Below are 111,433 nucleotides of genomic sequence, written 5' to 3' on the forward strand. Positions count from 1 at the left end.
GCATACGAGATCGAGCGCATGCGTGCCGCCGTCGGTCAGCATGATCTGCGTGGGCTCCGCATGGACGCCGTGCTGCGCGAGCCGCCACGCGAGCTGCTGGCGCAATGCGGGCAACCCGAGCGGTGTCGCGTAGTCGGTCAGTGCATCGGCTTCGCCGCGCGACACCGCGCGCAGCGCACGTCGCAGGCTTTCGTCCGGCAGCCACGATGACGGCAGCCAGCCGCACCCGGGCTTGACGGAACTCGGCGCGGCTTCGAGCGCCTGGCGCGACAGCCACAGCGGATCGAGTTCGCGATCGAGCCGCGGGCCGAGTTCGGCGAGCGCGAGCGGCGGCGCGTGCCCCGACACGTAGAAGCCGGAGCCGCGCCGCGCGACGAGCACGCCTTCGCTCGCGAGCCGCTCGTAGGCGTCGACGACGGTCGATTTCGATACGTGCAGCGCGTCGGCCATCATCCGGATCGACGGCACGCGCGCGCCGGGCATCAGCGCGCGGCTCGCGATCCGTGCGCGCAGCGTATCCATCACGGTTTCCACGCGCGTGCGCGACGGCGCGGGCGGAGCAGGGTCTGGCGCGGAGCGGTTCATGGCGAGAATGAACTGTACGGCCGGTTGTCCAGTACAGTTTGTCCAAATTGTATTGGGCTGTAGCTTACGCGCTTTTCGCGGGCGGCGGATCATCGGACATCCACCTTTTTCCGATCAGGATTTCCCGTGCACAAGACGACCGACGGATGGCTCAGCGGCCTGCTGGGCGTGATCATCTTCAGTGGCTCGCTGCCCGCGACGCGCGTCGCGGTGCAGGGCCTCGACCCGCTGTTCCTCACGTTCGCGCGCGCGACGATCGCCGGCGTGCTCGGCCTGATCCTGCTCGTCGCGCTGAAGCAGAGGCGGCCGACGCGTGCGGAAACCGTATCGCTGGTCGTCGTCGCGCTCGGGGTCGTGGTCGGCTTTCCGTTGCTGACCGCGCTCGCGCTCAAGCACGTGACGTCCGCGCATGCGATCGTGTTCGTCGGGCTGCTGCCGCTCGCGACCGCGCTGTTCGGTGTCTGGCGCGGCGGCGAACGGCCGCGGCTGCCGTTCTGGATCTTCTCGCTGGTCGGCAGCGGCGCGGTGGCCGCGTTCGCGCTGCGCAACGGCGGCGGCGCGTCGGTGGTGGGCGACACGCTGATGCTGGCCGCGATCGTTGCGTGCGGTCTCGGTTACGCGGAAGGCGCGCGCCTGTCGCGCCAGCTCGGCGGCTGGCAGGTGATCTCGTGGGCGCTCGTGCTGTCGCTGCCGGTGATGCTGCCGCTCGCGTGGTTCACATGGCCCGCGACGTTCGACGGCGTCGACGCCGCCGCGCTGTGGGGGCTCGCGTACGTGTCGCTGTTCAGCATGCTGATCGGCTTCGTGTTCTGGTATCGCGGCCTCGCGCTCGGCGGGATCGCGGGCGTCGGCCAGCTGCAGCTGCTGCAGCCGTTCTTCGGCTTCCTGCTCGCGGCCGGGCTGCTGCACGAGACGGTGCCGCCGTCGATGCTCGTGGTGACGATCGTCGTCGTCGGCTGCGTGGCAGGTGCGAAGTACTTCTCGAGGATGGCGCCCGTGCAGCGCGCGAGCTGATTCACGCACCGCGGCCGCGCGACGACGTGACGGGTGCAGCCCGTTCGCCGTCGCGCGTGTGCCGTTTACCCCATCACCACGTTCGCGAGCCGGAACTGGTACGCGGTCGCGGTGGTGCCGCCGCCGCCGCCCGTCATCACGATGTCGGCACTCTTGATCCCCAGCAGCGACAGTTCGGTGTTGATGTCGGACAGCACGGCCGAATTCATCACCGCACCCTGTTCGATCTGCGACGCGGTGCCGATCCACAGCGTCGGCTTGAACTCGAACACGGCCTTCTGGCCCGGCACGATGCCCGTCTTGTGCGCGAGCAGCCGGTTGTCCTTGAAGACCGACGCGGTGATCGCCCCCTGGCTCAAGTCGTTGCGCAGCTGGATCTCGCGCGACGTCGGCGCCGGGCCGGCCAGCGCGAGCACGTTGCCCGACGTCGAGCGCGACACGTTGAAGACCTGTCCGTTGTCCGCGCGCTTTTGCGGCATGTAGTTGCCGTCGGCATCGCTCGCGGAGACGGTCGTCAGCAGCGGGAACACGAACGGATGGTTGTCGCCGCGTCCGCAGTTGGTGATCACCTTCCACGCGATCGCGAGCTCGTCGAAGTCCGTCGACACGTTCTTCTGGAAGATCACGATCTGGCTGTTGTTGACGTCGTTCGACAGGTTGACGAAGTTGAGATTGATGTCCATGAGTCACCTTGATTCGATTCGGATAACTGATTGAAACGGCGCCGGCCGTGCATCGCCGGCGCACGAACCGTTACGCCATCACCACGTTTTCCAGCCGGAACGTGAACGGCATCGAGCGCGGGCCGGGGCCGCCGCCGGTCATCACGATGTCGGCGCTCGCGATGCCGAGCAGCGACAGTTCCGTGTTGATGTCGGAGATCACCGCGGAATTCATCAGCGCGCCCTGTTCGATCTGCGACGCGACGCCGATCCAGATCGTCGGCTTGAACTGGAACACGGCCTTCTGGCCCGGTGCGACGGACGTCTTGCGCGCGAGCGCGCTGCCGTCCTTGTAGATCGTCGCGTTGATCGCGCCGGCCGGCAGGTCGTTGCGCACCTGCACCTCGGAACTCGCGCCCGGGTCGCCGCCGAGCTGCAGCACGTCGCCCGAGCTGGAGCGCACGACCTGGAACACCTGGCCGTTCGCCGCGACCTGCTGCGGCATGTAGTTGCCCCAGCTGTCGCTCGCGCTCACGCTCATCGTCATCGGGAACTTGAACGGATGGTTGTCGCCCTGGCCGCAATTGCGGATCACCTTCCACGCGATCGCGAGTTCGTCGAAGTCGGTCGCCACGTTCTTCTGGAAGATCACGACGCTCGAGTTGTTCGCGTCGTTCGAGCGGTTGATCAGGTTCAGTTGGATATCCACGTCGTTGCTCCTTGAGTTTGAAAGAACGGCAGTCGGTCTGCCGCACACCTTTCCCGCCGGCCCGGCCGTGAAGCCGTGCCGTCAAGCCGGTTCAATCCGTGTCGGGCGACGCTACGCGCGCACGATATGTTCGAGCGCGAACGCAAACGGCTGCGCGTCGGCGCCGGTGCCGCCGCCCGTCATCACGATGTCGGCCGCGGCGACGCCTGCCAGCGGCAGCAGCGTGTTCGCGCTCGACATCACCGCCGCGTGCAGCGCGCGGCTTTCCTGTATCTGCGACGCCACGCCGATCCACAGCGTCGGCGTGAAGCGGAACACGGCCTTCTGCCCGGGCGCGACCGCTTCCTTCACCGCGATCAGCCGGCCCGCGCTGAACGCGTTGACGTTCACCGCGCCGCGCCGCATCCGGTTGACGACCTCGATGTTGCCGCCCGGCGCATCGGCCGGGTCGGGCACGAGCCGGCCGCGTCCGGTCGGCTGCGCGTCCACCACGAGGCGCACGCCGGCGGGCGCCGCGATGCGCGGCGAGAAGTTGCCGTGTTCGTCGCCGAGCGCGACGTCGATGTCGGTCGAGTAGTCGAACGGATGGAAGCAGTCGCGCCCGCAATAGCGGATCACCTTCCATGCGATCGCGAACGCGTCGAGATCGGGGATCACGTCGCGCTGGAACAGCACGACCTCGCTGTTGCCGCAGTCGTTCGAGCGATTGATGAAGCGGAGCTTGATGTTCATGACGTGTGCTCCTGATCGGGGGTGCCGCGATCGTCGCGCAGCGTGCGGTCGGCCCACTGCGCAAGCGCGGGTGCGACGCCGTTCGCGAGCGACGCGACGTGCAGCGCATGCGCACGCGCCTGGGCCTGCAGGTCGCCGGCGAAGCGGCCGAGCGCCATCGCGGCATCGGCCGGGCCGCGCGTGCGGCCGAGATCGTCGAGGTATTGCGCGGCCGCATCGGCCATCGCGCCCGCATGCTGCAGATGGCTTTGCGTGAAGCGCGTCGCGAGATCCGCGTTCAGGGCCGCCAGCTCCTTGACCGCGGCGGCCGAACCGCCGAGCGCGAATCGCTCGAGCTGGCCGCGCCACCACGCGTCGGTCGCGGCCTGGCATGCATCCGTGTAGCGGTGGCCGGCGAGCAGCGCGGTGTGCGCGAACGCGCGCCACGCGGGGCCGCCGGGCGTGCCGCCGGGGTCGGTCGTCTGCGCGGCGACCTTGCCGAACAGCTGGAGCGCGTCGGCGTGCGCGCGTTCCCATTGGGCGATGAACGTCGAGAACATGGCGATTCCTCGTGAAGAAGGGGCGATGACGGCGTGACGGCGGCCGATACGCGGATTACTGGCGCGCGGCACCGAGGCGCTGCACCATCCGCATCACGGCGGCCATCTGCGGCGCGTCGCGGCGATAGAAGCCGGGGTGGAGCGGATCCGTGCTCGTATAGCCCCAGAAATCCCAGCAGCCGAGCGGATTGACGGCCGATTTCTCGACCTGCGGATAGAGCACGATCAGCCGGTTCGTATCGGCGATCTCGTTGTAGCCGACGCCGCGAATCATCTTCTCGCCGACGGCCGCGACGTTCTGCACGCAGCCGTGGAACACCACGTGCACCGCGCAGGTCACGCGCTCGCAATCGGCCGGCACGTACGCGTAGCCGGTATCGCCGAGCGACGCATTGCGCCGCGGATCGAACGCGCGCTGGTCGAACTTCAGCAGCTTGCCGCCTGCCCGCGCGGCCGGCGGATTGAGCGGCTTGTCGGGCGTGCCGTAGATCCAGCGCACGATGTCGTGCGCCTGCTCGAAGCCGCAGTTGTCGATATACGGGCTCGCGTTCGCACTGCACGCGTTGTCCTCGGGGCGGTTCGTGATGAACGCATGCCCGGCTTCCGGCGATTCGCGGTACTGGAGGTTCGCGGCCGGGACCTGGGCGAGCGTGTAGAAGCGCGCGGTCTGGTCGACGACGCGCGTCGACACCACCGTATCCTTCGCGCCGCTGAACACGTAGATGCGCTGACCGCGCAACGCGGCCGGATCGTCGATCTCGCCACGCTGCGCGAACGTGCGCGCGGCGCGCCACGCATCGGCCGCGGACGGTGCGGGGCCGATCGGCTGCATGCACAGCGTGGTCGCGGCCACCGCCGGCGGGATCAGCGCGTTCACGCCCGCGCAATAGAACGGGCCGCCCGCGACGATACCGGCGCCGATCAGCCGGCTCGAGTACGCGACGTCGAACTGCGCGGCCATGAAGCCGCCGGACGACAGCCCGGACACCGACGTGCGCTGCAGGTCGGCCGCATAAGCAGGCAACGGATCGGCGGTGGCGGCGACGGCGGGTTGCGGCGCGACCGTCGCCGCGGCGGTAACGGCGACGCAGGCGGCGCCCAGCGCGCGGCGCACCGCATGCGAAACGGCGAGGCGGGGCGGCATCGTGCGGCCGGGCGAGCGAGTGACGTTCATGTGGGCTCCTATTGTGACGAGTGGCGGATGACGGATGATTGGAACGGATCGGGTGCGGCAAGGCTTCGGCGACGGTTTCAGCTTACGGGCAGCCGACGACATGCGAAATGGCGCGAACGGCATGCGCGGCGACCCGTGACGTTCGGCCGGTGCGGCGTCGCGGCGCTCATGACAGAAACAGCGCGCGCTCGGCCTGGCGGCGCTTCGTGAGCCCCGCGAACGGCTTGCCGCCCGCCTTGTTCCAGACGAGGAACTGGTCGGCCGCCCGCGCGCTCGCGCCGGCGTTCAGGTAGCGCAGCAGCGTGGACGAGCGCAGCCGTCCCGCGCCGAGATTGAAGACGAACGACATCAGCGCATCGAACTGCTGCTGCGTGACCGGCACGTGAAGCAGCTTGCGCAGGTTCAGCTCGGCGCCGCGCAGGTCGCGCCGCAGCAGCGCCTCGGCTTCGGCCGGCGTGAGCGGGCGCGTGAAGCGCTCGTTCGGCAGGATCAGGTGCCCGTAGCCGATCGTCGGCTTGCCGACCGCATCGAGATAGCGCGCGAGCCGTAGCCCCTCGAACTGCTTGATCAGCGCGATGCCTTGCTCACCGGTGCGTTCAGGCTGGTTCGCCATCGTCGTTCTCCTTGCTGCCCGGCCGTGCGCGCGGCACCAGGCGATGCGTGTATTCGTCGATCACGCGCATGATCGCTTCGGGCGGCGGCAGCGCCGCGAACTGCATTTCGATGTCGATGTGCTCGGTGTCACGCTGCCGCGCATTGCCCTGCGCGTCCTTCTTTGCGGAGCGCGGCGCGAACGTCACGTAGAAGCGGCCGCGCTGGTCGTCGTCGCCCGCGATGCCGCCGGCCGGCAGCGCCTCGGTGAAGTCGCCGCGCACGGTCAGGTGCACGATCATCCGGTCGAGCGCGAGCCCGCGCGGCGTGGCGAGCGCGACGAGCGGCACCGGCATCGTGTGCTCCGCGTCGAGCGCGACCGTGACCTCGCGCGGCGCGAGCAGGCCGTCGTCGCGCAGGTCGAAGAACTGGTCGAGCACGGCCGTGTACTGGTGCGCGAGCAGCTGGTTCGCGGCGGCGGCGGCGTGCTGCATCCCGCGCGCGATCTCGTCGAGCGCGATGCCGCGCGGCGGCGGGCGCTCATCGTCGGCCGGCGTGCCGGGCGGAGCGGCGGGCGGCGCCGGTGGGCCGGGCGGAGCGGGCGGCAAGCCGCCGGCGGACGCGCCGGGCGGGGCGGTCGATGTGTCGTTCGTGCCCGGCACGGCACCGGCCGGCCATCCGGCGGCATCGGGCGACGCGTGGCGTGCCGGATCGGCGGTTACCGACACCGGTGCAGCGGCGCCCGCGACCGCACCGGTAAGGCCCGCTGCCGGCGCGGCCGGCGGCGGGACCGGCCCGTCCGGTTCAAGCCGGGCCGTGCCGCCGCCCGGGCGCGTATCCCCGTCGTCCTGCCCGCCGCCGCCCGCGCGGCGCGACCGTCTGAAGAGCCTGAACATGGCCGGTCCTCGCGCTTACGCGTGCGCCGGCTGCTGGGCATCCGCACCCGCGCCGGCAGGCGCGGTCGCGCTACCGCCCGACCCCGATGCGTCGCCGACCAGCTTGCCGTCGGTCGGCGTCGACGGCAGCGGCTTCACGGCCTTCGCGTTGCCTTCGGTGACGACCGGCTTGGTCGCGGCTTCGGTCAGGAAGTCGATCACGCGCATCAGCGCCTCGGGCGGCGACTGGCGCTTCACCTGCGTGTGGATCGAGTATTTCGCGCGCGTGTCGGTGCTGCGCGTCTGCTCCGCCTTGTGCGACACGCGCCCGGACACGCTGACGCTGATCGGCCCCCAGCCGAACTTCGCCTGGAACTCACCGCCGGCCTCGGTCGACGACGACGACTTCTCCGACTGCGTGATTTCCATCTCGAAGTCGATCGTGCCTTCCTCGATCGCGATGATCGGGTGCACGATCGCCGCGAGCAACGGGATGCGCATCGTCTTCTGCACGACGCCTTTCGACACGCCGCTTTCGTCGACCAGCGTCTCGTCGTAGTCGAACTGGACGGCCACGGCCTTGCCGCCCTGGATACAGACCTGCATCAGGAAATCCGCGTAGCTCTTCGCGGCCTGCGTCTGCGCGCTGATCATCGCTTTTAACGGGCCGGCGATCATTTGGTCCATGGGTAAAGCGTTAATCACCGAGCCGATGAAATTCGCGTCCATGAATAAACTCCTCTTCGCGTTGAAGACAACGGAAATTCGCTGTCGTTATTCACGTTACGAAATTGAAGACGTTTACCAAATATGACGTCCGTCACGTCCGGCGGCCCGGGCCGGCCCGCGACGGGCATCGGCACACGTGGCGGGGCGCGGCGTGGACGAATTAGGCCATTCGTCACGGAGCGACGGGCCTAGTGCGCGGTGCGTGAAACAGCGGTAAAAAAAACGCCGGGTAGGGAAGCAAAAAAGACCTAAACCGAGCATCCCGATTTCGAGGAAACCGCGCAATGAACGTTCTGATGATCGATAGCCCGCCGTTATTCGTCGCGGGTGTGGCGGACGTACTGTGTAAACGCGACGTCAGCTGGCATGTCTGGTCGGCCCGCCGTCCGGAGGACGTCTTGCGCTTGCGCGACGCGTTGCTTCCCGAGACGGTCGAGGCCATCACGATCGAATGCGACGAGCACGCCGCACGGCCGAGCTGGCCGAGCGTGCTGAACGAGGCGTTCGCCGGCGCGCCGTGGCTGTGCGTGGTGGCCGCCGTGTGCCGCCGCACGATCGCCGATGCACTGCTGGCGGGGGCGGCCGGCATCATCGACCGGCACGCGAGTGCCGACGAGTTCGCGGATGCGCTCGGCCGGGTCGCGGCCGGTGCGATCTACGTGCCGCCGAACGACGGCGGCGCGACGCAGGCGCGCCCGGGCGGCGTGCCGGCCGGCGACGATCGCGCATTCGAGCGCCTCACGCCGCGCCAGCGCGACGTGCTGCGGCTGCTGGCCGAAGGCAAGTCGAACAAGCAGATCTGCCGCGTGCTGAACGTCGCGGAAGGCACGATCAAGAACCACCTGTATGCGCTGTTCCGCCAGATCGGCGTGAGCAACCGGACCGAGGCCGCGTTGTGGCTTGCGCGCCACGTGCCGTCCGAGCCGGCGGCATTCGCGTTCGCGCCTGCCTGCAGTTCGCCCGGCTGACGCCGGTCGCGACAGGCCCCGGTGTGTGCCGGCATCCGGTGTCGCGTTGCGTTGAGGTTCATACGGTCGAGGGTGGGGTGCCCGGGCCGGTCATCGGTAGCGGCGAATCCGCGTGGCCGAGTACATGGCACGCGCGTGGCGACGTGCATGCCGGAGACGGCGAACGGGACGCGCTTGCCGCACGCCCCGTTTGGTGGCGCCCGTCGAGATCGGGCGCCGGCGTGCTTACGCGACGTGCGCGACGCCGTATTGCGAGGACAGGTAGCGCCGGATATCGGCCGGGGAATCGATGAAGCGGCGGCCGTTGTGTTCGCGAATCCCGATCGCGTCGTCCTTCGGCGCCTGCCCGTCGCCGAGCACGAGCACCGGCGCGGACTGGTTGTCCTCGCCGATCAGCGCGACGATCGGCCGGCGCGGCCGCGGCGCGTCGACGTACTCGACCGCGACGGCGTCGCGCAACTGCGGATAGAAGCTCAGCAGCCCTTCAACGGCAACCGAATCGCCGCAGTAGAACGGACCTTCGGAGTCCTTGAAAAAGCCCGGACGGAGGATGAACAGCGTGTCTTTCATGATGGCCTCGCTATCAGTGGTGGTCGAACGTTGAAGAAACAGGGTCGTGTGGGGTGCTGCGTGCGACGTGCCCGCGGTCAGGCTTCCGCGAGCGCGGCCACGGCGGCGCGCAGTCTCGCGAACCCGGCGTCGAGGTCGGCGATCATGTCGTCCGGATGCTCGAGCCCCGCGTGGATGCGCAGCAGCGGGCCGGCCGCCGCCCATTGCGTCGCGGAGCGGTGGCGCGACGGATTCGACGGGATGATCAGGCTTTCGAAGCCGCCCCAGCTGTAGCCCATGCCGAAGCACGTCATGCCGTCGAGCAGCGCGCGCACCGCATCGTCGGGCTGCGGATGCAGCACCAGGCCGAACAATCCGCATGCGCCCGTGAAGTCGCGCTGCCACAGCGCATGGCCGGCATCGCCCGGCCGCGCCGGATACAGGATCTGCGCGACTTCCGGCTGCCGCGCGAGCCATTCGGTCAGCACGTGCGCGTTGCGCTGGTGGCGTTCGAGGCGCACCGAAAGCGTGCGCAGGCCGCGCAGCGCGAGATACGCATCGTCGCCGCTGACGGTCATCCCGAGCTGCCGGTAGCAGCGCGTGACCTTCTGCGCGAGTGCTTCGGTGGTCAGGATCACGCCCATCAGCACGTCGGAGTGTCCGGCGATGTATTTGGTCGCCGCGTGAATCGACACGTCGACGCCGTGCGAGAACGAGCGGAAATTCAGCGGCGTGCCCCACGTGTTGTCGAGCAGCACGACCGCATCGTGCTGGTGCGCGACGCGGCAGATCGCGGGAATGTCCTGTACCTCGAAGGTCAGCGAGCCCGGCGATTCGGTAAAGACCGCGCGCGTGTTCGGCCGCATCAGCGACGCGATGCCGGCGCCGATCGACGGATCGTAGTAGGTCGTCTCGATGCCGAGGCGGGCGAGCGTCTCGTCGCAGAACGAGCGGGTCGGGTCGTACACCGAATCGGCCATCAGCAGATGGTCGCCGGGATTCAGCACCGCGAGCAGCGCGGTCGTGATCGCGCTGAGCCCGCTCGGCGTCAGCAGCGCGGCGTGCGCGCCTTCGAGGCGCGCGAGCGCCTTCTCGAGCGCCCGCGTGGTCGGGCTGCCGTGGCGTCCGTACGCGAGCGGCGTGCCGCGCACCGCGTCGAGCGCGTCGGTGCCGTGAAAGAGCAGCGTCGACTGGCGATACACGGGCGGATTCACCGGCAAGCCGGGCTGGCCGTGCGTGCGGCCTTCGTGTGCGAGCAGGGTGTCGGTCGAGTGCGGTTGGTTCAAGATGTCGTCCTTTGAAAGTCGGTCAATTCGGAGCGAAGCCGTCGCGCGGTCAGTGCAGGATCTTGTCGAGGAAGTCGCGCGCGCGTTCGGAGCGCGGCGCGGCGAAGAACGCATCGCTCGCCGCATCCTCGACCACCGCGCCCTGGTCCATGAAGATCACGCGATGCGCGACCTTCCTCGCGAAGCCCATCTCGTGCGTGACGCACACCATCGTCATGCCGTCGCGCGCGAGTTCGACCATCACGTCGAGCACTTCGTTGATCATCTCGGGGTCGAGCGCGGAGGTCGGCTCGTCGAACAGCATCGCGACCGGGTTCATCGACAGCGCGCGCGCGATCGCGACGCGTTGCTGCTGGCCGCCGGACAACTGCCCCGGATACTTGTTCGCATGCGCCTTCAGGCCGACGCGATCGAGCAGCTTCATCGCGTTCTCGATCGCTTCGTCCTTGCAGCGGCCGAGCACCTTGACCTGCGCGAGCGTCAGGTTGTCGGTGATCGACAGGTGCGGAAACAGCTCGAAATGCTGGAACACCATGCCGACCCGCGCGCGCAGTTGCGCGAGCTTCGCGGCCGGATCGCCGAGCCGCATGCCGTCGACGACGATGCTGCCCTTCTGGAACGGCTCGAGGCCGTTGATCGTCTTGATCAGCGTCGACTTGCCGGAGCCCGACGGCCCGCAGACGACGACCACTTCGCCTTTCGATACCGCCGCGCTGCAGGCGGAAAGGACCTGATGCTTGCCATACCACTTCGAGACGTTGTCGAGCGTAATCATGGGTTGTCCGTGGTTGAGGTTCGGGTTGAATGACGCGCGCATGCTTAGTGCGTGGACGGCAGCGAGAGGCGTGTCTCGACGCGGCCCTGCAGTCGCGTGAGCAGCGTGCTCAGCACCCAGTAGATCGCGGCGGCCGCGAGGTAGAGCGGCAGCGGCTGGAACGTCGCGGCGATCACTTCCTGCGTCGAGCGCAGCAGCTCGGTGACGGTGATCACGGACACGAGCGACGTGTCCTTGATCAGGCTGATCAGCGTGTTGCCGAGGCTCGGCACCGCGAGGCGCAGCGCCTGCGGGCAGACGATGTAGCGCAGCGTCTGCACGTGCGTGAGGCCGAGACTGTGCGCGGCCGCCCATTGCCCGCGGCCGATGCCGAGGATCGCGCCGCGCATGCTTTCCGACAGGTACGCACCGGCGTTGAGCGTGAGCGTGAAGATGCCGGCCGTCGTCGGGTCGAGCGTGATGCCGAGATCCGGCAACCCGTAGTAGACGACGAACATCTGCACGAGCAGCGGCGTGCCGCGCATCAGGCTGACGTAGCCCTGCGCGAGACCGGACGCGAACCGGTTGCTGCCGATCCGCAGGATCGCGACGACGAGCCCGACGACGAGGCCGAGCGCCATCGACGCCACCGCGAACTTCAGCGTGAGCAGCGCGCCCTTCACCATCACGGGCAGGGTTTGAATGACCAGATCGAGTGCTTCCATCGCGTGTCTCCTGATTGTGTGTCGTGTGCCGCTTGTGTATCGGCTGTGTGGCGGCCGGCCCGCGCGTGCGTGCGCGCGGGCGCGTGGCGGCTGCGTTATTGCGTGATGGGCTTCGTCGTGTCCGAGCCGAACCACTGCATCGAGATCTTCTTCAGCGTGCCGTCCTGCTGCAGCGACGCGACCGCGTCGTCGATCGCCTTCGCGAACTTCGGATTGCCCTTGCGGAACGGGATGCCCATCCGGTCCTCGCCGCCGGCGAGCATGGAACCCGGGCGCAGCGGCAGGTGCGAGTTCTTGATCAGGTAGCTCAGCATCAGGCGGTCGTTGACCGCCGCGTCGATACGGCCGGCCGCGAGGTCGCGCAGGTTCTCCGGCGTGCCCGGATAGACCTGCAGATCGATCGCGGGCACCGTCTTCACGAGATCGACGTAGTTGCTGCCCATCGTCACGCCGACCTTCTTGCCCCTGAGCTCGTCGAGCGACTTGAATGCACGCGTGTCGTTCTGGCGTTGCAGCAGCTGCGCGGACGAATACACATACGGCGTGCTGAAGTCGAGCGCCTGCTGGCGCGACGGCGTGATCGCGACCTGGTTGACGATCACGTCGAACTTGCCGGCCTGCAGCCCGGCGAGAATCCCGCTCCATTCGGTCGTGACGAACTGCGGCTTCACGCCGAGCCGCGCGGCGACCGCCTTCGCGACGTCGACGTCGAACCCTTCGAGTTGTCCTTCGGCATTGCGATAGTCGAACGGCGGGTAGGTGCCTTCGAGCGCGATCTTCAGCACGCCGGCCTGCTTGACGGTGTCGAGCAGGTCCGCCGCATGCGATGCCGTGGCCGCCACGCAGAGGAGGGCGGCGGCGAGGGTTTGCTTGAGCGTCGGGGTGAAGGGCTTCATGGTTGTCTCCGGGTGTTGTCGAAACGTCGTTGTCGAAAAGTCAGGGTGAGCGCATCCGCGGCGACGGGCGGCGTCGCCGTGGGCGGGAAGCGGGCCGCAGTGGAATGCGGCGCGGGAAAAGGTGCGGCGAGAGACGGCGCGAGCCGTGTGCCGCGACGCGTTACGGCAGGCGTTCGCGCACGGTGGCGTAGCGGTGCGCGGCGAAGCGTTCAAGCATCGTGTTCATGGGTGCCCGTGCGGCGTGCGAGTAAGGGAGACCGGCTGCATCGTCGATGCGTATCCGGTGACGCAAATGCTGAACGACTGAGGGCAATCTTAGTTTTGTCAAAAAGGAAAGTGCTTCCAAAAATGCATGGACTTTCCACGCGGCGTGGAATGTTTTTCTCCGTGCATGAAAGCCGGTGCAAGCGATCTGCTGCGGTTGCACGGGGTGCGCAGCATCAGGTGCTACGACGTGGTCGAGCGGTTGCTCCGAGGGCAACCGCCGAAAAGCAAAACGGCCAGGCATGCCGGTAGCGGCAAGCCTGGCCGTTGGCGTTCGAGTCGTCGAACGCGCGTGCGCGTGTGATGCGTGTTACTCGAACGTTTCGAGCGCGAGCAGTTCGCCGATCGTCTGCCGGCGGCGGATCAGCCGCGGCGTGCCGCGATCGACGAGCACTTCCGGCGCGAGCGGCCGGCTGTTGTAGTTCGAGGACATCGACGCGCCGTACGCGCCCGCATCGTGCAGGAACAGCAGGTCGCCGATCTGCGGCTGCGCGAGCTTGCGGTGCGTGACCACGCCGCCCGCGTCCTGCGTGAACACGTCGCCGGATTCGCACAGCGGCCCCGCGATCGCGATGTCGACGAGCGGCCGGCCGGCCGGCAGCGCGCCATCTGGTGCGTGCACGGATACCGCGTGGTAGCTGCCGTACATCGACGGACGCATCAGGTCGTTGAAGCCCGCGTCGATCAGCACGAAGTCGTGCTTCGGCCGACGGTTCACGGCCTGCACTTCGGTGACGAGCGTGCCGGCCTCGGCGACGAGGAAGCGGCCCGGCTCGATCTCGATGCGCACCGCGTGGCCGAGATGCCGTTCGATCCGCTTGCGCGCGGCATCCCACTGGCTGAAGTAGTGACCGACGTCGACGCGCGGCTCGCCGTCGCGATACGGAATCGACAGCCCGCCACCGGCGGAGATCGCTTCGATGTCGTGGCCGAGCGACGTGACGAGGTCGACCATCGCGTCGCACACCTGCGACAGGTGCCCGTAGTCGACGCCCGAGCCGATATGCATGTGGATGCCCACCAGCTTCAGCCCGTACCGGCGCACGATCTCGATCGCGCGCGGCACGTCGTCGATCCAGATTCCGTGCTTGCTCTGCGGGCCGCCGGTGTTGGTCTTGTTGCTGTGGCCGTGGCCGAAGCCGGGATTCACGCGCAGCCACACGCGATGGCCGGGCGCGTGCTCGCCGACGCGCGCGAGCATGTCGAGCGAGCCGGCGTTCACGGTCACGCCATGCTTCAGCACGGCCGCGAGCGTCGGGCGATCGATCAGGTCGGCCGTGAACACGACGCCTTCCGGCTCGCCCGCTGGACTGAATCCCGCCGCGAGGCTGCGCTCGATCTCGCCGAGCGACACGGCGTCGACGCACGCGCCTTCTTCGCGCATCAGCTTCAGGATGTGCAGGTTCGAGTTCGCCTTCTGCGCATAGCGGATCACGTCGAACTGGCGCAGTTGGGCGATGCGGTCGCGGATGACGTCGGCGTCGTACACCCATAGTGGGGTGCCGTATTGCTGCGCGAGCGTCGCGAGCTGGCGGGAATCGAGGGACATGGCGGAGAAATCGGATCGAATGAACGGATAGCGTGAATGATGCGCCCGAATATCTATACAGTAAAATGCCTTCTTATCGATATTCGATTCATTTTTGATATATATGGTCATGCTCACACACCGGCACATCGAGGTCTTCCGCGCGCTGATGGTCACCGGCAGCACGACGCGTGCGGCCGAGATGCTCTATACGTCGCAGCCCACGATCAGCCGCGAGCTCGCGCGGATGGAGCAGGTGGTCGGCTTCGCGCTGTTCGAGCGCTCGCACGGCCGGCTGCGGCCGACGATGGCCGCGCTCACGCTGTTCGACGACGTGCGGCTCGCGTATGTGGGGCTCGAGCGTGTCGCGGCGACGGCCGCGCGGCTGCGCGAGTTTCGTGACGGCCAGTTGTCGGTGATCGCGCTGCCGGCGTTTTCGCACGCGATCCTGCCTGGCGCCTGCCGGCGTTTTCACGAGGCGCACGCGGGCGTCAGCGTGTCGGTCGCGACGCAGGAGTCGCCGGTGCTCGAGGAGTGGCTGACCGCGCAGCGCTACGATCTCGGGCTGACCGAACACGACGTCGCGCCGGCCGGCACCGTGCTCACGCCGCTGCTCGAAGTCGACGAGGTCTGCGTGCTGCCCGACGGCCATCCGCTGCTCGCGCGGCGCGCGATCGATCTCGCGGATCTCGCCGATCGTCCATTCGTGAGCCTGTCGCTGAACGACCCGTACCGGATCCTGATCGACGAGGCGTTCGCGCAGCTCGGTGTCGCGCCGCGTTCGGTGGTCGAAACGCCGTCGGCCGTATCGGTGTGCGCGTTCGTGCGGCAGGGGCTCGGCGCCGCGATCGTCAATCCGCTGACCGCGCTCGATTTCGTCGGGCGCGACCTGCACGTGCGGCCGCTCACACGCTCGTTTCCGTACCGCGTCAGCGTGATCGTGCCCGAGCACCGGCCGAAGAGCCTGCTCGTCGATGCATTCGCGGATGCGCTGCGCGGCGAAGCGAAGGCGATTCGCCAGCGGCTCGCCGCGCTTCCGGGCTGACGCGGGTCGTATGATGGGTGTTTCGTCGCGCGCATCCTGCTCGCCACTTTCACGGAAACGGAACCCGTCATGACCGACGCTGCATCTTCTGTCGAACAACCGACTCTCACCGGCGAGCGCGTCGAACTGCGGCCGCTCGAGGCAGCCGACCGGCAGGCGCTGCTCGATGCCGCGGCGGACGGCCAATTGTGGAATCTGAAGGTCACGGTCGTGCCTGGAGCGGATACGGTCGACGCCTATATCGATACCGCGCTGCAAGGCCGTGCGGCCGGCACCGTGATGCCGTTCGTGATCGTCGAGCGTGCGTCGGGCCGCGCGATCGGCAGCACGCGTTTCTGGAAGATCGACCGCACGAATCGCAAGCTCGAGATCGGCCATACGTGGCTGAGCGAATCGGCGCAGCGCACGCGCGCGAATACCGAAGCGAAATGGCTGCTGCTCGCGTACGCGTTCGACACGCTGCACTGTGTGCGCGTGCAGTTCACGACCGACGAACTGAACGAGAAGTCACGCGCGGCGATTCTGCGGCTCGGCGCGAAGCAGGAAGGGATCGTGCGTCACGAGCGGATCATGCCCGACGGGCGCAAGCGCAATTCGGTGCGCTTCAGCATCATCGACGACGAATGGCCCGAGGTAAGCGAGCGGTTGCGGGCGAAGCTCGCGACGTAACGCGAGGCAGGTGCCGCAGGCGTCGCGCCGCCGGAGAGGGGGGCGGCGGCGCGACGAGGGGGGAGCGGCGTGCCGCGCGCGATGCGCGCGGGTCATCGCGTTACTGCGCCGATGCGAGGTGATGACGTTCCGCGAGCTTCTGCGCGGCCGCGTAGTGCGCCTGCAGGATCGGCAGCGCCTGGCGTGCGACTTCCTTCAGCTTCGTGTCGCGGCCCGACGCGATTTCGGCCTGGAATGCGGAGATCGTCTTCTGCTGGCCGGCGAGCGCGACCTGCTCGATGTACGCCTTGTCGAATTCCGCGCCGCGCAGGGTCTTGATGCTGTCCAGCACGGCCGTGTCGGGATCGTTGGCCGGCACGTCGACGCCGCGCGGGCTGGCCGCGCGCATCGCCTGGATGATCTTCTCATCGTCGGTCGACACGCGTTGCGCGAACGCCTTCACCTGGCTGTCCGACGTGCGCGAATCGGCGATGCGTGCGGCGTCGTGCTGGGTCGACACGGTTTTCGTGCCGTCGGTGATGAAGGTCTGGTCGGCTTCGTGGATGCGCGTCTGCGTGGCGGCGGCCGGTGCGGACGGTGCCGGTTGCGCCGTTTGCGCGGTCGCCGTCACGGCGACGAGAAGCAGGCCAGCGGCAGACAATGCAAGGCGCGAGACTTGGGGAAAGCGGTTCATGGGACCTCCTTTCGATCGGGGCTCTGATTAACGGACGGATCGCGTGATCCGTAGCTGTGCGAGAGAGACCGGGCGCGCCCGGGCCGGGCTCGATCGCCGCTCTGCCGCGGCGGCGTTCGAAGTGTTTCCCGGCCCGACTGATTCTAGGAGAGCGCTCCGGTAGCAGGTGCAACCGCGCTGTGGTTTGTGTAACGGTTGGTAAGACGAATCGATGGGTGCGTGTGCGGACAGGTAGGGCGTACCTGTCGCGTGTATCGCGGCGGCAATTTTTGCGTGCGCGGGGCGCATGCAATCGATGCGACGTGCTCGCGTGTCATCGGCGTTTCATCGTCGTGCGGGCAGCGCGTCGCGTGCTCGCTTCACGACGCGTCGAATCGACCGCACGATTCGCGCGGCACGCTCACACGCGATCGAGCAGTGCGTCGAGACGCGGCAGCAGCGGCGTTGCGCAATGCGACTGCAGCGCGTCGGGGGCTGTGTAACCCCATGCGACGCCTTGAAAGGCGATACGCGCGCGGCGTGCCGCTTCGGCATCGCGGATTTCGTCGCCGACGTACAGCACGTCGGCAGGCGGGATTCCGGCTTCGCGCACGAGCGCGCGCAGCCGGCGCGCCTTGCCGAACAGCGGAATGCCGCACGCGAACGTGTCGACGCAGCGGCTCGCGTGCGGGCCGAGCCGATCGCGCACGATGTCCTCGGTGTTCGACGTCGCGATCGCGATGCGGATGCCGCGCGCGGCGAGCGCGTCGAAGGTCGCGTCGACGCCGGGGAACAGCTTCACGTGCGCGATGCGCGGCCGCATGAGCCGCCGCATGTCGAGCGTCACGCGCGGCACCTTCCACATCGGCACCTCGAGCGCGCGGATGATCTCGCGCGCCGACATGCCGCGCAGCGCGGGGCGCAGTTCGGGCGTCGCGTCGCGAAAGCCGTGCAGGCGCGATGCCTCCGTCAGCGCGGCGAGAAAGCAGTCGAGCGAATCGGCGAGGGTGCCGTCGAAGTCGAATGCGATGAGTCGATAGGGCATGGGGCGATGCGAGAGGTTGATCGAGCAGGAGCAGGCGACGATATCATCGAATCGAGCCTCGTTGGCCGCACGATTCCTTGCTGTGCAGGTCAGGTCGGGCGTCGCTTGTGGCCCGGCCCACACCGCGCTATCGTTGCTGCTCCGCCCGATCCGACCGGAGAGCCGACGTGTCCGCAGCCACCCCCGCCACGCTGAGATTTTCCACCGACAAGCGCGAACTCGACATCGACGCGATCTTCGATTTCCTGCATCGCGATGCGTACTGGTCGCAGGGCATTCCGCGCGACGTCGTCGAGCGAGCGATCGAAGGCTCGCTGTGCTTCGGCGCGTATGTCGGCGACCGGCTCGTCGGGTTCGCGCGGCTCGTGACCGACCACGCGACGTTCGCGTACCTGTGCGACGTGTTCGTCTTGCCGGCTGAACGCGGCAACGGCCATGGCCGTGCGCTGATCGACCACGTGTTCGCGCAGCCGATGGTGCAGAGCCTGCGCCGCATCATGCTCGTGACGACCGACGCGCACGACCTGTACCGGCCGGTCGGTTTCGGACCGTCCGCGAATCCCGAGCGGCTGATGGAGATCCGCCGTCCCGATATCTACGCGAAACGCTGACGCGCGGCGAGCACATACGAGCGCATACAATACGCGCTTTCGTTTTTGCCGAAAGGAAGCAGATCATGACCGAACAGGAAGCCGAACAGCTCGCCACGCATCGTCACTACAAGGGCGGGCTGTATCGCTACATCGGCGTCGCCCGTCATTCCGAAACCGAGGAATCGGTGGTCGTGTACGAGCATCTGTGGCCGCATGCGCGCGGCCTGTGGGTACGGCCGGAAGCGATGTTCAACGAGAACCTGCCGGACGGCACGCCGCGGTTTCGCAAGCTGCGCGACTGAGCGGCAGCAAGCGGCACGCGCACCGTCACCGCCCGGCGCGAATCGGCCGGCATTACGCGCCGGCCAGCGCCTTCGTCAATTCGGGCGGCGCGTGCGCGACCGTCACCTCCGGCGTGCCATGCCACGCCGCGAGCTTCTTCACGGCCTTCGCGACGTCGGCCGCGAGCCCCGTGCCGAACCGCACGCCCGGCTCGACATGCACCGCCTTCAATTCGAACGTGCCGAGCGCGCGATGCGCTTTCGCGTCGACGCGCCCGATCAGCCGGCCGCGATGCAGCACCGGCAGGCAGAAATAGCCGTAGCGCCGCTTGTGCGCGGGCGTGTAGCACTCGATCGTATAGTCGAAGCCGAACAGCGTCGATGCGCGCCGCCGGTCCCACACCACCGGGTCGAACGGCGACAGCAGCGTGGTGACCGTCGAGCGCAGCGTGTCGGCCGCGGCGGCCGGCAGCAGCGCTTCGAGCGAGCGATGCACGTAGGCCGGCTCCTTCCAGTCGGCGATCTCCATACGAATCAGCTCGCCCGCGTCCGCAAGTTGCTCGAGTTCCGCACGGTACGAACGGCGCGGCAGCCGGTAGTAATCGGCCACCCAGTCCGCGCGCACGATGCCGAGCGCGCGGCACGTATAGTCGAGCAACGCGGGCAGCACCGCGTCGCGCGGCGGCAGGTCGCGCGCATCGTCCCAGCCGGGCAGCACACGCTCCCGCACGTCGTAGATGCGCTGGAAATTGCGGCGCTCGGACACCATCAGGTGGCCGGTCGTGAACAGCACTTCCAGATGTTTTTTCTCGGGCTTGCGGTCCCACCATCCGTTGCCTTTCGCACCGTCTTCGCGAATGAAATCGGCCGACCGCACGGGGCCTTCGTCGCGAATCCTCGCGAGCAGCCGCTCGATGTCCGCGCGGTTCTGCGCGTGCCAGTCGGCCGCGTATTTCCAGCCCATCCCCGACGGATCGAGCATCTTGTAGCGCATCAGCCCGAATTGCTCGACCGGCAGGAAGCACGCTTCGTGCGACCAGTATTCGAACAGGCGTGCCTCGGCGAGATGTTCGTCGAGCCACTGCGGGGCGAAGTCGCCGAGACGGCTGAACAGCACGAGATACGGGCTGCGCGCGACGACGTGAATCGTATCGATCTGTAACTGCGCCATCCGGCGGATCGTGTCGAGCACGTCGGCCTTGGTGGCCTTGCGGCGGGGCGGGGTCAGCAGGCCCTGCGCGGCGAGATGCAGCGCGCGGGCGGCGGCGGGCGAGAGCGTAAGCATCGGAGCGGCAGCTGAGGGTGGCAGGCGGGCACCACTTTAGCGCGAAAGCGGCACACGTGTGCGGCGTGCGCCCGCGACGCGTCTGACAATGGTTGACAGATGCGCGACGTGACTTTCCTTATAGTGCAGTCATGGCGCGACGAAATATGCGCGCAACGATTCGGCTTCCGACGCACATATGTCAATGGCACGCAGGAAGCAGATCCGGGATTCTCAACCCCCAATGAGAGACCCGGAGCCCTGAGCGGACATCCATGCGGCTGTGCACCGGCCCCGTGTGGATGTCCGCTGATTTTTTTGTTGTTCCGGTTTTTCCGCCGCCTGCCTGTTCCCCGCCAGACTGCCCGTTTATTGCCGCTTGCCGCGCGCGACTTCGTCGCCGGCGCCGGGCGGCAACCGCCGCGTGATCGGAATCGACGCGAACGAACACAGCCCGACCACGACGAACGCGGGCCAGAAATCCGACCACACCATCGTCTGATGCCCCTGCAGCCAGTGCGACAGGTGCAGCACGAGGCCGGCGACCGTCACGCCGAGCCCGAGCGACATCTGCTGCACGACGCTGCCGAGGCTCGTCGCGCGGCCCGCGTCGGCCTGCGAGATATCCGCGTAGATCATCGAATTCAGGCTCGTGAACTGCAGCGCGGGGAAGATGCCGCCGACCAGCACGATCGTCCAGATCGCCCAGGTCGCCATGCCCGGATGGAACAGGCCGTACGCGGCGATCGCGAGCCCCGCGAACGCGGCGTTGTAGATCAGCACCGTGCGAAAACCGAAGCGGCGCAGCGTATGGGTGGCCGTCGAGCGGCTCACCGCGCCGCCGAGCGCGGATGCGCAGGTGATCAGCCCGGAGTGGAACGCGCTCATCCCGAGGCCTTCCTGCAGCGCGAGCGGCAGCAGGAACGGCACCGCACCGAGGCCGATACGGAACAGCGACCCACCGACCACGCTCGCGTGGTAGGTCGGAATCTTCAGGAAACTGAGGTCGAGCACCGGCCGTTCCTTGCGGCGCGCGTACGGCACGTAGAGCGCGAGCATCACCGCGCCGGCCACGCACATCATGATCGCGTTGCCGCGCGACGTGAGCGAGCCGTCGATCAGCGTGAGGCCCATCAGCAGCAGCGCGGCGCCGCTCGCCGACAGCAGGAAGCCGAACCAGTCGAGCGGGCCGGGATCGGCCTCGTGCGTGTTCGCGATGTGCTTGCTCGCGAGGTAGATCCCGTAGATGCCGATCGGCACGTTGATGAAGAAGATCATCCGCCAGTGCAGGTAGGTCGTGATGAAGCCGCCGACGAGCGGCCCGACCGTGGGCCCGAACAGTGCGGGAATCGCGAGGTAGTTCATCGCGCGTACGAGTTCGGAGCGCGGCACCGCGCGGAAGATGATGATCCGGCCGACCGGCACCATCATTGCGCCGCCGACGCCCTGCACGAAGCGCGCGAACGTGAGCACGCCGAGGGAGTTGGCGGCCGCGCACATCAGCGAGCCGGCGACGAAGATGCCGATCGCGGTGCGGAAGACGGAGCGTGCGCTGAAGCGGTCGGCAAGCCATCCGCAGATCGGGATGAATACGCCGAGGCCGACCACGTAGGCCGTGATCGCAATGTTCAGTGTGACGGGATTGTGCCCGAAGTCCCTCGCCATCGCGGGCAGTGCGGTGACGATGATGTTGGCGTCGACGCTTTCCATGAACAACGCACAGGCAACGATGAGCGGTGCTAGAAAGACGGGCGACATGGGCAGGGCGCGCGGTAAAGACGCCATTATGCCCACAATGTGGTCGTTGCGTCACGTGAGACAACGCTTGTTCCGCATGTTGCAACAGTCGTTCCTGTTGCCGTGCGCGGAAAGAGAGACGACTGCGGCGGATGACATGACCCATGACGCGCGCCTGCGGGCCCGGCCGCGAAACTTGCGTGCGATGCGCGTTTCGTGCGACAGTCGGAGCTCATCTGCGGAATACAACGACGCGCATCGATCGACGGCCATCGAGACGAGCGCACGCGCGAACGAGACCCCTGCCGATCCACTCACCATCGAAAGGAGGGGACACGTCATGACGTCACGTCGTGCCGCATCGATCGCATCAACCGCATCGCATCCTGCCTCGCATCCGCCCGTGCCCGCGCCGCGTCTGCGCTGGGCCGCCATTCTCGCCGTTGCTTACCTCGCCGTCGCCGGTTGCGCCGCGCAAGCCGACAGTGCAAATCAAGCCGCGATGCAGGCGGCCAGCCAGTCCGCCGCGCCCGCCACGGCGGCGCACGCGAGCCCGGCCTCCGGCACGCTGCTGCCGCCGCCGAGCCAGCTCTACGGCGACCTGTTCGTCGCGGTGCAGGCCGCCCGGCTCTATCCCGACCAGAAGACCTTCGTCGACGCGACACCCAACGCCGATCCGGCGACGATCGTGCAGTTGTATCAGCAACAGAAGTCGCAGCCGGGCTTCTCGCTGAAGGCGTTCGTCGACCAGTACTTCACGCCGCCGCCGGAGGGCGGGGTCACGCCGCCCGCGAACCAGACGCTGCGCCAGCACATCGACTGGCTGTGGCCGCAGCTCACGCGCACCAGTACGACGGTGCCGCCATACAGCTCGCTGATCCCGATGCCGAAGCCGTACGTGGTGCCGGGCGGCCGCTTCCGCGAAGGCTACTACTGGGATACCTATTTCACGATGCTCGGGCTGCAGGTGTCGGGGCGCGAGGATCTCGTCGACGACATGCTCGACAACTTCGCGCATCTGCTCGACACGGTCGGCCACATCCCGAACGGCAACCGCACGTACTACGCAAGCCGCTCGCAGCCGCCGTTCTTCGCTTACATGGTCACGCTCGCCGCGCAGGCGGAAGGCGACAAGGTCTACCAGAAGTACCTGCCGGCGCTGCGCAACGAGCATGCGTACTGGATGCAGGGCGAAACCACGACGCCGCGCGGGCAGGCCGCGCGCCACGTGGTCGCGATGCCGGACGGCGCGGTGCTGAACCGCTACTGGGACGCGAGCGACACGCCGCGCGACGAGTCGTATCTCGAGGATGTGACGACCGCGAAGGCCGTGACGAATCGCCCCGCGAACGAGGTGTACCGCGACCTGCGCGCGGGCGCCGAAAGCGGCTGGGACTACAGCTCGCGCTGGTTCGGCGACGGCAGGACGCTCGCGACGATCCGCACGACGTCGATCGTGCCGGTGGACCTGAACAGCCTGATGTTCCATCTCGAGACGACGATCGCGAAGGGCTGCACGGTCACGCACGACATCGCGTGCGTGGCGGACTTTTCCGGACGGGCGGCGCGGCGCGCGGCCGCGATCAACCACTATCTGTGGAACCGTCGCGGCTATTACGGCGACTACGACTGGCAGATGCGCAAGCCGCGCGACGGCGTGACGGCCGCCGCGCTGTATCCGCTGTTCGCGGGTGTCGCGTGGCCCGAGCGCGCGAAGGCGACCGCGCGCGAGGTGCGCAAGACGCTGCTGCAGCCGGGCGGCCTCGCGACGACGACCGAGAACACGGGCCAGCAGTGGGACGCGCCGAACGGCTGGGCGCCGCTGCAGTGGATCGCGAGCGACGGGCTGCGCCGTTACGGCGAGCCGGCGCTCGCGAAAGACATCGGCACGCGCTTCCTGGCCGACGTGAAGCATGTGTATGCAACCGAAGGCAAGCTCGTCGAGAAGTACGTGGTCGAAGGCGCCGGCGCGGGCGGCGGCGGGGGCGGCGAATATCCGCTGCAGGACGGTTTCGGCTGGACCAACGGCGTCACGCTGAAACTGCTCGGGCTGTATGGCGAGTGACGCGCGGCGTGCGTTGCTCGCAAGCACGTGAATGCACACGGGCCGGACCGCCGCTGGAAGCGGTGGCCCGGCCCGTGTCGCATCCGTGGTGCGTCAGAACGTGATCGTCGTACGCACACCCACCACCGTTTCGTCGCCGATGCGCGCGCCGACCGCATTCGGGTTCGGGATGCCGCCGCCCGGCCGGAAGAAGTGCTGCAGGTCGGCCTGCAGCTGCCACCACGGCGCGACCTGGTACTGGTAAGTCGCCTCGATCACCGTTTCCGCGCGGCGCACCGGATAGCCGGGCGTCGTATAGGTGCCGGTGTCGCCGTCGAGCGCACGGGCATGCGAGCCGATCTTCGCGTAGCCGACCGCGATGCCGGCCGTATCGTCGTCGCGGCCCTTGAACGGCGCCTTGAGCGTCACGCCCGCATTTGCCGCGAAATCGACGACGTTGCGATCGCCCGGCGCGCCCATCACGCGCGCGAACACGCCGACCGAGCGCGGGCTGTCGGCCGACGGCCGCCACACCATCTGATCCGCGACCGCATAGAAACCGTAGTTGCCTCGGTGCGTGGCGGGAATCCCGTTGCTGCCCGGATTCGCGAGCGACAGCCCGTCCGTGCCGACGCGCGGATCGTTCGCGTGCTGCGACTGATACCAGAAGCCGAGCTTGTACGTGCCCGGCAGGCCGGCTGGTTGCGGCGCCTTAGGATCGGCGGGCGGCGCGTTCAGCGCGTACTGGAGCTCGCCGATCACGAACGCGCCGCTGCGCAGGTTGAAGTTGGTGCCGTGCGCATTCAGCACCTGGGCATCGCCGTCGCCGCGGCCGGCCGGATTGCCGTCGAACACGCCGACCAGCGCGGTCCACGCGTTGGCCGGCTTCACGCGCAGCCGCACGCCGAGCGACGACAGCGGATACGCGGGGCCGCCGGACGGCAGGTCGGTCGACGGCAGCACGGGCCAGCCGAACGTCGCGTTCATGAACGTCGCCGCGTACTGGCTCACCATGAATTCCTGGTCGACGCTCTGCTGGCCGACCTTCACGTCGGCCTTGCCGTCGAGGAACGCCTGCTGGTACCAGAGCTCCCACAGCCGCGTGGTCGAATTCGCCTCGATGCCGGTCGCGGTCTGCAGCGTCTGCAGATAGCGCTGCGTGAGGTTGGTGCCGTGGATTTGCAGCGCCGACACGTTGAACGTGCCGCCCGGCAGTCCGATCGCCTTCTCCGTGTCGACGTTGAAGCCGAATTGCGTGAGGCCCTGATAGGCGCCGCCGCGCTGCGTGCCGCCCGCGGCGTTGTACAGGTATTCGCTGGTTTCCTGCAGGTTCAGCGTGACGCCGTGATCGCCGAGCACGTCGCGCAGGCCGCCCATGTTGCCGAACAGGTTCGAACGTTCCCATAGACCGGTGGGAGCGGGCGTGGCAGCATCGGCGGCCGGTGCGGGGGCGGCGGCGGTGTCGCTGGCACCGGTCGCCGGTTCGGCCGAGGCGGCCGGCGCCGACGATTGCGCGAACGCGGGGGCGGCCGCGAGCCACAGCAGCAGCATCGCGAGCGCATCGAGACGTGGCTTGCGCAGTGCGGGTTCGAAACGATCCTTCATGTTGGTTCCGTTGCTTGATTGATTAGTTAGGCTGAAGAAATGGTAGTGTGAGGCGATGGCGCGGGTGCGGCTGGTGCGTGGGTACGCAGCCGCTTCGCGCCGCAACGCCGCTTACGGCAGCCAGCCGCCGATCCGCCCTACCTGCGCGAAGCCGAGGCGCGACGCGACCGTGCAGAGCAGCGCGACCAGCGCGACGGCGGCCGCCATTGCACCGGCCAGCACGCAGTCGAGCGGGCGCGGTGCCGGCGGCAGGTGCACGAGCGCGCTGCCGCGCCAGTTGCTGAACGTATGGGCGAGCGGTGAAAGGGCCGAAACGAACGCGCGGTTGGACGCGACGTGAGCGAGTCGCCTGAGTTTGACCGCGAACGATTGAAAGAACATGACGTACCTCCGTCCGGTCCGGCGCGTGCCGGACGACGTGATCGAGCGCGGGCGCATGACGCGGCCTGCGGTCGGAGGGTGGAACGTAACGGAGCGTGCAACGGACGAACCGGTAATGGCCGGCCCGGGAGAAGCGCGCTAACCCGACGAATGCGAGCTAGCGGCGAATGACATGCGTCTGGCTGCTATCTCGCGACGGCTTGGCCGGCCTGGACCGGCATCGAACTGCAACTGGAGCATGTGTCCACGGAGGGACTCCCTTGATGAATCGGGGCGGATTGTATTCGCGTCGTTTGCTGCGGTGCAAGTAAAAAACGCATAAAAAACGATCAGTGTGGCGTGCGCGTCGCAACGAGCGGCACGGCACGGCCGCGGCGCGAGAATGGCGTGGGGTGTCGCGCCGTTGCTCGGATGCATCGATCCGTGATCGCACCATGACGCACTGAAAGGTTTCGGCGCGTCTTTTCAGGGGCAAATCTTTCAGTGCTGCAAAGCCGGAAATTTATTTCGAGAAATGGGGTTTCAAGGGGTTGACTACACTTTCGGCCGGTCCATAAAATCCGCCATCTTTACTCTTGGGGCCGCCGCCTTGGACGCCTGCAGTAGTCGATCTTCGAACGAAATTTCCGCCTGAGCGACCGACGTCCGCGCCTCATCGAAGCCGCCGTTTGTCTCCCAGGCAAACGGTGCGCGCAGCAGTATTCCGCAGCAAATCCCTACGTGCACCCTGATTCGCGCCGGTTAGCGTGATGCGTTTGCGCATGCGCCATCCGGTTTCGCCGCCGCCCGGTGCGCGGCCGCGTTCGCGCATGCGTGTCGCATGCACCCGAACGACGGCCCGCGCGCCGCGCGGCGGCCAACCGTGTTCTCCGGAACACCGCACAGGAGCCGCCATGAACGACAGTGACAGTTGTCCCTTATGCCCGTTGCAGCCACAGACCCTTTTGAACCCGGGTCGCAGGGACATTCCGGCCGACTAGCCTGACACGTCGTTCAGGCCCCGGCCTGGCCCCGCGCCCACCACGCGGCCGGCACGCATGCCGTTGCCGCCAGGAGCCAGACCATGAACTTCGGCCTTCTGCTGTCGAATCTTCCGCACGTCACGGAATCGCGCCCGCGCTACGACGCGATGCTGATGCTCGACGCCCGTCCGCGGGTGTTCTCCCGGTTGTTCACCCGATTGAAATCGCTGCTCTACTGAACCGAAACGCCGAGCGCGTCTCGGCATGCGCGCACGGGCCCGTTCCGCGCGCGTATTCCAAGACCACACGCTTGACCGGATAAAAAAACCAGCCGTACGGAATTCATCATGTCCACGCCATCCAACGTCTCTCCACCGATCGCCGTCGAACGCACCGCCGTGCTCGACGAAGCCCACCTGGGCGACATCCGCGGCGCGCTCGGCACCATCGCGCATCACGATACCGCCGCGCGCGGCACGTGGTGGGCGCGCCTGCGCACGCTGCTCGCGATCATCGGCCCCGGCCTGATCGTGATGGTCGGCGACAACGACGCCGGTGCATTCGGCACCTACACGCAGGCCGGCCAGAACTACGGCACGACGCTGCTGTGGACGCTGCTGCTGCTCGTGCCGGTGCTGTACGTGAACCAGGAAATGGTGCTGCGGCTCGGCGCGGTCACGGGCGTCGGCCATGCGCGCCTGATCTTCGAGCGCTTCGGCAAGTTCTGGGGCGCGTTCAGCGTGATCGACCTGTTCCTGCTCAATGCGCTGACGATCGTCACCGAGTTCATCGGCATCACGTTCGTGCTGGCTTTCTTCGGGCTCCCGAAGGTCGCGGGCGTGTGCGTGGCGGCCGCGCTGACGATGGCGGCGGTGAGTACCGGGGATTTCCGGCGCTTCGAGCGATTCGCGATCGTGCTGTGCGTGCTGAGCCTGCTGCTCGTGCCGGTGCTCGTGTCGATCCACCCGCCGGTGGCGCAGATGTCGCGCGATTTCTTCGTGCCGAACTGGCCCGCGCACGCGAAGCTGTCCGACGTGATGCTGCTCGTGATCGGTGTCGTCGGCACGACGGTCGCGCCGTGGCAGCTGTTCTTCCAGCAGAGCTACGTGATCGACAAGCGCATTACGCCGCGCTTCATGAAGTACGAGAAGGTCGACCTGTGGATCGGTATCGCGTTCGTGCTGATCGGCGCGGTCGCGATGATCGGCTTCAGCGCCGCGCTGTTCGGCGGTCATCCGGAAGCGGGCAACTTCACCGACGCGGGCGGCATCATCGCGGGCCTCGAGAAGTATGCGGGCCGCACGAGCGCGACGCTGTTCGCGGTCGCGCTGCTCGACGCGTGCATCATCGGCGCGGCGGCGGTATCGCTGTCGACCGCGTACGCGATCGGCGACGTGTTCAAGATCCGCCACTCGCTGCATCGCGGCGTGTCCGATGCGAAGGGCTTCTATCTCGTCTACTTCGGGATCGTCGCGGCCGCGGCCGCGCTCGTGCTGATCCCGGGCAGCCCGCTCGGCCTGCTGACCGAAGCGGTGCAGACGCTCGCCGGCGTGCTGCTGCCGAGCGCGACGGTGTTCCTGCTCGTGCTGTGCAACGATCGCCAGGTGCTCGGCCCGTGGGTCAACTCGACGAAGCTCAACATCTTCACCGGCGCGGTGATCTGGGTGCTCGTGCTGCTGTCGATCATCCTGACCGCGTCGGTGATGTATCCCGACATCAGCGGCGAAGCGATCGTCGACGTGCTGGTCGGCGGCACGGTGCTCGCGATTGCCGGTTATCTCGCGACGGTGCTGATCCGCCGCAACAAGCGCGTCGTCGAGCCGGGCATCGATCGCGCGCTGCGCGCCACGTGGCGCATGCCGCCGCTCGACACGCTCGAGCCGCAGAACATGACGGTCGCGACGCGCGTCTGGATGGCCGTGCTGCGCGGCTACCTGGTGATCGCGGTCGGTCTCGTGATCGTCAAGGTCGTGCAGATGACGCTGCTGAAGTAACGCAGCACATTTGACAGGAAGCGGCGCCGAACCCGGCACCGCGCCCCAACCCGCACGTGCCGGCCTTCGTGGCCGGCATGTGCAGGTGCGCGTCCGATCACGGCACGCTGCACGCGCCGCCGTCAGATCAGTTCGAGCTTCGACGTCAGGTACGTGAGCTGGATCCGGTTCGCGACGCCGAAGCGCTTGCGCAGCTTGCGAAGGTGATAGTCGACGTTGTGCGCGCTGGTGTCGAGGCGCCGGCCGATCTCCTTGTCCGACGCGCCTTCCGCGATGCCCAGCAGCAGCTCCTGCTCGAACGGCGTGAGCCCGTTCACGGCGCGTTCGCGCGACGTCGCGATCAGTTGCGGCGACGCGAACTTGTGCACCGACAGCCCGATCGACAACGCCTGCTCGATCGTCGCCGGCGTGATCCACTCGCGCGTGCGGCGCGGTGCGGTGAAGCTCATGAACGCATGCAGCCGCGTGCCGGGCACGGCCATCGAATACATGATGCCGCTGCACATGCCGTCGTCCTGCATCGTCTGCAGGAAACCGTCGAGCGCGGCCGGCGTCACGCACGGGCCGTTGTCGCGCTCGCGGTGTTCGCGGCGCAGTTGCTGCAGATCCCACACGATCGGCATGTTGCACACGCGCGCGTCGAGCGTGCGCGGATCGATGTCGTGATGGTTGTGTCGCACGTAGTCGCCGCGATAGGTGGTCGGCGTGAACGCCTCGTGCAGGTAGAGACTTTCGACGCGCTCCCGCGAGAATTCGAGCGCGAAATACGCGAACGTCGAGAAGCCCGTCAGGTGCAGCAGGCTTGCGACGATCCGGTTGCGCTCCGCGGTGCTCTGCGCGTGCGCGAGCGTATCGGCGACGCCGAGCTTCGGCGCGTGCGGCTGCGCGATGTCGCCGCGCTTGACGTCGTCGCACCAGACGACCTGCACCGGGCGCGCTTTCGACGCGTCGGCGCAGGCGACCGTCCGCCGCGGCGGACGGGACAAGGTTGGGGCGACCGCTTCTTCTTGCAATGCAATATCGGACATGAGCCATCCCTCGGAATCGACGCGCATCGCGCGGCGGCAACCGTGTCGTGCACGGCGCGCGCGACGATGCGATCGAGCATCTTTATGATATGCGCCGATCGTCATCCAGACGAAACGCGGGGGCATTGTACAAAAATGCCTGTGTGCGCGTAATATGCCGTAATACTAATTCGGGCGAAAGGTTCATATTCGCACCGGTATAGAGACCACCAGAAAATCATAAAGAAAAGACCAGATCGTGACGGGGCGGTTTCACATATTGGGAAAGGGTGAGCTCCTCATGACATATGCTGACGACGCGCCCCGCGTCGAGTGGTTTTCGCAAGCCGAGATCGCGGCCGCTGCCGCTTATTCGAAGGAAATTCATCCATTCGAGCGCGACGTTTTTACCGGCATTCAAATTGCATCCGGTAAATCCGACGCGACTCCCGTCGATTTCGCCCAATGCCATGCCCGATTGCGGCAGATCGGTTTCAGCACGCTCGGCTACGGCGCGTACGAAATGATCGGGCGGCGCATCCTGTGCGCGCATCTGCTGCGCGACCTCGCGCCCGCGACGTTCATGCAGCCGTATATCGAGGGCATGCTCTACGAGAGCGACCCGCGCTTCGCGCAGGTGCGGCAGAGCGGCTTTCCGGTCGCGTGGCGGCTCGACGAGATCGAGTCGTCCGCGCAGGGCAGCGGCGACCGCAAGGTGCTCGCGCTGGCGGGCCATCTGCGTGCGCACGCAATGAACAGCGGTGTGATCTTCAGCCTGTCGGCGCCGCGGCTCGACCTGCGCGTCGCGGTGAACGTGACGTCGGAAGCCCATGGCACCGACTGGATCGACGATCGCGTGATCGGCGGCGCACTGTCGGTGAGCCTCGCCGTGCATCGCGTCGCGCTGCCGTTTCTCGAGGCGCGCATCGCGCGCATGCGCGGCTTCGCGCTCGGCGACGAGCAGCAGCAGGTGCTCGAGCGCCTCGTGCATGGGCTGTCCGACCAGGAGATCGCGAGCGCGCTGCGCACGTCGCTGCACAAGGTCGGCCACCATATCCGCTCGCTCGAAAAGCTCTTCAACGTCCAGAACCGCGCGCAGCTCGCATATCTCGCCGCACGCCGTCTGGAGTCCTGACCCTGTCTGCGCGCGCGGCGCCCGCCGCGCGATGGAAGCGGTTCCGGCGCGGCGCGCGGGCAGGCGCCGGCGGGTTTCGTAGTCCGATCCGATCGTCGCCGGAAAACCGCCGCGACGCTACGAGGCGCGTGCCTTTTTACGCGGTTTCGCGTCGCTACACTCGTCCCATTCAACGGTCCGCGCGACGCGGGGCATGACGGCCCGCGCCCGCTGGCGACAATGACAGGACGACGGCACGATGGCAGAACCGAAGGCGCTCCCTCGCGACTGGCAGCGGATCTTTTCCGCCGGGCGCGGCGTGTCCGGGCGACGTCTCGGGGCATCGCCGCGCGCCGACCTGTTTCTCGCCGCGTTCATCGTGTCGGTGGTCGCGCTGTTCATCCTGCCGCTGCCCCAGGCCGCGCTGGACGGGATGATCTCGCTGAACCTCGCCGCGAGCGTCGTGCTGCTGACGGTGTCGACCTACGTGCCGTCGGCGGTCAGCTTCTCGTCGTTTCCCGCGCTGCTGCTGTTCACCACGCTGTTCCGGCTCGCGCTGAACATCGCGTCGTGCAAGCTGATCCTGCTGCACGCGAACGCGGGCCACGTGATCGACGCATTCGGCCGGCTCGTGGTCGGCAACAACGTCGTGGTGGGCGGCGTGGTGTTCCTCGTGATCGCCGTCGTGCAGTTCATCGTGATCGCGAAGGGCTCGGAACGGGTCGCCGAAGTCGGCGCGCGCTTCTCGCTCGACGCGATGCCGGGCAAGCAGATGAGCATCGACGCGGATTTGCGCGCGGGCATCATCAGCGCCGACGAAGCGCGCGAGCGCCGCGAGAAGCTCGAACAGGAATCGCAGATGCACGGCGCGATGGACGGCGCGATGAAGTTCGTGAAGGGCGACGCGATCGCGGGTCTCGTGATCGCGTTCATCAACATCGTCGCGGGCATCGCGGTCGGCACGCTGATGCACGGGATGGATATCGGCGAGGCGCTGCAGCGCTACGCGATCCTGACGGTCGGCGACGGGATGGCGTCGCAGATCCCGTCGCTGCTGGTGTCGATCGCGGCCGGCATCGTGACGACGCGGGTCGCGACACGCGACACGCGGCAGCGCCAGCTCGGCGAACAGCTGGGCGAGCAGCTTGGCGCGCACCCGCGCGCGCTGCTGATCGCGGCGCTGGTGCTGGCCGGCTTCCTCGTCGTGCCGGGTTTTCCGAAATGGTCGTTCGCGCTGATCGCGTTCGGCCTCGGCGCGTTCGCCTTCACGCAGCTGAAGCGCAAGACGACCGCGCCGAGCTTCAACCTGATTCATATCGCGGGCCGCATCGGCGCGACCGACGACGGCCAGCCCGCGAAGGTGCCGCATGCGGCGGGCGTCACGTCGCTGATCGCGGTGTCGCTGTCGGACGACCTGCGCACGACGCTGAACCTCGCGCAGCTGCAGACCGCGCTGTCGAGCGCGAAGGCGCGCGTCGACGCGGATATCGGCACGGTGTTTCCGCGCATCACGCTGAACGATGACGAAGAGGCGGCGGCCGGCACGTACCGGATCTATCTGCAGGACGTGCTCGCCGCGCATGGCGCGCTGAAGCCGGGCTGGCTGCTGTGGGACGGCGTCGCGCCGCTGCCGGAGCGCGCGGAGCGCCAGCCGGCCGAGGCGTTCGGCCCGTTCGCGACCGCGCTGTGGATCAAGCCGGACGGTGCGGCGCCGGACGGCAAGTGGCTGACGAGCGAGGGCGCGCTCGCCGCGCACGTCGAGCAGATCGTGCGCCAGCACGCGGACGAGCTGCTCGGCATCCAGGAAACGCAGGCGCTCGTGCACCTGGTGCGCCGCGAGCACCCCGAACTCGTCGGCGAACTGACGCGGCTCGTGCCGCTGCAGCGCGTGACCGAGGTCCTGCGCCGGCTGCTCGCCGAACAGGTGCCGATCCGCAACCTGCGCGTGATCTTCGAGAGCCTGATCACGTGGGCGCCGAACGAGCCGGACGACGTGATCGCGCTGGTCGAGCTGGTGCGCGTCGACCTGCGCCGGATGATTACCGATCGTCATGCGGGCGCGACGCGGCAACTGCGCGTCGTGCTGTTCGAGCAGAACCTGCAGGAGCGGATCGAGAGCGCGGTGATGCGCACGAAGCAGGGCAATTTCCTCGCGCTGTCGAGCGCGATCAAGCAGGACATCGGCGAACAGGTGCGCGCGATCGTGCAGGCCGCAACGGCAGCGCAGACGGCCGGCACCGGCGGCCACGGCAACCCGCAAGGCGCCGCGCGGCTCGCGGTGATGGTCGCGCTCGGCGCGCGCCGCTACGTGAAGACGATCCTGCAGCCGGTGCTGCCGGAACTCGCGGTGCTGTCGTACCAGGAGGTCGAGGAGGACGTGCAGCTTCATACCGTCGGCTGGGTCAAGAACCCGCCCGACGACGGCACGCTCGGCGCGGGCGCCGGTGTACGTGCGCCGGGTGTCGCGCAATGACGAGCTCGACGATCCTCGACCTGACCCGGCAGGCGCTGATGCTGGTGCTGCTGCTGTCGCTGCCGATCGTGCTGATCGCCACCGTCACGGGCCTCGTCGTCGCGATGCTGCAGGCGGTCACGCAGGTGCAGGACGCCAACATCGGCATCGCGGTGCGGCTGATCGCCGTGATGGTCGCGCTCGTGCTGCTGTCCGGCTGGCTCGGCAGCGAGGTGCTGCGCTTCGCGCAGCAGGCGCTGGAACGCATGTTCGTTTCTTCCACAGGAGTGTTTTGATGCGTCGACGCGTCGCCCCGATCCGGTTTCAACCGCGCCGCCTGCAACGGGCCGCGCTCGCCATGTGCGCGACCGCGCTGCTCACGGCATCGCTGTGCATGACGGTCGCGCAGCCGGCGCGCGCGGCGGACCTGCGCTGGCGCAACAAGCCGTTCACGATCGTCGCGAACGGCAAGAAGATCGGCGACTTCATTCGCGAGCTCGCATCGTCGCAGGGCGTGACGGCCGTGGTCGACCCGAAGGTCGACGGCGTGATCAGCGGCCGCTTCTCCGGCACCCCGCAGCAGACGCTCGACACGATCTGCTCGACCTACGGGCTCACGTGGTACTACGACGGCTCGTTCCTGTACGTCGACCCGGCCGACCAGTCGCAGACGCAGATGATCCCTATCCCGCCGAACGCGGCCGGCGAGATCGGCCGCGCGCTGCAGGCGATGCAGATTCCCGACAAGCGCTACACGCTCGTGATCAACGATCGCGCGAACAGCGTGTACGTGGCCGGCCCGCGCCGCTATGTGGAGCTCGTGCGGCAGGCGGTCGGCTCGGTCGGCGATCCGTCGGCGAACGGCGCGCATGCGGACATCCGCGCGTTCCGGCTCAGGTACGGCTGGGCGTCCGACTTCACGATCAACCGCTCGGGCAAGGAAGTGACGGTGCCGGGCGTCGCGACGATCCTGCGCCGGTTGTTCGGCAAGGGCGGCGGGACGAACGAGCTGCCGTCGAGCACGCCGCTCGGGCAGGCCGCGCGCCAGGTGAAGCTCGGCTCGGGGCTGACGATCGCGGTGCCGCGGCTCGATTTCCCCGATATTTCCGGCGGCCCGCGGCAGGGCGGCTATGGCGGCGCCGACAGCACTGCCGGCGGCTTCTCGCCGTTCTCGAACGGAGGCGGCGGCGACACGCTGCCGCAGATCGTCGCCGATCCGGCGATCAACGCGGTGATCGTGCGCGACCTGCCGGAGAACATGTACCGCTACCAGTCGCTGATCAACCAGCTCGACGAGCGGCCGCGCATCGTCGAGATCAACGTGACGATCATCGACATCAACGAGGATTCGCTCGACAGCCTCGGGATCGACTGGCGCCTGCACACGACGCACGGCGACGTGCAGATCGGCAACGGCCAGAACCCGCTGAACGGCAACACGCAGTTCAACGGCGCCGGCAATCCGCCGCTGACGTTCGGCATCGGCACGTCGGAGGCGGGGCAGACCGGCACCTTCTTGCCGACCGGCATCGCGCTGACCGCGTCGATCGGCGGCTCGCTGCGCAACTACCTGCTTACGCGCGTGAACGCGCTCGCGCAGAAAGGGCAGGCGCAGCTGCGCTCGAAGCCGAAGGTGCTCGCGCTCGACAACACCGAGGCCATTCTCGAGAACCTCACGCAGTTCTACGTGCAGGTGCAGGGCTACCAGGATTCGTCGCTGTACAGCGTGACGACGGGCACCAGCATCAAGGTGACGCCGATGATCGTCGACGAGGCGATCCGCAACGCGGCCGCCGTATCGGGCAATCCGCAGAGCGTGATGATGTCGATCGACATCCAGGACGGCAACATCGTGCCGGGGCAGGCCGTGTCGAACGTGCCGGTGATCCAGCAGCGCAACATCGTCACCAAGACGATGATCGACGAAGGCAAGAGCCTGCTGATCGCGGGCTTCAACGACGACGAGGTGCGGCTGAACAAGAGCGGCGTGCCGTGGCTGTCGGACATCCCGCTGATCGGCAACCTGTTCAAGTACACCGACAAGTCGGGCAACCACATGGAGCGGTTCTACCTGCTGACGCCGCGCGTGGTGACGACCGCGTCGATGTACGCGCCGGACGGCTCGCCCGTGAACCCGGGCGCGGACGGGCCGGCCGGCTCGAACGGCACGTCGATGTATCGCCCGCCGGACAACGACATCGCGGTGCCGCTCACGCCCGCGCCGCTGCCCGGCACGAAGTTCGGTCCGCCCGCGCTGCCGCCGCCGAAGGATTCGGCGTCGCAGCCCGTGGCGACGACCGCAGGAGCGTCCACCCATGTCGACGACCATCATTGACCCGCACGGCGACGGCGCATTGGCGGGCGGCGCGGCGGGCGCCGCGGCCGGGGCGGCCGCGCTCGCGTCGCCGTGGAACCTGTGCTTCCTCAGCGGACCGATGTACGGCCGCACGATGTCGCTCGCGCGCGGCGCGAACTGGGTCGGCACCGCGGCCGACTGCGAAGTGATCCTGCCCGATCGCGAGATCGGTGCGAAACAGGTGTGCCTGCAGGTCGGCGCGCTCGCGGTGACGGTGCAGAACCACGGCGGCGACGGCGGCGCACCGGTGCTGTTCAACGACGAGCCGCTCGACGCGGGCCGCCGCTCGATGACGCCGCAGGACGTCGTGACGGTCGGCTCGATCAAGCTCGGCATCGCGCGTCACGCGCAGGCGAGCGTCGCGGTGCCCGACGAGGCCGACGCGACGGACGCCGTGCGCGAGGCCGCGTGGCTCGGCTGGCTTACCGGCGGCCTGCGCCGTCTCGGCAGCCGGCGGCTCGTGATCGCGGTCGTCGCGCTGTGGATCGGCGTGCTGCTCGGCGCGCTCGGCTACGGCTTCGTCGCGTGGTCGGGGCGACTGCCGTGGCAGCACGAGTCGGTGCTCGCGCGCACGCACCGGCTGCAGCAGCTGCTGCATGCGTATCCGGAGCTCGCCGTCGCGCCGCGCGACGACGGCGTGATCGTGTCGGGCTACGTGAGCGATCCGGCCGCGCGGGAACGCGTCGCGCAGATCGTCGCGGGCGTGGACAACGCGGCGCTCGGCAACATCTACGTGGTCAGCGATCTCGTCGCGACCGCGCAGACGTATTTCAGCGACACGGCGCTGACCGTCACCTATCTCGGCCGCGGCCGGATCGAATTGACGGGCGCGGCCGAGCGCGCGCAGATCGAGCCGCGCATCCGCAACTACATGAAGGATGCGCGTCCGGCGCTCGAGGTGGTCGACCATGTGCGCGACGCCGATGCCGCCGCGCCGCGCACCGCGACGACGCTCGGCGGCGTCGCGGGGATTCCGGAGATCACGACCGTGTTCGCGGGCGACGGCGACCAGCGCTATATCGAGACAGCCGACGGCAGCCGCTATTTCGAAGGCGCGCGGCTGAAGGAAGGGCCGACCGTCGTGTCGATCGGCGCGGACGAAGTGGTGTTCGAACGCAATGGCCAGCGCATCACGATGCCGCTCGGCGGCCCGTCCGCGAACGTGCCCGGGCAGGCGCCGGCGCCGCCCGTGCCGCCGCTCGCGAGCGGCGCGGCGGCCGGCGTCGCGCAGCCGGTGCCGGGGCCGACACTGTTGCCGGATGCGCCGGCGGTACCGGCGGTTGCCGCGGCCGGCGCATCGAAGGAGGCGGCGCGCTAGCGCCGCGACAGGACCTGCGCATCGCGTGTCGCGCGGTGCGCGCAATACGCGACACGTCGCGCGCATGCGGCGCGTCACGTCGCCGGCGGGGCATGGGGCCGCCGCCGGAAGAGGGAAGCAGTTCACTGACGTTCACGCAAAGGAGCGAAACATGAGTACCCCCCCGACTGGTGCCAACAACACGAACCAGGTCCAGCAACAGGCGGACGACCTGACCAAGACGCAGCTCGAACTGACGAAGATCAACTTCCAGGTCCAGCAGTCGACCGCGACGTTCGAAACCAGCAACGCAGTGACCGCGCAGGAAGGGACGGCGAACGCCCAGGTTGCGCAACACCTGAGTTCCGCCGGCCGCGCATGACGCCGGTCGCCGGCCGGGCCGCGCGACGCCAGATGCCGGGGCCGCCCGTGACGGGCGCCCGGCGGGGCGGGTGCGCGTGCCGGCCGGCAAGTTCCCGGCGCTGCCGGTCAAGGAGGACACGATCATGTCGGTAACAGGCGTAGGCGCGGCACCGCCAGGCGCGGCCGCGCTCGCGGGTGCCGTGCAGCAGGCGGGCACGGCGTCCGATCCGGCGCAGGTGCGCCAGTTCGATGCGTTGATGCAGCCGGGTGCGGCCGCGGCGTCGCCGTCGGCCTCGGGCGTCGCGATGTCGCGCGCGCCGGCCGATGCGGCGCCGGCGGTGCAGATGACGCCCGCGACGCCCGCGCAGGCGAACCATTCGTCGCTCGTCGAGCGCTTGCGCACGTACGGCAACGATCTCGACACGCGGTACGCGAACATCGACAAGCATCGCACCGAGATGCTGACGTCGATGGCGGACCACCGCAGCGATCCGCTGATGACGATGGTGCAGGCGATGGATTTCCAGTGGACGGCGACCACCACGATTTCGGAATACCAGTTGAGCCTGTCGGTCGCGCAGGCGGCGAACGGCTTCACGCACACGGTGCTGAAGACGCAGGAGTGACGAGCGCGCAGGCCGCCAACGGCCGCGCGCGCGATGAAGCGGACAAACGATGACGACGATCGATTCGACGCCGCGCAGGCATGCGTGGCGCAGCCGGGCGGCGCGTGCGCTGCTCGCGGCGCTGCTCGCGCTGCTGGCCGGCTGCCAGAAGGAGCTTTACTCCGGCCTGTCGGAGCGCGACGCGAACCAGATGGTTGCCGTGCTCGGCGACGCGGGCATCAGCGCGTCGAAGGACAACGACGCGCGCGACACGTCGGATCGCAGCGCATGGCAGGTGAGCGTCGCGGACGGCGACATGCAGTCGGCGCTCACCGTGCTGCAGGCGAACGGGCTGCCGAAGCCGAGCTATGCGAGCCTCGGCGAGCTGTTCCAGAAGCAGGGGCTCGTGTCGACGCCGGCCGAGGAGCGCGTGCGCTACCTGTACGGTGTGTCGCAGGACCTGTCGCGCACGCTGCAGGACATCGAGGGCGTGGTGGTCGCGCGCGTGCAGGTCGTGATTCCGGAGAACGATCCGCTCGCGGACAAGATCAAGCCGTCGTCGGCCGCCGTGTACATCCGCTACCGGCCCGGCGTGGACCTGCGCGCGATGGCGCCGATGGTCAAGGATCTCGTCGCGCACAGCATCGAGGGGCTGCAGTACGACAACGTATCGCTGTTCCTGCAGCCGGCCGCCGCGCGCACGGCGCGCGTGGACGGCATCGGCAGCGCGGTGTCGGACATCCTGCGGCTGCGCTCGCCGCTCGGCTGGCTGGTGTTCGCGCTGATCCTGCTGACCTGCGCGGTGATCGCGCTGTCGGCCGCGCGGCGCGGGATGTTCGGCGCCCGGCTGGCCGGGCTGGTCGGCACCCCGCGCGGCGCGAACGGGGCAGGCGGTGCGTCCGCGCAGTCGGGCGGCGGCAGCCTGCGCACGCCGGACGGCGCGCGCGACGGCGCATGAGCGAGCCCCGTGCGCTGCCGCCGGGCGCCACGCCCGACGCCGCGCCGCTGCCGTGGCTGCAGCCGCTTGCGCTGCCGCCCGCCGGGCGGCGCGCGGTGTTTCATGCGCTCGTCTGCGAATTCAACCTGCGGCCCGACCGCTATCTGCACGTGACGCGCGTGCCGACCGAGTGGCCCGCGGCCTATCGCTCGCCCGACGCATTCGGCCCGGCCGGCCGCAAGCTGCTGGCGCGCCACCTGCTCGACGCGAACGGCGTGGCCGGGCACCACGACTTCGACGTCGCCAGTCCGAGCGCGCGGCTCGCGCTGCTGCCCGGCGCGGCGCTCGAGCAGCTCGCGTCGTATGCGGGGCTGCTGCTGCATCGCGGCTGGCTGCGCGACGCATTGACCGTGCGCCGCATCCGCGTGGAAGTCGCGGCGAAGCTCGGCGGCGATGCGCTGGAGCTCGCGCTCGAGCGCGCGCCGGAATTCGGCGCGCTCGCGGACACGCTCGAACCGTGGCGTGCCGATCCGGCCGCGCTGCCGGTCGTGATTCGTGCGCGTGGCGGCCGGCTGCTCGCGGATTTCATCGGCGTGGCGGGCGACGCGGTCGCGCGGCGCGCGCGCCTGAAATTCAACCGCGCGATCGACGACGAAGCGCCGTACTGGCTGAACCGCGCGCAGCGCGATCAGTTCGGCGAATTGCTGTTCCTGTTTCTGATTCCCGAGAGGCTTGCGTCATGGGACTGGCTTTTCTGATCACGAGCGACAACCTGCAGTTGCTGTCGGAGCGCAAGGTGCTCAAGGAGCGCGAATACGCGGCGCTGCTCGACGCGTCCGCGGTGATCGCGACCGCGCGCGACGAGGCCGCGCGCATCGTCGCCGACGCGCAGCGCGAATTCGACAGGCGCCAGGCGGCCGGCTACGACGAAGGGATGCGCCGCGCGCAGCGCGAGCATGCGGCGCAGGCCTACACGCAGGCGCTGGCCGCCGCGCGCACGATGGAGTCGATGAAGGACTCGATGGCCGACATCGTTGTGAAGGCCGTGCGCGCGATCGTCGGCGAGATGGGCACGCAGAAGCTCTACGAGGCCGCGCTCGCGCGGATCGCGCCGCTCGTGCGCGACGAGGCGTTCCTGATCGTGCGGGTCGCGCCGGGCCGCGAGGACGAAATGCGCGATGCGCTCGAGCGCGCGTTCGCGGGCCAGTCGAACCGGCAACGGATCCGCATCGTCGAGGATGCGCAGCTCGAACGTCATGCGTGCACGGTCGAGACGCCGTCCGGGCGCATCGACGCGAGCCTCGACCTGCAGATCGACGCGCTGCGCCAGGCGATCCGCCGCGACGCGCTGAAGGGCACGACGCGATGAACGCGCCGCTCGACGATCCGCAGCCGTTCGGTGCCGGCAGCGACGACGATGCCGCGCCGTTCGATCGCGGCCGCCTCGTCGGCGATCTCGACGCGGGGCTCGCGTTCTTCTCGCCGGTGTCGGTGCAGGGCCGCGTCAATCACGCGGTCGGGCAGATCCTCAACGCGACCGGCATCCGTGCGCGGCTCGGCGAGATCTGCGAGTTGCGCACGCCGAACCAGCCGACGCTGCTTGCCGAAGTGGTCGGCTTCTCGCGGCAGACCACGCTGCTCACGCCGCTCGGCGACGTGGCCGGCCTGTCGCCGGAGACGACCGTCGTGCCGTCCGGGCGCGAGCACGTGTTCCCGGTCGGCGAAGCGCTGTTCGGCCGCGTGCTCGACGGGCTCGGCCGGCCGCTCGACGATCGCGGGCCGGTGACGGGCGCCGCGTGGGTGTCGACGCAGCAGGACCCGCCGAATCCGCTCGCGCGCAAGCTGATCGACACGCCGTTTCCGACCGGCGTGCGCGTGATCGACGGCCTGATGACGCTCGGCATCGGCCAGCGCGTCGGCATCTTCGCACCGTCCGGCGTCGGCAAGAGCACGCTGCTCGGGATGATCGCGCGCGGCGCGCAGGCCGACGTGAACGTGATCGCGCTGGTCGGCGAACGCGGCCGCGAAGTGCGCGAGTTCATCGAGCACAGCCTGTCGCCCGAGGTGCGCGCGCGCTCGATCGTCGTCGTGTCGACGTCCGACCGCCCCGCGATGGAGCGCGTGAAATCCGCGCTGGTCGCGACCGCGATCGCCGAGCACTTCCGCGATGCGGGCAAGCGCGTGCTGCTGCTGGTCGACTCGCTGACGCGTTTCGCGCGCGCGCAGCGCGAGGTCGGCCTCGCGAGCGGCGAGCCGCCGACGCGGCGCAGCTTCCCGCCGTCGACGTTCGCCGTGCTGCCGCGCCTGCTCGAACGCGCGGGGCAGGGCGCGACCGGCTCGATTACCGCGCTGTACACGGTGCTCGTCGAAGGCGATGAGGAATCCGATCCGATCGCCGAGGAAGTGCGCTCGATCCTCGACGGCCACATCGTGCTGTCGCGCAAGATCGCGCTCGCGAACCGCTATCCGGCGATCGACGTGCTCGCGAGCCTGTCGCGCGTGATGCCGCTCGTCGCGAGCCGTGCGCATCAGCAATCGGCCGCGCGCGTGCGCGAGCTGATCGCGAAGTACCAGGAAATCGAGCTGCTCGTGCAGATCGGCGAGTATCGCGAAGGCAGCGACCGGCTCGGCGATCTCGCGCTGCGTGCGCGCGATGCGATCGGTGCGTTCTGCGCGCAGGCGTCGCATGAGGACGTGCGTTTCGACGCGCTGCTCGCGAAGCTGACGACACTCGCGAACGACCATGTCTGAAGCCGACGACCGTCTCGTGCTCGCGACGCTCGCCCGCCTGAAGCGCGTGCGCGAGATGCGCAGCCAGATCGCGCGCGTGGCGGCCGCGCGCCAGCAAGGCATCGCCGCGCAGAGCCGGCGCGCGCTCGACACCGCGCACGCCCAGCTCGCGCAGCAGGTCGCCGCGAAGGCCGCAATCCAGACGCGGCTCGCCGACGACGTGCGCGAGGCGCGCGCGCTGCAGAACGCGGCCGCCGATACACGCACGTTCGACCGGCATATCGGTGTCGCGAGCGCGTCGGTGAGCGAGGCCGCGCACGTGCATCGCGATCACGAGGCGACGCTCGCCGACCTGCAGCGCGCCGCGCGCAAGGCGAAGGCCGCCGAGGACAAGCTCGACAAGGCCGGCGAGAAGGCGCTGCAGGCACGCGCCGCGCGGGTCGAGCGCGATGCCGACGAAGTCGCGGACGCGCATGCGGTGCGGCGCTTCGCGACGGCCGGCGTGTGGGCGGGCGATGCGGCGGGGCATGCAGCGGGGCAGCCGGACATGGCCGCCGCGTTCGACGCGGAGATGGTGTCGCGACCGGCGGATGCAGACACGACAGGCACGACAGGCACGACGGACGCCGCCGATACGATCGACTCGACCGCTGCGACTCTTCCCGCCGACGACCCGGCACCCGCCGCCGCGGAGCGTCGATGCTAGACCACGCGGCGAACTTCAACGATATCGCCGGCACGCTGCGTCCGCTGCTCTACGTGATGCCGCGCCTGCTGCCGATCATGTTCGTCGTGCCGGTGTTCAACGAGCAGATCGTCACGGGCCTCGTGCGCAACGGGATCGCGGTCGTGATCGCCGCGTTCGTCGCGCCGGTGATCGACCCGGCGCAGGTCGCCGCGCTGCCGTTCGTGATGTGGTGCCTGCTCGTCGCGAAGGAGGCGGTGGTCGGCATGCTGCTCGCGGGCGCGTTCAGCGCGGTGCTGTTCGCGATCCAGGGCGTGGGCTACCTGATCGATTTCCAGACCGGCAGCGGCAGCGCCGCGTTCTTCGATCCGATGGGCGGGCACGAGGGCGGCCCGACGTCGGGCTTCCTCAATTTCGTCGCGATTGCGCTGTTCGTCACCGCCGGCGGCCTGCAGGTGCTCGTGCAGCTGTTCGCGCAGTCGTATGCGTGGTGGCCGATCGGCTCGCTCGGCCCCGATTTCTCGTCGATGCTGGGGACCTTCGTCGTGCGGCAGACCGACACGATCTTCGAGTGGATGGTGAAGCTCGCCGCGCCGGTGATCATCGTGCTGGTGCTCGTCGAGCTTGGCATCGGCCTCGTCGGGCGCGCGGTGCCGCAGCTGAACATCTTCGTGTTCGCGCAGCCGCTGAAGAGCGCGCTCGCGCTGCTGATGATGGTGCTGTTCCTGCCGGTGGTGTACGCGTCGCTGCATGCGCTGCTGAGCCCCGACAGCGGGCTGATGGCGCTGCTGCGCGCGCTGTTCGCCGCGCACGGCGGCGCGTGACGGCCCGCCGGAACCGGAGCGCCCATGGCCGAAAAGAACCAGCAGCCGACCGCGAAGCGCCTGCGCGAGGCGCGGCAGAAGGGCGACGTGCCGAAGAGCGCGGAGACGATCTCGTCGGCGTTCTTCGTCGGCGTGTGCGTCGCGCTCGCGGTGGGGCTCGGCACGCTGTTCGCGCGGCTGCAGGCGCTGTTCCGGCTCGTGTTCGACGCGGCCGGCGCGGCCGATCCGTCCGCGCGGCTCGCGGTGCTGATCGACGGCGCCGCGCGCGACTGGGCCATGCTGTCCGCGCAGATCGTCGCGGCCGGGCTGCTGGCCGGCCTGCTCGCGGGCTTCGTGCAGGTCGGCGGCGTGATGGCGTGGAGCCGGCTCGTGCCGCAGCTGTCGCGGCTCAATCCGGCCGAGGGGCTGAAGAACATGGGGTCGATGCGCAACCTCGTGAACCTCGCGAAGATGCTGCTGAAGACCGTGCTGCTGGTCGCGACGCTCGGCTGGCTGATCGTCGAGTCGCTCGACCCGGCGGTGCAGTCCGGCTTCACGCGGCCGATGTCGATTCTCGCGCTGATCGTGAAGCTGCTGATGCTGCTGTTCGGCTGGGCCGCGCTGATCTATATCGTGATGGCGCTGATCGACATCGTGCACCAGCGACGCGAGTTCAGCCAGAAGATGAAGATGTCGATCGAGGAAGTGCGGCGCGAGCACAAGGAAGACGAGGGCGACCCGCATGTCGAGGCGAAGCGCCGGCAGCTCGCGCGCGAAGCGCAGTTCTCGTCGCTGCCCGACCGGATCGGCTTCGCGTCGGTGGTCGTCTATTCGTCGAGCGTCGCGGTCGCGCTCTATTACGGCGGACCCGGCACGCTGCCTTGGGTGCTCGCGCGCGGCGAGGGCGAGGCGGCCGAACGGATCGTGCGGCTCGCGCGCGACGCGCTGCGTCCGACACTCGCGAACGCCGGCCTCGCGCAGGCGCTGTACGAGAGCACGCCTGAAAAGGGGACGATCCAGCAGCAGCATTTCCGCGAGGTCGCGCAGTTGCTGAAGTGGGCGACCGGCGCGGCCTGACGCGCACGATCCGTCGGGGCCGGAACACAGGCATGCGCGCGGCCCGGCGATACATCGCGATGCGGACCTGTTTCCGGCTCACCGCGCCGATCGCACGCCGCGCTTGACGCCGTTTTTTTTCCGGAGCTGGCCGAGATTCACCCATGAATTATTGCTGATTTATTTCTTCGTAATATGGCTCGACCGTCAGCCGGACGGCGGGCTGCGAGGTTGCGCCGCCGCTGACGGAACAGGTCAACAGGGGCAGACAAATCAAATGTGCGGAATCGACGGCTTTCTGAATAGCGTCGCCTTCGATGAGGAGACAGCGCGCGGCACGCTCGCGCGAATGACCGCGAGCCTCGCGCATCGCGGGCCGGACGGGCAGGGCCTCTGGGTCGACCCGGAAGCCGGTATTGCGCTCGGCCACCGGCGACTTGCGATCGTCGATCTGTCGGTCCACGGCCGGCAGCCGATGGCATCCGCGTGCGGCCGCTACGTCATGGTCTTCAACGGCGAAATCTACAACCATCGCGAGTTGCGCGCGGCGCTTCAGCGCGCGGGCCGCGCACCGGCGTGGCGCGGGCACTCCGACAGCGAGGTGCTGATCGCGGCGATCGCCGCGTGGGGCGTCGACGCGACGCTGCGCCGCGCGACCGGCATGTTCGCGTTCGCGCTGTGGAATCGCGAATCGCGGGTGCTGACGCTCGCGCGCGACCGGATCGGCGAGAAGCCGCTCTACTACGGCCGGATCGGCGGCGCACTGGTGTTTGCGTCGGAGCTGAAGGCGCTGCGCGGCTATCCGGGCTTCGACGGCACGATCGATCGCGACGCGCTGTGCCTGTACCTGCGCCAGTCGAGCGTGCCCGCGCCGCACACGATCTATCGCGGCATCAGCAAGCTGCCGCCGGGCACCTTCATTCAGTTCGAGCATGCGCGCGACACGCCGCCCGTGCGCGCGTACTGGACGCTCGAGCAGGCGATCGAAGCCGGCCGCGAGCAACCGTTCGAAGGCAGCGCCGACGAGGCCGTCGGGCAGCTCGACGCGATCCTGCGCCAGGCCGTCGCGCGGCAGATGGAGGCCGACGTGCCGCTCGGCGCGTTCCTGTCGGGCGGCATCGATTCGTCGGCGATCGTCGCGCTGATGCAGGCGCAGTCGGCGAAGCCGGTCGACACGTTCACGATCGGCTTCCACGAAGCCGGCTACGACGAGGCCGGCTATGCGAAGGCGGTCGCGCGCCACCTCGGCACGCGGCATACCGAGCTCTACGTGACGGCGGACCATGCACTCGGCGTCGTGCCGAAACTGCCGACGATCTATGACGAGCCGTTCTCCGATGCGTCGCAGATTCCGACCTTCCTCGTGTCGGAGCTGACGCGCCGGCACGTGAAAGTGAGCCTGTCCGGCGACGGCGGCGACGAGCTGTTCGGCGGCTATACGCGCTACTTCCTGACGCCGCGCCTGTGGCGCAAGCTGCATCGCGTGCCGGCGGCGGTGCGCGCGCGGATCGCCGCCGCGCTGCATGCGCTGCGCCCCGATCATGCGGACCAGCTGGCGGCGGTCGCGCAGGGCGCATGGGGCGGCGTGGAGGCGCGCGATTCGGCGACGCGCATCGGCGACCGGCTGCACAAGCTCGGCCACGTGATGACGGCCGAGAGCCGCATCGGGCTGTACCGGCTGTTGATGTCGTCGGTGCATCATCCGGAGCGCCTCGCGCTCGCCGGACAGGAGCCGCCGACGCCGCTCGACACGGTGTCCGCGTGGCCCGCGCACCTGAGCTTCGCCGAGCAGGCGATGGCGATCGACACGCTCACGTACCTGCCGACCGATATTCTCGCGAAGGTCGATCGCGCGGCGATGGCGGTGAGTCTCGAAACGCGCATGCCGTTCCTCGATCATCACGTCGTCGAATTCGCGTGGCGCGTGCCTGCGTCGGTGCGCTTGCCGGAAGGGCAGTCGAAGGCGCTGCTGCGCCGGCTGCTGGACCAGTACGTGCCGTCGGCGCTGATCGACCGGCCGAAGCAGGGCTTCTGCGCGCCCGTCGATCACTGGCTGCGCGGCGCGCTGCGCGACTGGGCCGACGCGCTGCTGCAGCCGTCGCGGCTGCGCGACGAGGGCTTCTTCGACGCGCAGGCGGTCGAGCGTTTGTGGCGGCAGCATCAATCGGGCCGGATGAACTGGCAGCACCAGCTGTGGACGGTGCTGATGTTCCAGGCGTGGCTGGAACATCAGCGCGCCGCATGACGCGGGATGACGCGGCGCGACGCGTCATGCCATGCCTGTCGTGCCCGTCATCCCGGCCGCGTGCGGCCGCTCACTGATCGAGACACCGCACGCACAGCCGCTTCGCCTGGCTCGCCGGCAATCCCCGGCACATCATCACGACCGGGCGCGCATGGCACGACGGCGCGTCGGCGGATGCCGCGGGCGACGCGAGCCTGCGCGCGCGTTCGGGCGGCGTGGTCGCGGCCGCGTCCATGCGCCGTTGTCGCGCGGGTGGCAGCGTATCGCTGACCACCGGAATCGGCTCGACGCCGCCTTCGCGTGCGTTGCGCTGCGCGCTCGCGACGACGCGGCTCACATAGCCGCTCGAAAAGCCGGTCGTGAAGTTGCCGCTGTAGTAGCACGACAGCGCCGCGCGCAACGCGGCCTGCGCAGGACGGCCGGTGTTCGACGAGCGCGCGAAGCATTCGGTCAGGATCGCGCCGCCCGCCCGCAGGTTGCGGCACGGTTCGAACATCGTCGTGTCGTCGAGGCCGTATTTCGTGAAATTTCGTTCGTTGACCTGAGCGAGACCGACGCTGTAGCTGAGGCCGCGCGCGGCCAGCTCGCTCGCGGTGGCGCGCGCTTCGTCGAGCGACGCGGGCTGGCGTGCCAGGTGGCCGCCCACCACGCCGATCGCATACGGATTGAAACCGGATTCGGTGCGTACCAGCGCGGCGAGCGTGTCGGGATCGACGTTCGGCGCGCAGGCGCGCGCGAGCTGCGCGAAGCCTGCGGCGCTGCCTGCCGCGTGCGCGCCGCGCGGCTGCATGCCCGCGCATGCGAGTGCCAGTGCCAGTGCGATCGTCGCGCACAGGCCCGCGACGGCGCCGCGCAGGCCGCGCGCGTTCATCCCGCCCCCGACACGCGATACGACAGCACGAGCCCGTGCACGAGCAGCGACCAGCCGTCGAGCGCGACGAACAGCAGCAGCTTGAACGGCACGGAGATCGTCGTCGGCGAGATCATCTGCATCCCGAGCGCGAGCAGGATGTTCGCGATCAGCAGGTCGACGACGATGAACACGATATAGATCACGAAGCCGATCTGGAACGCCTTGGTCAGTTCCGCGAGCGTGAAGCTCGGCACCAGCACGAGCAGGTCGTCGTCCTTGATGCCGTCCGCGCGGTTCTTCGGCCAGACCGACGTCGCGGTGCGCACGAAGAATTCGCGGTCGCGCTGCCGCGTATGGGACACCAGGAAATCCTTGACCGGCGGCAGCGCGGCATCGGCGAGCGCGCCGATATCGGCGGTCGACAGTTGCCCGGACGCGTCGAAGTGGCGTGCCTGCAGCGCGTCGCGGATCGACATCCCGACCGGCGCCATGATGAACAGCGACAGGATCAGCGCGATGCCGTTCAGCACGAGGTTCGGCGGCACCTGCTGGATCCCGAGCGCGGAGCGCAGCAGGCCGAGCACGACCACGAGCTTCGTATAGCTCGTCACCATCAGCGCCGCGAACGGCGCGATGCCGAGCGCGGCGATCACCGCGATCAGCGCGACCGGATTCGGCAGGCTGCCCATCGTTCAGCGCTCGCGCGGCGCGGGCTGCGTCAGCGTGACGACGCGCACGCCGAGCTTCTGGCCGACCGCGATCAGGTGGCCGGTGCCGATCAGCATCCCGTTCGCGACGAGATGGATCACGCTCTGGTTGATACCTTGCTGCAGTTCGATCACCGCGCCGGGTTGCAGCGTGCCGAGTTCGCCGAGCGGGATCGACGTCGGCGGCAATTCGAAACGCAGGTCGACCGCGAGGCCGTCGAGGGAGCGCGGTGCATCGTCCGGCGACGCGTCGTGCGCGGTCGCGGGCGGGGTATCGGTGCGGGTCGGTTCCAAAGGCATCTCCCTGATTCGTTCGACGGTCAGCCGGTTGCCCGACGGCCGTCCGGTGATTTCCCACGCCGGCGCGGCCGGCACCCGCGCGACGCACAGCAGGTTCTGCTCGTGCGCGCGCCAGCGCTCGATCGCGATGATGTCGCCGCCGACGACGTCGGCCAGCTCGGCCATCGTCAACTCGGTCCGGCCGATCTCGAATACCAGCGGTACCGGCAGGCTCGCATACGCGCCAAGCGTGTCGAGCCGCGCGGCCGCCGGCGCCGCGAAGAACACGGCGAGCGCGTCCGGCGCATCGAACAGCAGCGCGCCGTGGCAACGCCATGCAGCGTCGGCGCGACGCAGCTCGAAGCGCAGCGCGGCCGGCGCGGTGCGCCACGCGGGCACGCTCGCCGGCGGCGGCAGCAGTTCCACGCGCTGCCGCGTCGCGGCCTGCAGCACGGCCGCGAGCGGCGCGGCGAGGTCGGCGAGCAGCGCCGCGCGGATCACGGCCGGCACGGCCGGGTCGGCCGCGTCGCCGAGCCATGCGGTTTCCGCGATCGGATCGACCCACAGCGTGCCGGCGGCCGGGCCGATGACGAAGCGGTATGCATGCGCGTCGGCGGCCGGTTCGGCATCGACGCGCCAGCGCACCTCGTACGCGTGTTCGCCGAGCGTGACCGGGACCGCGGCCGTCGCGCCGTATGCATGCGACAGTCCGCGCGCGGCTGCCGCGGACAGGCGCGGCAACCAGGGCGACGCGTCGAGCGCGATCGCGGCCGGCGGGGGCGGGATGGCGGGCGCCGCGGCGGCCGGGGTGGCGGCGGCGGGCAGGGCCCGGTTCGCGGCGTCGCCGGCGTCGGCATTCGTCAGGGACAGCGCAGGCACGGCGGGATCAGGGCGGATTCGGCGTTGGTACGACGGGTTGTGGTGGCCGGCGGCGCAGGAGGCGCGCGGCTGCTGCGTCGATTGTAGGGACGGCGCCGGCCGCGTGCCGCGCCGGAATCCGTAGTCGTGCGCGTCCGCCGGCCGCGCGGGCGGCGGCGAGCTACGAAGCCTGTCGCGCGGCGGCGTGGCCGCGTGCGGCGTCGCACGCACAAAAGCGGCCGCCGCCCGGAGGCGGCGGTCGTGGTGCGGCGGGGCAGGTGTGCCGGGCCGCGGGCGCTGCGCGTCGGACGCGCCGCGCGTGGGGGGGAACCTTGCCGGCGCGCCGCGCAGTGGCGGCGCGCGGGTGAGCCGTCGCGCGTTACGCGTAGTCGGCGGCCAGCGCCTGCTGTGGTGCGGCGCGCAGGAGCGGCGCCGCGTCGTGGCGCTCGACGTGCGTCATGGCCGCGCCGAACAGCACCAGCCGATAGCCGACCGCATAGATCGGGATGATCCGCAGGTTCTTGTCGTGATCGAGCTGCAGCTTCGAACGGATGCGCGAGATATGGGTGTCGAGCGTGCGCGACGACACGCCGAGCTCGCGGCCCCAGACCGCTTCCTGGATCGCTTGCCGCGGCACGATCTTGTTCATGTTGTCGAGCAGGAATTCGACGACATCGAATTCACGCGGCGTGACGTCGACCACTTTGTTGTCGATTTCGATCGTGCGGCGCACGAAGTTGATTTTTATGTTGTCGATGTACAGGTATTTGCAATCCATGTTGGCCCTCGCATGTCCGTAAAGGAGTGTTTGCAGGTCATGTATCGCAACTTCCGGGCCAGGGATGGGTTGTCAGGAATCGACGGGCGATGGGAGTGGGGCGGGCGGCGCGCCCGCGTTGAATCTAAAAGAATTTTTAACGCGGGACGTGCGGCGGGTTCGGAAGGGTCGGAGCAATAGTGAAGGATTGTTACGTAGCATCCGGCGGGAACGTTACGGACGTTACGGGCGGCGTAACGTAGGGTGATGCGCGCATTCCTCCCGGCGGGTCGGTGTCGGGTGGACTGCGAACCCTACATCGAACCCTGCTCGAATGAGTGGATTTCCATGCAAAATCAAAAGGTTGGCAGAGATTTTTGCCGACTTCGAACCCTGCATCGGAACCCGTTTCGCCGGCATGTCGACACTGCGCAGGCAACAAAAAACTGGCCGCGCGACGTTCCCGCCACGCGGCCGGCGTTTCGTGGCCCGTCAAGCCTTCGCCGTGTCGCCCGAATCGAACGGCAGCACGTAGTGCCGCTTGCCGGTCGCCGCGAAGATCGCGTTGGCGACCGCCGGCCCGATTGGCGCGACGCCCGGCTCGCCGACGCCGGTCGGTGCCTCCGCCGACGGCACGACATGCACCTCGACCTTCGGCATCTCCGCCATCCGCAGCACGTGATAGCCGTCGAAGTTGCGCTGCTCGACCTGGCCGTCCTTCAGCGTGATCGCGCTGTGCAGCGCCGCGCCGAGCCCGAAGCCGATGCCGCCTTCCATCTGCGCGGCGACGATGTCGGGGTTGATCGCGATCCCGCAGTCGACCGCGCACACCACGCGCTCGACCTTCACCTTGCCGTCGGCGTCGACCGACACCTCGGCCACCTGCGCGACATAGCTCTTGAACGCCTCGGCCACCGCGATCCCGCGCCCGCGGCCTTTCGGCAGCGGCTTCGCGGGATCCCAGCCGGCCTTCTGCGCGGCCAGCTCGAGCACCGCGCGCATCCGCGGCTCCTTCGCGAGCAGGTCGCGGCGGAACAGGTACGGATCCTTGCCCGCCGCGTGCGCGGCCTCGTCGATGAACGCCTCGACCGCATACGCGGTGTGCGAGCTGCCGACCACGCGCCACCACAGCACCGGCAGGCCGACCTTCGTGGTGGTGAGTTCGACCGACACGTTCGGCACCGCATACGGCAGGTTCGCCGCGCCCTCCACCGACGTCGCGTCGATCCCGTCCTTCACCATGAACGCCTCGAACGGCGTGCCCGCCAGGATCGACTGGCCGACGATCCGGTGGCGCCAGCCGACCAGCCGGCCGTCCGCGGTCAGCCCCGCGTCGAGCTTGTGGAAATACATCGGGCGATAGAAGCCGCCCTGGATGTCGTCCTCGCGCGTCCACTGCAGCTTGACCGGCTTGCCGTCCGCGCCGAGCGCCTTCGCGATCGACACGGCCTCGACCACGTAGTCCGACCACGCGTTCGCGCGCCGGCCGAAGCTGCCGCCCGCGTACAGCGTGTGGATCCGCACCTGCTCGGGCTTCAGGCCCGCGACCCTGGCCGCGTTAGCCTGGTCGACCGTCTGGAACTGGTCGCCGGCCCAGATCTCGCAGCCGTTCGCCGTCAGCTTGACGACCGCGTCGAGGGGTTCCATCGGCGCGTGCGCGAGATACGGGAATTCGTAGGTCGCGCTGATCTTGCGCGCGGCACCCGCAATCGCCGCGTCGGCATCGCCGTCCTTGCGGGCCGACGCGCCGGGCTTCGCGGCGAGCTGCCGGTACTCGCGCATGATCTCGTCCGAGCCGCGCTTTTCGGCGTTCGTTTCATCCCATTCGACCTTCAGCGCGTCGCGGCCCTGTTTCGCGGCCCAGAAGCCGTTCGCGACGACCGCGACGCCGCCCGGCACCTGCACGACCGACACGACGCCCGGCACGGCCTTCGCGGCCGTCGCGTCGAACGACCTGACCGTCGCGCCGAAGCGCGGCGGCCGCTGCAGCAGCGCGACGCGCATGCCGGGGAAGGTGGTGTCGAGCGTGAAATGCGCGGTGCCGTTCGACTTGGCCGATGCGTCGACGCGCGGAATGCGATGGCCGATCAGCTTGAAGTCGGCTGGCTGCTTCAGCGTGACCTTGTCGGGCACCGGCAGTTTCGACGCGTCGGCAACCAGCGTGCCGTAGGCGGCGGTCTTGCCGCTTTTCGGATGCGTGACGACGCCGTTGGCGGTGGTCAGCTCGCCCGCCGGCACCTTCCAGCGCGCCGCCGCGGCCGATACGAGCATCGCGCGGGCCTTGCCGCCCGCTTCGCGCAATTGCTGCCACGAGTTCGACATGGCCGAGCTGCCGCCCGTGCCCTGCATCGTGCCGAACGCGAGGTTCGCATAGCGCTTCGCATCGGCCGGTGCGCTTTCGACGCGCACGCTCGACCAGTCGGCGTCGAGCTCCTCGGCGACGATCGTCGCGATGCCTGTATAGGCACCCTGGCCCATTTCGACGTGCTTTGCGATGACCGTGACCGCGCCGTCGGGCGTGATGCGCAGGAACGCGTTCGGCGCGAAGTCGGCGGCGGGCGCCGTCGCGGCGAGCGCGCGGCGGCCGAGGCCGGCCCATTCGAAGCCGATCGTCAGGCTGACGGCGGCCGCGGCGCCCGCGGCCTTCAGGAACGTGCGGCGCGACGGTCGCACCGAACCGGGGTTGTCGAGTTCGATCGTCATGGTCAGGCTCCCAGCGTCGCGGCCGCGTCGTGGATCGCGGCCCGGATGCGGGCGTAGGTCGCACAGCGGCACAGGTTGCCGTTCATCGCGGCGTCGATGTCCGCGTCGGTCGGCTTCGGGTTCTGTTCGAGCAGCGCGGTGGCCGACATGATCTGGCCGGACTGGCAATAGCCGCACTGCGGCACCTGCAGCTTCACCCAGGCGGCCTGCACGGCCTGCGCGGGCTTGCTCTGCAGGCCTTCGATCGTCGTGATGTGCTTGCCCGCGATGCCGGCGAGCGGCAGCACGCACGAGCGCACGGCCTGGCCTTCGAGATGGACGGTGCACGCGCCGCACTGCGCCATGCCGCAGCCGAACTTCGTGCCGGTCAGCCCCGCATGCTCGCGGATCGCCCAGAGGACGGGCATCGACGGATCGGCGTCGAGCGTGACACTCTTGCCGTTCAGGACAAACGTGGTGGGCATTTTCTTGTCTCCATGGGGAAAACCCGGCATGCGCCGGATCAGGTGGCAGTGTGCGCGAACGGCCGATCTTTACGTCTACCCAATCCTGCAAATTTATTGAACAATCCTGCAAATCCCCGGCGCGGCGGCGAGCGATTCGCTATGCTCGCGCGACTCAGGGAAATGAAGCGAGGAATCCGTCATGGACATGACCGATATCGCGGCGTCGCGCGAATCCGGGCGGCGCGAACTGGCGTCGCTGATCGGCCGTTTCGCGCCGACGGACGGCTCCCACTCGACGGCCGTGCCGGCGCTGATGCTGCACCGGCATGCGCATCCGGTCGATCTCGGCTGCGGCGTGTCGCGCGCGGCGCTCGTGATCGCCGCGCAGGGCGCGAAGCGCGTGATCGTGGCCGGCCAGGCCTATGAATATGACGCGCAGCATTGCCTGATTACGTCGATCGACTTGCCGATCCTCTCGCGCGTCACGCAGGCGTCGCCCGACGCGCCTTACCTGTGCCTGTCGCTCACCCTCGACCTGCAGCGCATCGTCGAACTCGCGGCCGAGATGCGGCTGCCCGAGCACGAGGCGGGTCCGGAAGGCGAGGGCATCGCGCTCGCCGAGTTGACGCCGCCGCTGCTCGATGCCGCGCTGCGACTGTTGCGGCTGCTCGATACGCCGGCCGACATTCCGGTGGTCGCGCCGCTGATCGAAAAGGAACTGCTGTACCGGCTGATGACGAGCGGGCAGGGCACGCGGCTGCGGCACATGGCCGTCGCGAGCAGCCAGACGCACCGGATCGCACGGGCGATCGAATGGATCCGCGATCACTATGCGGAGCCGATGCGTGTCGACACGCTCGCGCAGGCGGTCAACATGAGCGTGTCGTCGCTGCACCATCACTTCAAGCACGTGACCACGCTGAGCCCGCTGCAATACCAGAAGCAGCTGCGGCTGCACGAGGCGCGACGGTTGCTGTTGCGGCAGGGCGGCGACGTCGGCTCGGTGGCCGCGACCGTCGGCTACGAAAGCGCGTCGCAGTTCAGCCGCGAATACAGCCGGCTGTTCGGCGCGCCGCCGTTGCGCGATGTCGTGCATCTGCGCAAGAAGGAGTTGCTCGGCACATAGCTGCGGGATGGGTCATGTCGCCGCGAGGCGCGTCCGCCGCATCCGGATTTTCTCTTCTTGGCCACGCGCCCGACCCGTCGATCGAAGTGTGATTCTGTCGACGGTTTCACGGTTGAATCAATTGCGCTTCGATTCCGCCGGCGCGGGCCGGTCCCCCCGGCATTGCTTCGTGGCATCCAACCGTCGGACGGCGCAGCCGGGCGTCGCGATACATTCGTGAAACGAAACATGCCGGCCCTCGGGCACTGACGGAGCATCGTCGCGGCGGGCGGCGCGTCGCCGTCGGTGGAATAACGCGTGGCATGCCGCTTGCATCAATGGACGCATCGGCGAGCGGTCGACGCGACGCAACGAAGATACGGGTTGGCCAACTCGTCAAACGCCAGTCGGGGGTCTCGGATCGGCCCGGCTATTCGTCCGTACAACACCGCATGCATGCGTGCCGATGATGGCGGCCGTCGTCGAACCGCAGATTCGTACGCATCGCATCGTGTTCGGCAGACAAGGAAACTTTCCTGCACGGACCACTCTACGCGACGAGGCGATCGTGAACCATTGCTGCTCCATCAGTCTGTCAGATCCGCACGACGGCGAACGCGCCACCTACCCGTCGCCGTTCGTCGCGGCCCGGCGTCACGATGTCGGGCTGTCGCGCCCGCTCGTCTACCTGTCGCAGCATCCTGACGCCGGTCTCGTCGACTGTCTGGCGGCGCGCGGCTGGGATGTGCGGCGCGCGAAATCCGTTGCGGACGCACTCAATCTCGTGAAGGCGAACCGCCTCCATGCGGGCATCGTCGATTTCGCCGACTTCGTGTCGCCCGACGTCGCGTCGTTCGAGGCGCTGCTGCGCGATGCGCGGATCGGCTGGGTCGCGCTCGCCGGCGGCGAGCGGCTGCGCGACGCCACCATCGCGCACCTGATCCGCCAGTGCTGCTTCGACTACGTGTGCAATGCGACGGCCTACACGACGATCGGTTATCTCGTCGGCCATGCATACGGGATGCTGAAACTGGCGGAAAGCGATCCGGCCGTCGATGCCGCGCCGCCCGGCGGCACGATGATCGGCGCGTGCGACGCGATGCGCCGCCTGTTCGCGACGATCCGCAAGGTCGCGAACACCGAGGCCGCCGTGTTCATCGCCGGCGAGTCCGGCACCGGCAAGGAGTTGACCGCGGCGGCGATCCACCAGCATTCGTCGCGCGCCGGGGCGCCGTTCGTCGTCGTGAATTGCGCGGCGATTCCGCCGACGCTGCTGCAGGCCGAACTGTTCGGTCATGAGCGCGGCGCGTTCACCGGCGCGCATCAGCGCAAGATCGGCCGCATCGAGTCCGCACACGGCGGCACGCTGTTTCTCGACGAAATCGGCGACATGCCGTTCGAGAGCCAGGCGAGCCTGCTGCGCTTCCTCCAGGAGGGCAAGATCGAGCGGCTCGGCGGGTGCGCGTCGATTCCGGTGGACGTGCGGATCGTGTCCGCGACGCACGTCGATCTCGAGTCCGCGATGCGGGCGGGGCGGTTCCGCCCGGACCTGTACTACCGGCTGTGCGTGCTGCGTATCGACGAGCCGCCGCTGCGCGCGCGCGGTCGCGACATCATGCTGCTTGCCGATCATGTGTTGCGGCGCTATCGCGGCGACAGTTCGCAGCGGATTCGCGGCTTCATGCCGTGCGCGATCGAGGCGATCCACAACTATGCGTGGCCCGGCAACGTGCGCGAGCTGATCAACCGGATCCGTTTCGCGGTCGTCATGACGACCGGCCCGCTGATCTCGGCCGCCGACCTCGAACTGGACCAGTACACGTCGCGCCGGCCGCCGACGCTCGCGGAATCGCGCCGGCAGGCCGAGCGGCGCACGATCGAGGAAACGCTGTTGCGGCATCGGCGCCAGCATGGCGACGCCGCGGCGGAACTCGGGATTTCGCGCGCGACGCTGTACCGCCTGATGACCTCGCATGGACTGCACGACTGACGCCGGTCGCACCCGCGCGCGCGGCCTGCGGCCCGCGTTGCGCGGCCGCGGCCGCGGCGGGCGGCGGGCCGCGTCAGGCCGGCCGTTCGAAGCCTGATTCGACCCAGCGTGCGGCGCTGGCCTTGTTGAGCTTGAACCCGGCGGACACCTTCGCGTCGGCCAGCAGGTCGCCGTACGGGTCGAACGCCTTCAGCTGCGCATATGGCTCGAACTCGTCCGGCACGATGTCGAGCGTGACCGACACATCCTGCCCGTCGCTGTCCTGCACCGTCACTTCCTTGTGCAGCATCGCGCGGCGCTGCTGCTCGTGACGCATCAGCACCTCGGTCGCGGTCTTCACCAGTGTGCGGAATGCGTTCGCGTCCATCGGCTTCGGGTTCTTCTTGTCGCGACCCATCGTCCACGGGCCGACGAGCGCCGGCTCGGCTTCGCCGTCCTTGATCATCTCGACGGCCCAGCCGTCGTCGTCTTCGTTCTTGATGATGCGGGCCGTCCAGCCGTTGTCGTGCCAGAGGCCGTCTTCGTGGATGGTGGTGTCGTCGGATTGCAGATCGGATTCGGTCATGGAGGAAGCGGTGAGTACGGGCCGCCGGCGAACGGGCGGGGCGCGCGGCCGGGAACGGCGCGCTGCCCCTGGCCGGTCGCCCGGAATGGCATGCAAGGGCCGCAATTTTACCCCGCGGGCCGTCCGTGCGGCCCGCACCACCCGCAACGTCGGCCGTCCGGCCGACTCCGGCTGCCGCCGAACGGTCGAATCGGCGCAAATATCAAACTCGTATTACGTTCCCGCAGGCCAATCTATACGCCGTCCGATATCCCGGTCGCGCGCCGCTTCCTAGAATAACGGTCGGGATAAAAATATCCCGAACGTCGATTCAACGCCGATCCGGCCGCGCACGCATTCCGTGTCGCGCGGCCCGGCGAACCTTCTGGAACTGCGCATGGGGAAATTCAGTATTCGCACTGTTTTCGCGTACGACTGGCCGCTGACGCTCGCCGGCATGGAACACATTGCCGGCGACGCGTGCGCGATCGATCTCGTCGGCGTCTCCCGGACCCCGGGCGAACTGGTCGAGGCGCTCGGCAGCCTCGACTGCGACATCGTGCTGGTCGACTACGCGATCCGCGGCGACGTGCAGATGGACGGCCTCGCGCTGTTCGACTGGCTGCGCCGCACGCGCCCGAACGTCGGGATCGTCGCGCTGGTCGGGAACGAGAATCCGTTGATCTTCCGTTCGATTCTCGCGCAAGGCGGCGCCAGCCTCGTCAGCAAGTTCGACGAAGTCGGCCACATCGTCACCGCGATCCATTCGAGTTACAGCGGCGGGCATTATCTGTCGCCGCTCGTCCGGCGCGCGCTCGATGCGCTCGCCGAACACGACCAGCCGCCGGTGAAACTGTCGACGCGCGAGATCGAGGTGATCCGTCTCTATCTGGCCGGCGTGCCGATCAAGACGATCGCGCAGCGGTTGAACAAGGGCAAGCAGACGGTCAGCGCGCAGAAGATCAGCGCGATGAAGAAACTCGGCGTGACCAACGACATCGAGCTGGTCCAGCGGGCAGCCGGGCTGGGGTTCGGTGGTGCCAAGACCGTGGGCCGGCCGGGCGGCGCGGGGTAGGCGCGGAAGGCGCGGAAGGCGCGGAAGGCGCGGAAGGCGCGCGAGGCGGGCAGGGGCCGGCACCCCGTGTTGTGCCGGCCCGTCAGGCGGAATCAGTCGGAATCAGTCGGATTCCGGGGGGATTTCGACGGGAATCCGACGGATGAGGCGACGTCAGGCCGGCAACGCGAACCGCGTGACCGCGTCGCGCAGCGCTTCGGCCTGGTCGCGCAGCGAATGCGCGGCGGCCGCGGCTTCCTCGACGAGTGCCGCGTTCTGCTGCGTGACCTGGTCCATCTCGCCCACCGCACGGTTGACCTGCTCGATCCCCGCGCTCTGCTCGCGCGACGCATGGCTGATCTCGTCGAGGATCTCGTTCACGCGCCGCACCGACTGCACGATCTCGGCCATCGTCTCGCCCGCGCGCGTGACGAGCGTCGCGCCGTGCTCGACGGTATCGTTCGACGACACGATCAGCGACTTGATTTCCTTCGCGGCCGTCGCCGAGCGTTGCGCGAGCGAGCGCACCTCGGCCGCGACCACCGCGAAGCCGCGGCCCTGTTCGCCCGCGCGCGCCGCTTCGACGGCCGCGTTCAGCGCGAGGATGTTGGTCTGGAACGCGATCCCGTCGATCACGCCGATGATGTCGCCGATCTTGTGCGAGCGGTCGGTGATCTCGTTCATCGTGCGCACGACATCGTCGACCACCTCACTGCCGCGCGTCGCGACCTGCGCGGCCTGGCCGGCGAGCGTCGCGGCCTGGGCGGCGCTGTCCGCGTTCTGCTTCACGTTCGCGGTCATCTGGTCCATGCTCGACGCGGTCTGCACGAGCGCGGCCGCCTGTTCCTCGGTGCGCTGCGACAGGTCGGTGTTGCCCGACGCGATCTCGCTCGCGCCGACGTTGATGTTCTCCGTGCCCATCCGCACGCGCGACACCATGTCGATCAACCCGCTCTGCATCGTATGCAGTGCATGCAGCAGGCTGCCGCGGTCGTCCTGCTTCACGTTCACGCGCGCGGTCAGGTCGCCCTGCGCGATGCGCTGCGCAGCATCGAGCGCTACTTCGAGTTCGCCGCCGAGGTTCGCGCGCACGCTTTTCAGCACGAGCACCATCACGGCGGACGCGATCGCGCCGAGCACGGCCGTCATCGCGAGCCAGCGGCCGATGCTCGCGAGCACCGCCGAACGCACGTCGTTCATGTACATGCCCGTCACCAGATACCAGTCCCACGGCGTGAAGCGCTGCACCGCGCTGGTCTTGTCCTGCGGCTTGTCGGCGCCCGGCTTCGGCCACAGATACTCGACGAAGCCCTTGCCGCCTTCCTCGTTGCCGGCCTTCACGATCTCGACGAACAGGTGCTTGCCGTTCGGGTCCGTGAAATTCGACACGTCCTTGCCGTTGAGCTCGGTCTTGATCGGATGCATCACGATCGCCGGCTTCGAATCGTTGATCGAGATGTAGCCGTCGGTGCCGTAGCGCATCGCGGCGATCGCCTCGAGCGCCTTCTGTTTTGCGTCGGCTTCCGGCAATGCGTTCTGTTGCGACAGCTTGTAGTAGTGGTCGGCGACGTTCGTCGCCTGCGCGACCAGCGATGCAAGCTGATCGCGGCGGTCGGTGATCATCGACGCGCGCGTCTGCCACGCGCCGATGCCGGCGATCACGAGCAGGCCGAGCCACAGAATGACGATCATCGAGGCGAGTTTCTGGTTCAGGGAAAGGGTGCGCATGGGTAGTGAGGTCGGTCGGTCGAACAGGCGCGCCGGAACGGCGTGACGGGATAACTCCTTGACGGCTCGCAACGGACGTTGCCGTAGACGGGAAATCCCTTAGAAGCGGCAGCAGCCCGATACCATCGGGGGTGGTACGGGCATCTATGCATATACATATTCGGCGTCGCTATACTGTCGGGCGATGGCGATGGCGATGGCGATGGCGATGGCGATGGCGATGGCGATGGCGATGGCGATGGCGATGGCGATGGCGCGTCGTGTCCGGACGGTCGGGCGCGGGGCGGCGGCGTCGAACGAACCTGAAAGGAGGCAACGATGCGAATTCTGGTGGTGGGGGCCGGCGCGGTCGGCGGATACTTCGGCGGCCGGCTCGCGGCGGCGGGGCGCGACGTGACGTTCCTGGTACGCGACGGTCGCGCGGCCGCGCTCGCGCGCGACGGGCTCCTGATCCGCAGCCCGCGCGGCGACCTGACGCTCGCGAACGTGCAGACGCTGCGCGCGAGCGATACGGCCGCGCCGTTCGACCTCGTGCTGCTGAGCTGCAAGGCCTACAGCCTCGACGATGCGATCGCGTCGTTCGCGCCGTTCGTCGGGCCATCGACGCTGATCCTGCCGATGCTCAACGGGATGCGCCATCTCGACGTGCTGCGCGACCGGTTCGGTGCCGCGCAGGTGCTGGGCGGCCTGTGCGTGATCGCGGCGACGCTCGATCGCGAGCAGCGGATCGTGCACCTGAACGACACACACGGGCTGTCGTTCGGCGAACTCGCCGGCGGCGAATCGGCGCGCGTGCGCGCGGTGGCCGACGTGCTTGGCGGCGCGGGCTTCGATGCGACGCTCAGCGACGACATCGCCGCGCGGATGTGGGACAAGTGGGTGTTCCTCGCGACGCTCGCGGCGAGCACGTCGCTGTTTCGCGGTTCGATCGGCGACATTCTTGCCGCGCCGGACGGCCGACACCTGCTCGAGACGATGCTCGACGAGTGCAGCGCGATCGCCGCGCACAACGGTTACCGGCCCGAGCCCGCCGCGGTCGAGCGGATGCGGCGGATGGTGCTGACGCCGTCGCCGCTGACCGCGTCGATGCTGCGCGACGTCGAGAACCGCGCACGGGTCGAAGCTGATCACGTGATCGGCGACCTGCTCGCGCGCCGCGACCCGCAGGCGGCGGATGCGCTGTCGCTGTTGCGGATCGCGTACAACCACCTGAAGACGTACGAGGTGCGTGTGGCGCGGGAAGGCGCGGCGGCGTAGTGGCAGGCGCGTCCGGCGCGGGGTTCCGCAATCCGTCCGGAGAACGCGCCGACAAATGCGCCAACAACCGCGCCAACAACCGCGCCAACAAATGCAACGCGTGCCGATGCGCGGTTAAATGGGGTCCTTGCTCGGCGGCCCGTCCGGTTGCTGCGGGTTGTCGTGAGGATGCCCCGGCGGCGGTGGTGACAGCGGATCGTCTTCCGGATCGCGGTTCGGGTCGGCCGGGGGCTCGGGCATCGGGGTCGTGTGGTCCATGGGGAACTCGCGCAATGCGTGACGGCGGTGGCGCGGCGGGCGCGCCTCGTCTCCTTTATAGGCAATCGGGCGGGTATTTGCAGCGCGATTCTCGCTGCGGCATGCGGATTGCCGGCGGCATGCGAGCCTCTGCAGGTATCGCGCCGGATCGCGCGACGACAGGCATCCGCGATGCGCGATGCGGCCGGCGCGCTCCGATGTCAGCGTAGATCGGCGGGCGTATCGACGTCGCGCAGGATGCCGGGATCGTCGACGTCGAGCAGGTTCACCGGCGCGCTGGCGAACAGCGCGCGGGCGCCGGCATCGCCGTCGAGCGCGGCGAGCGCATCGAAGTGGTGCGCGGCGAAACCGACCGGATGGCCGCGCATGCCGCGATGCACGGGGGCGACGATCGATGCGTCGTCGGCATCGAGGGCGCGTGTGACCGCTTCGTAGGTTGACGCCGCGATCCATGGCATGTCGCCGAGCGCGACCAGCCAGCCGGTCGCTTCCGGCGCGGTGCGGACACCGGCTGCCAGGCTGGCACCCATGCCGCGCGTCGCGTCGGGCGCGTAGACGACCTGGCAGCCGGCTTCGTTCAGCAGAATCGCGAGTTTTTCCGCGCCGGGGCGCACGACGGCGATCACGTCGGCCGTGGCCGCCGCGAGATGACGGGCGGCCGCGACTGCGACCGGCGTGCCGTCGGGAAGCAGCGCGAGCAGCTTGCTGTGCAGGCCGCTTGGGTCGAAGCGTTGACCGAGACCGCCGGCGAGCAGGACGCCGGTGGCGAGTGACGCATAGGACATCGGCGCGGGGGAGGGAGGCAGGTGGCCCGATTGTGCGGGAGCGGGCGGGGATCGGCAAGTGCGGATGTTACCGACGCATGCGCGTTACCGTCGGAAAGAATGTCGGCGAGCGGGTTCGCCGAGCATGGTTTTCTCGACAGGGTCGGAGATGGCGTGCGATTCACTCTGCATCCCGGGTCAATCTCGGCCGCCGCGTGGCCAATGCCACGATTCCGGCGGGTAATTCGTGAAGCTGATGCCGGTGAGTGCGCTAGAGCGGGCGTGGCGCGCCGAAGGTGATTTGATTAGATGAATCGGCTGGATACGATCGCCCGGCGGAAGCGTTGCTCGGCTTCGCCTGCCCGGCAGGTATGCGGCTTACCAGAGCGTCCTGACATGCGCGTAAGCGCGAATCTTTTCATCGCGGGTGACGAGCGGCGCGCCGAGCCGCCGTGCGGTCGCAACGATCATGCGGTCGGCCGGATCCTTGTGGAACGTGCCGGGCAGCGCGGTGGACTTCGCGGCGATGTCGGCGTCGACCGGCACGAAGCGCATGCCGTCGATTTGCGCGACCGTGGCGAGCCATGCATCGACGTCCATCGTCAGCGCGAGGCGCTCGTTGCGCACCAGCATCGCGATTTCCCATGCCGAGATCGCGGAAGCCGCGAGCCTCCCTTCGCCGCGCGCGCGATCGATCGCGCTGCGAGCCTTCTTGCTGAGCGACGGATCGCCCGCCACCCACCATACCAATGCATGCGTATCCAGCACGATCACCGTGACGCCTCCCAATCATCTTCCGCAATCGGATCGAGAGGATTGTCGTAGCGCATGACCGAGCCGCGCAATCTGTCCAACGGCTGAGCCTCGCGTGCGCGATACGGCCGGATCTCGAGCGTCGGCTTGCCGTGATCCGTGACGATGAGGCTTTCACCCGAAGCCTCGACGAGCCGGAAGTATTCGAGTGCGCGAGCCTTGAATTCGGATTTCGATACGGGAGCGTGCGGCATCATGATGTGAGCATGGTCATTTGACGATGGTCATTTTAGACGCGCGCGGCGATCCGATGCAAGCGACGGCGGGCCGCCCTCGGCCGATGTTGTTCCGCACGGGTGAAGCGTTATCGCTTCACCCTACGCATCTGCCCACTTCCTCAACAGGTTGTGATAAATCCCCGTCAGGGAAATGACCATCGGATCCTTCGCGCCTTTTTCCGCGGACAACGCCTGAATCTGCGAATCGAGCTGAAACAGCAGCGTGCGGTCGCCGTCGTCGCGCACCATGCTCTGGATCCAGAAGAACGACGCCACGCGTTCACCCCGCGTCACCGGCGTCACGTGATGCAGGCTCGACGCCGGATACAGCACGAGATCGCCTGCCGGCAGCTTCGCGCGATGCGTGCCGTACGTATCTTCCACGCACAGCTCGCCGCCGTCGTACGCATCCGGTTCCTCGAGAAACAACGTCGCCGACAGGTCGCTGCGCACGCGAAAATCCGTGCCGCGCAGCAGCCGGATCGCGTTGTCGACATGCGTGCCGAACGTCTCGCCGCCTTCGTAGCGATTGAACAGCGGCGGGAACACCTTCAACGGCAGCGCCGCCGAAAAGAACAGCGCATGCCGCGCCAGCGCATCCTGGATCGCATCGCCGACCACACGCGCGACCGGTGAGCCTTCCGGCAACTGCCGGTTGCGTTTCGCGAGCGCCGACTGCGCGCCGGACGTCGCGTTGCCGTCGACCCAGTCGGCGGCATCGAGCATCTCGCGGCATTGCGCGACCTGCGCCTGGGTCAGCACGCCGGGGATATGCAGCATCATGATTCGAATTCCACGCCGTGAGACGGCAACCGCATCGCCGCCGCGCGCAACGCGGCGAGCGGTGACGACGCGAGATACGCGCGCATCTTCGCGACGAACGCGGGGGTAGCGGTGGCCGGCACGCGCGCGAGCCAGGCGAGTGCATCGTCGATGCACCCGCGCTCCGCGAGCAGCCGCGCATAGTTGAACTGGCCGCGAAAATCGCCGGCCTCGGCCGCGCGGCGATAGTGGTCGAACGCGGCGTCGGCATCGACGTCCACGACCCAGCCGTCCTCGTAGAAGCCGCCGATCAGGTTGATCGATTTCGCATGGCCGAGCGCGGCGGCGCGGCGAAACCAGTCGAGCGCGGCGGCGCGATCCTCGTCGATGCCGTTGCCGAGCGCGAGCGCCGTCGCGTAGTTGTACATGCCCCAGTCGAGCCCTGCCTGCGCGGCGAGCCGGTACCAGTACACGGCCACCGGCGCGCATGCGGCCGTCCCCCAGCCGAACTCGTAGCAGCGGCCGAGCATGTTCATCGCCATCGGGTGACCGGCCCGGGCCGCATGCCGGAACCAGCCGAATGCGGCGGCCGGATCGCGCGCGACGCCGTGCCCGTCGAGCAGGTACTGGCCGTAGACGGCCTGCGCGTCGACGATCCCGTTATCGGCGGCCGCCGCGACCCACGCGGCGGCGCGCTCGGGCGGCCCGGCCAGGATGTCGGCGAACCCGCGCGGCGACACCGACGCGAGCGCCTTCAGCGAGACGGTCTCCATCGATCAGTAGCGTGCGTTCAGCGTGACGAACGCCGAGCGGCCCGGCGCGATCGACGCGTAGTGCGCCGGATACGCCTGATCGAAGTACGTGCGGTTGAACAGGTTGTTCACGTTCAACTGCAGGTCGAGCTTCTTGTTGATCCGGTATTGCGCCATCGCGTCGAAACGCCAGTACGACGGCACCGCACGCAGGTTCGCGGGATCGCCGAACACTTCCGACATGTAGAACGCGCCGCCGCCGACGGTGAATTTCGGCGTGACGTCGTAGTTCGACCACATCGTCAGGCTGTGCTTCGGCGTGTTCGGGAAGCGGTGGCCGTTGTTCGCGCTGTCCCTGCCGTTGTCGCGCAGCGCGCTCTTCATGTACGTATAGCCGCCGAATACCTGCCACTGCTTCGTGACCTGCCCGGCGACGCCGAGTTCGAGACCCTGCACGCGCTTGTTGCCGACCATCGCGTACTGGTTGTTCGGCAGCGTCACGCGCGCATTCGTCGTGTCGATCTGGAACAGCGCGGCGGTCAGCGACAGCTTGTCGTTCAGCACGTTCCACTTCGTGCCGAGCTCGATGCTGCGGTTCTTCTCGGGGGCCATCTGATCGGCGTTCGGGCCGACGCCGCCGCGGCCCGGCGTGAGCGACTGCGTTTCGCTGCCTTCGCCGAGCAGCATGCCGGCCGGCGTCGACGACGTCGCATACGACGCGTAGATGCTGCCGTTCCGCGCGGGCTTGAACACGAGGCCGGCTTGCCAGTTCACGAGCGTGTCGTCGCGCGTGGTGGTCTTGCCGCCGTTCGCCCGGGTGTCGGTGAAGCGGGTCGAGTAATCGTCGACTCGCACGCCGGCGTTCACCTGCCAGCGCGGCGTGAGCTCGATCGTGTCGAAGCCGTAGATCGATTTGGTGGTGGTGCGCGCATGCGCATAATCGTTGTTGCCCGTGACGGAACCGGCCCACGGATCGTTCGGGTTCGGCGACCACAGGCTCGTGCAGTTGTAGCCGGACGGCGCGCCAATGCCGTTCCGGCAGATCGTGCCCTTGTCGGTCGCGACCGTGTACGAATCGCGCTTGCCCCATTCGCGCGAGAGCTCGATGCCGGTCGTGAAGCTGTGCTTGAACGGGCCGGTGCGGAATTCGCCGAACAATTCCGTCAGGTTCGCGAGGCTGTTGATCGAGCTGTTGCGGTTGTTGTTGCGGCGCCAGACCTTGCCGTTGACCACGTTGCCCTGGCTGTCGTCGGGCTGCGTCCAGATGTAGTCCTGCGTCGATTCCGTGTAGCGCGTGGTGTTGCGCACCGTCAGGCCCGGCGTGATGTCGTGCTCGATCCTGATCGTGCTGATGTCCGACGTGGTCTTGCGGAAGTCGCGGTCGATCAGCCCGTAGAAGTTGTGGCGGTCGACGGGCGCCGGATAGATCGTGTCGACGTTCGCGGGCTTGTTCGACGTCGTGTAGAAGTACGGAATGCCGCCGTCGGGCATGTCGTCGGTCGACAGGTGGTAGTAGCTTGCGGTCACGCGGGTCGGCGTGCCGAGGCCGAACGCGATCGACGGCGCGACGCCCCAGCGCGCGTTGTTGACGGCGTCGCGGCCGGCGACGTCGTTGTTGTGGCTCATCAGGTTCAGGCGGAACGCCGCGTGATCGGCGAACTGCCAGTTGCCGTCGGCGGTGAAGCGGCGATAGCGGTCAGTGCCGAAACCTGCGCTCGCGGCGGCCGTCGTGCCGAGGTGCGGCGCCTTGGTGATCAGGTTGATGCTGCCGCCTGCACCGCCGCGGCCGCCGTACGCGCCGTCGGAGCCCTTGGTGATCTCGACGCGCTCGGTATTGAAGATCTCGCGCGTGGTCGCGCCCGTGTCGCGCATCCCGTCGACGAACATGCTGCCCTGCGTGTCGTAGCCGCGGATGAACGGGCGATCGCCGAGCGGGTTGCCGCCTTCGCCGGCACCGAACGTGATGCCGGGCACGGTGCGCAGCGCTTCGGTCAGCGTTGCCGCACCGCTGTTCCGGATCAGCTCCTGCGGGATCACGGTCACCGACTTCGGCGTGTCGACGAGCGGCGCGGTGAATTTCATGGATGCGGAAAAGTCGGCCTTGTAGCTGTGCTCGGTCTTGCCCTGGACCTCGATCGGTGCGAGATGGCCTTCGGTGCTGACCGGGGCGGGCGGCGGCGTGCCGTCGGCGAACGCGGGGGTCGCGGCGAGCACGCTGCACAGGGTGGTGAATTTGCCGAGCTTCTGCTCTTCAGGACGGGACTTCATGGTGCGCTTCGACCTCGCAGTGTGGCCCCGGGAACGACGCGCTACGGAAATGTGCATGCCGCCGGGAATTATTACGATTTGTTTTCAGGAGGTATTCTATGTAATTTTTTATTGAATGAGAAGCGTTCTTGTTTGCGATTGTGGGGGGATTGTTGACGAATGTTACGGAGGCTTTCCGGGCTGGCGGGGCGGGAGGATGGCCAACTGGCCGAGTGTGAAGGCCTTGCCGAGCGCGCTACAGTGTTTGCGTCTTCATTCGTCCGGCGTGACAGCAAGGTGATAGGGTGCATGCATTGAAAGCAATTGTGGCGGGGTGCATCATGCCTGTGATTACCGTCCGAAAATTGCCCGACGAGGTCCATCGCGCGCTGCGAATCCGTGCGGCGCAACACGGCCGCAGTACCGAAGCCGAGGTGCGCGACATCTTCGAGCAGGCCGTTCGGCCTGGCGGGCGGCCCAAGCTGGGAACGCTGCTGGCTGAAATCGGGCGTGAGGCTGGCGGTATCGATTTCGAAGTTCCGCGCGACAGGTCGCCGACCGATCCGATGAGTTTCGAATGATCCTGGTCGATACCAATGTCATTTCCGAGCCGCTGCGACGCGAGCCGAGCCCGGCCGTGATCGAATGGCTCGACGCGCAGAACGTCGAGACGCTGTTTCTTGCCGCGATCAGTCTCGCGGAAATGCGCTTCGGCGTGGCCGCCTTGCCGGAAGGGCGACGGCGTGACTGGCTGGAACAAAGCATCAAGCAGCGCGTGGTGCCGTTGTTTCGTGGCCGGATCCTGCCGTTCGACGATGCGGCCAGCAAAGTGTATGCGAGCCTTCGCGCGAAGGCGCGTGCCGCGGGCAACGCGATGGCGTCTGCCGATCGCTTTATCGCTGCAACCGCCGCGGCGAACGGCTTGATCGTGGCCGCGCGCGACGTCGCGCCGTTCGAGGCGGCGGGCCTGCGCGTGATCGATCCGTGGGCTCGCTAACGCGGGGCTGGCCGCCCCCGCGTCATCCGCACCGAAAATGAAAACGCGCCGTCCAAGGCGGCGCGTTGTGCGTCAGGTCGGCGCGTGCCCGCGAACTGAAGCAGTCGAGGGGGCCGCGTGACACCGGATGCGGGTCAATCGATCCCGTGAAACACCGCATCCTCCGGCCCGAGGTATGCCGGCGGGCGCCACGTCGCGTCGCGCATCGAATGCTGGACGAGGTTCTCGACGCCGAGCAGCACCGCGAAGATCGCCATCCGCACCGGAATGCCGTTGTCGGTCTGCCGGAAGATCGCGAGGCGCGGATCGCGGTTCAGGTCGACCGACAGGTCGTTCGCGCCGGGCCGGCTGTCGCGTGGCAGCGGGTGCATGATCAGCGTGTCGGGCTTGCAGACGGAGTCGACGAGCGCCTGGTTGATCTGGAAATCCGGCGTGTAGCCCTCGAACGACTCGTCGGTGAAGCGCTCCTTCTGGATCCGCGTCGCATAGACGACGTCCGCGCCGCGCAGCCCGGCCGCGAGGTCGTTCGTCTGCTCGATCACGTGGCCGTTGGTCGCGATCTGGTCGATGATGTACGCCGGCATTTCGAGCGTCGGCGGCGACACGAGCGTGAACTTCAGCCCGCGGTACAGCGCGAGCAGCTTGACGAGCGAGTGCACGGTGCGGCCGTATTTCAGGTCGCCGACGAGCGCGATATGCGCGCCATCGACGATCTTGCCGAGCCGCGAGAACTCGCGCTGGATCGTATAGAGATCGAGCAGTGCCTGGCTCGGGTGCTCGCCCGGGCCGTCGCCGCCGTTGATCACCGGCAGGTTGGTCGCGCGCGCGAATTCGGCAACCGAGCCTTTCTCCGGGTGGCGGATCACGAGTGCGTCGACGTAGCCGGCCATCACGCGGCTCGTGTCGTAGATCGATTCGCCCTTGGCCATCGACGAGAACGTGAAGCCGGTCGTGTCGCACACCGAGCCGCCGAGCCGGCAGAAGGCCGCGCCGAACGACACGCGCGTGCGCGTGCTGGCCTCGAAGAACAGGTTGCCGAGCACCGCGCCTTCGAGCACGCGCGAGATCTTGTGGCGGCGTGCGATCGGCTGCATGACGTCGGCGACGCGGAACAGCGCCTCGACCGAGTCGCGCGAGAACTGGTCCACCGAGATCAGCTGGGGCTTGCCTTCGAACAGGAATTGCTTCGCGAGCCCCTGTTTGTCTACGCTTTGCGTATAGTCTCCGCCATCCGGTGCCGCGCGCTCGACGATTTCCGACACGAAGCGCTCGACGATCTCGGGCATCCCGCGCGACTCCTGCGAGTCGTCGGGCAACAGCCATGTATCCAGTGCACGGCGGCTTACGCCGATGCGGCTCGCGAACGCTTCGCGGGTCATGTTGAGGCGACGCATCGCGTCGCGCAGGAAGGCTTGCTGGGGAACGGTCATCGGCGGCACCTGATGAAAAATATACGCGATGCGTATATTAGTTCGCGTGCCGACGAAGTCAAGGGAAATCTGTGCGATCGGCCATGTGGTGCGCGGGACCGCACTGGCACACGGCGGCCGTCTCCGTATAATCAGGTCAGGCCCCGTGTCCTGCGCACCGCAGAGCACCACGCCGCATACGATTCGCCCGGTCGGGCTTGTTGACTCGAAGGAGAATGAGAATGACGCGTACGATTGCTGCAGTGCTGCTGGTGGTGACCGCCGCGCTCGCCGGTTGCAATACCGTTGCAGGCATGGGGCAGGACATTTCGAAGGGTGGGCAGGCAATCAGCGATACGGCTGAGAAGGCCAAATAAGCTGGCGGGTTCCGGACTGCAGAAGGCGCCGGGCCGTCCCGCGATTGCGGGGCGGCCCGGCGCCTTTTTCATGGTGCGCGGTGAAGGCGGGCGCTGCGTCAGGCGCTTTCCACGAACGCGTAACGGCCGTCGACCTTGCGTGGCGTGAACCAGCCGAAGTCGGGGAACAGCCGGTTGCGGACGAACCAGACATAGCCGACCAGGATGACCGTCACCCCGAGGGTCGGCAGCGCGACCGACGGATCGCGACCGAGATCGGCGATGGTCTTCGGGACTTGCAGCAGCGACAGAACGATGAACGCGTGATACGCGCCGACGCGATGGGTCGCGAAGCCCCAGATGAACAGCAGCGACAGCGGTACCGTCAGTGCGAGGAACAGCAGCGCGGCGCCTTCGCTGAGTGTGTCCGCCAAGATGAGATAGGCGAGTGCGAGGCTGATCACCAACTGCGCGATGCCGAGCCCGATCAGGACCCGGGTATGTACCTTGTTCTTCCTGCACAGCTCCGGATCGGGGCGCGACGCGATCAGGTGCGCGAGCACGCGATCCTTGAGGCCCTGTCCGGCCAGTTCGGCCAGCACGTCGGCTTTCCTCGCGCCCGCGGACAGCAGCGCCGCGATTCTTGTTTTGGCTTCCTTCTTGTTCATGGCGATGCGAATTGTTGTTCGGTGGTTGTCGAATGGCACGGCCACGCGAATATTGCATCTTGGGCGACGGGACGCAACGATTTTGCCGCGCGTGGACACATTCCTACAGTCGCCGCTCGCGCGGATCAATCGGCAGCGGCCGACGTGGATGCCGACGGTCCCGTCGGTAGCCCCGACCGGGCGTCCGTTTCGCGTGCCGGCGGTTCACGCCGCCGCGTCGCACCCACCAGCATGCCCGCGACGACGAGCGCGATGCCGAGCAGGCGCGTGCCGCCCAGCGTCTCGCCGAACAGCGCGACCGCGAACAGCACGGCCGAGACCGGCGCGACCGCCGTGAACAGCGCGGCTTCGGTGCCGCTCGTGCGTGCCGAACCCGCATACCAGCACAGATAGCCAAGCACGGTCGGCACCAGTGCGTAGTACGCGATCGCCGACACCGCGCCGACGTGCCAGCCGGTCGCCAGCGCGTGCCATTCGAACGCGGCCGGCACCAGCGCGAGCACGAGGCCGAGGCCCGACATCGCCGTCGACAGCGCGAGCGGCGGCAACGGCGCCGACAGCCGCCGGTTGAGCAGGATGAACACGGCCTCGCAAGCGACGGCCGCCAGCACCAGCGCGTCGCCGGCGAGCGTCCGCAGCGACGGCATGGCCTGGCCGGCCGCGAACGTGACGAACAGCACGCCGGCGGTGGCAAGCGCGGCCGCGCCCCAGTCGCGCGGCGTCTGCCGTTCGCGCAGGACGATCGCCGCGATCAGCGTCGACATCGCCGGCAGCGTGCCGAGCATCACGCCCGCGTCGACGGGCGACGACAGCTTCGTGCCGCTGATCAGCAGCACCGTGTAGCCGACACCGCCCGCCGCCGCCTGGACGACCAGCAGCACGGCGTCGCGTGCGGAGATGCGCGGCCATCGCATCTGCTGCGCCCGCATCAGTGCGAACAGCAGCGGGGTCGCGATCAGGAAGCGCAGCGCGGTGGCCGCGAACGGCGGCAGGCCACCGGCCGCGAGGCGGCTTGCGATGACGGTGCTGCCGACGCCTGCCATTGCAGCGGCGAGATAGAGATAGCCGATCAGTCGTGTTTTCATGCGCCGCATCATCGCGTGCGGCGGCGCGGGCGTCTTGAACGAAATTGCAGCGGCGCCGGTGAGCGGAGCGGCCCTGCGTCCGGTGTTTCCGGATGACCGATAGCGCCGCCGTCAAGCGCCATCGTCGTAGCTGAACGGCAGCGATCGACGACGTCGCGCCACCGGCGTCGGCGGTGCCGGGACCGTGAAGCCCGTCAGTCGGCCTGCGTGAATCGTCCCGGCGTGATCCCGAACTGGCGTGCGAACGCGCGCGTCAGGTGGCTCTGGTCGGCAAAACCGGCCTCGGCCGCGGCATCCGCGATCGGCCGGCCGCTCGCGAGCAGTGACCGCGCCAGCCGCGTGCGCGACTGCACCAGATATGCGTGCGGCGTGATGCCGAGTTCGCGCGCGAACCCGCGCAGCAGCTGGAAGCGGCTCACGCCGCTCAGGCCGGCGAGCTCGGCAAGCGACACGGGTGCGGCGGGCGCCGCATCGAGCCGCTCGCGGGCCACGCGGATCGCCGGCGCGACGCCGGCGGCCGGCAGCGCACGGTTCGAATGCCGCGCAAGCAGGGCGGCGACCAGCGTCACGAGCGCCTCGTCGCGGGCGAGCGGCAATGTATCTCCCGCGACGATACGTGCATGCAACCGGCCGAACGCGGCCGCGAGCCGGGCGTCGCGCACGGCCGGATGCGCGAGCTCGACGCCGCCGAGGCCTTCTTCCGCCGCGACGCCGGCGACCAGCGCCGGCGCGAGGTACAGCATCCGCCAGCGCCGGCCCGTGCCCGTCTCGATCGGCATGCCGTCGTGCATCTCGCCCGGATTGACCATGATCGCGTCGCCGGCCAGCGCGTCGACTTGCCCGCGGCCGCTCCAGGACCGGTGCGCGCCGCTGACGATCACGCCGACCCCGAACTCGTCGTGCGCGTGCCGCGGAAACGTGCGGTCGGACTCAAGGCTGATCGCCTCGATGCCTTCATCGGTCCGTCGGTAATGGGTGACACGGTGCATGAGCGCTCCTCGCGCCGGCAGCGGCGCGGATCACGTGCACTTTAGCGCGTTCCGGCGCCGCGCGCGCTTCATCCTTTTGGCCGATACCGCGCGGCGCGCGCAGCCCGCACCATGGGCACATGAGCAGCGTACACGGCCCGCCGGGCCTGAAGCTGCGCGGGAGACGGCAGGTGGAACGACAGGATCCGGTATTCATCCAGGTTGGCGCGCTCGCGGACGGCTTCGCGCCGGACGCGAACATCCTCGCGCCCGTGAACGCGCTCGTCGGGCGGTCGCTGGCCCTCGGCGACGCATCGGGCGTATGGCGCGTCTATACGTTCGAGGCGGATGCGCTGCAATGGCGCGACGCGGCGACCGACACGGGCGGCCAGGCGCCGTGCCGCGTCACGCGGCTGCGCGACGACCTGTACTTCGTCGACTACCTCGACCCGGAGGCGCGCGCGACGTCGGTCAGTCTGGTGATCGACGTCGGCCACGGCGTGTGGACGGCGGTGACCGGCACGCTGCCGACCGAAGCCGACACGCACGTCGACGCGTTCACGCGCGTTGCGCGCGGGCTGCCGCTGACGGGCGTCGATGCGACGTTCCGGCACGGCACGCTCGGCGGCCATGCGCAGCCGGGCCCGCTGCACGGGCCCACGCGCGAACTGATCGGCAAGCGGACGATGTATCGCTACAGCCCGACCGAATGCTACGAGCACATCTACCTGAACGAGAACTTCTACGCGTGGCAGTGCCTGCAGGGTGTCGAAGGCGGGCTGGCGGACGTGGACCGCTGCCATTACTTCAGGATTGCAGAGCAACTGTATCTGTTCGTGTGGCGCGAGAAGGTGGTGCCGACGCTCGGCGTCGTGCTGATCGATCTCGCGCAACGCAAGACGGACGGCAAGATCTTCGGTTATCAGGGCGGCGATTTCGTCATGCTGTCGAACTTCCCGATCGGCGCGCATGCGCAGGTGCTGAACGAGACCGTGCATCCGCTCGGCGGCGAGGCGCAGCGATGAACGCCGAGCTCGGCAGCGGCCGCGTGCGTGCGGATTTCGGCGGTCGTGTCGTGCTGGTCACGGGTGCCGCGCAGGGGATCGGCGCGGCAATCGCGCGCCGTTTCGCGGAATCCGATGCGTTCGTCGCGCTCGCCGATCTGAACGGCGATGCCGCTGGCGCGCAGGCGGACGCGCTCGCCGGCGCGGGCGGCGATGCGCGCGCATATCGCGTCGACGCGGCGAGCCGCGACGAACTCGTCGCGCTCGTCGCGGCGGTCGAGCGCGACGGCGGCCGGCTCGACGTCGTCGTTCACAACGCCGCATATTTTCCATTGACCCCGTTTGCACGGATCGACGAACGGACACTCGAGCGCACGTTGTCGGTCAACCTGTCAGCGTTATTCTGGCTCGCGCAGGCCGCGCTGCCGGCATTCGAGCGCGCGGGAGCCGGGCGGCTGCTCGTGACGTCGTCGGTGACCGGGCCGCGCGTCGTCTATCCGGGGCTCGCGCACTACGCGGCATCGAAGGCTGGCGTGAACGGCTTCATCCGCGCGGCGGCGCTCGAACTCGCGCGCCGCAACGTGACGGTCAACGGCGTCGAGCCGGGGATGATCCGCACGCCGGCGGCAGGCAATCTAGGCGATGCGTCGGTCGCCGCGCAGATCGCGCGCGACATCCCGCTCGCGCGGATGGGCGAGCCCGAGGACATCGCGAACGCGATGCTGTTTCTCGCGTCGGCCGATGCGGCGTATATCACCGGGCAGACGATCGTCGTCGACGGCGGCGCGACGTTGCCGGAGAGCGGGGTCGTGCTGGGCGACGGCTGACGGCTGACGGGTTAGGGGCGTTGACGATGGCGCGGTGGCGGCCGCCGGGTGTGCCGGCAGAAGCGCCGTCGGCCGATCCGCGCATGGTTGTGCCTACAGCCAGCCGTTGTGGATGAACTCCACGATCGAGTAGCGGCGCGGTTCGAGTTCGTGCTGCCGGACGGCCTCGACGATCCGCGATACGCCATCCGCATAAGGCGACGCGCCGTACACGCGCGATTCGAACTGCAGGCTGCATGCGCCATCGTCGATACGGATCCGGTGGAACGCATGCCGGCCGAGCTGATCGTCGGGGATCTGCAATGCGTCGCGCTGCTCGTCGGGGTTTCGCACGGAGCGGATGTCCTGCGCCGGCACGCCGAGCGACTGACCGATGCCGACCGCGGTGCCCGGCACGGACGTCTTGCTGGCCTGGTGCGACTCCGTCACGCTGATGCGGCAGTCGCGAAACAGATGGCCGCTGGTTTCCAGCATGCTCATGAACTTGAGCATCAGGATGTTCGTATTCGGACAGAGCACGACCGGGAAGTCGTGCGATCCGGTTTCGAGGCCGGAACCGGTGGACAGCTCGACGAGCGGCGAGCGCGTGGCGCGGCAGAATTCGATCGCGGCAGGCAGCTCGCGGCCGGATCCGGCGTGAACGACGATCGAACGCGTTTCGGTGCGTGCGTGGTCCGACCAGGTCATCACGCGACAGGTTGCCGGGTCGAGTTGGTGCGAGCCGAGCAGTTCGGTTGCCAGCTTGCCGGTGCCAACGACGAGTACTTGCATGGGATAGACGGGGTGAAGTTCGGGTTTCATGACGGAAACGGCGCGGGCCGCGCAAGACGCCAATGCGATCGCGGCGCACCGCGCGGCGCATCGCGATCGCGCATTATGCCCGGCTGCCGGCCGGCATGCGCGGTGCGCGGTCATGGCCGCGGCGGGGGCAGCCGGCCGGCTTCGTCGGCCGCCACGCGTTCGTCGCCGCGCGCACGGAAGCGTGAACGGCGCTACGCTGTCGAAACACCGGCCGGCATCGCCTCGAACCACGTATCATCCAATCCCCCCTCGACCCTGGAGAGCACATCGATGGAACACGACCTGAAAGGCAAGGCAGTCGCGATCACCGGCGGATTCGGCCATCTCGGCGTCGCCACGGCCGCCTGGCTCGGCCAGCGCGGCGCGCGCGTCGCGCTGATCGGCCGCGGCGCGGCGCCGGACGCGCAGGCATTGCCCGGCGTGCCGGCCGATGCGCTGCGCATCGGCGGCATCGATCTCGTCGATCCGCAGGCGGCCGTGCGCGCGCTTGAAGCCGTGAATCGCGAATTCGGCCGGGTCGACGCGCTGCTGAACATCGCGGGCGCGTTCGTGTGGCAGACGATCGCCGACGGCGACGCGGCCACGTGGGACCGCATGTACGAACTGAACGTGAAGACGGCGCTGAATGCGTCTAAGGCCGCGCTGCCGTACCTGGTGGCGAGCCCGGCCGGCCGCATCGTCAACATCGGCGCGGGCGCGGCGTTCAGGGCCGGCGCGGGGATGGGCGCGTATGCGGCCGCGAAGGCCGGTGTCGCGCGGCTCACCGAAGCGCTGGCGGCGGAACTGCTCGATCGCGGCGTGACCGTGAACGCGCTGTTGCCGAGCATCATCGATACGCCGCCGAACCGTGCGGACATGCCGGACGCGGATTTTTCGCGCTGGGTGCGGCCGGAACAGATCGCGGCGACGATCGGGTTCCTGCTGTCGGCCGACGCGCAGGCGATCACCGGCGCGTCGATTCCGGTGAGCGGCCGCGTGGCGTAGGGGCGGCTGTCGCCCCCTCGCCGTATACTGCTCATCCAACATCGTGTGATTGAAGCCGTGACCAAGCCTGCCGCCGTGGATACGCCGGATGACGATCCGCGTCCGACCCCGCCCGTACAACCCGAACTGGAAGACTGCTGCAACAGCGGCTGTTCGCCGTGCGTGTTCGACCTGTACGACGAAGCGCTGGCGCGCTATCGCGTCGAACTGGCCGAATGGGAAGCGCGGCACGCACAACAGAAGCATCACCGGTGAAGTGAGCCCGATGCCGGCAAGCGGCCGCGCATGCACCGTTCCCGTTGCGCCGCCGGCAATGTGTTCCCGGCCCGGCGTCGTCACGCGCCGGCCCGCGCCCGCCGATGCATCGGCCCCAACGCGGCCGACAACGCGACGCACACGAGCAGCACGACCGTCAGCGCCCACATCGCCGCCCTGAATCCCTGCACGTAGTCGACCGCGCCCGGGTGTGTGCCGAGCCGCGCGAAGAACAGCCCGCCGAGCGTCGCCGCGCCAACGGCCGCGCCGATCTGCAGCATCGCGGTGACCATGCCGGATGCGACCCCGGCGCGTGCCGCGTCGACTTCCGCGAGCACGATCCGCACGACCGACGGCAGCACGAGACCTTGTCCGATGCCGATCGCCGCGATGCCCGCGTAAAAGCCCGGGCCGGGCGCGTGTTCGCCGGCCAGTGCGGCGGCGGTCGCGACGCCGGCCGCGAGCATCGCGAAGCCGAGCGTAAGCACGCGATCGCCGCCGAACCGCGCGACGACGCGGGGCATCAGCAGCGGGCTCGCGAGGAAGCCGATGCCGAGCGGCAGGATCGCCAGCCCCGACGCAAGCGGCGACCAGTTCAGGCAGCCCTGCAGATAGATCCCGTAGCTCAGGAAGAATGCGCTCAGCATGTAGAACAGGAACGCGAGCGTGAGCCCGAGCGCGACGACCGGGTTACGCAGCAGGCGCACGTCGAGCAGCGGATCGCGGCCGCCGGCGAGCCGGCGCGCTTCGACCGCCAGCAGCGCGCCGAGCATCGGCAGCGCGCCGGCGACGCATGCGACCATCCACAGCGGCCAGCCCGCCTCGCGGCCGTGCGTGAGCGGATAGACGAGCATCAGCAGGAACAGCGACAGCAGCACCGTGCCGGGCACGTCGATGCGCTGGCCGCGCGGCGGCCGGCTTTCCGGGATGAAGCGCCAGCTGCCGAGCAGCGCGAGGATGCCGATCGGCACATTGACCAGGAAGATCGCGCGCCAGCCGAGTCCGAACGGATGCAGGCTGATCAGCGCGCCGCCGCCGAGCTGGCCGATCACGGCCGCGAGGCCGAACACGAAACCGTAGAAACCCATCACGCGCACCTGCTCCTGCGGGCTGAATACGCTGCGGATCGTCGCGAGCACCTGCGGCGCGAGGATCGCGGCGAACAGGCCCTGCAGCACGCGGCCGCCGACCAGTACCGCGCCGCTGCCGGCGAGCCCGCACAGCGCCGATGCGACGACGAAGCCGGCCATCCCGATCATGAACATCCGCTTGCGGCCGTACAGGTCACCCAGACGCCCGCCGGTGATCTGCACGACCGCGTTCGCGCACGCGTAGGCCGACACGACGAGCTGCAACTCGGCCGGCCGTGCGCCGATGCCGTCGCGAATGGCCGGCAGCGCGAGATTGACGATGAAATAGTCGAGCGGCGGCAGAATCGCGCCGACCAGCAGGACCACGAGCGCCCAGCCGTGATGGCTGCGCGGCGGTGCCGCGGCGGCCGCGCCGACCGGCGCGCAACGGGCGAGAGTGTTGTCGGTCATGAACGGAGGTCCGAAGGAATGAAGGCCGTAACGCATGCTGAATCCCGTCGAAACGGGCTTCATGCCGGCCGTTGAACCGATATTCTGCGGACCGTCGATGATTCGGAAAAGCGGGAATTGGTGGTAGCATCCATCGGGTTATTCGATGGATGGGGAAGGCGATGCGCGGTTTCGACCTGGATCAATTACGCACGTTCGCGGCGGTGGCGGATGCGGGCAGCCTTACGGCGGCCGCGCCGCTGCTGCATCTGTCACAGTCGACGGTCAGCGAGCAGGTGCGCAAGCTCGAATCGCGCGCTGGCGTGCCGCTGTTCGTGCGCAGCAAGCGCGGCGTCGAGCCGACGCCGGCCGGCGCGCGCTTGCTGCAGCATGCACGGCGCATCGTCGCGCTGAACGAGGCCGCGTTCGACGAAGTGCGCGGACAGGCGATCAAGGGCGAGTTGCGCGTCGCGATCACCGACTACTACCGGACGCATGAAGTCGCGGGCCTGCTCGCGCGGTTGCGGGAGTGCTACCCGCAACTGAGCCTGCACGTGAGCGCGATGAAGAGCGCGGAGATCGAAGCTGCCCATGCGCGCGGGCAGATCGATCTCGGCGTCGTGATGAACCTGTCGAGCGGCCCGTTCCGGCCCGCGTCCGCCGACACGCGCTGGGTGCTGCGGCGCGAGCCGCTGTCGTGGGTCACGTCGCCCGCGCTCGCCGAGCAACTGCCCGAGCCGCTGCCGCTCGTGCTGCTGCCGGACGACTGCATGATGCATCAGATCGCGGTGCGCTCGCTCGACGCGCGGCACGCGCCGTACGTGCTGGTGCACAGCGCATCGGGCGTCGCGGGGCTGCAGTCGATGCTGGCGGCGGGGCTCGGCGTCGGCTGCCTGTGCGCATCGGCGATCGGCGAGGGGCTCGTGCGGCTCGGCGCGAAATACCGGCTGCCGGCGCTGCCCGACGCGGTGTTTTCGCTGACGCCGCCGATGCCGGGCGAGCGCGAGACGGTCACGCAGGCGCGCGAGGTGCTGTCGCGGCAGTTGCTGATGTGAAGTCGTGCCGTCGGCACGTATCCGGGGTGCCGGCAGGGGGCGATACACATGAACGACGAACTGAAAGGCGAGATGGCCGCGCGATTGCAGCACGCGCTCGAGCGGGTGGTCGACGAGCGCTCGCTGATCCATTTCCTGCGCGTGCTCGGTCATGACTGGCACAAGGAGCGCCAGCTCGAGGCCGACGTGCCGCCGGCGCCGTACGCGGCCGCCGTGCTCGGCTGGGAAAACCGCTCGATCGGCGAGTACCTGGAGGCGATGGTCGACTGGGCCGAAGTGTCCGAGGAAGGGCTGCGCTGCTACGACCTGCCCGACAACCCGTGGCGGCGCATGGCCGACATCCTGTTCGCCGGCAAGATCCACGAATAGCAAGCGCCGCGGCGATTTGCGTGCGCGGCGGGCGAGAACGGCTAGTCGGCCGTCCCTTCCGCATACGCACGCAGTCCGTTCGCCAGCGCATCGAACACGGCCCGGCAACGCGGGCTCGTCCGCAGATCCTCGTGCATTACCACCCAGGTTTCCAGTTTCGTCGCGGGCCCGTCCGGCAGCACGCGCACGAGCCGCGCATCGCGCTGCGCGAGCCGGTTCTGGCAGAAGCCGATCCCGTAGCCCGCGCGAATCATCGCGAGCTGCGCGAGATTGCTGTCGGTGCGCAGCGCGAACGCATCGCGATTCCACAGCGGCATCCCGCGCCCCGCCGCGCGGATGAACGGCGTGACCGTATCGAAGCCGATCAGCGCGTGATGAGCGAGTTCGTCCGTCGATGACGGCGTACCGTTGCGCGCCAGGTAGTCGTCGCGCGCATACAGCCCGACTTGCAGCGCGCCGATGCGCCGCGCGACGAGCGCTTCCTGCGCGGGCGGCGCCATCCGCACCGCGATGTCGGCCTCGCGATTCAGGATGTCCTGGATGCGGTCGGTCGGCACCAGTTCGATCACGAGCCCCGGATGGTCGCGCCGCAATTGCGCGAGCATCGGCGGCAGCACCTCGACCGCGATCACGTCGCTGGCCGAGATCCGCACGGTGCCGCGCACGCCCGCGCCGTGGCTCGCGGCCGCGCGTTCGAACGCGGCCGCCGCGCTGCGCAGCGCCTCGGCATGGCCGCGCAGCGCCAGGGCCGCCTCGGTCGGCAGCAGCCCCGACGGCGAGCGCGTGAACAGCGTCTGGCCGAACGCGGTTTCGAGCGCCGCGACGTGGCGGCCGGCCGTCGGCTGCGTGATGCCGAGCGCGCGCGCCGCGCCCGATAGCGAGCCTTCCGTCAGCACGGCGAGGAAGGTGCGGTAGCGTTCCCAGTTCAGATCGATAGCCATACATAAATGTATAGGCGATCCATCAGGTTCGACAATTCCTTATTGGTCGGCCTCGCGCCAGAATGCGTGCTGACAACGGTTCATTCACGGAGAACGGCCATGACGGCGAATGCAGGCGGGACGCAACGACAGGCACTCGTGCTCGGCGCGAGCGGAGGCATCGGCGGCGAGGTCGCGCGTCAATTGCGCGATGCCGGCTGGCAGGTGCGCGCGCTCAAGCGCGGGCTTGACGCCGAGACGGTGGAGCGCGACGGGATCGCGTGGTTGCGCGGCGACGCGCTCGACCGCGAGGCGGTGGTTCGCGCGGCGCGCGGCTGCAGCGTGATCGTGCATGCGGTGAACCCGCCCGGCTACCGGAACTGGTCGACGCAGGTGCTGCCGATGCTCGACAACACGATCGCGGCGGCGACGGTGGCGCAGGCGACCGTCGTGCTGCCGGGGACGGTCTACAACTATGGCCCCGACGCGTTTCCGGTGTTGCGCGAAGAGGCGCCGCAGCATCCGGTGACGCGCAAGGGCGCGATCCGCGTCGAGATGGAGCGGCGATTGCAGGCGGCGACTGCGCAGGGCGTCCGGACGATCATCGTGCGGGCCGGCGATTTCTTCGGGGCGCACGCGGGCAACAACTGGTTCGGGCAGGGGCTCGTGAAGGCCGGGCGGCCCGTCGCGGCCATCAGCGTGCCGGGCCGGTCCGGCGTCGGCCATCAATGGGCGTACCTGCCGGACGTCGCGCGCACGATGATTGAGCTGCTTGAGCGACGCGACACGCTGGAGCCGTTCGCGCGCTTCCACTTCGGCGGGCACTGGGATTCTGACGGTACGCAGATGGCGCAGGCCGTGCGCCGCGTCGCGCAGCGGCACGGGATGCGGCCGACGGTGCGGCGTTTCCCGTGGTGGCTCGTGTGGGTCGCGGCGCCGTTCGTCACGACGATGCGCGAGATGCTCGAGATGCGCTATCTGTGGCGCGAGCCGCTCCGGATGGACAACGCGCGGGTGACGGCGGTGCTGGGCCGCGAGCCGGTGACGCCGCTCGATACGGCGGTGGAGGCGACGCTGGCCGGGCTCGGCTGTTTGCGATGACGGCGAGCGCTGAAGGCGGGTGACAGGCCCGCATGCGGGTCATGTTATTTGTTGCCTGCGCACCCGCCACCGTCCTCTATGCGACAACCGGCAAACCCTCGACCTCGTACCGGTGCCGCAGGCGGCGCCCGAGCACCGGATCGTGGAGTTCCATCTCGAACGCGTCCGGGAGCCGGAAGTTCTCCAGCTTCGCGAGCCAGACGAAGGTTTCAGGAAACCGGATGTTCATCGAATGCCGATCGGTGAGGCAGTGCCGCGCGGGGGCGGCGGGATCGGTCGACGTTAGCGGATTTCCGGGGACGGGAAACGAGCGCGGCATATCCCCACGCATCAAAGCGTGTCGAACGCGAGCGTCGGCACATCGACGACCGTTGCACCGCCGTCGGCGACGAGCGTCGCGCCGGTTACGAACGACGCATCCGGTGATGCCAGGAATGCGCACACGGCGGCGATCTCGTCCGGATCGGCCGCGCGCCGCAGCGGCACGTCGGCACTCACGCGTGCATACGCGCCGTCGAGCGTATCGGCGTACGCGGACATCAGCGGTGCCATTTCCGCATCGGCCATCGGCGTACGGACCCAGCCCGGGCACACCGCATTCGCGCGCACACCGTGCGGCCCGTAATCGCGTGCGAGCGATCGCGCGAGCCCGAGCAGCGCATGCTTGCCGACCGTGTAGCCGCATACGCCGGGACCGGCCGCGAGCGCGGCGATCGACGCGACCAGCACGATGCTGCCGCGCTGCGCGATCAGGTCGGGCAGGCACGCGCGTGCGCTGACGAACGCGGTGTCGAGGTTCGCATGCAGCGCGTCGCGCCATTGCGCGTCGTCGGTTTCGTCCGCGCGGCCGAGGCCGTGGCCGCCCGCGCACGCGACGAGCGCATCGACGGGGCCGAACCGCCCCGCGATCTCCGGCAGGAAGCGGGCCCAGTCGGCCGTGCTCGCGGCGTCGCCGGCGAGCGCGAGGCCGCCCGTCTCGGCGGCGAGTGCGTCGAGCGGTGCCCGACGCCGACCGATCAGCGCGACGCGATCGCCGCGGGCGGCGAAGCGCCGCGCGCACGCGGCACCGATGCCGGTGCCTGCGCCGGTGATCGCGATCGTACGGGGTTGCGGATGCGTCATGTCGTTCTCCGGAAGGGTGTCGTTTCCGGTCACTTTAGGCGGCACAGATGAGCGCCGGTATCAGCCGAAAGGATGAACGTGAATGAGGGGCGACGGCAGGCGATGACATAACGCCGGACGGCAAGGCGCCCGCGTTGCCGTCGTTCCGGATCCGGGGCGAGCGTGCACCCGCCCGCCGAGGGAGCCGACTGATATTCGGACGCCTGACCAGTCCGGAATCCGGACGTCCCAAGGTGAGTCGCCTACTCGAAGCAACCCGCTCCATCCGATGGGCGCCCCGCCTGGCTTGACCGGGCCGCGCCGACCGGCCCGATCCACCGAATGGCACGGTTGTTGCCTCCTTGCAGATGAGCCGACGCCCGGGATCGAACGATGACCTCGTTCGAACCTGAGCGCGGCTCATCACGACTTCAATCATTGGAGACATCACCATGGAAGGACTTTCGCAAGTCCAGGTCTTGGGCATCGACGCGGGCGGCACGATGACCGACACCTTCTTCGTGCGCGAGGACGGACGGTTTGTCGTCGGCAAGGCGCAAAGCAATCCGGAGGATGAGTCACTCGCGATCTTCAACTCGTCGCAGGACGCGCTCGCGCATTGGCAACGCGACGTCGACGACGTCTATCCGGAACTGGTCACCTGCGTGTATTCCGGCACTGCGATGCTCAACCGCGTCGTTCAGCGCAAGGGGCTCGACGTCGGGTTGCTCGTCAACAAGGGCTTCGAGCACGTGCACCTGATGGGGCGGGCGATCCAGAGCTACCTCGGGTACGCGCTCGAAGAGCGCATCCACCTGAATACGCACCGCTACGACGAGCCGCTCGTGCCGTTGTCGCGAACGCGCGGCGTCACCGAGCGTACGGACGTCCAGGGCGAGATCGTGATTCCGCTGCGGGAAAACGAAGTGCGGCAGGCTACGCGGGAGCTCGTCGCTGCCGGTGCGAAAGCGATCGTCATCTGTTTTCTTCAGTCGCACAAGAACGCCGCGAGCGAGCGCCAGGCGCGGGACATCGTGCGCGACGAGCTGGCTGCGCGCGGCGTTGATCTCCCGGTGTTCGCATCGGTCGACTACTACCCGCAGCGCAAGGAAAGCCACCGGATGAACACGACGGTGCTCGAAGCGTATGCGGCCGAGCCGTCGCGGCAGACGCTCAGGAAAGTCAGCGACCGCTTCCGCAAGCACGGCGCGAAATTCGACCTGCGCGTGATGGCGACACACGGCGGCACGATCAGCTGGAAAGCGAAGGAACTGGCGCGCACCATCGTGTCGGGGCCGATCGGCGGCGTGATCGGCTCGAAGCTCCTCGGCGAGGCGCTCGGCTACGACAACATCGCATGCTCGGACATCGGCGGCACGTCGTTCGACATGGCGCTCATCACGAAGGGCAAATTCGCGATCGCGTCCGACCCGGACATGGCGCGCCTGGTGCTGTCGCTGCCGCTCGTCACGATGGATTCGGTCGGCGCGGGGGCCGGCAGCTTCGTGCGGCTCGATCCGTACAGCGGGGCCATCAAGCTCGGGCCGGACAGCGCCGGCTATCGGGTCGGCACGTGCTGGCCCGACAGCGGCCTGACGACGGTGTCCGTGTCCGATTGCCACGTCGTGCTCGGCTACCTGAACCCGGACAATTTTCTCGGCGGCCAGATCAAGCTCGACGTGAATCGCGCCCGCGAGCACATTCGCGTGCAGATCGCCGAGCCGCTCGGACTCTCCGTGGAGGATGCGGCGGCCGGCGTGATCGAGCTGCTCGACCTGCAACTGCGCGAATATCTGCGCTCGAACGTCAGCGCGAAAGGGTACAACCCGACCGAATTCGTGTGCTTCTCGTATGGCGGTGCGGGGCCGGTTCATACCTATGGCTACACCGAGGGGCTCGGCTTCAAGGATGTCGTCGTGCCGGCGTGGGCGGCGGGCTTCTCGGCATTCGGCTGCGCGTGCGCGGATTTCGAGTATCGCTACGACAAGAGCGTCGATCTCGCGCTGCCGCAGCTCGCGTCCGACGCCGAGAAGGCGCGGGCCGCGCAGACGATCCAGAAAGCCTGGGCCGAACTGACCGCCAAGGTGATCGACGAATTTCGCATCAACGGTTTCAGCGAGCGGGACGTGATATTGCGGCCGGGCTTCCGGATGCAGTACATGGGCCAGCTCAACGACCTCGAAATCGAATCGCCGATCGCGGGCGCGTCCGGTGCGGACGACTGGGACAAGATCGTGACGGCCTTCGAAGACACCTACGGCCGCGTGTACGCGAGCTCCGCGCGCTCGCCGGAGCTGGGGTTCTCGGTCACTGGCGCGATCATGCGCGGCATGGTCGTCACGCAGAAGCCGGTGTTGCCGGAAGACGCTATTGCCGGCCCCACGCCGCCGGCGGACGCGCGTATCGGCACGCGGCGTCTGTATCGGCACAAGCAGTGGCATGACGCGGTGATCTGGCGAATGGAGTCGCTCAAGCCGGGCAACGAGATCGCGGGGCCCGCGATCATCGAATCCGACGCGACGACGTTCGTTGTCCCGAAGGGCTTCGCCACCACGCTCGACAAGCACCGCCTCTTCCATCTCAGCGAAGTCAAGTAAGGAGACATGCGATGAACATGATGTCCAGCCAGGAAGTCGGCTTCGCCGATCTGCTGAAGAACGGCCAGACGCTCAAGCAGTTTCGCGACGGCATTCTCGAGCGCACCGCGCAAACCGGCCATTACAACGGGCTCGAACGGCTCGAGCTGCGCGAGCGCGATCCGATCCGCTACGAGAAGATCTTCTCGAAGCTGCGCGGCGGCCTCGTGCATGCGCGCGAAACGGCCAAGAAGATTGCCGCGAGCCCGATCGTCGAGCAGGAAGGGGAGCTGTGCTTCACGCTCTACAACGCGGCGGGTGACTGCGTGCTCACGTCGACCGGAATCATCATCCACGTCGGCACGATGGGCGCGGCGATCAAGTACATGATCGAAAACAACTGGGAGGCCAATCCGGGCATTCAGCCCGGCGACATGTTCACCAACAACGACTGCTCGATCGGCAACGTCCACCCGTGCGACATCGCAACGATCGTGCCGATTTTCGCGCACGGCAAGCTGGTCGGGTGGGTTGGCGGCGTCACGCACGTGATCGATACCGGCGCGGTGACACCGGGCTCGATGTCGACGGGCCAGGTGCAGCGTTTCGGCGACGGCTACATGATTACGTGCCGTAAGACAGGGGTGAACGACACGCCGCTGCGCGACTGGTTGCACGAGAGCCAGCGCTCGGTTCGCACGCCGAAGTACTGGATTCTCGACGAGCGCACGCGTATCGCCGGCTGCCACATGATCCGCGATCTGATCGAGGAAGTGATCGACGAGGAGGGCCTCGACGCCTACGAGAAATTCGGCTTCGAGGTGATCGAGGAAGGACGGCGCGGGTTGCAGACGCGCCTCAAGGCGATGACGCTGCCGGGCAAGTATCGCAAGGTCGCGTTCGTCGACGTGCCGTACGACCATCCGGACGTGCAGACGTCTTCGGCGTTTGCGAAGCTCGACTCGATCATGCATTCGCCGGTCGAGATGGAGATCCGCAAGGACGGCTCGTGGCGTCTCGATTTCGAAGGCGCGAGCCGCTGGGGCTGGCACTCGTACAACGCGCACCAGGTCGCGTTCACGAGCGGCATCTGGGTGATGATGACGCAGACGCTGGTGCCGACACAGCGCATCAACGACGGCGCGTATTTCGGCACCGAATTCCACCTGCCCAAGGGCGCGTGGATGAACCCGGACGACCGCCGCACCGGACACGCTTACGCGTGGCACTTCCTGGTATCGGGCTGGAGCGCGATGTGGCGCGCCCTGTCGCAGGCGTACTTCAGCCGCGGCTATCTCGAGGAGGTCAACGCGGGGAACGCCAACACGTCGAACTGGCTGCAGGGCGGCGGGATCAACCAGGACGGCGACATCCATGCGGTGAACAGCTTCGAGGCGTCGTCGTGCGGCACCGGCGCGTGCGCGATCAAGGACGGTCTGAATCACGCGGCCGCGATCTGGAACCCCGAAGGCGACATGGGCGACATCGAGATCTGGGAGATGGCCGAGCCGCTGCTGTACCTCGGCCGCAACGTGAAGTCGAATTCAGGCGGCTACGGCAAGTACCGCGGCGGTTGCGGATTCGAGACGCTGCGCATGGTCTGGAAGGCGCAGGACTGGACGATGTTCTTCATGGGCAACGGCTACATGAACAGCGACTGGGGCTTGATGGGCGGCTACCCGCCCGCCACCGGCTATCGCTTCGAAGCGCATCGCACGGGCATCGAGGACCGCATCGCGCTCGGCGAGAGCCTGCCGCTCGGCGGCGATACGAACCCGGACCTGCCGGATTACGAAAACCACCTGAACGCCGGCGCGATCGTCAAGCGCGACCAGCAATGCATGACCACGGAGGACTGCTACAGCAACTACGATCTCTACCTGAACTATCTGCGCGGCGGCCCCGGGTTCGGCGATCCGCTCGACCGCGAGATCGACGCGATCGAACGCGATCTCAACAACGCGGTGCTGCTGCCCGAATACGCGCAGAAGGTCTATGGGGCGGTCGCGACGCGGGATGCCAACGGCATCTGGACGGTCGATCCGCAAGCGACCGCGCTGCAGCGCATCGAGATCCGCAACGCGCGTCTCGCGCGCTCGCAACCGACTCGTGAATGGATGAAGGGCGAGCGCGAGCGGATCCTGCTCAAGCATGCATCGACGCAGGTGCAGCACATGTTCGCGACGAGCTTCGGCCTGTCGACGAAATTCGAGCAGCAGTTCCGCGCGTTCTGGGAGTTGCCGGACACGTGGACGCTCACCGAGGACGAGCTCGACGTGCCGACCTACGGCTCGAAATTCCGCATGGACCTGTCGAAGATGCCCGACGTCAATACGGTGGTGCTGGTCGAGGAGTGAGCCGGACCCTGCGCACTATCACCCACATGGAGGACTGGAGATGTCTACCTACACCAAGGAACAGATCAGGAACATGGTCGACGGCAAGCTCGACTGGGACACCACGTTGCGCATGTTGTCGATGCCGAAGGACGGCGAGCGCTTCCGGATGTACGTCGATGCGTTGCAGCAGAAGCTCGGCTGGAAGGACCGCATCGTGTTGCCGCTCGGCCCGCACCTGTACATCGTGCAGCAATGGGCGACGAAGCACTGGGTCACGCAATGCGACTGCGGCCATGTGTTTTGCGATTACCGTGACAACTGGAAACTGCACGCGAACATCTTCGTGCGCGAATCCGAAGAGGCGATGGACGAGGTCTACCCACGCTTGATGGCGCCCGACACGCAATGGCAGGTCTATCGTGAATACTACTGCCCGACCTGCGGCGCGATGCACGACGTCGAGGCGCCTACGCCGTGGTACCCGGTCATTCACGACTTCGAACCCGACATCGATGCGTTCTACGCGGAATGGGTGAAGCTGCCGGTTCCGGAGCGCGTGCAATGATCTGACATTTGACGCCGTCCACGGAGCTCGGCGTTCGCCGGCTTCGCATCGGCTTCGTTCGCGGGACGCGTTCGATTTCCGGCCGTTCGATTTTCGAACGGCCGGCTTCTTTTCGGCCACCGGTTCTCGACGGCGTCCCGAGCCGTGCGACGACGTGCGGGCGACCGCTTGCTGGCGCGCGCATTGCTTGCAGTGGTTGGTGTCCGGACGAACGTCGAGGCGCCGGGACGGAGTACGATAGTCGCTACGCTCGCCGCGGGCTGCGGTCGGGCGCCCCCACAAAGTCGACAAAATGGCCGCTGTGACGGCCGTGCGGTTCGTGCCGTCACGAAACCGCCAGGAGACAGACATGCAACAGAGAGGCACGCCGATGGACTGGTTTCCCAGTCCACGCCATGACGCGAGCATCATGGCCGCCTGGGAGCATCTGGTGACGGGCAGCGAGTGGCGTTCGTCCGACGTACGCGGCGTGGTCGACGATTCGTGGCAGCGCTGTCTCGTCAGCCGCGTCGATCCCGGTGTCGACCGTGCGCCGCCGCCGCTCGATGAAGACGGGCTCGTGCAGTGGCGCATGTCGAACCGTCGCCTCGTCGATGCCAGTCTGCCGCTGATGCAGCACACTCGGGATTTTCTTTCGCAGACGGGCACGGTGATGCTGCTGGCCGATCCGAGCGGGATGATCCTCCAGCAGGAGGGCGACATGCGGATCGTCGAGCCTGCGCGCGAGGTCGGCCTCATTCCAGGCTGCGAGTGGACCGAGCTGAATTGCGGCACCAATGCGATCGGCACCGCGCTCGCGCTCAGGCAGCCGGTCCAGATCCATGGCGCGGAGCACTTCTGCGCGGGCATCAAGCGCTGGACCTGCTCGGCGACCGTCATCCAGGATCCGCGCGACGGGCACGTATTGGGTGTGATCGACATTTCGGGGCTCGCGCAGACCTACAACCCATACGGCCTTGCGCTCGCGGTATCGCTTGCGGGCCGCATCGAAAGCCGGCTCGCGAAGGAGGGCATGGCGCGCCGCCTGAGCCTGCTCGACCGCTGCGCGTCACGCTTCGGTGCGTCTTCCTCCGATGCGGTGATCGTCGTCGACGAACGCGGCCGACTCGTCAAGGCCAACGCGCAGGTCGTTCCGGTGTTGCGCCGGCTCGGATTCGATATCCGGTGCGACGCGACGTTCGCGCTGCCCGAACTCGAGCACTACGCGGGCGACGGCCGCCTGTCGGCGAGTACGCCGGCATGGCTGTCGCGCAGCCACATCGAAATCGTGCGTGACGGTGCGGACGTGCTCGGCTACATGATCGTGACGCCGGGCATCACGAATCCCCGCGGGGCCGTCCCGATCGCGCGCGGACGGGAACGGCACGGCGGCGAGCCGCGAGGGTTCGAGCGCATCGTTGGCGACAGCGCCGCATTGCGGGCGGCCGTGAATCGTGCGCGCCAGCTCGCGCCGTCCAGGGTGCCGGTGCTCCTGCTCGGCGAGACCGGCGTCGGCAAGGAGCTGTTCGCGCAGGGTATCCACCAGGCGAGCGATCGCGCCGACGGTTCGTTCGTTGCGCTCAATTGCGGCGGGTTGTCGAGAGACCTCCTGGCCAGCGAGTTGTTCGGCTACGCGGAAGGCGCATTTACCGGCGCACGCAAGTCCGGTGCGGCCGGCAAGATCGAAGCGGCCGATGGCGGCACGCTGTTTCTCGACGAGATCGGGGAAATGCCGCTCGACATCCAGCCGCACCTGCTGCGCGTGCTGGAGGAGAGCGAAATCTATCGCCTGGGCGAGAATACGCCGCGCAGGGTGAATTTCCGGCTGGTCGCGGCGACGCACCGGGATCTGAAGGACGCCGTCGCGAAAGGCCGGTTCCGGATGGATCTGTACTACCGGATCGCGGTCACGACCGTGTCGATTCCGAACTTGTGCGAGCGCGCCGAGGACCTGCCGGCGCTGATTGCGCATTGGCTCGGGCATCTGTGCGAGTCGTACGGCCTCTCCCCGAGGTCGTTCGACGACGATGCGTATGCGCGCCTGTTGCGCTATCCGTGGCCCGGCAATGTGCGCGAACTGCGGAACGCGATCGAGGGGGCGCTGCTGCTGTCGGACAGCCCGGTGATAAAGGCCGACAAGCTGCCTGCCGAGATCGGCGCGGGGGCGTCGATCGATGCATGCGCCGCGCGGGCCGTCGACGCGCTCGCGCCGGATGCGGGCGACTCGTTGAAGATGGCCGAGGCGGAATCGATCCGGCGCGCGCTTGCGCGTCATGCCGGCAATCTGACGAAGGCGGCGAGTCAGCTCGGCATTGCGAAGAGCACGCTCTATGAAAAGATCCGCAAGTACCGCTTGCTCGACGCAGTGAGCGACGTTCGCCGAGGTCATGCGAAGTAAGTCGCGGCAGGCGGGCAAGCCCGGTTTTTCCGCTATTCATCTCGTCCTCCCGGGCCCGCACGCGCCGTCATTTTGCAAAGAATGACGATGTCGCCGGTCCGGTCGCTCTATGCTCCTTATTTTGCGACAAGACGCCAAGGTCGGCAAAATGGCGCGTGCGCCAGCCTGTCGTCCGGATGCCGCGTGTGTCGTGTAACGACGGGGCGGCTCGGTACTGCATGGTGCCGCACCACTGACCGGGCGGTGCCGCCGTGCGATGGCGCGCCGGACGCTGCCGTCGCAATGGGAATCAATCGCCTGCCGGGGGCTGTCCGGTCAGCACAACGACAAGGAAGGGAGGGGCCGGCAATGAGGCTGGACGACGAACAAGAAAGTGTGAACGTCGAGGATCGACGCGGTGGCGGCGGCTTCGGTGGCGGGCGCGCGACGATCGGCATCGGCACGATCGTGGTCGCGCTGGCCGCATCGTATTTCTTCGGGATCGACCCGCGCGTCGTGCTCGAAGGCGCATCGGCGCTGCAGGGCCGCCAGCAGCAGGCGCAGCCCGCGCCCACGCAGCACCAGGGTGCACCGGCGAACGAGCCCGGCGTCGTGTTCACGCGCAAGGTGCTCGGCAATATCGAGCGCACGTGGACGGGTGTCTTCAACACCCAGTTGCATGCGCAGTACGAGGCGCCGAAGCTCGTGATGTTCACGAACTCGACGCCGACCGCGTGCGGCACCGGCCAGACCGCGATGGGGCCGTTCTATTGTCCGGGCGACCGCAACGTGTACATCGATCTCGGTTTCTACGACGAATTGCGCAAGCGGTTCGGCGCGGGCGGCGATTTCGCGCAGGCCTACGTGATCGCGCATGAAGTCGGCCATCACGTGCAGAATCTGCTCGGCATTTCCGACAAGGTCGATGCCGCGCGCCGCCGCTCGAGCGAAGCGCGCTCGAACGCGCTGTCGGTGCGGATGGAACTGCAGGCCGACTGCTTCGCCGGCGTGTGGGCGAACAATGCGCAGCGCGCGAACCAGCGGCTGATGGAGCCCGGTGATTTCGAGCAGGGGCTGAAGGCGGCGGCTGCGATCGGCGACGATCGGCTGCAGCAGCAAGGCCAGGGCTACGTCGTGCCGGAGAGCTTCACGCACGGCACCAGCGAGCAGCGCGTGTACTGGCTGCGGCGCGGGATGGAGTCGGGTGAAGTAAGCGCCTGCGACACGTACGCCGCGAACGCGCACTGATATCGGCTGACAGCGTGGGGCGCGCACGCTGCCGCGCCTCCGTTTTGCGGCAGCGCGTGCGGTCGCTCCGCGCATTTCGCCGATCACTCCGATCGTGCTCGATCGGCGCGCGCGATGTTCCGCGCCGCCCTCGACAGCCATCATCGACCGCACGGCTCGCGGCGCATACCTTCCCGACGCAGACTCCGTTGTCGCGACACGGCCGGCAGCTCCGTCATCCGTCATCCACGGACGAATTGCCGATTTGTGCTCACCGGCCCATTTCGATGCCGGTAGGCTGGCCCGACCTTCGACGCGTTCGGCCGCCGGCCGCTCCCATCATGCCGACCTCATCCGCTTCCGCCGACCACGAAGGCGCCGACTGGCAGCGCGCGCTGCGCGCGTGCGTCGCGGCGTTCGAGGCATTCGCGAGCCCGTCCGCGATCGTGTTCTACCGGCTCGACCTGAGCGGCGAGCCGGCCGATTTCGAACTGTTCGGGATGCCGGAGGCGATGCATCGCACCTACATCGCGCGCTACCGGATGCTCGATCCGCTGCACCCGTCGCGCTGCGCGTCAGGCGTTCATGCGGTCGTGACGCTCGCGTCCCAATTGCCTGACGAAAGACGCGATGCGTCCGCGTACTGGACCCGTTTCCTGCGGCGGCACGGTGTGACCGACGTCGTCGAGATCTGGCTGCGCGACGATGCGGGCCGCACGGTCGGCGCGTTTTCGCTGTTGCGCTTCGGGACGGGCGACGCGGACGGCAACCGCACGGCCGGCCGGTTCGCACCGGGCGAGATCGACGCGCTGGCACGGCTGCAGCCGGTTGCCGAAGCCGCGCTGGTCCCGCTGCTGCGCGCGCGGCGCGGGATACACCGGATCGGTTGCGAGGAACGGCTGACCTACCGCGAGGAGCAGATCGCGCGCCTCGTGCGCGACGGCCGCTCGAACAAGGAGATCGCACGCGATCTCGCGCTCGGCCAGCCGACCATCAAGACACATCTGATGCGGATGTACCGGAAGCTCGGCGTATCGAACCGCACCGAGCTGGTCGGCGCGTTGTTCCTGTAGCTTTTCCGCATCCGCATCCGCATTCACGCCGCACCACGCCGCGCCATTGATCCGACGATAGCGCGACGCGCGCACGCCGCCATTCCACATTCCCGAGTCGCCCGCGTTCCGATCGCCCACGCGCTTGCCAATTTGCGCTCACCGGGCGCGATCCCCCGTCGATACAGTGGTTCGACACCCGCATGCCGAAGCGCACGCGGCCCAGCCATGACAAACATCGAGACGCCCATGAGCACCACGAACTTCGTCGCCGTCAGCGACACCGTGCGCACCTTCGTCGCACGCGACTTCGGCCTTTTCATCGACGGCGCCATGCAGCCCGCGCACGCGGCCGCGCGGCTCGACGTGTACGACCCGGCGACGGGCGAGCGGCTCGCGACGGTCGCGGATGCCGACGCGCACGACGTCGACCGCGCGGTCGCCAGCGCGAAGCAGGCATTCGACACCCGCGTGTGGAGCGGGCTGCGCCCGGCGGACCGCGAGCGCATCCTGCTGAAGCTCGCCGACCTGATCGAAGCCGACGTCGAAACGCTCGCGCAACTCGAAACGCTGAACCAGGGCAAGTCGATCCACGTGTCGCGCGCGATCGAGGTCGGCGCGAGTGTCGAATACGTGCGCTACATGGCCGGCTGGGCGACCAAGATCACCGGCCAGACGCTCGACGTGTCGATCCCGTTCCCGCCCGGCGCGCGCTATACGGCCTACACGCGCAAGGAGCCCGTCGGTGTGGCCGCCGCGATCGTGCCGTGGAATTTCCCGCTGATGATCGCGGTGTGGAAGCTGATTCCGGCGCTCGCGGCCGGCTGCACGATCGTGCTGAAGCCGTCGCCGGAAACGCCGCTCACCGCGCTGCGCCTCGCCGAACTCGCGCGTGAAGCCGGCGTGCCGCCCGGCGTGTTCAACGTCGTCACCGGCGGCCGCACGTGCGGCGCCGCGCTGTCGAGCCACCCGTCGATCGCGAAGATCTCGTTCACGGGTTCGACCGCGACCGGCAAGCTGGTCGGCGCGGCGGCCGTGCAGAACATGACGCGCTTCTCGCTCGAACTCGGCGGCAAGAACCCGATCGTGATGCTCGAGGACGTCGACGTCGCGCAGGCGCTCGACGGCGTCGCCGCCGGGGCGTTCTTCAACCAGGGGCAGGTGTGCGCGGCGGCGTCGCGCATCTACGTGCACCGCAGCAAGTTCGCACAGCTCGCGGACGGCCTCGCGGGCGTCGCGCGGTCGATGAAGCTCGGCGCGGGCCTCGACACGACCGCGCAGATCAACCCGCTGGTGTCCGCGCACCATCGCGACACGGTCGTCCAGCACATCGAACGCGCGCGCCGCGCGGGTCTCACGTTCCTCGCGGGCGGCACGCCGGCCGACGACCTGCCCGGCTACTACGTGAAGCCGGCCGTGATCGCCGATCCGCATCCGGACAGCGCGATCGTGCGCGACGAAGTGTTCGGCCCGGTGATCGTCGTCGTGCCGTTCGACGATGCGGCCGACGCCGTGCGACTCGCGAACGCGTCGCCGTACGGCCTCGCCGCGAGCATCTGGAGCAACGACCTGAAGCGCGTGATGAACCTCGTGCCGCGGATCGAGGCCGGCACCGTGTGGGTGAACTGTCACATTCCGCTCGACCCGTCGATGCCGTTCGGCGGCTACAAGCAATCGGGCATCGGCCGCGAGTTCGGCCAGTACGCGATCGAGGGCTTCACCGAAACCAAATCCGTCTGCATCGCGCACTGACGCGCGGCGCCAGATCCGGCAACCTCGAACCTCGACCCTGGGCGATCCAGGTTCAAACGATCCGAAAGTGGAGACTGCAATGAGCTACAACGAAGCGAAGTTCTGGCACCCGATGCTGCACCCGAACGAAATGAAACAGCGCAAGCCGATCCGCATCGTGCGCGGCGACGGCTGCTACGTGTTCGATGAAACCGGCAGGCAGCTCGTCGACGGCGTCGCGGGCCTGTGGAACGTGAACGTCGGGCACAACCGCCAGGAAGTGAAGGACGCGATCATGCGCCAGCTCGACGAGCTCGAATACTTCCAGCTGTTCGACGGCATCTCGCATCCGCGCGCGGAAGAGCTGTCGAAGCAGCTGATCGACATGCTCGAGCCGGAAGGCATGCGCCGCGTGCTGTACAGCTCGGGTGGCTCCGACTCGATCGAGACCGCGCTGAAGATCGCACGCCAGTACTGGAAGGTGCGCGGCCAGGCCGACCGCACCAAGTTCATCTCGCTGAAGCAGGGCTATCACGGCACGCACTTCGGCGGCGCGTCGGTGAACGGCAACACGGTGTTCCGCCGCAACTACGAGCCGAACCTGCCCGGCTGCTTCCACGTCGAGACACCGTGGCTGTACCGCAACCCGTTCACGCAGGATCCGGAGGAACTCGGCCGGATCTGCGCGGACATGCTGGAGCGCGAGATCCAGTTCCAGAGCCCCGACACGGTCGCCGCGTTCATCGCCGAGCCGGTGCAGGGCGCGGGCGGCGTGATCGTGCCGCCGGCCAACTACTGGCCGCTCGTGCGCGAGGTGTGCGACCGCTACGGCGTACTGCTGATCGCCGACGAAGTCGTGACCGGCTTCGGCCGCAGCGGCAGCCTGTTCGGCAGCCGCGGCTGGGGCGTGCGCCCGGACATCATGTGTCTCGCGAAGGGGATCTCGTCCGGCTACGTGCCGCTCGGCGCGACGGCCGTGAACGCGCGGATCGAGGACGCATTCGCCGCGAACGCGGACTTCGGCGGCGCGATCATGCACGGCTACACGTACGCCGGGCACCCGGTTGCCTGCGCGGCCGCGATCGCGAGCCTCGACATCGTCGTGAAGGAGGACCTGCCGGCGAACGCGGCGAAGCAGGGCGCGTATCTGCTCGAGGCGCTGCAGTCGTTCCCGCAGCGTTTCGCGGCGGTCGGCGAGGTGCGCGGCAAGGGGCTGATGCTCGCGCTCGATCTCGTCGCGGACAAGCAGACCCGCGAGCCGATCGACCCGCTGTCCGGCTATGCGAACGCGGTCGCGGAAGTGGCGCGCGAGCATGGCGTGCTGGTGCGTCCGGTCGGCACGAAGATCATCCTGTCGCCGCCGCTCGTGATCCAGCGCGAGCAACTCGACCGGATCGTCGACGCGCTCGCGGCGGGCTTCGAGGCCGTGCCGTTCGCGTGAGGCCGAAACGCCGTGATGCCGTGAGCGCGTGACGCCGAACCGGCGGTGGAGGGCGGGATAACCCGTTCGCCACCGCCGGTTTGCCGATTTGCGCTATGACCGGATTATTTTGCCTGCGTATTTTTTCGACATCGGATCAGGATTGAATCGACAGGGGCCCGGGTGCCGACGCGTTGAAGCGTCGCCCCGGGCCGACCGCGAAGCACGGAACGGAGCGGGCGCCGCAGCGCCGGCGCCGGCCGACCAAGGAAGGAGACAAGGATGTCCGGATGGTCTGGAATGACCGGCGCCGCGGGCGATACGCCCGCCGGTGCGTCGGCTGAAGCGGGCGGCGGCACGGTGCTGAAGGCGGGCGCGGTCGGATTTCCGACCGCGCTGGCGAGTGCCGTCGGCCTCATCATGGCGAGCCCGGTGATTCTCACCGCGACGTCGGGCTTCGGGATGGGCGGCTGGGCGTTCGCGGTCGCGATGATCATCGCGTTCGTGATGATGCAGGCGCAGGCGACGACGTTCTCCGAAGCTGCCGCGATGCTGCCGACGGCCGGCTCGGTTTACGATTACCTGTCGTGCGGGCTCGGCCGCTTCTGGGCGATCACCGGCACGATTTCCGCGTATTTCCTCGTGCACGTGTTCGCCGGCACGGCGGAGACGATCCTGAGCGGCATCATGGCGCTCGTGAACTTCGAATCGCTGAACGCCGCGTTCGAGAAGCACAACAGTTCGTGGCTCGTCGGCGTCGGCCTCGTGGTCACGTTCGCGATCACCAACATCATCGGCATCAAGGTGTTCAGCAAGCTCGAGATCGTGCTGACGGCCGGCATGTGGCTGTCGCTGATGATCTTCGGGATCCTCGGGCTCGCGGCCGCGCCGGCCGTGCATCTCGACGGCTGGTTCGGCGGCTCGGAAGTCGGCACGTCGGTGCCGGCCGTGCTGTCGCTGGTCGGGATGGCGATGTTCATGTTCGTCGGTTGCGAGTTCGTCACGCCGCTCGCGCCGGAAATGAAGGCGCCGGGACGGACGATTCCGCGCGCGATGGCGCTCGGCCTCGTCGGCGTCGCGATCTGCATGTTCCTGTACGGCGCGGCGATCCGCCGCCAGGTCGCGAACGTGCCGGTGAGCCCGGACGGCCTCACGCACCTGCTCGACACGCCGGGCGCGATTCCCGCGTTCGCGCTGCAGGTGCTCGGGCCCTTCGGCCGCATCTGGTTCGGCATCGCGTTCCTGTGCGCGGGCGCCGCGACGATCAACACGCTGATGGCCGGGCTGCCGCGCATCCTGTACGGAATGGCGATCGACGGCGCGCTGCCGCGCTGCTTCGCGTACCTGCATCCGCGCTTCAAGACGCCGGTGGTCGGCATCGTCGCGGCGGCGGTCGTGCCGATCTTCCATGCATGGCTGATCAACGGCAATCTCGACAGCATCATGCATCTCGTGCTCGCGGCGACCTGCGCATGGGGCACCGCGTACCTGCTCGTCACCGCGTCGGTCGTGATGCTGCGCATCCGCCGCCCGGACCTGCCGCGCCCGTACCGTTCGCCACTGTTCCCGCTGCCGCAGATCGTGTCGAGCGTCGGCATCGTGCTCGCGATCTGGTACATCACGCCGCCTGGCATGAACGCGCGCGACATCTACGTGCCGTTCGGCGCGATGCTCGGGCTCACCGCGCTCTATGCGCTGTTCTGGACGGTCGTCGTGCAGCGCCGGCATCCGTTCAGGCCGGTGCCGGTGGAAGAAGTGCTGCGCAACGAGCACGTCGCATCGTGAGGCTCGCATTCGCCCGGTGGCGCGGCGCGCCCGATGCACCGCCGCCCGGGCACCGGCCCGGCGCGATCGCCGCGCGCGTGCTGGCCGACCTCGGTGCGGTGCGCGAAGTGGTCGGCGCCGCTGGCGACGCGACGGCCCGGTTGCCGAACGGCGTGCGCGTGCGCGTCGACGAACGCGTCGACCGTCAGTTCCTGATGCATACGGTCAGCGTGCAGGTGTCGATCAACGCGGACGGTCCGGCCGCGCAGGGCGTTGCACGCGTGCTGCAGACCGGCTGGCTGCGGCGCACCGGCGTCGCGGCCGAGCCTGCGCCGGGATGCGCCCCCGGATTCGTGCGGACGGTGGCCGCGCTCGTCGCCGATTCGTCACTTGCCGACGCGCTCCGCCCGCTGCACCTGACCGACTGCACGATCGCCGCGCGCGACGGGCGCTGGACGCTCGCCGTCGTGCCGTTCGGCGGCAGCGAGGTCGTGAACCGGATGCCGGCGTTTCGCCGCTATGTCCGCGTGACCGGCGAGCAGGCCGCCGCACTGTCGGCGGCCTGTCTTGCATTCGAAACCGCACTGCGCGGAATTTTGCGGGGGTAAGCTGTGCCGCTGCGCGCCGTGCGGCCGCAACGTGGAATCAGGGTTTTACCGGAGATGCCGATGCTGTTCCAGTCACGCTCACACGAAGACGTGCACGACCACGGGCTCGCGATCGCGGGTTGGCATCAGGTCTACCGCCAGATGACGCCGGGCCGGTTCAGGGGCACCGTCACGCAGGTGCTGTACGACGACTTCCATTTCTTCCGCGAGACGACCAACCGGCGTGTCGCGCAAACCGGCCTCTCGCCGGCCGGGCGCACGTCGCTCGCGGTGCCGCTGTCGGTGCCGCTCGCCGGCACGTTCCAGGGCCAGCCGGTCGACGGTTATGCGCTGCTCGCGCTGCGCGCCGGCGAGGATTTCGAATTCCATACGCCGGAAGGGATGGGGCTGGTCGGGATCAGCGCCGCGTCGGACATGGTCGACGAGCTCTGTGAAGCCGAATTCGGCGCGGCCGGCGCGCGCAAGCTGCGGCACGTCACGCGGCTGTCGGACGCGCAGGGCGTCGCGCTCGGCGCGCGGCTGTCGTCGCTGATCGACGACGCGCAGCGCAACCCTGGTTGCCTCGAATATGCGGCCACCCGCAAGATGTTCCGCGACACGATGCTCGGCATGTTCCTCGATGCGCTCGAGCAGGGCATCGGCGTCGAGCGCCGCGACATCACGCACGCCACCTACAGCGATATCGTCAGCCGTTGCGAGAAGCACCTGCGCGACCGGCCCGAGGAACCCGTCACCGTGCTCGAACTGTGCCGCGCGCTGCGCTGCAGCCGCCGCACGCTGCAGACGAGCTTCCAGCGCGTCGCCGACGTCACGCCCGTCGGCTATCTGCGTACCATCCGGCTGAACGCGGTGCGGCGCCTGCTGCGCACGACGTCCGCGCACCAGCTCGGCGTCGGCGAGGCCGCCGCGAGCTGGGGCTTCACGCATCTCGGCTATTTCGCGCGCGAGTATCGCGACCTGTTCGGCGAGCTGCCGTCGCAAACCTTGCGCCCCGAATGACGTCTGCGCGCCGGGACGGTGCCGCCGGGTGTCGTCGTGCGTCGCCCGTTCGCTTCACCATTTGCTGATTTGGGATAGGGGTCCCGAATTTTCGCTGGATAAAGTCCTGCCACCCATATCGACAACACCATCGGTTTGCACTGCGAATCGATGACATCAGAGGGGCGGGACATGAAGATCGGACGAAGACTGGCCGCGGCCGCGGCCACGCTGGGGTGCATGCACGCGCACGCGCAGACCTCCGGCAGCGTGACGCTGTACGGCACCGTGGACACCGGCATCATCTATTCGACGAACCAGCAGTTCACGCGCGCCGACGGCAGCACGGGCGGCGGCCATGCATGGCAGATGGGCGGCGGCAACCTCGTGCCGTCCCGCTTCGGATTCCAGGGCGCCGAGCCGCTCGGCGGCGGGCTCGGCGCGGTGTTTTCGCTCGAGCAGCAGTTCCTGTCGGCGAACGGGCAGGCGCTGCAGGGTGGCACCGCGTTCAGCCGGCAGGCATGGGTCGGGTTGCGTCAGGATGCGATCGGCACGCTCGGCCTCGGCCGGCAATATGACTCGTACACGGACATGCTTGGCGCCTATGTATCCAGCAACAACTGGGCGACGCCGTACGGCTCGCACCTCGGCGACGTCGACAACCTCAACGCCGCGTTCAACTTCAACAACGCGGTGAAGTTCACCAGCGCGGACTTCAACGGCCTGACGTTCGGCGGCACGTTCAGCTTCGGCGGGCAGGCCGGCAACTTTTCCGCGAAGCGCGGTTATGCGGTCGCGGCGACCTATACCCGCGCGCCGGTCGCGTTCTCGGTCGGCTATCTCGACCTGCACCAGCCGCTCGATGCGGCGCTCGGCGGCGCGAGCGGCTATATCGGCGACTTCGCGTGCAGCAACCCGGGCGCGATGTATTGCCTGCTGCAGGACGCCGGCTCGATGCGCGCGTTCGGCGCCGGCGGCTCGGTGACGCTCGGCGCGGCGACGGTCGCGCTGACCTACACGCATACGCGCCTCGGCGACAGCCGCTACTTCTCGACCGACGCGCAGCCGCGCACGCAGGCGTTCACGTTCGATATCGGCGAGCTGAACGTCACGACCATGTTCACGCCCGCGCTGCAGGGCGGCGTCGCGTATATCTTCAACGCCACGCACACCGACGGGCGCGGCACGACGCGCTTCCACCAGGTCAACGTCGGCACGAACTACAGCCTGTCGAAGCGCACCGCGCTGTATGCGGTCGCGATCGGCCAGATCGCGAGCGGCACGGGGCTCGGCACCGACGCGAACGGCAACGCGGTGAACTACGCACAGATCCCGGTGCTCGCGAACAGCAATTCGAGCCGGCAACTCGCGGTGATGGCCGGGATTCGGGTGAACTTCTGATGGTGCACGTGGGCTGACATGCGCGAGGCGGACGGCCGCGATAGTGGCCGGTTTCGCCGCGTGCCACAAATTCTTAACGATCGACGTGAACAATGGCGTTCGCTTCAGGCCGCCCGAAGCGCCGCCCGCGTTGCACACGTGTGCAACGCCCGGCCGACCCGCCACCACGCCGATCGAGAGAGACCTCATGACCCTGTTGAGCCGCCTGCGCGCGCTGTCCGCCGCCGTTGCGCTGTCCCTTGCCGCCTCGCACGCCTTCGCGGCGGATCTCGTCATCGCGGGCCGCGACGACATCTACGGCAAGGGCCTGGCCGACGCCGTCGCCGGCTTCACGAAGCTGCATCCGGGCACCGATATCGAGCTGCTCAAGCTGCCGAACGCGAACCTGTACCAGAAGCTGAAGCTGTCGATGCGCGAAGGCACCGGCACGTACGACCTCGTGATGATGGACGACACGTGGGCGCCCGAATTCATCGGCAACGGCTGGCTGAAACCGCTGCCGGCGTCGCTCGCGGACACCGATCTCGTGCCGTCCGCGGTCGCGCTCGGCCGCAACGCGGCGGGCGCGCTGTACGCGCTGCCGATCGTCGGCAACGTCGAGATGTTCGCTTACCGGAAGGATCTGCTCGCGAAGTACAAGCTGCAGCCGCCGCGCAACTGGGACGATGTGCTGAAGATCGCGCAGACCGTTGGCGGCGCGGACAAGAGCGTGTCGGGCGTCGTGTTCCGTGGTACCAAGGGTAATCCGGTCGTGACGGGCTTCCTGCCGATCCTGTGGGCCTACGGCGGCGACGTGTTCGACCGTGCCGGCAACGTGACGATCGATTCGCGCGAGTCGCAGGCCGCGCTGAAGACGTTCCTCGCGCTGAAGGCCTCCGCGCCGAAGGACGTCGACGTGTATGGCGCCGCCGAAGTGCGCGACGCGCTGCAGCGAGGCACGGCCGCTCAGTCGATCGAGGTGTGGCCGGCGTGGATTCCGGCGCTCGACGATCCGAAGCAGTCGCGCGTGGTCGGGCAGATCGCGCTGCAGCCGCCGCCCGGACAGACGGCCGGCCCGGCACCGATGCTCGGCATCTGGCAGATGGGCATTCCGAAGGATGCGCCGCATGCCAAGCTCGCGCAGGATTTCCTCGCCTACCTGAGCTCGCGCGACACGCAAACGCGCCTCGCCGGGATCGGCATCCCGCCGACGCGCCGCAGCGTGTTCACCGATCCGGCGCTGGTGCGCCAGTACCGCTGGTATCCCGATCAGCTGAAGGCGCTCGAGGCCGGTCGTGCGCGGCCGCGCGTGAAGGACTGGCAGCAGGTCGAGAGCATTCTCGGCGATCAGCTGCAGCTCGCGCTGACCGGGCAGGCCGCCCCCGACGCCGCGCTGCGCCAGGCGCAGCAGAAGATCGCGCAGGCAATGGTCGCGGCCGGCAAGTGACGGCCCGTCGTCAGGCATCGTCCGGAATCCGCGCATGAAAGCCCTCGGCCGCAGCCTGCCGTTCGTCGCGCTGCTCGGGCCCGCGCTGCTGGTGCTGGCCGCGCTTGCGCTGTACCCGGTCGCGCAGGTGCTGGTCGACTCGTTCTGCCGGGTCGACTATGCGGCCGGCCGGCGCGCGTTCATCGGGCTCGCGAACTATCGCGCGGTGCTCGGCGACGACGCGTTCGCGGCCGGCTTCGGCAACACGCTGCGCTTCACGATCGCGGCGTCGCTCGTCGAGGTCGCGCTCGGCTTCGGCCTCGCGCTGCTGTTCGTGCGCGCGTTTCCCGGGCGGCGCCTCGCGCTGCCGCTCGCGATCCTGCCGATGATGCTGTCCACGCTCGTGTGCTCGGCGATCTGGCGCAACTGGCTCAATTTCGACGGCTTCCTGAACGCGCTGCTCGCCGCGTTCGGCATCGAAGGCGTGCGCTGGCTGTCCGATCCGCATCTCGCGCTGTGGTCGCTCGCGCTCGTCGACGTGTGGCAGTGGACGCCGATGGCGTTCCTGATCGTGCTGGCCGGGCTGCAATCGATCCCGCAGGAGCTGTACGAAGCCGCGCGCACCGACGGCGCGAGCGAATGGCAGTGCCTGCGCGACGTCACGCTGCCGCTCGCGGCGCCGCAGATCGGCCTCGCGCTGCTGCTGCGCTCGATCGACACGTTCAAGCTGTTCGACAAGGTCTATGCGCTGACGGGCGGCGGCCCCGGCAACGCGACGCAGACGCTGTCGACCTACATCTACGACACGGGCTTCCGCTTCTTCAACGTCGGGCCGGCGAGTGCCGCGTCGGTGCTGATGCTCGCGGCGTCCGCGCTGCTGGTTTCGGGGTACGTATGGCAGACGGTTCGCAAGCGGCGCGCATGACGGCGCGATCCCCACACGTCGCGCAAGCGCGAACGGGGGCCGCATTCGGTCACGCGGCGCCGTGGGTGCTGCGCATCGTCGCGCTCGCGCTGTTGCTGCTGCCGTGTCTGTGGATGGCCGGCGCGGCGTTCATGCCGACGCTCGAGCGCCTCGATCATCCGCTGCGGATCTGGCCGGCCGCACCGACGCTCGAGCATTTCGCGTCGGTGTGGTCGAACGGTATCGGCGCGCCGCTCGCCAATTCGCTGCTGGTCGGGTTCGGCACGACGCTGCTCGCGCTGACGCTCGCGTTTCCGGCCGCCTACGCGCTCGTGCGGCTGCGGTTTCCGGCGCGGCTGGACGTGCTGTTCCTGATGCTCGTGCTGGCATTGAAGCTGATGCCGCCGATCACGATCGCCGTGCCGCTGTTCGCGCTCGCGAAGCGCCTGCATCTGCTCGATTCGACGCTCGGGCTGATGCTCGCCTACCAGATCTACGCGCTGCCGATGGCGATCTGGATGCTGCTCGCGTTCGTGCGCGACGTGCCGGTCGAATACGAGGAGGCCGCGTGCATCGACGGCGCGGGTCGCGCGCGGCGGCTCGTGCAGATCGTGCTGCCGCTGTGCGCGCCGGGGCTGATCGCGACCGCGATCTTCGTGTTCATCGCCGCATGGAACGAATTCCTGATCGCGCTGCTGTTCGTGTCGACGCCGAGCCGCTTCACGCTGCCGCTCGCGATTGCCGGCTACGTGACGGAGAACGGCATCGACTGGGGCGACCTGATGAGCGCGGGGCTGCTGGCGTCGCTGCCGACGCTGGCTGTCGCCGGGTACGTGCAGCGCTACCTGCTGCGCGGTTTCGCGGGCGGGCTGAAGTGACGCGACGCGTTACGCGCAGCTATGCCGCACCACGTGCGTAACCGGCACGACACGCGTGCGCGAGGCGCCGTCGAACGTCCGGATCCGGTCGGCGAGCAGGTCGATGGCCGCGTGCGCGAGGCCTTGCGTGTCCTGGCGCAGCGTCGTGAGCCGATAGGCGTCGTATTCGGCGGCGGGGATGTCGTCGAAGCCGATCACGCGCAGGTCGTCGGGCACGCGCAAGCCGAACGCATCGCGGGCGGCGTCGATCACGCCGAGCGCGAGCAGGTCGGACGAGCAGAACACGCCGTCCGGGCGCTCGCCGGCCGCGAACAGTCGCCGCGCGGCATCGATGCCGCATGCATGCGTGTCGGCGCGCGTATCGATCACGTGCACGAGCGTCGTATCGAACGCGTCGCCGCGTTGCAGCGCCTGCTCGAACGCATCCGCGCGCGCGCGTGCGCTGTAGCTCGCGGTACGCGGCCCGACGAACGCGAGCCGGCGCGCGCCGGCCCGCACGAGCCGTTGCGCGGCATGGGCGGCGCCTGCCGCGTTGTCGCTGACGACGACATCCGCGCCCGGCAGGTTCGCTTCGCGGTTGATCATCACGACGGGGATCCGGTGGTCGAGATACTGTCGTGCGACCGACAGCGGCGGCGACGCGGACGTCATCACGAGGCCCGCGATCCGGTAGCTGAGCAGCCGTTCGAGCGATTGCCGGACCTGATGCGGGTCATCCGCATTGGTCACGAGCGGCGTGAACGCACGCTGCCCGAGCGCGGCCATCAGGTCCGACAGCAGCCGCGCGCGGAACGGATTCTCGAACCCGGCCGTCACGACGCCGATCATGCTGCTGCGCTGCGTGATCATGTCGCGCGCGATCAGGTTGACCTGGTAGCCGAGCGCGCGCGCGGCCACCATCACGCGTTCGCGCGTTTCGGGCGCGATGCTCGCCGTCGGCGAGAACGCGCGCGACACCGCGGAGCGCGACACGCCGGCCCGCACGGCGACATCCGACGCGGTCACCCACGTCTTTCTTTCCTTGTCCGTCATCGATTCATGATCCCTTCGCGACACGAAACCTCCACGCCGCTGGCCGACTGGATGTCGGCACTCGACGACGCGCGGCCGCTGCATACGCTGACCCTACCGGGCAGCCATGACACCTGTGCGTATACGGTCGACGATCCGCTCGTGCGCACGCAACGCGCGCCGCTCGCTGCGCAACTCGCGCACGGCGTGCGGCTGCTCGACATCCGCTGCCGGCACCGGCGCGATGCGTTCGACATTCATCACGGCGGGATCGCGCTCGGCATGTCGTTCGACGACGTGCTCGCGGACTGCACGCGCTTTCTCGAAATGCATCCGCGCGAATGCATCGTGATGTCGGTGAAGGACGAATGGCCCGCGCATGCGTGCACGCGCAGTTTCGATGCGACGTTCGATGCGCATTGCGCGCGGCACCCGCGGTTGCGCTGGCATGCGGGCGGCGCGCTGCCGGCGCTCGGCGACGTGCGCGGCACCGCGGTGCTGTTGCGGCGGTTCCGCAGCAGCCGGCCGCTGGGCATCGACCTGACCGCCTGGCCCGACAACGCAACCTTCACGATCGATCATCCCGATGCGGCGTTCGTGATCCAGGACGAATACCGTGTGCCCGTCGCCGGGTCGATCCACTACAAGTGGCGGGTGATCGATGCGCTGCTGAGCGGCATGCCGTCGCCTGGGAGCGGCCGCTGGGCGATCAATTTTTGCAGCGGGACGGGGATGGGCGCGAATCCGTCGGCGGTCGCGCGCGGCGATGGCCGGGTGCAGGGGATTCAGACGAGGCTCGCCGAGCGGTTGCGTGAGCAACGTGGGACATGCGGTGCGATGCTGCTCGATTTCTGCGACGACGATGACTGGGCGTTGGTGCGGGCGCTGGTCGCGTGCAACGATCACGCGCCCGCGTCGGGCGAGCGGTGCCAGTCGATGGGCTGCCAGTAGCGACCGGCTCCCGTGAAGATCGGCCCGTTGCCGAATGTGTGACGCGCGGTCCATGTTGCGAACCGATGCCGACGGATAAGGTTGAACCGTCCGTGGGCGTGCGCGGTTCGATCGAGCCCGTCGGCGGATATCCGCATGTTTTTCAACTCGGCGGGGAGCAACGGGCACCGCGTGCCGGCATCGCGCCGGCTCGGGAATGGCGTCGCGGAAAGCCGCGCCGGCCGCTACGCGAACCTTCCGCCACGCAGACTGCAAGGAGAGAGCTCATGGCAACGCTCGTCAACATCATGAAGGACACCCCGAACGCGGTGCAGATCTGGGGCTTTCACGGCCCCTGCACCGTCAGGGACGTCGCAGCGGCACTCAATACCATCGCGGCCGGGATGAGCGGCGATGGGCACACGATTCACATCATGTCGGGAACGCACGGCTATTGCGCGGGGCAAGTCGGCGCGGTCGCCACGCGCGATCAGCGATTCGCGGCGGAAGACCGGGCGCTGGCCTCGCCGAAGACGAGGGACAACCGGCCGGTCGCGGTTGCGGTGCACGACTTCAATACGGCCAAGCTGCCCGCGCCGGATTACGTGACGGCAGCGATGGCGAAGCTGAACGGCGACATGCGCGCGATCGTGCAGGGCGACGCCGGCACCGCGACATTCCTGCTGGCCTATTGCTGCAGCGCCGGGACACCGTAACGTGCTGTGGTGCGGCGGCGGGCGTGGCGGCCCGCCGCCCCGCCCGTTCCGCAACGACGAGATGTCGTGCGAATGAGCCGTTCAACGCGTCGCGATCGCCACTGCTGCTCCCGCCATCGCGGTCGCGCTCGTGCGGTTCGCGATCCGCTTCGCGCGTGCCGAAGTGAGAAACGCGCGCGCACGCGAAGCAAGCAGCGACCAGAAGCAGTCGGCGAGGATCAGGATCGCGAGCATCGTGCCGACGAGCTCGGCCCACGCGAGGACCCCGACATGCGTGAGGTCGACGATCGTCGGCAGCAGCGCGAGATAGAACAGCATGATCTTCGGATTGCCGAGCGTGACCAGCGTGCCGGCGACGAACATGCGCCACGGCGACTGGCCGCGCGGCAGGTCGCCAGCCTTCGTGTCGGTCGGCGCGGTCCACATCTTCCACGCAAGGAACAGCAGGTACGCGACGCCGAGCAGCTTCAGCACGAGCAGCCCCGTCTCGAACGTGCGCGCGAACGCGGACAACCCGGCGACGGCCAGCGTGAGCCACAGCGCCTCGCCGATCCACATCGCGGCGAGGAACGGCAGCACGTCTCGCACGCCGTTCGTCAGCACGCGCGCGACGAGCGCGGCGACGCTCGGGCCGGGCGTGCCGGCGGTGACGAGCAGGGCGATGGCGAACACGGCGAGCGCGGACAGCGTCATGACGAACCTCGTGGGCAGGGCGTTCGAAAGGTATGAAAGTTTCGATTATAGTGACGGCCGTCCTTGCCTGCCTACCTACCTCGTCGTGATGACAGTATCGATCCGGATTCGTCCCGCCACGCGGGAAGACGCGGCCGCGATGGCCGCCGTGGAAGTGGCCGCCGCCCAGCGCTTTCGCGACATCGGCATGCCCGACATCGCCAACGGCGAGCCGACCGATGCGGCCGACGTGCTGGTGCGAATCGACGACGGTCGCGCGTATGTCGCGACGGACGAAGCGGGGGCGTGCGTGGGTTTCGCGTTCTACCGGCTGCTCGATGCGCGGCGGATTTATCTGGAGGAACTGGATGTCGCGCCGTCGCATGCGGGGCAACGGATCGGCGCGCGCCTGATCGAACGGATCATGACGCGCGCCGCGCAAGACGGCATCGCACAGGTCGTGCTGTCGACGTTCCGCGACGCGCCGTGGAATGCGCCGTACTACGCGCGTCTCGGCTTTCACATCATCGACGACGCATCGCTCGACGACACGCTGCGTGCGATCCGCATGCATCACGTCGCACGCGGGCTCGACGAGACGCAGCGCGTGTTCATGCGCGCGGACGCGCGCGCATGAACGGGGCGCCGGCCGTCAGGCCGCGTCGCTGAGCGCCGGGTAGTCGGTGTAACCCGTTTCGCCTTCGGCGTAGAACGTCTCCGGCACCGGCTGGTTCAGCGGCGCGCCGAGTTCGAGGCGGCGCGGCAGGTCCGGGTTTGCGATGAACAGCTTGCCCCACGCGATCGCGTCGGCGTTGCCGCTCGCGAGCGTCTCCTGCGCGGATTCGAGCGTGAATTGCTCGTTCGCGATCAGCGGGCCGCCGAATGCTTCCTTCAGACGCGGGCTCAGGTGATCGCCCGAATACGATTCACGCGTGAAGATGAACGCGATCTTGCGGCGGCCGAGTTCGCGCGCGACATAGCCGAACGTCGCGGCCGGATCCGAATCGCCCATCGTGTGCGCGTCGCCGCGCGGTGCCAGGTGCACGCCGACACGGCCCGCACCCCACACGTCGATCGCCGCGTCGACCACTTCGAGCAGCAGGCGCGCGCGGTTCTCGATCGGGCCGCCGTACGCGTCGGTGCGGCGATTGGTGCTGTCCTGCAGGAACTGGTCGAGCAGGTAGCCGTTCGCGCCGTGGATCTCGACGCCGTCGAAACCGGCCTGCTTCGCGTTCTCCGCACCCTTCCGGTACGCGGCGACGATGCCCGGAATTTCATCGAGTTCGAGCGCGCGCGGCGTCACGAACGGACGCTGCGGACGCACGAGACTCACGTGGCCGCCCGCGGCGATCGCGCTCGGCGCGACCGGCAGGTCGCCGTTCAGGAACACCGGATCGGAGATCCGGCCGACGTGCCACAGCTGCAGCACGATGCGGCCGCCGGCTGCATGCACGGCTTGCGTCACGCGCTTCCAGCCCTCCACCTGCTCGTCGGACCAGATGCCGGGCGTGTCCGCGTAGCCGACGCCCTGCGGCGTGACCGACGTCGCTTCGCTGATGATCAGGCCGGCCGATGCGCGCTCGGCGTAATAGCGGGCCATCAGGTCGTTCGGCACGCGCGCGCTGCCGGCGCGGGCGCGGGTGAGCGGCGCCATCACGACGCGGTTCGGCAGGGTCAGGTCGCCGAGGGTAACGGGGTCGAACAGGGTGGGCATGGCAGGTAACCTCTTCACGAAAGGCGGGATGGCCGTCGCGTCGTGCGCGGCGTGCGGCCCGCATGGCCTGGGTCAGAGTTCGCGGCGCAGGGCGCCGAGAAATGCGTCGATGACGGCCTCGTTGCGCTGGAAGAACGCCCACTGGCCAATCCGCGTCGACGTCACGAGCCCCGCGCGCTGCAGCGTCGCGAGGTGCGCGGAGACGGTCGATTGCGACAGCCCGCAGCGCGCGTCGATCTGCCCGGCGCAGACGCCGTGGTCGTACGGCAGCGTCTGCTCCGGGAAATGCGCGCCCGGCGTTTTCAGCCAGACGAGGATTTCCCGGCGCACGGGGTTCGAAAGCGCTTTCAGGATCGCGTCGATGTCGAGTTCGGTCGGCATGGAAAGGGTGGGTGTTCGGAAAACCGGTGCAAACGGGTATCGTCGATGGGCGAATCATATATCGGAAAAAGACGATATGCGGGAAGGCACTGATCCGAGTGGGGTTGTTGATCGGCCACGATTTCGGCGGATCACGCTTGCCCGTACTGCGCGAACAACCAGCGGCGCATGGCCTCGAGCGCTTCCGAATGCGCATTGGCCTGCGGAAACACCACGTAAAACCCGAGCGACATCGGAAACGAGAAATCGAACACGCGCCGCAGCCTGCCTTCCGCGATGTCGCGCTCGACGAGCGGTTCGCTGGTCAGCGCGATGCCTTGCCCCGCGACCGCGGCATCGATGGCGAGCAGCGACTGGCTGAACCGCGGCCCTTTCGTCGGATTGGCCAGGCCTTTGCCACCGAGCTTGTCGATGAACTCGGGCCACAGATCGTGCGCGTCGTGCAACAGCACGTGCTTCGACAAGTCGGCGGGGTTCCGGATCGGCGGGCCGCTGTCGAGCAGCTTCGGGCTGGCGACGGCGAAGATGCCGAGCGGAGACAGCCGCTCCGCGACCAGGCCGGCCGGGAACGGCGGCTTGCTCAGGCGAATCGCGATGTCGACGCCGTCGGCCCTGAATGACGCGAGCCGTTCGTCGGCGATGACGCGAACCTCGATGTCGGGGTGCAGGCGGCTGAAATCCGACAGGCGCGGAATCAGCCACTTCGACGCGAACGACGGTGTCGTGCTGACCGCCAGAACCGTGGGGCGCTGCTCCAGGGCGTCCGTCGCATCGGCAATGATCTGCAGCGCGCGCTGGACCGACGAAAAGTACTCGAGCCCTTCGCGCGTCAGCGCCAGCCCTCTGGGCAGGCGCAGAAACAGTTGCACCTCCACGACGTCCTCCAGATGCCTGACCTGCTGCGCCACCGCGCCCTGGGTCACGCCGAGTTCGTCGGCGGCCAGCCGGAAATTGAGGTGTCGCGCGGCGGCCTCGAACGCGCGAAGCGCATTGAGCGGCGGGAACCGGCGGGTACGCGATAGCGCCTTCATGCAGTAGAAATTCTACAGGGTGGATGGAGAAATCATCGTTCGACACGCCGATTATAGAGCTCTAGAGTGGCGCTTTGGAACGGCGATTGCGGCGCTGAGCCAACCTATCCGGGAGAACGGCATGACTGTAGAGAAAGTGGCTTTGGTGACGGCGGCGGGCAAGGGCATGGGCGCCGCGATCGCGCGCGACCTCGCGAACAACGGTTATCGCGTCGCGCTGATGTCGCCGTCGGGCAGCGCGGTCGAACTCGCGAAGGAACTCGGCGGATTGGGCGTGGCGGGATCCGTGACCAATGACGCCGACATCGAGCGCTTCGTGAACGAGACGCTCGCGAAGTACGGCCGTATCGATGCGGTCGTCAACAACACCGGGCATCCGCCGAAGGGCGACCTGCTCACCATCGAGGACGACAAGTGGCACGAAGGGCTCGACCTGATCGTGCTCAACGTCGTTCGCGTATTGCGCCGGGTAACGCCCGTCTTCCTGAAGCAGGGCGGCGGCGCGGTGGTCAACATTTCGAGCTTCGCGGCCGACGCGCCCGAACAGGCGATGCCGGTGTCGTCCGCGCTGCGTGCGGCGCTCGGTTCCGTCACGCGCCTGTACGCCGAGCGTCATGCGAAGGACAACATCCGCATCAATTCGGTGCTGCCCGGCTTCATCGACAGCTGGCCGGAGACGCCCGAGATCGTCGCCCGCATTCCGGCCGGCCGTTTCGGCAAGACGCAGGAGATCGCGCAGACCGTGACGTTCCTGCTGTCGGAAGGCGCCGGCTACATCACCGGGCAGAACATTCGCGTCGACGGCGGCATCGTGCGCGCACTGTAAGCCGACGGCGGGCAGGACGGCGCGCGCGTGGACGTTGCGCCGGCGGCATCAGTTGTGCCGCTCGCCGATCCTGTTTTCTTCCGGGCTCCACACGCTGAGCCCCTCCGTCGGGTCCATCGGCAGGTCCCAGGGCCGCGCGGCGATCGCCTGCATCGTCGCGTCGAACCCGGCCTGCCGGCGCGCCGCGATGCCGTCCGGCGTGAAGTCGATGTCCTTCCACTGATCGTCGCCGTCGAGCCGCGGCGCCGCGAGCTTGATCACGTGCATCGTCGTCTGGCAGCCCCACGCGGCGAGCGCCTGCACGTCGGCCGACGTGCGTTCCGCCTCCGGCAGCCGCATCACCAGTTCCTTGATCACGTGGCGCAGCCCGTGGATCTGCTGTTGCCGCGCGATGTTGCTGTCCGTGCGGCTCGCGTACTGGATGTCCTTCTGCCGCTCCGACACGTGCCAGATGCTTTGCGGCTCCGGCCCGACCGGATTCCACATCTGCACCGAGAAGATGATCGAGTTGCGGCGCGGCGTATCGTCCAGCACGACCTCGACCGGCGTATTCGAATAGATGCCGCCGTCCCAGTAGGGCGTGCCGTCGACTCGCACGGCCGGGAACGCGGGCGGCAGTGCGCCCGAGCCCATCACATGCTCGATGCCGAGCGGCCGGTCGCGCGAATCGAAATAGCGCATCGCGCCCGTGCATGCATTGACCGCGCCGACGGTCAGTCGCGGACGGCCGGCGTTCAGCAGGTCGAAGTCGACGAGTGATACGAGCGTGTCGCGCAGCGGCTCGACCAGGTAGTACGAAGCGCGCTCGACGCCGACGCGCGCGAGCGGCCCGAGCCATGCGGCGGGATTCGGCCGGAAGAAGCCCGGAATCCCCGCGCCGATGACGGCGAGCTCGGCGCCGATCTTGTCCCAGCTCGTCGGGAAGCCCGGC

109 protein-coding genes and 1 pseudogene (1 of these 110 cut by a window edge) are annotated in these 111,433 nt (G+C 68.4%); 57 read left to right on the forward strand and 53 right to left on the reverse strand.

The genetic code is table 11. The features are described 5' to 3' along the window. Positions 1 to 585, reverse strand: a 585-nt coding sequence (locus DIE06_RS25120) for a GntR family transcriptional regulator (RefSeq protein ID WP_124663687.1), incomplete at its 3' end; no start/stop codon positions are given. Positions 586 to 711: 126 nt separating this feature from the next. On the opposite strand from DIE06_RS25120, the gene DIE06_RS25125 reads away from it, so the two are divergent. Next, a complete protein-coding gene (locus DIE06_RS25125) occupies positions 712 to 1,599 on the forward strand; it encodes a DMT family transporter (RefSeq protein ID WP_124663688.1) in 888 nt (295 codons plus the stop codon). 65 nt (positions 1,600 to 1,664) lie between these two features. On the opposite strand, the gene DIE06_RS25130 is transcribed toward DIE06_RS25125, so the two are convergent. The 8 genes from DIE06_RS25130 to DIE06_RS25165 form a co-directional block, all read right to left on the reverse strand. Then, positions 1,665 to 2,282 carry a hypothetical protein gene (locus tag DIE06_RS25130; RefSeq protein ID WP_044848965.1) on the reverse strand — a complete coding sequence of 206 codons (618 nt, stop codon included), beginning with the start codon at positions 2,280 to 2,282 and terminating at the stop codon, positions 1,665 to 1,667. A gap of 70 nt (positions 2,283 to 2,352) precedes the next feature. Beyond that, a complete protein-coding gene (locus tag DIE06_RS25135; RefSeq protein ID WP_059526829.1) occupies positions 2,353 to 2,970 on the reverse strand; it encodes a hypothetical protein in 618 nt (205 codons plus the stop codon). A gap of 111 nt (positions 2,971 to 3,081) precedes the next feature. Continuing rightward, a complete protein-coding gene (locus tag DIE06_RS25140) occupies positions 3,082 to 3,702 on the reverse strand; it encodes a hypothetical protein (protein ID WP_124663689.1) in 621 nt (206 codons plus the stop codon). After that, positions 3,699 to 4,241 carry a hypothetical protein gene (locus DIE06_RS25145; RefSeq protein WP_124663690.1) on the reverse strand — a complete coding sequence of 181 codons (543 nt, stop codon included), beginning with the start codon at positions 4,239 to 4,241 and terminating at the stop codon, positions 3,699 to 3,701. Before DIE06_RS25145 ends, DIE06_RS25140 begins: the two co-directional genes overlap by 4 nt. Positions 4,242 to 4,296: 55 nt before the next feature. After that, on the reverse strand, positions 4,297 to 5,415 hold the full coding sequence (locus DIE06_RS25150; protein ID WP_124663691.1) for a poly(3-hydroxybutyrate) depolymerase: 1,119 nt from the start codon (positions 5,413 to 5,415) through the stop codon (positions 4,297 to 4,299). Positions 5,416 to 5,581: 166 nt separating this feature from the next. Next, positions 5,582 to 6,028, reverse strand: a complete 447-nt coding sequence (locus tag DIE06_RS25155) for a lysozyme (RefSeq protein ID WP_124663692.1) — start codon at positions 6,026 to 6,028, stop codon at positions 5,582 to 5,584. Beyond that, positions 6,012 to 6,902: a DUF2589 domain-containing protein gene (locus DIE06_RS25160; RefSeq protein ID WP_260433765.1), complete on the reverse strand. Its 891-nt coding sequence runs from the start codon at positions 6,900 to 6,902 to the stop codon at positions 6,012 to 6,014. Before DIE06_RS25160 ends, DIE06_RS25155 begins: the two co-directional genes overlap by 17 nt. 15 nt (positions 6,903 to 6,917) lie before the next feature. Further along, complete coding sequence (locus DIE06_RS25165; protein WP_124663693.1) at positions 6,918 to 7,610, reverse strand: DUF2589 domain-containing protein; 693 nt, start codon at positions 7,608 to 7,610, stop codon at positions 6,918 to 6,920. Positions 7,611 to 7,894: 284 nt separating this feature from the next. Here DIE06_RS25165 and DIE06_RS25170 point away from each other — a divergent pair, with 284 nt between their 5' ends. Beyond that, positions 7,895 to 8,578: a response regulator transcription factor gene (locus tag DIE06_RS25170; protein WP_124663694.1), complete on the forward strand. Its 684-nt coding sequence runs from the start codon at positions 7,895 to 7,897 to the stop codon at positions 8,576 to 8,578. Between the two features lie 225 nt (positions 8,579 to 8,803). On the opposite strand, the gene DIE06_RS25175 is transcribed toward DIE06_RS25170, so the two are convergent. The 7 genes from DIE06_RS25175 to lysA form a co-directional block, all read right to left on the reverse strand. Beyond that, on the reverse strand, positions 8,804 to 9,148 hold the full coding sequence (locus DIE06_RS25175) for a DUF3088 domain-containing protein (RefSeq protein WP_124663695.1): 345 nt from the start codon (positions 9,146 to 9,148) through the stop codon (positions 8,804 to 8,806). Between the two features lie 77 nt (positions 9,149 to 9,225). After that, entirely contained in the window at positions 9,226 to 10,413 is a 1,188-nt protein-coding gene (metC, locus tag DIE06_RS25180) for a cystathionine beta-lyase (RefSeq protein ID WP_124663696.1), read from the reverse strand. Positions 10,414 to 10,462: 49 nt separating this feature from the next. Continuing rightward, positions 10,463 to 11,188 carry an amino acid ABC transporter ATP-binding protein gene (locus tag DIE06_RS25185; RefSeq protein ID WP_124663697.1) on the reverse strand — a complete coding sequence of 242 codons (726 nt, stop codon included), beginning with the start codon at positions 11,186 to 11,188 and terminating at the stop codon, positions 10,463 to 10,465. Positions 11,189 to 11,232: 44 nt separating this feature from the next. Continuing rightward, complete coding sequence (locus DIE06_RS25190) at positions 11,233 to 11,892, reverse strand: amino acid ABC transporter permease (RefSeq protein ID WP_124663698.1); 660 nt, start codon at positions 11,890 to 11,892, stop codon at positions 11,233 to 11,235. A 95-nt stretch (positions 11,893 to 11,987) separates the two neighbouring features. Continuing rightward, positions 11,988 to 12,788, reverse strand: a complete 801-nt coding sequence (locus DIE06_RS25195; protein WP_124663699.1) for a transporter substrate-binding domain-containing protein — start codon at positions 12,786 to 12,788, stop codon at positions 11,988 to 11,990. A 160-nt stretch (positions 12,789 to 12,948) separates the two neighbouring features. Beyond that, complete coding sequence (locus DIE06_RS25200) at positions 12,949 to 13,215, reverse strand: hypothetical protein (protein WP_124663700.1); 267 nt, start codon at positions 13,213 to 13,215, stop codon at positions 12,949 to 12,951. A gap of 147 nt (positions 13,216 to 13,362) precedes the next feature. Further along, a complete protein-coding gene (lysA, locus tag DIE06_RS25205; RefSeq protein WP_124663701.1) occupies positions 13,363 to 14,601 on the reverse strand; it encodes a diaminopimelate decarboxylase in 1,239 nt (412 codons plus the stop codon). Between the two features lie 109 nt (positions 14,602 to 14,710). On the opposite strand from lysA, the gene DIE06_RS25210 reads away from it, so the two are divergent. Beyond that, positions 14,711 to 15,625 (forward strand): LysR family transcriptional regulator, encoded by a 915-nt coding sequence (locus DIE06_RS25210; RefSeq protein ID WP_185733472.1) that lies wholly within the window; start codon positions 14,711 to 14,713, stop codon positions 15,623 to 15,625. Positions 15,626 to 15,694: 69 nt separating this feature from the next. Then, positions 15,695 to 16,294 carry a GNAT family N-acetyltransferase gene (locus tag DIE06_RS25215; RefSeq protein ID WP_124663703.1) on the forward strand — a complete coding sequence of 200 codons (600 nt, stop codon included), beginning with the start codon at positions 15,695 to 15,697 and terminating at the stop codon, positions 16,292 to 16,294. 100 nt (positions 16,295 to 16,394) lie between these two features. Here DIE06_RS25215 and DIE06_RS25220 read toward each other — a convergent pair whose 3' ends face one another. Beyond that, on the reverse strand, positions 16,395 to 16,967 hold the full coding sequence (locus tag DIE06_RS25220; RefSeq protein ID WP_124663704.1) for a DUF4142 domain-containing protein: 573 nt from the start codon (positions 16,965 to 16,967) through the stop codon (positions 16,395 to 16,397). 400 nt (positions 16,968 to 17,367) lie between these two features. Further along, a complete protein-coding gene (locus tag DIE06_RS25225; protein ID WP_124663705.1) occupies positions 17,368 to 17,991 on the reverse strand; it encodes an HAD hydrolase-like protein in 624 nt (207 codons plus the stop codon). A gap of 167 nt (positions 17,992 to 18,158) precedes the next feature. Here DIE06_RS25225 and DIE06_RS25230 point away from each other — a divergent pair, with 167 nt between their 5' ends. Continuing rightward, complete coding sequence (locus DIE06_RS25230) at positions 18,159 to 18,602, forward strand: GNAT family N-acetyltransferase (protein ID WP_124663706.1); 444 nt, start codon at positions 18,159 to 18,161, stop codon at positions 18,600 to 18,602. Positions 18,603 to 18,667: 65 nt separating this feature from the next. Then, positions 18,668 to 18,886 carry a DUF1653 domain-containing protein gene (locus DIE06_RS25235; RefSeq protein WP_006751720.1) on the forward strand — a complete coding sequence of 73 codons (219 nt, stop codon included), beginning with the start codon at positions 18,668 to 18,670 and terminating at the stop codon, positions 18,884 to 18,886. 52 nt (positions 18,887 to 18,938) lie between these two features. Here the strand turns inward: DIE06_RS25235 and DIE06_RS25240 are convergent, their stop codons facing one another. Beyond that, positions 18,939 to 20,150: a winged helix-turn-helix domain-containing protein gene (locus DIE06_RS25240; protein WP_124663707.1), complete on the reverse strand. Its 1,212-nt coding sequence runs from the start codon at positions 20,148 to 20,150 to the stop codon at positions 18,939 to 18,941. A gap of 348 nt (positions 20,151 to 20,498) precedes the next feature. Continuing rightward, a complete protein-coding gene (locus tag DIE06_RS25245; RefSeq protein ID WP_124663708.1) occupies positions 20,499 to 21,887 on the reverse strand; it encodes an MFS transporter in 1,389 nt (462 codons plus the stop codon). Between the two features lie 319 nt (positions 21,888 to 22,206). Here DIE06_RS25245 and treA point away from each other — a divergent pair, with 319 nt between their 5' ends. Further along, positions 22,207 to 23,931: an alpha,alpha-trehalase TreA gene (gene treA / locus DIE06_RS25250; RefSeq protein WP_124663709.1), complete on the forward strand. Its 1,725-nt coding sequence runs from the start codon at positions 22,207 to 22,209 to the stop codon at positions 23,929 to 23,931. A gap of 93 nt (positions 23,932 to 24,024) precedes the next feature. Here the strand turns inward: treA and DIE06_RS25255 are convergent, their stop codons facing one another. Both DIE06_RS25255 and DIE06_RS25260 read right to left on the reverse strand, forming a co-directional pair. Beyond that, positions 24,025 to 25,515, reverse strand: coding sequence for a carbohydrate porin (locus DIE06_RS25255; protein ID WP_124663710.1), 1,491 nt, complete (start codon positions 25,513 to 25,515; stop codon positions 24,025 to 24,027). A 111-nt stretch (positions 25,516 to 25,626) separates the two neighbouring features. After that, complete coding sequence (locus tag DIE06_RS25260; RefSeq protein ID WP_124663711.1) at positions 25,627 to 25,896, reverse strand: hypothetical protein; 270 nt, start codon at positions 25,894 to 25,896, stop codon at positions 25,627 to 25,629. A 1,063-nt stretch (positions 25,897 to 26,959) separates the two neighbouring features. On the opposite strand from DIE06_RS25260, the gene DIE06_RS38445 reads away from it, so the two are divergent. Continuing rightward, positions 26,960 to 27,097, forward strand: coding sequence for a hypothetical protein (locus tag DIE06_RS38445; protein ID WP_185733473.1), 138 nt, complete (start codon positions 26,960 to 26,962; stop codon positions 27,095 to 27,097). Between the two features lie 108 nt (positions 27,098 to 27,205). After that, a complete protein-coding gene (locus tag DIE06_RS25265; RefSeq protein WP_124663712.1) occupies positions 27,206 to 28,852 on the forward strand; it encodes an NRAMP family divalent metal transporter in 1,647 nt (548 codons plus the stop codon). A gap of 122 nt (positions 28,853 to 28,974) precedes the next feature. Here DIE06_RS25265 and DIE06_RS25270 read toward each other — a convergent pair whose 3' ends face one another. Continuing rightward, on the reverse strand, positions 28,975 to 29,880 hold the full coding sequence (locus DIE06_RS25270) for a LuxR family transcriptional regulator (protein ID WP_124663713.1): 906 nt from the start codon (positions 29,878 to 29,880) through the stop codon (positions 28,975 to 28,977). A 280-nt stretch (positions 29,881 to 30,160) separates the two neighbouring features. On the opposite strand from DIE06_RS25270, the gene DIE06_RS25275 reads away from it, so the two are divergent. The 15 genes from DIE06_RS25275 (at position 30,161) to asnB (ending at position 46,502) form a co-directional block, all read left to right on the forward strand. Next, complete coding sequence (locus DIE06_RS25275; protein WP_124663714.1) at positions 30,161 to 30,994, forward strand: autoinducer binding domain-containing protein; 834 nt, start codon at positions 30,161 to 30,163, stop codon at positions 30,992 to 30,994. A 238-nt stretch (positions 30,995 to 31,232) separates the two neighbouring features. Beyond that, on the forward strand, positions 31,233 to 33,446 hold the full coding sequence (gene sctV, locus DIE06_RS25280) for a type III secretion system export apparatus subunit SctV (protein WP_124663715.1): 2,214 nt from the start codon (positions 31,233 to 31,235) through the stop codon (positions 33,444 to 33,446). Beyond that, positions 33,443 to 33,721 carry a type III secretion system export apparatus subunit SctS gene (sctS, locus tag DIE06_RS25285; RefSeq protein WP_124663716.1) on the forward strand — a complete coding sequence of 93 codons (279 nt, stop codon included), beginning with the start codon at positions 33,443 to 33,445 and terminating at the stop codon, positions 33,719 to 33,721. Before sctV ends, sctS begins: the two co-directional genes overlap by 4 nt. Beyond that, positions 33,721 to 35,760, forward strand: coding sequence for a type III secretion system outer membrane ring subunit SctC (gene sctC, locus DIE06_RS25290; protein WP_124663717.1), 2,040 nt, complete (start codon positions 33,721 to 33,723; stop codon positions 35,758 to 35,760). The genes sctS and sctC overlap by 1 nt, the downstream gene beginning before the upstream one ends. Next, entirely contained in the window at positions 35,741 to 37,099 is a 1,359-nt protein-coding gene (sctD, locus tag DIE06_RS25295; RefSeq protein WP_124663718.1) for a type III secretion system inner membrane ring subunit SctD, read from the forward strand. The genes sctC and sctD overlap by 20 nt, the downstream gene beginning before the upstream one ends. Before the next feature lie 151 nt (positions 37,100 to 37,250). Continuing rightward, entirely contained in the window at positions 37,251 to 37,460 is a 210-nt protein-coding gene (locus DIE06_RS25300) for a hypothetical protein (RefSeq protein ID WP_059468365.1), read from the forward strand. 124 nt (positions 37,461 to 37,584) lie between these two features. Beyond that, positions 37,585 to 38,067: a hypothetical protein gene (locus DIE06_RS25305; protein WP_124663783.1), complete on the forward strand. Its 483-nt coding sequence runs from the start codon at positions 37,585 to 37,587 to the stop codon at positions 38,065 to 38,067. Between the two features lie 49 nt (positions 38,068 to 38,116). Next, positions 38,117 to 39,004 carry a type III secretion system inner membrane ring lipoprotein SctJ gene (gene sctJ, locus DIE06_RS25310; protein WP_124663719.1) on the forward strand — a complete coding sequence of 296 codons (888 nt, stop codon included), beginning with the start codon at positions 38,117 to 38,119 and terminating at the stop codon, positions 39,002 to 39,004. After that, the gene (locus DIE06_RS25315; protein WP_124663720.1) at positions 39,001 to 39,741 is read left to right on the forward strand and encodes a SctK family type III secretion system sorting platform protein; all 741 of its coding nucleotides are present in this window, start codon (positions 39,001 to 39,003) and stop codon (positions 39,739 to 39,741) included. The genes sctJ and DIE06_RS25315 overlap by 4 nt, the downstream gene beginning before the upstream one ends. Further along, positions 39,723 to 40,352: a type III secretion system stator protein SctL gene (gene sctL, locus DIE06_RS25320; protein ID WP_124663721.1), complete on the forward strand. Its 630-nt coding sequence runs from the start codon at positions 39,723 to 39,725 to the stop codon at positions 40,350 to 40,352. Before DIE06_RS25315 ends, sctL begins: the two co-directional genes overlap by 19 nt. Beyond that, positions 40,349 to 41,734, forward strand: coding sequence for a type III secretion system ATPase SctN (gene sctN / locus DIE06_RS25325; protein WP_124663722.1), 1,386 nt, complete (start codon positions 40,349 to 40,351; stop codon positions 41,732 to 41,734). Before sctL ends, sctN begins: the two co-directional genes overlap by 4 nt. Further along, complete coding sequence (locus DIE06_RS25330) at positions 41,727 to 42,419, forward strand: hypothetical protein (RefSeq protein WP_124663723.1); 693 nt, start codon at positions 41,727 to 41,729, stop codon at positions 42,417 to 42,419. The genes sctN and DIE06_RS25330 overlap by 8 nt, the downstream gene beginning before the upstream one ends. After that, positions 42,413 to 43,222, forward strand: coding sequence for a type III secretion system export apparatus subunit SctT (sctT, locus tag DIE06_RS25335; protein WP_124663724.1), 810 nt, complete (start codon positions 42,413 to 42,415; stop codon positions 43,220 to 43,222). Before DIE06_RS25330 ends, sctT begins: the two co-directional genes overlap by 7 nt. Before the next feature lie 24 nt (positions 43,223 to 43,246). Beyond that, positions 43,247 to 44,278 (forward strand): EscU/YscU/HrcU family type III secretion system export apparatus switch protein, encoded by a 1,032-nt coding sequence (locus tag DIE06_RS25340; protein WP_124663725.1) that lies wholly within the window; start codon positions 43,247 to 43,249, stop codon positions 44,276 to 44,278. A gap of 256 nt (positions 44,279 to 44,534) precedes the next feature. Next, a complete protein-coding gene (asnB, locus tag DIE06_RS25345) occupies positions 44,535 to 46,502 on the forward strand; it encodes an asparagine synthase (glutamine-hydrolyzing) (protein ID WP_124663726.1) in 1,968 nt (655 codons plus the stop codon). A 70-nt stretch (positions 46,503 to 46,572) separates the two neighbouring features. Here asnB and DIE06_RS25350 read toward each other — a convergent pair whose 3' ends face one another. The 6 genes from DIE06_RS25350 to DIE06_RS25375 all read right to left on the reverse strand — a co-directional run bounded on the left by DIE06_RS25350 (position 46,573) and on the right by DIE06_RS25375 (position 53,123). After that, complete coding sequence (locus DIE06_RS25350; protein WP_124663727.1) at positions 46,573 to 47,373, reverse strand: lytic transglycosylase domain-containing protein; 801 nt, start codon at positions 47,371 to 47,373, stop codon at positions 46,573 to 46,575. Beyond that, entirely contained in the window at positions 47,370 to 48,044 is a 675-nt protein-coding gene (gene sctR / locus DIE06_RS25355) for a type III secretion system export apparatus subunit SctR (RefSeq protein WP_124663728.1), read from the reverse strand. The genes DIE06_RS25350 and sctR overlap by 4 nt, the downstream gene beginning before the upstream one ends. Positions 48,045 to 48,047: 3 nt before the next feature. Next, complete coding sequence (sctQ, locus tag DIE06_RS25360; protein ID WP_124663729.1) at positions 48,048 to 49,220, reverse strand: type III secretion system cytoplasmic ring protein SctQ; 1,173 nt, start codon at positions 49,218 to 49,220, stop codon at positions 48,048 to 48,050. Positions 49,221 to 49,578: 358 nt separating this feature from the next. Next, the gene (locus tag DIE06_RS25365; RefSeq protein ID WP_124663730.1) at positions 49,579 to 49,977 is read right to left on the reverse strand and encodes a winged helix-turn-helix domain-containing protein; all 399 of its coding nucleotides are present in this window, start codon (positions 49,975 to 49,977) and stop codon (positions 49,579 to 49,581) included. 471 nt (positions 49,978 to 50,448) lie between these two features. Next, on the reverse strand, positions 50,449 to 52,659 hold the full coding sequence (locus tag DIE06_RS25370) for a xanthine dehydrogenase family protein molybdopterin-binding subunit (RefSeq protein ID WP_124663731.1): 2,211 nt from the start codon (positions 52,657 to 52,659) through the stop codon (positions 50,449 to 50,451). Positions 52,660 to 52,661: 2 nt separating this feature from the next. Further along, on the reverse strand, positions 52,662 to 53,123 hold the full coding sequence (locus DIE06_RS25375) for a (2Fe-2S)-binding protein (RefSeq protein WP_124663732.1): 462 nt from the start codon (positions 53,121 to 53,123) through the stop codon (positions 52,662 to 52,664). A 181-nt stretch (positions 53,124 to 53,304) separates the two neighbouring features. On the opposite strand from DIE06_RS25375, the gene DIE06_RS25380 reads away from it, so the two are divergent. Both DIE06_RS25380 and DIE06_RS25385 read left to right on the forward strand, forming a co-directional pair. Beyond that, positions 53,305 to 54,231 (forward strand): AraC family transcriptional regulator, encoded by a 927-nt coding sequence (locus DIE06_RS25380; RefSeq protein ID WP_124663733.1) that lies wholly within the window; start codon positions 53,305 to 53,307, stop codon positions 54,229 to 54,231. A 547-nt stretch (positions 54,232 to 54,778) separates the two neighbouring features. Continuing rightward, complete coding sequence (locus tag DIE06_RS25385; protein WP_409364514.1) at positions 54,779 to 56,200, forward strand: sigma 54-interacting transcriptional regulator; 1,422 nt, start codon at positions 54,779 to 54,781, stop codon at positions 56,198 to 56,200. Between the two features lie 73 nt (positions 56,201 to 56,273). Here DIE06_RS25385 and DIE06_RS25390 read toward each other — a convergent pair whose 3' ends face one another. Then, the gene (locus DIE06_RS25390) at positions 56,274 to 56,765 is read right to left on the reverse strand and encodes a hypothetical protein (protein WP_124663734.1); all 492 of its coding nucleotides are present in this window, start codon (positions 56,763 to 56,765) and stop codon (positions 56,274 to 56,276) included. 376 nt (positions 56,766 to 57,141) lie between these two features. Between DIE06_RS25390 and DIE06_RS25400 the strand changes: the two genes are divergently transcribed. After that, complete coding sequence (locus tag DIE06_RS25400) at positions 57,142 to 57,819, forward strand: response regulator transcription factor (RefSeq protein ID WP_124663735.1); 678 nt, start codon at positions 57,142 to 57,144, stop codon at positions 57,817 to 57,819. 153 nt (positions 57,820 to 57,972) lie between these two features. Here the strand turns inward: DIE06_RS25400 and DIE06_RS25405 are convergent, their stop codons facing one another. Beyond that, positions 57,973 to 59,526, reverse strand: a complete 1,554-nt coding sequence (locus DIE06_RS25405) for a methyl-accepting chemotaxis protein (protein WP_124663736.1) — start codon at positions 59,524 to 59,526, stop codon at positions 57,973 to 57,975. Positions 59,527 to 59,844: 318 nt separating this feature from the next. On the opposite strand from DIE06_RS25405, the gene panE reads away from it, so the two are divergent. Beyond that, positions 59,845 to 60,783: a 2-dehydropantoate 2-reductase gene (panE, locus tag DIE06_RS25410; protein ID WP_124663737.1), complete on the forward strand. Its 939-nt coding sequence runs from the start codon at positions 59,845 to 59,847 to the stop codon at positions 60,781 to 60,783. 114 nt (positions 60,784 to 60,897) lie between these two features. On the opposite strand, the gene DIE06_RS38450 is transcribed toward panE, so the two are convergent. From DIE06_RS38450 to DIE06_RS25440, 7 genes are all read right to left on the reverse strand, one after another. Continuing rightward, entirely contained in the window at positions 60,898 to 61,041 is a 144-nt protein-coding gene (locus DIE06_RS38450; protein ID WP_162840573.1) for a hypothetical protein, read from the reverse strand. 200 nt (positions 61,042 to 61,241) lie between these two features. Beyond that, positions 61,242 to 61,826, reverse strand: a complete 585-nt coding sequence (locus tag DIE06_RS25415; protein ID WP_124663738.1) for an NTP transferase domain-containing protein — start codon at positions 61,824 to 61,826, stop codon at positions 61,242 to 61,244. Between the two features lie 357 nt (positions 61,827 to 62,183). Beyond that, positions 62,184 to 62,579: a type II toxin-antitoxin system VapC family toxin gene (locus tag DIE06_RS25420; RefSeq protein ID WP_124663785.1), complete on the reverse strand. Its 396-nt coding sequence runs from the start codon at positions 62,577 to 62,579 to the stop codon at positions 62,184 to 62,186. Then, complete coding sequence (locus DIE06_RS25425; RefSeq protein WP_124663739.1) at positions 62,576 to 62,815, reverse strand: type II toxin-antitoxin system Phd/YefM family antitoxin; 240 nt, start codon at positions 62,813 to 62,815, stop codon at positions 62,576 to 62,578. The genes DIE06_RS25420 and DIE06_RS25425 overlap by 4 nt, the downstream gene beginning before the upstream one ends. A gap of 120 nt (positions 62,816 to 62,935) precedes the next feature. Further along, the gene (locus DIE06_RS25430) at positions 62,936 to 63,619 is read right to left on the reverse strand and encodes a Fe2+-dependent dioxygenase (protein WP_124663740.1); all 684 of its coding nucleotides are present in this window, start codon (positions 63,617 to 63,619) and stop codon (positions 62,936 to 62,938) included. Continuing rightward, on the reverse strand, positions 63,616 to 64,371 hold the full coding sequence (locus tag DIE06_RS25435; protein WP_124663741.1) for a tetratricopeptide repeat protein: 756 nt from the start codon (positions 64,369 to 64,371) through the stop codon (positions 63,616 to 63,618). The genes DIE06_RS25430 and DIE06_RS25435 overlap by 4 nt, the downstream gene beginning before the upstream one ends. A gap of 3 nt (positions 64,372 to 64,374) precedes the next feature. Beyond that, positions 64,375 to 66,618, reverse strand: coding sequence for a TonB-dependent siderophore receptor (locus tag DIE06_RS25440; protein WP_124663742.1), 2,244 nt, complete (start codon positions 66,616 to 66,618; stop codon positions 64,375 to 64,377). A 320-nt stretch (positions 66,619 to 66,938) separates the two neighbouring features. On the opposite strand from DIE06_RS25440, the gene DIE06_RS25445 reads away from it, so the two are divergent. Together DIE06_RS25445 and DIE06_RS25450 are read left to right on the forward strand one after the other, a co-directional pair. After that, entirely contained in the window at positions 66,939 to 67,178 is a 240-nt protein-coding gene (locus DIE06_RS25445) for a FitA-like ribbon-helix-helix domain-containing protein (RefSeq protein ID WP_124663743.1), read from the forward strand. Then, entirely contained in the window at positions 67,175 to 67,594 is a 420-nt protein-coding gene (locus DIE06_RS25450; protein ID WP_124663744.1) for a type II toxin-antitoxin system VapC family toxin, read from the forward strand. Before DIE06_RS25445 ends, DIE06_RS25450 begins: the two co-directional genes overlap by 4 nt. Positions 67,595 to 67,728: 134 nt before the next feature. Here the strand turns inward: DIE06_RS25450 and DIE06_RS25455 are convergent, their stop codons facing one another. Further along, complete coding sequence (locus DIE06_RS25455; RefSeq protein ID WP_124663745.1) at positions 67,729 to 69,024, reverse strand: aspartate carbamoyltransferase; 1,296 nt, start codon at positions 69,022 to 69,024, stop codon at positions 67,729 to 67,731. A gap of 221 nt (positions 69,025 to 69,245) precedes the next feature. Here DIE06_RS25455 and DIE06_RS25460 point away from each other — a divergent pair, with 221 nt between their 5' ends. Next, positions 69,246 to 69,380: an entericidin A/B family lipoprotein gene (locus tag DIE06_RS25460; protein ID WP_059449563.1), complete on the forward strand. Its 135-nt coding sequence runs from the start codon at positions 69,246 to 69,248 to the stop codon at positions 69,378 to 69,380. 98 nt (positions 69,381 to 69,478) lie between these two features. On the opposite strand, the gene DIE06_RS25465 is transcribed toward DIE06_RS25460, so the two are convergent. From DIE06_RS25465 to DIE06_RS25475, 3 genes are all read right to left on the reverse strand, one after another. Continuing rightward, positions 69,479 to 70,027, reverse strand: coding sequence for a permease (locus tag DIE06_RS25465; protein ID WP_124663746.1), 549 nt, complete (start codon positions 70,025 to 70,027; stop codon positions 69,479 to 69,481). 125 nt (positions 70,028 to 70,152) lie between these two features. Further along, positions 70,153 to 71,112 (reverse strand): DMT family transporter, encoded by a 960-nt coding sequence (locus DIE06_RS25470; protein ID WP_124663747.1) that lies wholly within the window; start codon positions 71,110 to 71,112, stop codon positions 70,153 to 70,155. Between the two features lie 194 nt (positions 71,113 to 71,306). Beyond that, complete coding sequence (locus tag DIE06_RS25475; protein ID WP_124663748.1) at positions 71,307 to 72,101, reverse strand: AraC family transcriptional regulator; 795 nt, start codon at positions 72,099 to 72,101, stop codon at positions 71,307 to 71,309. A 170-nt stretch (positions 72,102 to 72,271) separates the two neighbouring features. Here DIE06_RS25475 and DIE06_RS25480 point away from each other — a divergent pair, with 170 nt between their 5' ends. Together DIE06_RS25480 and DIE06_RS25485 are read left to right on the forward strand one after the other, a co-directional pair. Next, complete coding sequence (locus DIE06_RS25480; RefSeq protein WP_124663786.1) at positions 72,272 to 73,105, forward strand: molybdenum cofactor biosynthesis F family protein; 834 nt, start codon at positions 72,272 to 72,274, stop codon at positions 73,103 to 73,105. Beyond that, the gene (locus DIE06_RS25485) at positions 73,102 to 73,911 is read left to right on the forward strand and encodes an SDR family oxidoreductase (RefSeq protein ID WP_124663749.1); all 810 of its coding nucleotides are present in this window, start codon (positions 73,102 to 73,104) and stop codon (positions 73,909 to 73,911) included. The genes DIE06_RS25480 and DIE06_RS25485 overlap by 4 nt, the downstream gene beginning before the upstream one ends. A 93-nt stretch (positions 73,912 to 74,004) precedes the next feature. Here DIE06_RS25485 and DIE06_RS25490 read toward each other — a convergent pair whose 3' ends face one another. Continuing rightward, on the reverse strand, positions 74,005 to 74,682 hold the full coding sequence (locus tag DIE06_RS25490) for a dihydrodipicolinate reductase C-terminal domain-containing protein (RefSeq protein ID WP_124663787.1): 678 nt from the start codon (positions 74,680 to 74,682) through the stop codon (positions 74,005 to 74,007). A gap of 300 nt (positions 74,683 to 74,982) precedes the next feature. Here DIE06_RS25490 and DIE06_RS25495 point away from each other — a divergent pair, with 300 nt between their 5' ends. Both DIE06_RS25495 and DIE06_RS25500 read left to right on the forward strand, forming a co-directional pair. After that, positions 74,983 to 75,696, forward strand: coding sequence for an SDR family NAD(P)-dependent oxidoreductase (locus DIE06_RS25495; RefSeq protein ID WP_124663750.1), 714 nt, complete (start codon positions 74,983 to 74,985; stop codon positions 75,694 to 75,696). A 57-nt stretch (positions 75,697 to 75,753) separates the two neighbouring features. Further along, entirely contained in the window at positions 75,754 to 75,951 is a 198-nt protein-coding gene (locus DIE06_RS25500) for an oxidoreductase-like domain-containing protein (protein ID WP_124610472.1), read from the forward strand. Between the two features lie 80 nt (positions 75,952 to 76,031). Here the strand turns inward: DIE06_RS25500 and DIE06_RS25505 are convergent, their stop codons facing one another. Beyond that, positions 76,032 to 77,492, reverse strand: coding sequence for an MFS transporter (locus tag DIE06_RS25505; RefSeq protein ID WP_124663751.1), 1,461 nt, complete (start codon positions 77,490 to 77,492; stop codon positions 76,032 to 76,034). A gap of 161 nt (positions 77,493 to 77,653) precedes the next feature. Here DIE06_RS25505 and DIE06_RS25510 point away from each other — a divergent pair, with 161 nt between their 5' ends. After that, complete coding sequence (locus DIE06_RS25510) at positions 77,654 to 78,526, forward strand: LysR family transcriptional regulator (protein WP_124663752.1); 873 nt, start codon at positions 77,654 to 77,656, stop codon at positions 78,524 to 78,526. 48 nt (positions 78,527 to 78,574) lie between these two features. Then, entirely contained in the window at positions 78,575 to 78,895 is a 321-nt protein-coding gene (locus DIE06_RS25515; protein WP_124663753.1) for a hypothetical protein, read from the forward strand. 41 nt (positions 78,896 to 78,936) lie between these two features. On the opposite strand, the gene DIE06_RS25520 is transcribed toward DIE06_RS25515, so the two are convergent. Next, positions 78,937 to 79,836, reverse strand: coding sequence for a LysR family transcriptional regulator (locus tag DIE06_RS25520; protein WP_124663754.1), 900 nt, complete (start codon positions 79,834 to 79,836; stop codon positions 78,937 to 78,939). Positions 79,837 to 79,935: 99 nt separating this feature from the next. Between DIE06_RS25520 and DIE06_RS25525 the strand changes: the two genes are divergently transcribed. Next, positions 79,936 to 80,916 (forward strand): NAD-dependent epimerase/dehydratase family protein, encoded by a 981-nt coding sequence (locus DIE06_RS25525; protein WP_124663755.1) that lies wholly within the window; start codon positions 79,936 to 79,938, stop codon positions 80,914 to 80,916. A gap of 76 nt (positions 80,917 to 80,992) precedes the next feature. Here DIE06_RS25525 and DIE06_RS25530 read toward each other — a convergent pair. Further along, positions 80,993 to 81,082 (reverse strand): annotated as a pseudogene (locus DIE06_RS25530) (DUF2848 domain-containing protein); the annotation flags it as partial. A gap of 164 nt (positions 81,083 to 81,246) precedes the next feature. Continuing rightward, the gene (locus DIE06_RS25535; RefSeq protein ID WP_124663756.1) at positions 81,247 to 82,038 is read right to left on the reverse strand and encodes an SDR family NAD(P)-dependent oxidoreductase; all 792 of its coding nucleotides are present in this window, start codon (positions 82,036 to 82,038) and stop codon (positions 81,247 to 81,249) included. Between the two features lie 431 nt (positions 82,039 to 82,469). Here DIE06_RS25535 and DIE06_RS25540 point away from each other — a divergent pair, with 431 nt between their 5' ends. From DIE06_RS25540 to DIE06_RS25610, 15 genes are all read left to right on the forward strand, one after another. After that, positions 82,470 to 84,614, forward strand: coding sequence for a hydantoinase/oxoprolinase family protein (locus DIE06_RS25540; RefSeq protein ID WP_185733474.1), 2,145 nt, complete (start codon positions 82,470 to 82,472; stop codon positions 84,612 to 84,614). A gap of 11 nt (positions 84,615 to 84,625) precedes the next feature. Further along, complete coding sequence (locus DIE06_RS25545) at positions 84,626 to 86,950, forward strand: hydantoinase B/oxoprolinase family protein (RefSeq protein WP_124663758.1); 2,325 nt, start codon at positions 84,626 to 84,628, stop codon at positions 86,948 to 86,950. A 40-nt stretch (positions 86,951 to 86,990) separates the two neighbouring features. Further along, positions 86,991 to 87,497 carry an acetone carboxylase subunit gamma gene (locus DIE06_RS25550; RefSeq protein ID WP_034180969.1) on the forward strand — a complete coding sequence of 169 codons (507 nt, stop codon included), beginning with the start codon at positions 86,991 to 86,993 and terminating at the stop codon, positions 87,495 to 87,497. A 349-nt stretch (positions 87,498 to 87,846) separates the two neighbouring features. Then, a complete protein-coding gene (locus DIE06_RS25555; RefSeq protein WP_260433767.1) occupies positions 87,847 to 89,874 on the forward strand; it encodes a sigma-54-dependent Fis family transcriptional regulator in 2,028 nt (675 codons plus the stop codon). A gap of 348 nt (positions 89,875 to 90,222) precedes the next feature. Continuing rightward, a complete protein-coding gene (locus DIE06_RS25560) occupies positions 90,223 to 91,101 on the forward strand; it encodes a neutral zinc metallopeptidase (RefSeq protein ID WP_124663759.1) in 879 nt (292 codons plus the stop codon). A gap of 320 nt (positions 91,102 to 91,421) precedes the next feature. After that, positions 91,422 to 92,153 (forward strand): LuxR C-terminal-related transcriptional regulator, encoded by a 732-nt coding sequence (locus DIE06_RS25565; protein WP_124663760.1) that lies wholly within the window; start codon positions 91,422 to 91,424, stop codon positions 92,151 to 92,153. A 228-nt stretch (positions 92,154 to 92,381) separates the two neighbouring features. Then, positions 92,382 to 93,884, forward strand: coding sequence for an aldehyde dehydrogenase family protein (locus DIE06_RS25570; protein WP_124663761.1), 1,503 nt, complete (start codon positions 92,382 to 92,384; stop codon positions 93,882 to 93,884). A gap of 79 nt (positions 93,885 to 93,963) precedes the next feature. Beyond that, positions 93,964 to 95,304 carry an aspartate aminotransferase family protein gene (locus tag DIE06_RS25575; protein ID WP_124663762.1) on the forward strand — a complete coding sequence of 447 codons (1,341 nt, stop codon included), beginning with the start codon at positions 93,964 to 93,966 and terminating at the stop codon, positions 95,302 to 95,304. A gap of 261 nt (positions 95,305 to 95,565) precedes the next feature. Then, complete coding sequence (locus DIE06_RS25580) at positions 95,566 to 97,068, forward strand: APC family permease (RefSeq protein WP_124663763.1); 1,503 nt, start codon at positions 95,566 to 95,568, stop codon at positions 97,066 to 97,068. Then, the gene (locus tag DIE06_RS25585) at positions 97,065 to 97,655 is read left to right on the forward strand and encodes a DUF3156 family protein (RefSeq protein ID WP_124663764.1); all 591 of its coding nucleotides are present in this window, start codon (positions 97,065 to 97,067) and stop codon (positions 97,653 to 97,655) included. Before DIE06_RS25580 ends, DIE06_RS25585 begins: the two co-directional genes overlap by 4 nt. 60 nt (positions 97,656 to 97,715) lie before the next feature. Continuing rightward, on the forward strand, positions 97,716 to 98,654 hold the full coding sequence (locus tag DIE06_RS25590) for a helix-turn-helix domain-containing protein (RefSeq protein ID WP_124663765.1): 939 nt from the start codon (positions 97,716 to 97,718) through the stop codon (positions 98,652 to 98,654). Positions 98,655 to 98,825: 171 nt separating this feature from the next. Beyond that, positions 98,826 to 100,034, forward strand: a complete 1,209-nt coding sequence (locus DIE06_RS25595) for a porin (RefSeq protein ID WP_124663766.1) — start codon at positions 98,826 to 98,828, stop codon at positions 100,032 to 100,034. 187 nt (positions 100,035 to 100,221) lie between these two features. After that, positions 100,222 to 101,460: an ABC transporter substrate-binding protein gene (locus tag DIE06_RS25600; RefSeq protein WP_124663767.1), complete on the forward strand. Its 1,239-nt coding sequence runs from the start codon at positions 100,222 to 100,224 to the stop codon at positions 101,458 to 101,460. Positions 101,461 to 101,494: 34 nt separating this feature from the next. Next, complete coding sequence (locus DIE06_RS25605; protein ID WP_124663768.1) at positions 101,495 to 102,364, forward strand: carbohydrate ABC transporter permease; 870 nt, start codon at positions 101,495 to 101,497, stop codon at positions 102,362 to 102,364. Next, positions 102,361 to 103,221 carry a carbohydrate ABC transporter permease gene (locus DIE06_RS25610; protein ID WP_124663769.1) on the forward strand — a complete coding sequence of 287 codons (861 nt, stop codon included), beginning with the start codon at positions 102,361 to 102,363 and terminating at the stop codon, positions 103,219 to 103,221. Before DIE06_RS25605 ends, DIE06_RS25610 begins: the two co-directional genes overlap by 4 nt. Positions 103,222 to 103,230: 9 nt before the next feature. Here the strand turns inward: DIE06_RS25610 and DIE06_RS25615 are convergent, their stop codons facing one another. After that, positions 103,231 to 104,253 (reverse strand): LacI family DNA-binding transcriptional regulator, encoded by a 1,023-nt coding sequence (locus DIE06_RS25615; protein ID WP_124663770.1) that lies wholly within the window; start codon positions 104,251 to 104,253, stop codon positions 103,231 to 103,233. 6 nt (positions 104,254 to 104,259) lie between these two features. Here DIE06_RS25615 and DIE06_RS25620 point away from each other — a divergent pair, with 6 nt between their 5' ends. Continuing rightward, positions 104,260 to 105,183 (forward strand): phosphatidylinositol-specific phospholipase C, encoded by a 924-nt coding sequence (locus tag DIE06_RS25620; protein ID WP_185733475.1) that lies wholly within the window; start codon positions 104,260 to 104,262, stop codon positions 105,181 to 105,183. A 65-nt stretch (positions 105,184 to 105,248) separates the two neighbouring features. Next, positions 105,249 to 105,878, forward strand: a complete 630-nt coding sequence (locus DIE06_RS25625) for a hypothetical protein (protein ID WP_260433768.1) — start codon at positions 105,249 to 105,251, stop codon at positions 105,876 to 105,878. 81 nt (positions 105,879 to 105,959) lie between these two features. On the opposite strand, the gene DIE06_RS25630 is transcribed toward DIE06_RS25625, so the two are convergent. Further along, positions 105,960 to 106,571, reverse strand: coding sequence for a LysE family translocator (locus DIE06_RS25630; protein WP_124663771.1), 612 nt, complete (start codon positions 106,569 to 106,571; stop codon positions 105,960 to 105,962). Positions 106,572 to 106,659: 88 nt separating this feature from the next. On the opposite strand from DIE06_RS25630, the gene DIE06_RS25635 reads away from it, so the two are divergent. Beyond that, positions 106,660 to 107,187 (forward strand): GNAT family N-acetyltransferase, encoded by a 528-nt coding sequence (locus DIE06_RS25635; protein WP_124663772.1) that lies wholly within the window; start codon positions 106,660 to 106,662, stop codon positions 107,185 to 107,187. A gap of 15 nt (positions 107,188 to 107,202) precedes the next feature. On the opposite strand, the gene DIE06_RS25640 is transcribed toward DIE06_RS25635, so the two are convergent. The 3 genes from DIE06_RS25640 to gcvA all read right to left on the reverse strand — a co-directional run bounded on the left by DIE06_RS25640 (position 107,203) and on the right by gcvA (position 109,676). Beyond that, entirely contained in the window at positions 107,203 to 108,264 is a 1,062-nt protein-coding gene (locus DIE06_RS25640; RefSeq protein WP_124663773.1) for an alkene reductase, read from the reverse strand. A gap of 72 nt (positions 108,265 to 108,336) precedes the next feature. Next, on the reverse strand, positions 108,337 to 108,645 hold the full coding sequence (locus DIE06_RS25645; RefSeq protein WP_124663774.1) for a helix-turn-helix transcriptional regulator: 309 nt from the start codon (positions 108,643 to 108,645) through the stop codon (positions 108,337 to 108,339). Positions 108,646 to 108,776: 131 nt separating this feature from the next. Continuing rightward, positions 108,777 to 109,676, reverse strand: coding sequence for a transcriptional regulator GcvA (gcvA, locus tag DIE06_RS25650; protein ID WP_124663775.1), 900 nt, complete (start codon positions 109,674 to 109,676; stop codon positions 108,777 to 108,779). A 121-nt stretch (positions 109,677 to 109,797) separates the two neighbouring features. Here gcvA and DIE06_RS25655 point away from each other — a divergent pair, with 121 nt between their 5' ends. Further along, positions 109,798 to 110,502 (forward strand): SDR family oxidoreductase, encoded by a 705-nt coding sequence (locus DIE06_RS25655; protein ID WP_124663776.1) that lies wholly within the window; start codon positions 109,798 to 109,800, stop codon positions 110,500 to 110,502. 48 nt (positions 110,503 to 110,550) lie between these two features. Here the strand turns inward: DIE06_RS25655 and DIE06_RS25660 are convergent, their stop codons facing one another. Further along, positions 110,551 to 111,433 carry the 3' portion of a patatin-like phospholipase family protein gene (locus DIE06_RS25660; RefSeq protein WP_124663777.1) on the reverse strand. Its footprint extends 257 nt past the window's final position, so only the last 883 of its 1,140 coding nucleotides appear in the window; the start codon falls outside the window, past its right edge; its stop codon occupies positions 110,551 to 110,553.

This window comes from Burkholderia sp. Bp8998 (genome assembly GCF_003854235.1).
Taxonomy (GTDB): Bacteria; Pseudomonadota; Gammaproteobacteria; order Burkholderiales; family Burkholderiaceae; genus Burkholderia.

Excerpts from the sequence above, each read along its gene's own strand:
- DIE06_RS25590 (WP_124663765.1), top strand. The coding sequence starts at position 97,716 with ATGCTGTTCCAGTCACGCTCACACGAAGACGTGCACGACCACGGGCTC.
- DIE06_RS25245 (WP_124663708.1), bottom strand. The coding sequence starts at position 21,887 with ATGTCGCCCGTCTTTCTAGCACCGCTCATCGTTGCCTGTGCGTTGTTC.
- sctJ (WP_124663719.1), top strand. The coding sequence starts at position 38,117 with ATGACGACGATCGATTCGACGCCGCGCAGGCATGCGTGGCGCAGCCGG.
- DIE06_RS25165 (WP_124663693.1), bottom strand. The coding sequence starts at position 7,610 with ATGGACGCGAATTTCATCGGCTCGGTGATTAACGCTTTACCCATGGAC.
- DIE06_RS25460 (WP_059449563.1), top strand. The coding sequence starts at position 69,246 with ATGACGCGTACGATTGCTGCAGTGCTGCTGGTGGTGACCGCCGCGCTC.
- DIE06_RS25210 (WP_185733472.1), top strand. The coding sequence starts at position 14,711 with ATGCTCACACACCGGCACATCGAGGTCTTCCGCGCGCTGATGGTCACC.
- DIE06_RS25510 (WP_124663752.1), top strand. The coding sequence starts at position 77,654 with ATGCGCGGTTTCGACCTGGATCAATTACGCACGTTCGCGGCGGTGGCG.
- DIE06_RS25370 (WP_124663731.1), bottom strand. The coding sequence starts at position 52,659 with ATGACGATCGAACTCGACAACCCCGGTTCGGTGCGACCGTCGCGCCGC.
- panE (WP_124663737.1), top strand. The coding sequence starts at position 59,845 with ATGCGAATTCTGGTGGTGGGGGCCGGCGCGGTCGGCGGATACTTCGGC.
- DIE06_RS25340 (WP_124663725.1), top strand. The coding sequence starts at position 43,247 with ATGGCCGAAAAGAACCAGCAGCCGACCGCGAAGCGCCTGCGCGAGGCG.
- DIE06_RS25260 (WP_124663711.1), bottom strand. The coding sequence starts at position 25,896 with ATGTTCTTTCAATCGTTCGCGGTCAAACTCAGGCGACTCGCTCACGTC.
- gcvA (WP_124663775.1), bottom strand. The coding sequence starts at position 109,676 with ATGAAGGCGCTATCGCGTACCCGCCGGTTCCCGCCGCTCAATGCGCTT.
- DIE06_RS25565 (WP_124663760.1), top strand. The coding sequence starts at position 91,422 with ATGCCGACCTCATCCGCTTCCGCCGACCACGAAGGCGCCGACTGGCAG.
- DIE06_RS25435 (WP_124663741.1), bottom strand. The coding sequence starts at position 64,371 with ATGGAGACCGTCTCGCTGAAGGCGCTCGCGTCGGTGTCGCCGCGCGGG.
- asnB (WP_124663726.1), top strand. The coding sequence starts at position 44,535 with ATGTGCGGAATCGACGGCTTTCTGAATAGCGTCGCCTTCGATGAGGAG.
- DIE06_RS25150 (WP_124663691.1), bottom strand. The coding sequence starts at position 5,415 with ATGAACGTCACTCGCTCGCCCGGCCGCACGATGCCGCCCCGCCTCGCC.
- DIE06_RS25270 (WP_124663713.1), bottom strand. The coding sequence starts at position 29,880 with ATGTCCGATATTGCATTGCAAGAAGAAGCGGTCGCCCCAACCTTGTCC.
- DIE06_RS25645 (WP_124663774.1), bottom strand. The coding sequence starts at position 108,645 with ATGCCGACCGAACTCGACATCGACGCGATCCTGAAAGCGCTTTCGAAC.
- DIE06_RS25455 (WP_124663745.1), bottom strand. The coding sequence starts at position 69,024 with ATGACCGTTCCCCAGCAAGCCTTCCTGCGCGACGCGATGCGTCGCCTC.
- DIE06_RS25505 (WP_124663751.1), bottom strand. The coding sequence starts at position 77,492 with ATGACCGACAACACTCTCGCCCGTTGCGCGCCGGTCGGCGCGGCCGCC.
- DIE06_RS38445 (WP_185733473.1), top strand. The coding sequence starts at position 26,960 with ATGAACTTCGGCCTTCTGCTGTCGAATCTTCCGCACGTCACGGAATCG.
- DIE06_RS25170 (WP_124663694.1), top strand. The coding sequence starts at position 7,895 with ATGAACGTTCTGATGATCGATAGCCCGCCGTTATTCGTCGCGGGTGTG.
- DIE06_RS25365 (WP_124663730.1), bottom strand. The coding sequence starts at position 49,977 with ATGGATTGCAAATACCTGTACATCGACAACATAAAAATCAACTTCGTG.
- DIE06_RS25440 (WP_124663742.1), bottom strand. The coding sequence starts at position 66,618 with ATGAAGTCCCGTCCTGAAGAGCAGAAGCTCGGCAAATTCACCACCCTG.
- DIE06_RS25655 (WP_124663776.1), top strand. The coding sequence starts at position 109,798 with ATGACTGTAGAGAAAGTGGCTTTGGTGACGGCGGCGGGCAAGGGCATG.
- DIE06_RS25640 (WP_124663773.1), bottom strand. The coding sequence starts at position 108,264 with ATGCCCACCCTGTTCGACCCCGTTACCCTCGGCGACCTGACCCTGCCG.
- lysA (WP_124663701.1), bottom strand. The coding sequence starts at position 14,601 with ATGTCCCTCGATTCCCGCCAGCTCGCGACGCTCGCGCAGCAATACGGC.
- DIE06_RS25555 (WP_260433767.1), top strand. The coding sequence starts at position 87,847 with ATGCAACAGAGAGGCACGCCGATGGACTGGTTTCCCAGTCCACGCCAT.
- DIE06_RS25390 (WP_124663734.1), bottom strand. The coding sequence starts at position 56,765 with ATGACCGAATCCGATCTGCAATCCGACGACACCACCATCCACGAAGAC.
- DIE06_RS25380 (WP_124663733.1), top strand. The coding sequence starts at position 53,305 with ATGGACATGACCGATATCGCGGCGTCGCGCGAATCCGGGCGGCGCGAA.
- DIE06_RS25560 (WP_124663759.1), top strand. The coding sequence starts at position 90,223 with ATGAGGCTGGACGACGAACAAGAAAGTGTGAACGTCGAGGATCGACGC.
- DIE06_RS25400 (WP_124663735.1), top strand. The coding sequence starts at position 57,142 with ATGGGGAAATTCAGTATTCGCACTGTTTTCGCGTACGACTGGCCGCTG.
- DIE06_RS25405 (WP_124663736.1), bottom strand. The coding sequence starts at position 59,526 with ATGCGCACCCTTTCCCTGAACCAGAAACTCGCCTCGATGATCGTCATT.
- DIE06_RS25620 (WP_185733475.1), top strand. The coding sequence starts at position 104,260 with ATGATCCCTTCGCGACACGAAACCTCCACGCCGCTGGCCGACTGGATG.
- DIE06_RS25155 (WP_124663692.1), bottom strand. The coding sequence starts at position 6,028 with ATGGCGAACCAGCCTGAACGCACCGGTGAGCAAGGCATCGCGCTGATC.
- treA (WP_124663709.1), top strand. The coding sequence starts at position 22,207 with ATGACGTCACGTCGTGCCGCATCGATCGCATCAACCGCATCGCATCCT.
- DIE06_RS25545 (WP_124663758.1), top strand. The coding sequence starts at position 84,626 with ATGAACATGATGTCCAGCCAGGAAGTCGGCTTCGCCGATCTGCTGAAG.
- DIE06_RS25490 (WP_124663787.1), bottom strand. The coding sequence starts at position 74,682 with ATGCAAGTACTCGTCGTTGGCACCGGCAAGCTGGCAACCGAACTGCTC.
- DIE06_RS25520 (WP_124663754.1), bottom strand. The coding sequence starts at position 79,836 with ATGGCTATCGATCTGAACTGGGAACGCTACCGCACCTTCCTCGCCGTG.
- DIE06_RS25595 (WP_124663766.1), top strand. The coding sequence starts at position 98,826 with ATGAAGATCGGACGAAGACTGGCCGCGGCCGCGGCCACGCTGGGGTGC.
- DIE06_RS25580 (WP_124663763.1), top strand. The coding sequence starts at position 95,566 with ATGTCCGGATGGTCTGGAATGACCGGCGCCGCGGGCGATACGCCCGCC.
- DIE06_RS25185 (WP_124663697.1), bottom strand. The coding sequence starts at position 11,188 with ATGATTACGCTCGACAACGTCTCGAAGTGGTATGGCAAGCATCAGGTC.
- DIE06_RS25255 (WP_124663710.1), bottom strand. The coding sequence starts at position 25,515 with ATGAAGGATCGTTTCGAACCCGCACTGCGCAAGCCACGTCTCGATGCG.
- DIE06_RS25445 (WP_124663743.1), top strand. The coding sequence starts at position 66,939 with ATGCCTGTGATTACCGTCCGAAAATTGCCCGACGAGGTCCATCGCGCG.
- DIE06_RS25300 (WP_059468365.1), top strand. The coding sequence starts at position 37,251 with ATGAGTACCCCCCCGACTGGTGCCAACAACACGAACCAGGTCCAGCAA.
- DIE06_RS25265 (WP_124663712.1), top strand. The coding sequence starts at position 27,206 with ATGTCCACGCCATCCAACGTCTCTCCACCGATCGCCGTCGAACGCACC.
- sctV (WP_124663715.1), top strand. The coding sequence starts at position 31,233 with ATGGCAGAACCGAAGGCGCTCCCTCGCGACTGGCAGCGGATCTTTTCC.
- DIE06_RS25610 (WP_124663769.1), top strand. The coding sequence starts at position 102,361 with ATGACGGCGCGATCCCCACACGTCGCGCAAGCGCGAACGGGGGCCGCA.
- DIE06_RS25145 (WP_124663690.1), bottom strand. The coding sequence starts at position 4,241 with ATGTTCTCGACGTTCATCGCCCAATGGGAACGCGCGCACGCCGACGCG.
- sctL (WP_124663721.1), top strand. The coding sequence starts at position 39,723 with ATGGGACTGGCTTTTCTGATCACGAGCGACAACCTGCAGTTGCTGTCG.
- DIE06_RS25330 (WP_124663723.1), top strand. The coding sequence starts at position 41,727 with ATGTCTGAAGCCGACGACCGTCTCGTGCTCGCGACGCTCGCCCGCCTG.
- DIE06_RS25220 (WP_124663704.1), bottom strand. The coding sequence starts at position 16,967 with ATGAACCGCTTTCCCCAAGTCTCGCGCCTTGCATTGTCTGCCGCTGGC.
- DIE06_RS25240 (WP_124663707.1), bottom strand. The coding sequence starts at position 20,150 with ATGCTTACGCTCTCGCCCGCCGCCGCCCGCGCGCTGCATCTCGCCGCG.
- DIE06_RS25140 (WP_124663689.1), bottom strand. The coding sequence starts at position 3,702 with ATGAACATCAAGCTCCGCTTCATCAATCGCTCGAACGACTGCGGCAAC.
- DIE06_RS25215 (WP_124663703.1), top strand. The coding sequence starts at position 15,695 with ATGACCGACGCTGCATCTTCTGTCGAACAACCGACTCTCACCGGCGAG.
- DIE06_RS25160 (WP_260433765.1), bottom strand. The coding sequence starts at position 6,902 with ATGTTCAGGCTCTTCAGACGGTCGCGCCGCGCGGGCGGCGGCGGGCAG.
- DIE06_RS25515 (WP_124663753.1), top strand. The coding sequence starts at position 78,575 with ATGAACGACGAACTGAAAGGCGAGATGGCCGCGCGATTGCAGCACGCG.
- DIE06_RS25550 (WP_034180969.1), top strand. The coding sequence starts at position 86,991 with ATGTCTACCTACACCAAGGAACAGATCAGGAACATGGTCGACGGCAAG.
- DIE06_RS25570 (WP_124663761.1), top strand. The coding sequence starts at position 92,382 with ATGAGCACCACGAACTTCGTCGCCGTCAGCGACACCGTGCGCACCTTC.
- DIE06_RS25485 (WP_124663749.1), top strand. The coding sequence starts at position 73,102 with ATGAACGCCGAGCTCGGCAGCGGCCGCGTGCGTGCGGATTTCGGCGGT.
- DIE06_RS25470 (WP_124663747.1), bottom strand. The coding sequence starts at position 71,112 with ATGAAAACACGACTGATCGGCTATCTCTATCTCGCCGCTGCAATGGCA.
- DIE06_RS25465 (WP_124663746.1), bottom strand. The coding sequence starts at position 70,027 with ATGAACAAGAAGGAAGCCAAAACAAGAATCGCGGCGCTGCTGTCCGCG.
- DIE06_RS25625 (WP_260433768.1), top strand. The coding sequence starts at position 105,249 with ATGCCGACGGATAAGGTTGAACCGTCCGTGGGCGTGCGCGGTTCGATC.
- DIE06_RS25600 (WP_124663767.1), top strand. The coding sequence starts at position 100,222 with ATGACCCTGTTGAGCCGCCTGCGCGCGCTGTCCGCCGCCGTTGCGCTG.
- DIE06_RS25315 (WP_124663720.1), top strand. The coding sequence starts at position 39,001 with ATGAGCGAGCCCCGTGCGCTGCCGCCGGGCGCCACGCCCGACGCCGCG.
- DIE06_RS25375 (WP_124663732.1), bottom strand. The coding sequence starts at position 53,123 with ATGCCCACCACGTTTGTCCTGAACGGCAAGAGTGTCACGCTCGACGCC.
- DIE06_RS25635 (WP_124663772.1), top strand. The coding sequence starts at position 106,660 with ATGACAGTATCGATCCGGATTCGTCCCGCCACGCGGGAAGACGCGGCC.
- DIE06_RS25615 (WP_124663770.1), bottom strand. The coding sequence starts at position 104,253 with ATGACGGACAAGGAAAGAAAGACGTGGGTGACCGCGTCGGATGTCGCC.
- DIE06_RS25305 (WP_124663783.1), top strand. The coding sequence starts at position 37,585 with ATGTCGGTAACAGGCGTAGGCGCGGCACCGCCAGGCGCGGCCGCGCTC.
- DIE06_RS25195 (WP_124663699.1), bottom strand. The coding sequence starts at position 12,788 with ATGAAGCCCTTCACCCCGACGCTCAAGCAAACCCTCGCCGCCGCCCTC.
- DIE06_RS25190 (WP_124663698.1), bottom strand. The coding sequence starts at position 11,892 with ATGGAAGCACTCGATCTGGTCATTCAAACCCTGCCCGTGATGGTGAAG.
- DIE06_RS25430 (WP_124663740.1), bottom strand. The coding sequence starts at position 63,619 with ATGATGCTGCATATCCCCGGCGTGCTGACCCAGGCGCAGGTCGCGCAA.
- sctC (WP_124663717.1), top strand. The coding sequence starts at position 33,721 with ATGCGTCGACGCGTCGCCCCGATCCGGTTTCAACCGCGCCGCCTGCAA.
- DIE06_RS25350 (WP_124663727.1), bottom strand. The coding sequence starts at position 47,373 with ATGAACGCGCGCGGCCTGCGCGGCGCCGTCGCGGGCCTGTGCGCGACG.
- DIE06_RS25605 (WP_124663768.1), top strand. The coding sequence starts at position 101,495 with ATGAAAGCCCTCGGCCGCAGCCTGCCGTTCGTCGCGCTGCTCGGGCCC.
- DIE06_RS25575 (WP_124663762.1), top strand. The coding sequence starts at position 93,964 with ATGAGCTACAACGAAGCGAAGTTCTGGCACCCGATGCTGCACCCGAAC.
- DIE06_RS25475 (WP_124663748.1), bottom strand. The coding sequence starts at position 72,101 with ATGCACCGTGTCACCCATTACCGACGGACCGATGAAGGCATCGAGGCG.
- sctR (WP_124663728.1), bottom strand. The coding sequence starts at position 48,044 with ATGGGCAGCCTGCCGAATCCGGTCGCGCTGATCGCGGTGATCGCCGCG.
- DIE06_RS25415 (WP_124663738.1), bottom strand. The coding sequence starts at position 61,826 with ATGTCCTATGCGTCACTCGCCACCGGCGTCCTGCTCGCCGGCGGTCTC.
- DIE06_RS25535 (WP_124663756.1), bottom strand. The coding sequence starts at position 82,038 with ATGACGCATCCGCAACCCCGTACGATCGCGATCACCGGCGCAGGCACC.
- sctD (WP_124663718.1), top strand. The coding sequence starts at position 35,741 with ATGTCGACGACCATCATTGACCCGCACGGCGACGGCGCATTGGCGGGC.
- DIE06_RS25425 (WP_124663739.1), bottom strand. The coding sequence starts at position 62,815 with ATGATGCCGCACGCTCCCGTATCGAAATCCGAATTCAAGGCTCGCGCA.
- sctN (WP_124663722.1), top strand. The coding sequence starts at position 40,349 with ATGAACGCGCCGCTCGACGATCCGCAGCCGTTCGGTGCCGGCAGCGAC.
- DIE06_RS25175 (WP_124663695.1), bottom strand. The coding sequence starts at position 9,148 with ATGAAAGACACGCTGTTCATCCTCCGTCCGGGCTTTTTCAAGGACTCC.
- sctS (WP_124663716.1), top strand. The coding sequence starts at position 33,443 with ATGACGAGCTCGACGATCCTCGACCTGACCCGGCAGGCGCTGATGCTG.
- DIE06_RS38450 (WP_162840573.1), bottom strand. The coding sequence starts at position 61,041 with ATGGACCACACGACCCCGATGCCCGAGCCCCCGGCCGACCCGAACCGC.
- DIE06_RS25495 (WP_124663750.1), top strand. The coding sequence starts at position 74,983 with ATGGAACACGACCTGAAAGGCAAGGCAGTCGCGATCACCGGCGGATTC.
- DIE06_RS25275 (WP_124663714.1), top strand. The coding sequence starts at position 30,161 with ATGACATATGCTGACGACGCGCCCCGCGTCGAGTGGTTTTCGCAAGCC.
- DIE06_RS25450 (WP_124663744.1), top strand. The coding sequence starts at position 67,175 with ATGATCCTGGTCGATACCAATGTCATTTCCGAGCCGCTGCGACGCGAG.
- DIE06_RS25235 (WP_006751720.1), top strand. The coding sequence starts at position 18,668 with ATGACCGAACAGGAAGCCGAACAGCTCGCCACGCATCGTCACTACAAG.
- DIE06_RS25540 (WP_185733474.1), top strand. The coding sequence starts at position 82,470 with ATGGAAGGACTTTCGCAAGTCCAGGTCTTGGGCATCGACGCGGGCGGC.
- sctT (WP_124663724.1), top strand. The coding sequence starts at position 42,413 with ATGCTAGACCACGCGGCGAACTTCAACGATATCGCCGGCACGCTGCGT.
- DIE06_RS25525 (WP_124663755.1), top strand. The coding sequence starts at position 79,936 with ATGACGGCGAATGCAGGCGGGACGCAACGACAGGCACTCGTGCTCGGC.
- DIE06_RS25130 (WP_044848965.1), bottom strand. The coding sequence starts at position 2,282 with ATGGACATCAATCTCAACTTCGTCAACCTGTCGAACGACGTCAACAAC.
- DIE06_RS25225 (WP_124663705.1), bottom strand. The coding sequence starts at position 17,991 with ATGCCCTATCGACTCATCGCATTCGACTTCGACGGCACCCTCGCCGAT.
- DIE06_RS25630 (WP_124663771.1), bottom strand. The coding sequence starts at position 106,571 with ATGACGCTGTCCGCGCTCGCCGTGTTCGCCATCGCCCTGCTCGTCACC.